The 85,198-nt window shown below is 59.9% G+C and carries 71 protein-coding genes, 1 rRNA gene, 1 other RNA gene and 2 pseudogenes; 34 read left to right on the plus strand and 41 right to left on the minus strand.

Going from position 1 to position 85,198, the window contains the following annotated elements:
- On the plus strand, positions 1–229 hold a 229-nt coding region (locus B2J69_RS24410; RefSeq protein WP_236722772.1), incomplete at its 5' end, for a hypothetical protein.
- Between the two features lie 287 nt (positions 230–516).
- Here the strand turns inward: B2J69_RS24410 and glnB are convergent.
- The 5 genes from glnB to purL all read right to left on the minus strand — a co-directional run bounded on the left by glnB (position 517) and on the right by purL (position 8,882).
- Positions 517–855 carry a nitrogen regulatory protein P-II gene (gene glnB / locus B2J69_RS21800; RefSeq protein WP_033753971.1) on the minus strand — a complete coding sequence of 113 codons (339 nt, stop codon included), beginning with the start codon at positions 853–855 and terminating at the stop codon, positions 517–519.
- 147 nt (positions 856–1,002) lie between these two features.
- Entirely contained in the window at positions 1,003–2,337 is a 1,335-nt protein-coding gene (gene glrR, locus B2J69_RS21805) for a two-component system response regulator GlrR (RefSeq protein ID WP_081142333.1), read from the minus strand.
- Complete coding sequence (gene qseG / locus B2J69_RS21810) at positions 2,337–3,005, minus strand: two-component system QseEF-associated lipoprotein QseG (protein ID WP_081142335.1); 669 nt, start codon at positions 3,003–3,005, stop codon at positions 2,337–2,339. The genes glrR and qseG overlap by 1 nt, the downstream gene beginning before the upstream one ends.
- Before the next feature lie 3 nt (positions 3,006–3,008).
- Positions 3,009–4,436 carry a sensor histidine kinase gene (locus B2J69_RS21815; RefSeq protein ID WP_081142337.1) on the minus strand — a complete coding sequence of 476 codons (1,428 nt, stop codon included), beginning with the start codon at positions 4,434–4,436 and terminating at the stop codon, positions 3,009–3,011.
- A 555-nt stretch (positions 4,437–4,991) separates the two neighbouring features.
- Entirely contained in the window at positions 4,992–8,882 is a 3,891-nt protein-coding gene (purL, locus tag B2J69_RS21820; RefSeq protein WP_081142339.1) for a phosphoribosylformylglycinamidine synthase, read from the minus strand.
- Between the two features lie 265 nt (positions 8,883–9,147).
- Between purL and mltF the strand changes: the two genes are divergently transcribed.
- Positions 9,148–10,605 carry a membrane-bound lytic murein transglycosylase MltF gene (mltF, locus tag B2J69_RS21825; RefSeq protein ID WP_081142341.1) on the plus strand — a complete coding sequence of 486 codons (1,458 nt, stop codon included), beginning with the start codon at positions 9,148–9,150 and terminating at the stop codon, positions 10,603–10,605.
- Between the two features lie 16 nt (positions 10,606–10,621).
- On the opposite strand, the gene tadA is transcribed toward mltF, so the two are convergent.
- A complete protein-coding gene (tadA, locus tag B2J69_RS21830; RefSeq protein WP_081142343.1) occupies positions 10,622–11,116 on the minus strand; it encodes a tRNA adenosine(34) deaminase TadA in 495 nt (164 codons plus the stop codon).
- A 71-nt stretch (positions 11,117–11,187) separates the two neighbouring features.
- On the minus strand, positions 11,188–11,826 hold the full coding sequence (yfhb, locus tag B2J69_RS21835; protein ID WP_081142345.1) for a phosphatidylglycerophosphatase C: 639 nt from the start codon (positions 11,824–11,826) through the stop codon (positions 11,188–11,190).
- A gap of 169 nt (positions 11,827–11,995) precedes the next feature.
- Between yfhb and B2J69_RS21840 the strand changes: the two genes are divergently transcribed.
- Together B2J69_RS21840 and B2J69_RS21845 are read left to right on the plus strand one after the other, a co-directional pair.
- Entirely contained in the window at positions 11,996–12,835 is an 840-nt protein-coding gene (locus tag B2J69_RS21840; RefSeq protein ID WP_081142347.1) for a MurR/RpiR family transcriptional regulator, read from the plus strand.
- A gap of 50 nt (positions 12,836–12,885) precedes the next feature.
- On the plus strand, positions 12,886–13,134 hold the full coding sequence (locus B2J69_RS21845) for a YfhL family 4Fe-4S dicluster ferredoxin (RefSeq protein ID WP_081142349.1): 249 nt from the start codon (positions 12,886–12,888) through the stop codon (positions 13,132–13,134).
- Here B2J69_RS21845 and acpS read toward each other — a convergent pair.
- The 11 genes from acpS to rpoE form a co-directional block, all read right to left on the minus strand.
- Entirely contained in the window at positions 13,131–13,511 is a 381-nt protein-coding gene (gene acpS, locus B2J69_RS21850) for a holo-ACP synthase (protein WP_081142351.1), read from the minus strand. The genes B2J69_RS21845 and acpS overlap by 4 nt on opposite strands.
- Complete coding sequence (gene pdxJ / locus B2J69_RS21855) at positions 13,511–14,242, minus strand: pyridoxine 5'-phosphate synthase (RefSeq protein ID WP_081142353.1); 732 nt, start codon at positions 14,240–14,242, stop codon at positions 13,511–13,513. Before pdxJ ends, acpS begins: the two co-directional genes overlap by 1 nt.
- A gap of 66 nt (positions 14,243–14,308) precedes the next feature.
- A complete protein-coding gene (gene recO, locus B2J69_RS21860; protein ID WP_081142355.1) occupies positions 14,309–15,037 on the minus strand; it encodes a DNA repair protein RecO in 729 nt (242 codons plus the stop codon).
- Between the two features lie 4 nt (positions 15,038–15,041).
- Positions 15,042–15,947, minus strand: a complete 906-nt coding sequence (gene era / locus B2J69_RS21865) for a GTPase Era (RefSeq protein ID WP_081142357.1) — start codon at positions 15,945–15,947, stop codon at positions 15,042–15,044.
- A 45-nt stretch (positions 15,948–15,992) separates the two neighbouring features.
- On the minus strand, positions 15,993–16,673 hold the full coding sequence (gene rnc, locus B2J69_RS21870) for a ribonuclease III (protein ID WP_081142359.1): 681 nt from the start codon (positions 16,671–16,673) through the stop codon (positions 15,993–15,995).
- A 133-nt stretch (positions 16,674–16,806) separates the two neighbouring features.
- A complete protein-coding gene (lepB, locus tag B2J69_RS21875) occupies positions 16,807–17,781 on the minus strand; it encodes a signal peptidase I (protein ID WP_081142360.1) in 975 nt (324 codons plus the stop codon).
- 9 nt (positions 17,782–17,790) lie between these two features.
- A complete protein-coding gene (gene lepA, locus B2J69_RS21880; protein WP_081142361.1) occupies positions 17,791–19,590 on the minus strand; it encodes a translation elongation factor 4 in 1,800 nt (599 codons plus the stop codon).
- Between the two features lie 218 nt (positions 19,591–19,808).
- Complete coding sequence (gene rseC / locus B2J69_RS21885) at positions 19,809–20,273, minus strand: SoxR-reducing system protein RseC (RefSeq protein ID WP_081142362.1); 465 nt, start codon at positions 20,271–20,273, stop codon at positions 19,809–19,811.
- Complete coding sequence (gene rseB, locus B2J69_RS21890) at positions 20,270–21,226, minus strand: sigma-E factor regulatory protein RseB (RefSeq protein ID WP_081142363.1); 957 nt, start codon at positions 21,224–21,226, stop codon at positions 20,270–20,272. Before rseB ends, rseC begins: the two co-directional genes overlap by 4 nt.
- The gene (gene rseA, locus B2J69_RS21895; RefSeq protein WP_081142364.1) at positions 21,226–21,879 is read right to left on the minus strand and encodes an anti-sigma-E factor RseA; all 654 of its coding nucleotides are present in this window, start codon (positions 21,877–21,879) and stop codon (positions 21,226–21,228) included. The genes rseB and rseA overlap by 1 nt, the downstream gene beginning before the upstream one ends.
- A gap of 27 nt (positions 21,880–21,906) precedes the next feature.
- Positions 21,907–22,485, minus strand: a complete 579-nt coding sequence (rpoE, locus tag B2J69_RS21900) for an RNA polymerase sigma factor RpoE (RefSeq protein WP_081142365.1) — start codon at positions 22,483–22,485, stop codon at positions 21,907–21,909.
- 428 nt (positions 22,486–22,913) lie between these two features.
- Here rpoE and nadB point away from each other — a divergent pair, with 428 nt between their 5' ends.
- Complete coding sequence (nadB, locus tag B2J69_RS21905; protein WP_081142366.1) at positions 22,914–24,527, plus strand: L-aspartate oxidase; 1,614 nt, start codon at positions 22,914–22,916, stop codon at positions 24,525–24,527.
- On the opposite strand, the gene trmN is transcribed toward nadB, so the two are convergent.
- Positions 24,520–25,269: a tRNA(1)(Val) (adenine(37)-N(6))-methyltransferase TrmN gene (gene trmN / locus B2J69_RS21910; RefSeq protein WP_081142367.1), complete on the minus strand. Its 750-nt coding sequence runs from the start codon at positions 25,267–25,269 to the stop codon at positions 24,520–24,522. The genes nadB and trmN overlap by 8 nt on opposite strands.
- Positions 25,270–25,424: 155 nt before the next feature.
- On the opposite strand from trmN, the gene srmB reads away from it, so the two are divergent.
- Positions 25,425–26,753 carry an ATP-dependent RNA helicase SrmB gene (gene srmB / locus B2J69_RS21915; RefSeq protein ID WP_081142368.1) on the plus strand — a complete coding sequence of 443 codons (1,329 nt, stop codon included), beginning with the start codon at positions 25,425–25,427 and terminating at the stop codon, positions 26,751–26,753.
- Positions 26,754–26,970: 217 nt separating this feature from the next.
- Here srmB and grcA read toward each other — a convergent pair whose 3' ends face one another.
- Positions 26,971–27,354, minus strand: coding sequence for an autonomous glycyl radical cofactor GrcA (gene grcA / locus B2J69_RS21920; protein ID WP_081142369.1), 384 nt, complete (start codon positions 27,352–27,354; stop codon positions 26,971–26,973).
- Positions 27,355–27,613: 259 nt separating this feature from the next.
- Here grcA and ung point away from each other — a divergent pair, with 259 nt between their 5' ends.
- Entirely contained in the window at positions 27,614–28,297 is a 684-nt protein-coding gene (gene ung / locus B2J69_RS21925; protein WP_081142370.1) for a uracil-DNA glycosylase, read from the plus strand.
- A gap of 54 nt (positions 28,298–28,351) precedes the next feature.
- On the opposite strand, the gene grpE is transcribed toward ung, so the two are convergent.
- A complete protein-coding gene (gene grpE, locus B2J69_RS21930; RefSeq protein ID WP_033754166.1) occupies positions 28,352–28,933 on the minus strand; it encodes a nucleotide exchange factor GrpE in 582 nt (193 codons plus the stop codon).
- A 123-nt stretch (positions 28,934–29,056) separates the two neighbouring features.
- Here grpE and nadK point away from each other — a divergent pair, with 123 nt between their 5' ends.
- The 3 genes from nadK (at position 29,057) to bamE (ending at position 32,223) form a co-directional block, all read left to right on the plus strand.
- Positions 29,057–29,935 carry an NAD(+) kinase gene (gene nadK / locus B2J69_RS21935; RefSeq protein ID WP_081142372.1) on the plus strand — a complete coding sequence of 293 codons (879 nt, stop codon included), beginning with the start codon at positions 29,057–29,059 and terminating at the stop codon, positions 29,933–29,935.
- A gap of 83 nt (positions 29,936–30,018) precedes the next feature.
- Complete coding sequence (gene recN / locus B2J69_RS21940) at positions 30,019–31,680, plus strand: DNA repair protein RecN (RefSeq protein WP_081142374.1); 1,662 nt, start codon at positions 30,019–30,021, stop codon at positions 31,678–31,680.
- A 195-nt stretch (positions 31,681–31,875) separates the two neighbouring features.
- On the plus strand, positions 31,876–32,223 hold the full coding sequence (gene bamE / locus B2J69_RS21945) for an outer membrane protein assembly factor BamE (protein WP_081142376.1): 348 nt from the start codon (positions 31,876–31,878) through the stop codon (positions 32,221–32,223).
- Between the two features lie 58 nt (positions 32,224–32,281).
- Here the strand turns inward: bamE and B2J69_RS21950 are convergent, their stop codons facing one another.
- Entirely contained in the window at positions 32,282–32,575 is a 294-nt protein-coding gene (locus B2J69_RS21950) for an RnfH family protein (RefSeq protein WP_081142378.1), read from the minus strand.
- A complete protein-coding gene (locus B2J69_RS21955; RefSeq protein WP_033754055.1) occupies positions 32,568–33,002 on the minus strand; it encodes a type II toxin-antitoxin system RatA family toxin in 435 nt (144 codons plus the stop codon). The genes B2J69_RS21950 and B2J69_RS21955 overlap by 8 nt, the downstream gene beginning before the upstream one ends.
- A gap of 159 nt (positions 33,003–33,161) precedes the next feature.
- Here B2J69_RS21955 and smpB point away from each other — a divergent pair, with 159 nt between their 5' ends.
- Together smpB and ssrA are read left to right on the plus strand one after the other, a co-directional pair.
- Positions 33,162–33,644 (plus strand): SsrA-binding protein SmpB, encoded by a 483-nt coding sequence (smpB, locus tag B2J69_RS21960; protein ID WP_081142380.1) that lies wholly within the window; start codon positions 33,162–33,164, stop codon positions 33,642–33,644.
- Positions 33,645–33,688: 44 nt separating this feature from the next.
- Positions 33,689–34,052: a transfer-messenger RNA gene (ssrA, locus tag B2J69_RS21965) on the plus strand.
- A 190-nt stretch (positions 34,053–34,242) separates the two neighbouring features.
- Here ssrA and B2J69_RS21970 read toward each other — a convergent pair.
- The 11 genes and pseudogenes from B2J69_RS21970 to mgtA all read right to left on the minus strand — a co-directional run bounded on the left by B2J69_RS21970 (position 34,243) and on the right by mgtA (position 53,973).
- Positions 34,243–34,767 carry a hypothetical protein gene (locus B2J69_RS21970; protein WP_081142382.1) on the minus strand — a complete coding sequence of 175 codons (525 nt, stop codon included), beginning with the start codon at positions 34,765–34,767 and terminating at the stop codon, positions 34,243–34,245.
- Between the two features lie 146 nt (positions 34,768–34,913).
- Positions 34,914–35,453: a hypothetical protein gene (locus B2J69_RS21975; RefSeq protein WP_081142384.1), complete on the minus strand. Its 540-nt coding sequence runs from the start codon at positions 35,451–35,453 to the stop codon at positions 34,914–34,916.
- Positions 35,453–36,303: pseudogene (locus B2J69_RS24565) on the minus strand (VENN motif pre-toxin domain-containing protein); the annotation flags it as partial. The pseudogene B2J69_RS24565 and the gene B2J69_RS21975, both read right to left, overlap by 1 nt.
- Before the next feature lie 4 nt (positions 36,304–36,307).
- Positions 36,308–36,862, minus strand: coding sequence for a hypothetical protein (locus B2J69_RS23975; RefSeq protein ID WP_143806327.1), 555 nt, complete (start codon positions 36,860–36,862; stop codon positions 36,308–36,310).
- Positions 36,849–38,144, minus strand: a pseudogene (locus B2J69_RS24570) (VENN motif pre-toxin domain-containing protein); the annotation flags it as partial. The gene B2J69_RS23975 and the pseudogene B2J69_RS24570, both read right to left, overlap by 14 nt.
- A gap of 181 nt (positions 38,145–38,325) precedes the next feature.
- Entirely contained in the window at positions 38,326–38,949 is a 624-nt protein-coding gene (locus B2J69_RS21990) for a hypothetical protein (protein ID WP_143806328.1), read from the minus strand.
- Positions 38,939–48,682, minus strand: a complete 9,744-nt coding sequence (locus B2J69_RS21995; RefSeq protein ID WP_081142388.1) for a two-partner secretion domain-containing protein — start codon at positions 48,680–48,682, stop codon at positions 38,939–38,941. Before B2J69_RS21995 ends, B2J69_RS21990 begins: the two co-directional genes overlap by 11 nt.
- Before the next feature lie 12 nt (positions 48,683–48,694).
- Positions 48,695–49,222, minus strand: a complete 528-nt coding sequence (locus B2J69_RS22000) for a toxin-activating lysine-acyltransferase (RefSeq protein ID WP_081142390.1) — start codon at positions 49,220–49,222, stop codon at positions 48,695–48,697.
- Positions 49,223–49,224: 2 nt separating this feature from the next.
- Positions 49,225–50,919, minus strand: a complete 1,695-nt coding sequence (locus B2J69_RS22005) for a ShlB/FhaC/HecB family hemolysin secretion/activation protein (protein ID WP_081142392.1) — start codon at positions 50,917–50,919, stop codon at positions 49,225–49,227.
- 260 nt (positions 50,920–51,179) lie between these two features.
- Positions 51,180–51,266, minus strand: a complete 87-nt coding sequence (mgtU, locus tag B2J69_RS24575; protein ID WP_407944765.1) for a magnesium transporter protection protein MgtU — start codon at positions 51,264–51,266, stop codon at positions 51,180–51,182.
- A 10-nt stretch (positions 51,267–51,276) separates the two neighbouring features.
- The gene (mgtA, locus tag B2J69_RS22010; RefSeq protein ID WP_081142394.1) at positions 51,277–53,973 is read right to left on the minus strand and encodes a magnesium-translocating P-type ATPase; all 2,697 of its coding nucleotides are present in this window, start codon (positions 53,971–53,973) and stop codon (positions 51,277–51,279) included.
- 606 nt (positions 53,974–54,579) lie between these two features.
- On the opposite strand from mgtA, the gene B2J69_RS22015 reads away from it, so the two are divergent.
- Genes B2J69_RS22015 through speG form a run of 6 tightly spaced genes read left to right on the plus strand, consistent with a single transcriptional unit; the run spans position 54,580 to position 60,150 of the window.
- Positions 54,580–56,148, plus strand: coding sequence for an ABC transporter substrate-binding protein (locus tag B2J69_RS22015; protein WP_081142396.1), 1,569 nt, complete (start codon positions 54,580–54,582; stop codon positions 56,146–56,148).
- Positions 56,148–57,200, plus strand: a complete 1,053-nt coding sequence (locus tag B2J69_RS22020) for an ABC transporter permease (RefSeq protein WP_081142398.1) — start codon at positions 56,148–56,150, stop codon at positions 57,198–57,200. The genes B2J69_RS22015 and B2J69_RS22020 overlap by 1 nt, the downstream gene beginning before the upstream one ends.
- Complete coding sequence (locus tag B2J69_RS22025) at positions 57,197–58,051, plus strand: ABC transporter permease (RefSeq protein ID WP_081142400.1); 855 nt, start codon at positions 57,197–57,199, stop codon at positions 58,049–58,051. Before B2J69_RS22020 ends, B2J69_RS22025 begins: the two co-directional genes overlap by 4 nt.
- The gene (locus tag B2J69_RS22030; RefSeq protein WP_081142402.1) at positions 58,041–58,874 is read left to right on the plus strand and encodes an ABC transporter ATP-binding protein; all 834 of its coding nucleotides are present in this window, start codon (positions 58,041–58,043) and stop codon (positions 58,872–58,874) included. Before B2J69_RS22025 ends, B2J69_RS22030 begins: the two co-directional genes overlap by 11 nt.
- Positions 58,867–59,544, plus strand: coding sequence for an ABC transporter ATP-binding protein (locus B2J69_RS22035; RefSeq protein ID WP_081142404.1), 678 nt, complete (start codon positions 58,867–58,869; stop codon positions 59,542–59,544). Before B2J69_RS22030 ends, B2J69_RS22035 begins: the two co-directional genes overlap by 8 nt.
- 60 nt (positions 59,545–59,604) lie before the next feature.
- Complete coding sequence (gene speG, locus B2J69_RS22040; protein WP_033791956.1) at positions 59,605–60,150, plus strand: spermidine N1-acetyltransferase; 546 nt, start codon at positions 59,605–59,607, stop codon at positions 60,148–60,150.
- Between the two features lie 6 nt (positions 60,151–60,156).
- On the opposite strand, the gene B2J69_RS22045 is transcribed toward speG, so the two are convergent.
- The 4 genes from B2J69_RS22045 to B2J69_RS22060 all read right to left on the minus strand — a co-directional run bounded on the left by B2J69_RS22045 (position 60,157) and on the right by B2J69_RS22060 (position 63,463).
- Positions 60,157–60,576: a peptidase associated/transthyretin-like domain-containing protein gene (locus tag B2J69_RS22045; protein ID WP_081142406.1), complete on the minus strand. Its 420-nt coding sequence runs from the start codon at positions 60,574–60,576 to the stop codon at positions 60,157–60,159.
- Between the two features lie 85 nt (positions 60,577–60,661).
- Positions 60,662–61,597, minus strand: coding sequence for a homocysteine S-methyltransferase (mmuM, locus tag B2J69_RS22050; RefSeq protein ID WP_081142408.1), 936 nt, complete (start codon positions 61,595–61,597; stop codon positions 60,662–60,664).
- Positions 61,587–62,993, minus strand: a complete 1,407-nt coding sequence (gene mmuP, locus B2J69_RS22055; protein WP_081142410.1) for an S-methylmethionine permease — start codon at positions 62,991–62,993, stop codon at positions 61,587–61,589. Before mmuP ends, mmuM begins: the two co-directional genes overlap by 11 nt.
- A gap of 134 nt (positions 62,994–63,127) precedes the next feature.
- Positions 63,128–63,463: a DUF2002 family protein gene (locus tag B2J69_RS22060; RefSeq protein ID WP_081142412.1), complete on the minus strand. Its 336-nt coding sequence runs from the start codon at positions 63,461–63,463 to the stop codon at positions 63,128–63,130.
- Positions 63,464–63,615: 152 nt separating this feature from the next.
- Here B2J69_RS22060 and B2J69_RS22065 point away from each other — a divergent pair, with 152 nt between their 5' ends.
- The 12 genes from B2J69_RS22065 to emrB all read left to right on the plus strand — a co-directional run bounded on the left by B2J69_RS22065 (position 63,616) and on the right by emrB (position 76,798).
- On the plus strand, positions 63,616–63,933 hold the full coding sequence (locus B2J69_RS22065; protein WP_081142414.1) for a DUF883 family protein: 318 nt from the start codon (positions 63,616–63,618) through the stop codon (positions 63,931–63,933).
- A gap of 303 nt (positions 63,934–64,236) precedes the next feature.
- Positions 64,237–64,479, plus strand: a complete 243-nt coding sequence (nrdH, locus tag B2J69_RS22070) for a glutaredoxin-like protein NrdH (protein WP_081142416.1) — start codon at positions 64,237–64,239, stop codon at positions 64,477–64,479.
- Between the two features lie 4 nt (positions 64,480–64,483).
- Positions 64,484–64,897, plus strand: a complete 414-nt coding sequence (gene nrdI / locus B2J69_RS22075; protein WP_081142418.1) for a class Ib ribonucleoside-diphosphate reductase assembly flavoprotein NrdI — start codon at positions 64,484–64,486, stop codon at positions 64,895–64,897.
- Entirely contained in the window at positions 64,867–67,005 is a 2,139-nt protein-coding gene (gene nrdE, locus B2J69_RS22080) for a class 1b ribonucleoside-diphosphate reductase subunit alpha (protein ID WP_081142420.1), read from the plus strand. The genes nrdI and nrdE overlap by 31 nt, the downstream gene beginning before the upstream one ends.
- Before the next feature lie 8 nt (positions 67,006–67,013).
- A complete protein-coding gene (gene nrdF, locus B2J69_RS22085; protein ID WP_081142449.1) occupies positions 67,014–67,973 on the plus strand; it encodes a class 1b ribonucleoside-diphosphate reductase subunit beta in 960 nt (319 codons plus the stop codon).
- Between the two features lie 383 nt (positions 67,974–68,356).
- Positions 68,357–69,553 carry a glycine betaine/L-proline ABC transporter ATP-binding protein ProV gene (gene proV / locus B2J69_RS22090; RefSeq protein ID WP_081142422.1) on the plus strand — a complete coding sequence of 399 codons (1,197 nt, stop codon included), beginning with the start codon at positions 68,357–68,359 and terminating at the stop codon, positions 69,551–69,553.
- Positions 69,550–70,689, plus strand: coding sequence for a glycine betaine/L-proline ABC transporter permease ProW (gene proW, locus B2J69_RS22095; protein WP_081142424.1), 1,140 nt, complete (start codon positions 69,550–69,552; stop codon positions 70,687–70,689). The genes proV and proW overlap by 4 nt, the downstream gene beginning before the upstream one ends.
- A 58-nt stretch (positions 70,690–70,747) precedes the next feature.
- Positions 70,748–71,746: a glycine betaine/L-proline ABC transporter substrate-binding protein ProX gene (gene proX / locus B2J69_RS22100; protein WP_081142427.1), complete on the plus strand. Its 999-nt coding sequence runs from the start codon at positions 70,748–70,750 to the stop codon at positions 71,744–71,746.
- 145 nt (positions 71,747–71,891) lie between these two features.
- A complete protein-coding gene (locus B2J69_RS22105) occupies positions 71,892–73,079 on the plus strand; it encodes an MFS transporter (RefSeq protein ID WP_081142429.1) in 1,188 nt (395 codons plus the stop codon).
- 316 nt (positions 73,080–73,395) lie between these two features.
- Positions 73,396–73,926, plus strand: coding sequence for a transcriptional repressor MprA (gene mprA / locus B2J69_RS22110; protein ID WP_081142432.1), 531 nt, complete (start codon positions 73,396–73,398; stop codon positions 73,924–73,926).
- Positions 73,927–74,073: 147 nt separating this feature from the next.
- The gene (gene emrA, locus B2J69_RS22115; protein WP_081142434.1) at positions 74,074–75,246 is read left to right on the plus strand and encodes a multidrug efflux MFS transporter periplasmic adaptor subunit EmrA; all 1,173 of its coding nucleotides are present in this window, start codon (positions 74,074–74,076) and stop codon (positions 75,244–75,246) included.
- Positions 75,247–75,262: 16 nt separating this feature from the next.
- Entirely contained in the window at positions 75,263–76,798 is a 1,536-nt protein-coding gene (emrB, locus tag B2J69_RS22120; RefSeq protein ID WP_081142436.1) for a multidrug efflux MFS transporter permease subunit EmrB, read from the plus strand.
- Between the two features lie 36 nt (positions 76,799–76,834).
- Here the strand turns inward: emrB and B2J69_RS22125 are convergent, their stop codons facing one another.
- Positions 76,835–77,953 carry a tRNA/rRNA methyltransferase gene (locus tag B2J69_RS22125; RefSeq protein WP_081142438.1) on the minus strand — a complete coding sequence of 373 codons (1,119 nt, stop codon included), beginning with the start codon at positions 77,951–77,953 and terminating at the stop codon, positions 76,835–76,837.
- A gap of 159 nt (positions 77,954–78,112) precedes the next feature.
- Here B2J69_RS22125 and trxC point away from each other — a divergent pair, with 159 nt between their 5' ends.
- The 4 genes from trxC (at position 78,113) to pssA (ending at position 83,578) form a co-directional block, all read left to right on the plus strand.
- On the plus strand, positions 78,113–78,532 hold the full coding sequence (trxC, locus tag B2J69_RS22130) for a thioredoxin TrxC (protein WP_081142440.1): 420 nt from the start codon (positions 78,113–78,115) through the stop codon (positions 78,530–78,532).
- Between the two features lie 106 nt (positions 78,533–78,638).
- Positions 78,639–79,337, plus strand: a complete 699-nt coding sequence (locus B2J69_RS22135) for a tRNA-uridine aminocarboxypropyltransferase (protein WP_081142442.1) — start codon at positions 78,639–78,641, stop codon at positions 79,335–79,337.
- A gap of 110 nt (positions 79,338–79,447) precedes the next feature.
- The gene (locus B2J69_RS22140) at positions 79,448–82,105 is read left to right on the plus strand and encodes a bifunctional acetate--CoA ligase family protein/GNAT family N-acetyltransferase (protein ID WP_081142444.1); all 2,658 of its coding nucleotides are present in this window, start codon (positions 79,448–79,450) and stop codon (positions 82,103–82,105) included.
- Between the two features lie 117 nt (positions 82,106–82,222).
- On the plus strand, positions 82,223–83,578 hold the full coding sequence (gene pssA, locus B2J69_RS22145) for a CDP-diacylglycerol--serine O-phosphatidyltransferase (RefSeq protein ID WP_081142446.1): 1,356 nt from the start codon (positions 82,223–82,225) through the stop codon (positions 83,576–83,578).
- Positions 83,579–83,623: 45 nt separating this feature from the next.
- Here the strand turns inward: pssA and B2J69_RS22150 are convergent, their stop codons facing one another.
- Together B2J69_RS22150 and rrf are read right to left on the minus strand one after the other, a co-directional pair.
- Entirely contained in the window at positions 83,624–84,931 is a 1,308-nt protein-coding gene (locus tag B2J69_RS22150) for an MFS family transporter (protein WP_081142448.1), read from the minus strand.
- Between the two features lie 153 nt (positions 84,932–85,084).
- Positions 85,085–85,198: ribosomal RNA gene (gene rrf / locus B2J69_RS22155) — 5S ribosomal RNA — on the minus strand; the annotation flags it as partial.

The following is an 85,198-nucleotide window of genomic DNA, read 5'->3' on the forward strand; positions in this document are numbered from 1 at the left end:
CGCCATTCGCCTGCCTGACGGACCGGCGGGGATGGAACATCCCTGTTCCAGCCCCACCTTTCGCCCGCATCCCTGCGGGCTCTCCTGGCAGACTCACTCTGTTCAGCGCTGCGAAATGCCTGCCCCTGAGCGGCCCCAGCCTGCTGGCCAGCTTCCGTGTGCGCTGCTGGAAAAGGACGGCAAAGGGCACCGCGCCTCCTCTGCTGTAGAGGGCTATTCGCAGCGCTGAGGCGGAAACGTTGTGCCAGGAGCCGGTCGCAGGAATGCGACCGGCAGTTCGGGTAGGCCTGGATGGCCGTACACGAACGGTCCGTCCGGCACGACGTTGCAGCCGAAGGCACCGCGAAGCGGCGCGAGGACGGCCCGGCAGCAGAGGAGGCGCAGTGGCCTGCACCGGCATGCCAAACGCGTAAAACAAAGGCCGCCATTTTGAGAAAACAGCGGCCTTACCCGGACACAACCTTAACTGACTGGCATTACGCCTTATCAGGCGTCCTTTTACTGGCGGAGCCAGTATTAAATCGCTTCTTCGTCTTCTTCGCCGGTACGAATACGCACCACGCGCGATACGTCGAATACAAAAATCTTGCCGTCGCCGATTTTGCCGGTTTGCGCGGTTTTCATAATGGTTTCTACGCAGGTGTCGACGATATCGTCGCCCACCACCATCTCGATTTTCACCTTCGGCAGAAAGTCGACCATATACTCCGCGCCGCGATAAAGCTCGGTGTGCCCTTTCTGACGACCAAAGCCTTTTACTTCAGAGACCGTCATCCCGGTGATGCCGACTTCAGCCAGGGCTTCGCGCACATCGTCGAGTTTGAATGGTTTGATAATCGCATCAATCTTTTTCATGTCAGACCCTTTTCTCACTCCCTCCGTGGCCGGATGGGGTGCTGTAAGTATATACCCGCAACCTCAGGCTACCGGGACGCTCTCTGCTACGCGCCCTGCCCTCAGCGGCAACTTTAACGCTCTCGGGCGCTTCTCCGCGCCAGAAAGCTACTCTTTAAAATCGCTGGCGTCCAGTTCGTGTCGGGAGAGCAGCTTATAAAACTCGGTGCGATTGCGCCCTGCCAGGCGCGCGGCATGGGTGACGTTGCCTTTCGTCATCTGCAGCAGCTTACGCAGATAGTTAAGCTCAAACTGGTTGCGCGCCTCGACAAAGGTCGGCAACACGCTGCTTTCGCCGCTCAGCGCCTGCTCGACCAGCGCATCGCTAATCACCGGCGATGAGGTAAGCGCCACGCACTGCTCGATCACGTTCACCAGCTGACGCACATTGCCCGGCCAGCCTGCCGACATCAGCCGCTTCATCGCGTCCACCGAAAAGCTGCGCACAAAAGGTTTGTGGCGATCCGCCGCCTGCCGCAGCAGATGGCTGGCGAGCAGCGGAATATCCTCGCTGCGCTCGCACAGCGCGGGCAGCTTCAGATTAACCACGTTAAGACGATAAAAGAGATCCTCGCGAAACTCTTTCTTCTCCATCGCCTTCGGCAGATCGCGATGCGTGGCAGAGATAATGCGCACGTCGATATCGATATCGTGATTGCTGCCGAGCGGACGGATTTTGCGCTCCTGCAGCACGCGCAGCAGCTTCACCTGCAGCGACGGCGGCATATCGCCGATCTCGTCCAGAAACAGCGTGCCGCCCTCTGCCGCCTGAAACAGCCCTTCGCGCGCGCTGACCGCGCCGGTAAAGGCACCTCTGGCGTGGCCGAACAGCTCCGACTCCAGCAGCTGTTCCGGCAGCGCGCCGCAGTTAATAGCGACAAACGGCTTCGCCGCGCGCGGGCTGGCGGCGTGGATCGCCTGCGCCAGCACCTCTTTGCCGCTGCCGCTCTGCCCGTTGATCAGCACGCTGACGTCGGATTGCGCCACCATATGCGCCTGCTCCAGCAGCCGCAGCATGACGGGACTGCGGGTCACGATCGCCTCGCGCCAGCGGTCGTCGCTGACCGGCGCGCGCTGCGCCAGCGCCTCGTCGATCGCTTTATAGAGCGCGTCGCGATCCACCGGCTTGGTGAGAAAGCTGAACACACCCTGCTGCGTAGCAGAGACGGCGTCAGGGATCGAGCCATGCGCCGTCAGAATAATCACCGGCAGGCCGGGATGGCGCTTCTGAATTTCGCCGAACAGTGCCAGCCCATCCATCTCATCCATACGCAAATCGCTGATCGCCAGATCGATCTTCTCTTTTTGCAGCAGACGCAGCGCTTCCGGGCCGCTGGCGGCGGTGCTCACCTGGTAGCCTTCGCTGCTGAGACGCATGCCCAGCAGCTTTAGCAGGCTGGGATCGTCATCCACCAGCAGCAAACGTGCGGATTGTCTCGGCATCAGGGCTCCTCATGTGACGACGTTTCCGGCGCGTGGCCGCTCTCCGTAACGTCCGGCGCTTTGCGGGAAGAGAGCTGGCGTTCGATATCGGTCAGGCGTTCCAGCTTATGCTGGGTGTCGTTCAGCGTCTGGCGCATCTGCGCCTGCTGCTGGCGCAGCGCGTCGAGCTGCGCGTCGCTGCTCTGCTGCAGATGCGCGAAGCGCGAGCGGGTCTCGCTGAGATCGAGCTGCGCCACCTGATTGCTGCGCCATAGCTGGATCAGCGGACGCACCGCGCCGGGAAAGCGGCTGCTGTACTCATCCAGCGCCTCGACATAGTCGCGTCGCTCCAGCGGCGTCACGTTGCCGTTGGCCATTAAAATACCGTTCTTGAACGCGCGCGCCCAGCCTTCAACCGGCCAGCGATGCGCTTCGGCGCGCGCCTCGGCCGGCGACAGCCGCTCGGCGCAGTCGATGGCGCGCAGCCAGTAGAGCGGATTAGCGGTGGCCGCGGCGCTTTCATTGCGCCAGACGACAGCGCACTCTGTCGCCAGATAATCGGGCAGCCTGACCTCCGGCTCGGCGACGATGGCGTCGCGATGCGCGGATGACGCGGCCGGGGAGGCGCCGCAGCCGCTAAGCGACAGGCTCAACAGCGCCGTAAAAAGTGAGGCGAAGAGGATCTTCATCTGTCAGGAATTCCCGGCTGTGTGGTTCAGTATGATACGAAAACAAACGTCGGCGTCTTTGCTGTCGATCAGCAGCAGATCTCCCTGCATGCGACGCAGACAATCTTTAGCGATGCTCAGTCCCAGCCCGCTGCCTTTTACCGGCCCTTTGCGCTGCTGGCTGCCCTGAAAAAAGGGCTCGAATATCATCTCCCGCTCTTTCGCCGGGATCGGCGTGCCGCTATTGGCGACCTCAATCCACACCTTGTCGCCCTGCTGCTGACTGCGCAGCCAGATGCTACCGGATTCAGCGCCGTAGTTCACGGCGTTCGAGTATAAGTTATCGATGGCGCGCATCAGCAGCATCGGCTCGGCAAGGCAGCGCGTCGCCGCCAGATCGCAGTGCACATGCATTAGCTTAGCGCGCGCCGGCAGCGCATGCGCGCTCACCACCATATCCACCAGCTCGACGATATCCACCGCCTCCAGCGTGGTCGGGCCTTCCGCCAGCTTACGGTTATACTCCAGCAGCTGTTCGATCAGCCGTTGCAGATGACGGCTGCTGCTGTCCAGGATCGCCACCACTTCTTTTTGCTCGCCGTTGAGCGAGCCCACCACTTCGTCCGCCAGCAGCTCGGTGCCTTCGCGCAGGCTGGCGAGCGGCGTTTTCAGCTCGTGCGACAGATGGCGCAGAAACTCATGGCGCTGCGTCTCCAGCCAGGCGAGCCGTTCGCTCAGCCAGACGATGCGCTGGCCAAGCGAACGCAGCTCGCGCGGGCCGCGAAACGCCACGCTTGCCCCCAGCTCGCGTCCTTCGCCAAGGCGGTTGATCATGCGCTCCACGCTTTTGACCGGCCCGATAATCATGCGGGTAAAAAGCAGCACCAGCGCCAGGCTGACGATAAACAGCGTCAGCGCCTGCCAGCCGAAAAACTGGCCGCGGTCAGCGATTTCGCGCTGTAATTGCAGCCCGCGCGCAAACACCACCTCGCGCGTTTCCTGCACCAGCTGCGCGTTAACGGTGGAAAAGTGCTCCAGCGCCTGCGAGGCAGCCGCCACAGGATTGCCGTTGTCGCACTGAAGATCGGCGAGCTGCGGCAGAGTGGCGCGCAGCGTCTGAAAAGCCGCCAGCGCGGGCAGGCTCGAGGCATGGGAGTTAAGGATCTGGCTGTAGCGCGCGCGCTGGGTCTGATAAAGGCGCGCCAGCGTGGCGTCGCCCAGCACACAATATTGCCGGTAGCTGCGCTCCAGCTCCAGCGCGGTACGCGCCATCGCTTCGCTGCGCCGCACGTCGGTAAAGGTATTGCGGTTGGTATCGGCGGCCTGGTCGCTCAGCGCCGACAGGCTTTCCCAGGCCTGCCACGCCAGCACCAGCAGCGGCAGCAGCACCAGCAAAAACGCCATCAGCACCAGCTGACGCAACGAACGGGGAAATAGACGCCATCTTCTCACGCGGTCGCTTCCTTAAATAAACGCTGCGAGGATGCTAGCGAAGTCTGCCGGCGGAAGATAGAGCGGAAATGAAAACGGCAGACCTTTCGGTCTGCCGTGAGAGCGACGCCGCAGCATCGCCTGAAAAGAGGTGGAGCCTTACTCAACGTTGCGCCCGATGCTTGATAACGTTGCAAAGCAAGCGATTATCGGTTGGTGGACGGCAGGCTCCGTTTGGTGCGTCATTCAGTTTTTATGAGCTCTGCCGCAGTGCGGGGCAATCATAAACAGGAGAATGAGCCACGAGGTGATATTAGCAAACTTCGTGCCAACAAATAAATAACTTTCTTTTTCAGAAGGTTGCCAGTGTGCAGGCGCTGGACTGCGTGGCGGACGGGTGCCGCGCGGCGAAAAATGTCGTCAAAACCCAACACCTTACACGCTGTTTAATTTAGCTGTTATTTATCAAGCCATTAAATGTCACTGTTTAGCGACAGTGATAATACTCAGTTGTCGCTATTTACCAACACTTATAAAAAAGGAGACATCGCTGTCTCCTTTTCACGCTGGTTGAGATTAGCCCAGCTGTTTACGCGCGTTGCGGAAAATACGCATCCACGGACTGTCTTCGCCCCATTCGGCCGGATGCCAGGAGTTGCTCACCGTGCGGAACACACGCTCCGGATGCGGCATCATAATAGTGACGCGTCCGCTTTCGTTGGTCACCGCCGTAATGCCGTTAGGTGAGCCGTTCGGGTTAGCCGGATAGCTTTCCGTCACCTTGCCGTAGTTATCGACAAAGCGCAGCGCCACCAGCCCTTTCGCCTCCAGCGCGGCCAGATGCGCGCCGTCACGCACTTCGACAAAGCCTTCGCCGTGAGAAACCGCAATCGGCATATGCGAGCCCGCCATGCCGTCCAGCAGCAGCGACGGGCTGGCGGCCACTTCCACCAGGCTGAAGCGCGCTTCAAAGCGCTCTGACTGGTTGCGCACAAAACGCGGCCAGAGTTCGCTGCCTGGGATCAGTTCGCGCAGGTTCGACATCATCTGACAGCCGTTGCAGACGCCCAGCGCCAGCGTTTGCGGGCGATGGAAGAACGCTTCGAACGTGTCGCGCACGCGGTTGTTAAACAGAATCGATTTCGCCCAGCCTTCGCCGGCGCCCAGCACGTCGCCGTAGGAGAAGCCGCCGCACGCTACCAGCGCCTGGAATTCCTCCAGATCGCGGCGTCCCGCCAGCAGATCGCTCATATGCACGTCCACTGCCGTAAAGCCCGCACGGTGGAACGCCGCCGCCATTTCAACGTGGGAGTTGACGCCCTGCTCGCGCAGCACCGCCACGCGCGGACGCGCGCCGGTGGCGATCATCGGCGCCGCCACATCCTCTTCTGGCTGGAAGGTGAGATGGACATTCAGGCCCGGATCGTTGTCATCCTTACGCGCGTCATGCTCCTGATCGGCGCAGATTGGGTTGTCGCGCAGGCGCTGCATCTGCCAGCTGGTTTCGCCCCACCAGGTGCGCAGCGTAGTGCGGCTTTCGCTGTAGACCACGCTGTCGCCGGAGCGGATCACGAAGCGGTCGCCGCGCTGCGCGCTGCCAATAACGTGGCTGCACGCTGCGAGGCCCTGCTCCGCCAGCACCTGTTCCACCGCCGCGCGATCTTCAGTTTTAATCTGGATCACCGCGCCCAGCTCTTCGGTAAAGAGCGCGGCCAGCGCGTCGCTGCCCAGCGCGGCAATATCCACCTCGACGCCGCAGTGGCCGGTAAAGGCCATTTCCGCCAGCGTCACCAGCAGGCCACCGTCTGAACGGTCGTGGTAGGCCAGCAGCTTCTGCTGCGCCACCAGCGCCTGCATTGCATTAAAGAAGCCTGCCAGCTGCTGCGCGTCGCGCACGTCAGCCGGCTTGTCGCCCAGCTGACGATAAACCTGCGACAGCGCGGTGGCGCCCAGCGTATTGGCGCCGTTGCCGAGGTCAATCAGCAGCAGCAGGTTGTCGCCTTCGGCTTGCAGCTGCGGCGTCACGGTGCGGCGCACATCTTCCACGCGGGCAAAGGCGGTGATCACCAGCGACAGCGGCGCGGTCATTTCGCGCTGCTCAATGCCCTCCTGCCAGCGGGTTTTCATCGACATCGAATCTTTACCCACCGGAATGGTGATGCCCAGCGCCGGGCACAGCTCTTCGCCCACCGCCTTGACCGCTTCGTACAGGCCGGCGTCTTCGCCCGGATGGCCTGCGGCGGCCATCCAGTTGGCGGAGAGTTTCACGCGCTTGAGATCGCCAATCTGCGTTGCCGCAATGTTGGTCAGCGCCTCGCCCACTGCCAGACGGCCAGAGGCGGCGAAGTCGAGCAGCGCCACCGGCGCGCGTTCGCCCAGCGCAAAGGCTTCGCCGTGATAGCTGTCGAGGCTGGCGGTGGTGACCGCGCAGTTCGCTACAGGGATCTGCCACGGGCCGACCATCTGATCGCGCGCCACCATGCCGGTCACGCTACGGTCGCCAATGGTGATAAGGAAAGTTTTCTCCGACACGGTCGGCAGGTGCAGCACGCGGTTCACCGCGTCGCTCAGGGTAATGGCGTCGCGCAGCAGCGGCTCGCCTTTGGCCTGCTGCGTGGTGACGTCGCGCGTCATCTTCGGCGTTTTGCCCAGCAGCACGTCGAGCGGCATGTCGATCGGCGCGTTGTCGAAATGGCTGTCGCTCAGGCTCAGGTGCTGCTCTTCTGTTGCTTCGCCGATAACGGCGTAAGGGGCGCGCTCGCGCTGACAGAGTGCATCGAACTGCGCCAGTTTCTCTGGCGCCACCGCCAGCACGTAGCGCTCCTGCGACTCGTTGCACCAGACTTCCAGCGGGCTCATGCCTGGCTCATCGCTGAGGATGTCGCGCAGGTTGAAACGGCCGCCGCGGCCGCCGTCGCTGACCAGCTCTGGCATGGCGTTGGAGAGACCGCCCGCGCCCACGTCGTGGATAAACAGAATCGGGTTCTCTTCGCCCATCTGCCAGCAGCGGTCAATCACTTCCTGGCAGCGACGCTCCATTTCCGGGTTGTCGCGCTGTACTGAGGCGAAATCGAGATCGGCGTCAGACTGGCCGGAGGCCATTGATGAGGCCGCACCGCCGCCCAGGCCGATGTTCATTGCCGGGCCGCCCAGCACGATCAGCTTCGCGCCGACGGTGATTTCCCCTTTCTGCACGTGATCGGCGCGGATGTTGCCGATACCGCCCGCCAGCATGATCGGCTTATGGTAGCCGCGCAGCTCTGTGCCGTTATGGCTGTTGACCTGCTCTTCATAGGTGCGGAAATAGCCGTTCAGCGCCGGACGCCCGAATTCGTTGTTGAACGCCGCGCCGCCCAGCGGGCCTTCAGTCATGATATCCAGCGCGCTGACGATGCGATCCGGCTTGCCGAAGTTCTCTTCCCAGGGCTGTTCGAAGCCGGGAATGCGCAGGTTCGACACCGAGAAGCCTACGAGGCCCGCTTTCGGCTTCGCGCCGCGCCCGGTGGCGCCTTCGTCGCGGATCTCGCCGCCGGAGCCGGTCGCCGCACCTGGCCACGGCGAGATGGCCGTTGGGTGGTTGTGGGTCTCGACCTTCATCAGGATATGCGCCGCTTCCTGATGGTATTCATACTCGCCTTTTTGCGCGTCGGCGAAGAAGCGCCCTACTTCCGAGCCTTCCATTACCGCGGCGTTGTCTTTATAGGCTGACAGCACATGGTCTGGCGTGGTCTCGAAGGTGTTCTTGATCATTTTAAACAGCGACTTCGGCTGTTTTTCGCCGTCGATAATCCAGTCGGCGTTGAAAATTTTATGACGGCAGTGCTCGGAGTTGGCCTGCGCGAACATATAGAGTTCGATGTCGTTCGGGTTGCGCCCGAGACGCTGGAACGCCTCCAGCAGGTAGTCGATTTCGTCGTCCGCCAGCGCCAGGCCCAGCGTGCGGTTCGCCTCTTCCAGCGCCTGACGCCCGTGGTTTAGCACGTCGACGCTCTTCAGCGGCTGCGGCTGGTGATGGGCGAACAGCGCCTCCGCCTGCGACAGGTCGCTGAACACGGTCTCCATCATGCGGTCGTGCAGCAGCGTCTGCAGCGTCTGCCACTGCGCTTCCGTCAGCTGCGGCGCCTGCACATAGAACGCCAGACCGCGCTCGAGGCGACGCACCTGCGGCAGATCGCAATTGTGCGCGATGTCGGTCGCCTTGGACGACCAGGGCGAAATGGTGCCGGGACGCGGCGTTACCAGCAGCAGGCGGCCTTGCGGCGCATGTTCGGCGAGAGAAGGGCCGTACTTCAGCAGGCGCTGCAGGCGCGCTTTTTCATCAGCGTTCAGCGGTGCGCTGACATCGGCAAAATGGACGTACTCGGCGTAAATGTCACTCACCGGCAGGTGAGCGTCCTGAAAGCGGGTCAGCACTTTGTTTACACGAAATGCCGACAGGGCGGGCGAACCACGCAGAATTTCCATTATTTAATCTCTCGTCAGAGCGCCGGGCGACGCTTCAAGGGGCACAACAGCAGAAAACGGGCGGTATTATAGAGAAACACCCCGCTCGACGAAACCGTTTGCGCATAATTTCTCTGCCTGCGGAATAGCCTGAATTTTGCGCAAAACCTGCTATATCAGTTGCTCTACGCTGCCGAGTTGCGCAAAATGCCCCTCGCTCTGGGAGTTCAAAAAAGATCAATACTGCCTTTAAAAGACAGAGGCCTTAGAGCCAGCGAGAGACAACTATTTGAAACGCCTAAAATTAAACTATCTGTTTATCGGTCTCGTCACCCTGCTGCTGGCGATGGCGTTATGGCCATCGATCCCGTGGTACGGCAACGGACAGGATGCGATTTCACAGATTAAATCACGGGGAGTGCTGCGTATCAGTACCATCAATTCCCCGCTGACTTACTACACCATTAACAATGCCCCGGCCGGTATGGACTACGAGCTGGCGAAACGCTTTGCCGACTATCTGGGGGTTAAGCTCAAGGTCACGGTGCGCCCTAACCTGAGCGATCTGTTCGACGATCTGGATGACGGCAAGGCGGACCTGCTGGCGGCGGGCCTGATCTACAACGATGAGAGGCTGACGCGCTACAAAACCGGGCCGAGCTACTACTCGGTTTCGCAGCAGCTGGTTTATCGCGTCGATAAGCCGCGTCCGAAGAATCTCGGCGACCTGAAAGGCGAGCTGCGGGTCGCTTCCGGCTCCGCCTATCTTTCGTCGCTGAAAACGGCGCGCGATAAACAGTATCCCGATCTCAACTGGGTGATCGCCAGCGATCAGGCGCCGAAGGCGCTGCTGGAAGCGGTGGCCGACGGCAAGCTCGACTACACCATCGGCGACTCCGTCACTATCGCTCTGCTGCAGCGCATCCATCCGCAGCTGGCGGTGGCGTTCGACGTCACCGATGAAGAGCCGGTGACCTGGTATGTGCCGCACAGCGACGACAGCAGCCTCAACGCCGCGATGCTCGACTTCTTCAACTCTATGGGCGAAGAGGGGGCGATGGCGCGTCTGGAAGAGAAATATCTCGGCCACGTCGGCACCTTCGACTATGTCGACACCCGCACTTTTTTACGCGCCATCGACGTTACGCTGCCGGAGATCAAGCCGCTGTTTGAGAAATACGCCTCCAGCATCGACTGGCGGCTGCTGGCGGCGATCTCCTATCAGGAGTCCCACTGGAATCCGCTGGCGACCTCCCCTACCGGCGTGCGCGGCATGATGATGCTGACGCGCAATACCGCCGACAGCGTCAACGTCGAGGATCGCACCGACACCGAGCAGAGCATTCGCGGCGGCAGCCTCTATCTGCAGCGCATGATGGAAAAGGTGCCCGCCACTATTCCTGAGGAGGAGCGCATCTGGTTTGCGCTGGCGGCCTACAACATGGGCTACGCCCATATGCTCGACGCGCGCAAGCTCACCGCGAAACAGGGCGGCAATCCCGACAGCTGGGCCGACGTCAAGCTGCGGCTGCCGATGCTGAGCCAGAAGCGCTACTACGCGCAGACCACCTACGGCTATGCGCGCGGCCACGAAGCCTATAACTACGTCGAGAATATTCGTAAGTATCAGCTCAGCCTGGTGGGCTATTTGCAGGAGCAGGAGAAACGGCTGGCGCAGCAGTCCGCGCTGGAAGCGGAGCTGGGTAGCGGCTATCCGGCGGTGGCGCCGGAAATCGCCATGAACTAGTAGGGTCGACGCCTCGTCAACCGCCGCGCTGCGCCTGTCGCAGCGCTTTTTTCTGCTCGCGGCGCATGCGGAAAAAGTCGCTCAGCATCGCCGCGCACTCCTCAGCCAGCACGCCGCTCTGCAGCGCGACCCGGTGGTTCATGCCGGGATGGCCAAGCACGTCCATCAGCGATCCCGCCGCGCCGGTCTTCTCATCGCGGGCGCCGTACACCAGCCGCGTGATGCGGCTGTGCACCATCGCGCCGGCGCACATCACGCACGGCTCCAGCGTCACGTAGAGCGTGGTTTCCAGCAGGCGATAGTTTTCCAGCACCTTACCGCCCTGCCGCAGCGCCATTATTTCAGCGTGCGCGGTGGGATCGTGCTGACCGATGGGTCGGTTCCATCCTTCGCCGATGGCGCGATCCCCCTGCACCAGCACCGCGCCGACCGGCACTTCGCCCTGTTCCCAGGCGATGCGCGCCAGCTTCAGCGCATGGCGCATCCAGTATTCGTCTTGAGATTGATTCACGCAGGCGCACTCCCGGCAGCAGCAAAGCGGCGCATTATAGCGATCCCGCGCGCAGATTCGAAGATGAAACCCTACTCCAGCTGCTGAAGTTCGCCGCGCGGGGTGACGCGCCAGCGGTGCTGGCAGAAAAAGAGCAGCGGGTTATCCTGCTTGCTGTCGCTATAGCCGCTGTAGAGCTGCAGCGGCGTGCCGATTTTCTCTTCCAGCTGCACCACTTTTTCATGGCCGAGACAGCGCATCGCCAGCACGCGGCCGCCAAAGCCGCGCTGCATCTGGCTGGCGATCAGCTTTACGCGCGGCAGAAACGCCGAATCGAAGTAAACCTGCTCTACCAGCGGCTGTGGCGAGCCGGTGATCAGCCAGACGTCAGCGTCGTCGCTGCTCAGGTAATCGGTCAGGCGCTGCTGTACCACCGGAAACGCGGTGACGCGCTGGCGAAACCACTGCGCAAAGGCCGCCTCGCGCCGCAGCAGCGCGCGCTCCGAATGGCCAAAGGTGATCGACCAGAGCAGCAGGCTCATCGGCCAGCGCGCCGCGCGCCCCTTAATTAGCAGGCCCAGCCCCACCACCGGCAGCAGCGGCACCACCAGCAGCAAATTGAGCGGCTGACGCCACAGCAAATAGCGCATAAAGGTGCCGAACATATCCTGTTGATGCAACGTGCCATCCAGATCGAAAAACACCACGCGACGTTGGGTACCTTTGGTCAAAAAACGCTCCTTTCTGTTTTATTCGCCCTGTGTTTCCTTATTGTAGCCATCAACCACGGCAGCGGCGACGCGGCTATTTTTAATTCCAGCGACTACAATGCCAGATGAATAGTTTATTCTTCAGCGGCTGTACGCATCTTGCGGCAGGATAGTTAAACGAGGACCAGACATGAGTTCATTGCTGCGCATTCGTCAGCTCTATCCGCGTCTGGCGCTAAATGAGCGCCGACTGGCGGATTTTCTGTTGTCACAGCCCGATCGTGCGCGCCATCTCAGCTCGCAGAAGCTGGCGGAGGAGTCGGGCGTCAGCCAGTCGAGCGTGGTGAAATTCGCGCAGAAGCTTGGCTATAAGGGCTTTCCTGCGCTTAAGCTGGCGCTGAGCGAGTCGCTGGCGGATCGCGACGCTATTACCGTGCACAACCATATTCTCAGCGACGATTCGCTGAAAACCGTGGGGGAAAAGCTGCTGACCGAAAAGCTTTCTGCTATTCGCGCCACGCTCGATATCAACAGCGAAGAGAAGCTGAACGAGACGCTGCACCTGCTGAAAAATGCCCAGCGTATCGTGCTGGTGGGCATTGGCGCCTCGGGGCTGGTGGCGAAAGACTTTTCCTGGAAGCTGATGAAAATCGGCATTAACGCGGTGGCGGAGCAGGATATGCACGCGCTGCTGGCCAGCGTGCAGGCGATGCGGCCGGGCGACGTGCTGCTGGCGATCTCCTATACCGGCGAGCGCAAAGAGATTAACCTTGCGGCGCAGGAGGCGGTACAGATCGGCGCGTACGTGCTGGCGTTTACCGGCTTTACCCCCAACAGCCTGCAGCAGACCGCTACCCACTGTCTCTACACCGTGGCGGAGGAGCAGAGCACGCGCAGCGCCGCCATCTCCTCAACCACCGCGCAGCTGGCGCTGACCGATCTGCTGTTTATGGCGCTGGTGCAGAACGATCCCGAGCGCGCCGCCAGCCATATGCGCCATAGCGAAGCGCTGGTGAAAAAGCTGAACTAAGGGGCGAACGCGAGTATAATGGCGCCGTTTTTAGCTGATCAGGTGATAAAATGGCGCTGCTGATTACCGCCAGATGCATTAATTGCGATATGTGCGAACCCGAATGCCCGAACCAGGCGATCAGTCTCGGCGCGGCGATCTACCAGATCGACGCCAGCCGCTGCACCGAATGCGTCGGTCATTACGACGCGCCGACCTGCCAGAGCGTCTGCCCTATCGACAACACCATTATTCCCGATCCACAGCACTGCGAATCCCGCGAGGCGCTGTGGGAGAAATTTGTGCTGCTGCACCCCTAGTTTTCGATAATCACCGTGGCGCAGGCGTAGTGGCGCTCATCCGCCAGCGTGACGTGCACCTGCCGGACGCCGAGCTTTTCCGCCACTTCGCAGGCATGGTGGAAAAAGCGCAGGCCAGGCTTGCCCAGTTCGTCGTTGTAAACTTCAAACTGATTGAATGCCAGCCCACCGCGAATGCCGGTGCCGAAGGCTTTGGCCGCCGCTTCCTTGACGGCGAAGCGTTTCGCCAGAAAGCGCACCGGCTGCTGGTGGCGCTGATACTGCTGCCACTCGGCTTCGCTCAGCACGCGTCGCGCCAGGCGATCGCCGGAGCGTTCGATCACGCCGGCGATGCGCTCGATTTCAACGATGTCGGTGCCCAGTCCGAGAATAGCCATTAGCGACGCGCTTCCCGCATCAGCAGCTTCATCTCTTTTACCGCGTCGGCCAGGCCGCTAAACAGCGCGCGGCCGATAATGGCGTGGCCGATATTCAGCTCGTGCATCTCCGGCAGCGCGGCGATCGGCTGGACGTTATGGTAGGTCAGGCCGTGGCCGGCGTTGACCTTCAGGCCCAGGCCAGCGGCAAAGGTGGCGGCGTGACGAATGCGCGCCAGCTCCGCTTCGCGCGGCAGCCCTTCCGCCGCCTCGGCGTAGGCGCCGGTGTGAATTTCGATATAGGGCGCGCCGCTGGCGACCGCCGCCTCGATCTGACGGTGATCGGGATCGATAAACAGCGACACCAGAATGCCCGCGTCGCTCAGCTGCCGTACCGCCGCGTTGATCTTGTCCTGCTGGCCGGCGACGTCGAGGCCGCCTTCGGTGGTTACCTCTTCGCGCTTCTCCGGCACCAGGCAGACAAAATGGGGTTTGATATCGCAGGCGATGCCGACCATCTCGTCGGTGACCGCCATCTCCAGATTCATGCGCGTCTGGATAGTGTCGCGCAGAATGCGCACGTCGCGATCGGTAATGTGGCGGCGATCCTCGCGCAGGTGGACGGTGATGCCCTCCGCGCCCGCCTGCTCGGCGACAAAGGCCGCCTGCACCGGATCGGGATAGTGGGTGCCGCGCGCGTTACGTACCGTGGCGATATGATCGATGTTGACCCCTAACAGCAACTCAGCCATGACAATCCTCAGCTTAACTATGTCGAAAAACAGGAGTGTACCGCGACGCGCGGCGCAGGCACAGCGCTACTGGCTGGTGGCATCCGGCCGTTTTTTCGGCACGAACTGGCGAAACAGCTCGGTGCTCTTCAGCGGTTTGCCGCCCAGGTAGGGTTTGAGCGCGATACGGGTAAAGCGCTTGGCGGCGCGCAGCGTGTCGGCGTCGGGGAAGTCGCGCTCCCACAGCGCGCGCAGCTGGCGGCCAGTAAAGCTGCGCTGCCCTGCCACCAGGCTGGCGATAAAGCCCTTCTCTTCGCGGTAGCTGTAGGTCATGGCGTCGGCCACGGGCTCGCCGCTGCCGGCGCAGTGCAGAAAATCAACGCCGTAGCCAAGATGCCCCAGCAGCGCCAGCTCGAAGCGGCGCAGCGCCGGTTCGGGCGAGCTGTTGTCCGCCGCCAGCGTCTGCAAACAGTTCAGGTAGTCGAAGAAGAGTTCCGAGAAGGGAAATTCCTGCTCCAGCACGCGCGACACCAGCTCATTAACGTAGAGGCCGCAGTAGAGCGTGATACCGCTGAGCGGCAGCGCCAGCGAGACCGCTTCCGCTTTGGTGAGGGTTTTGACGTCGCCGCGTCCGGTCCAGCGCACCAGCAGCGGCGTAAAGGGCTGCAGCGTGCCTTTCAGCTGCGAGCGGCGCGCACGCGCGCCTTTCGCCAGCACCCGTACCCGCCCGTGGCTTTCGCTAAAGAGATCGAGCAGCAGGCTGGTTTCGCTGTAGGGGCGACTATGCAGCACAAAGGCGCGTTGCCAGCCTTCCATAGGATCAGAGGTCGTCTACGTAGCCCAGGCTGCGCAGCGCACGTTCGTCGTCGGCCCAGCCCGATTTAACTTTGACCCACAGCTCGAGATGCACTTTAGCGTCGAACATCTCTTCCATATCTTTACGCGCTTCAATGCCGATGGTTTTGATTTTGGCGCCTTTGTTGCCAATCACCATCTTTTTCTGCCCTTCGCGCTCGACGAGGATCAGGCCATTGATATCGTAGCCGCCGCGATCGTTGCTGACGAACTGCTCAATCTCCACCGTTACCGAATAGGGCAGCTCGGCGCCGAGGAAACGCATCAGCTTCTCGCGGATGATCTCCGACGCCATAAAGCGCTGCGAGCGGTCGGTGATGTAATCTTCCGGGAAGTGGTGATCCGCCTGCGGCAGGCGCTTGCGCACGATGGCCGCGATGGTATCGACGTTTTTCCCGCTCTCGGCCGAGATCGGCACGATGTCGAGGAAGTTCATCTGCTGGCTAAGGAACTGCAGGTGCGGCAGCAGGATGCTTTTATCCTGAATGTTGTCCACCTTGTTGATGGCCAGCACTACCGGCACTTTGTTGTCGCGCAGCTTGTTCAGCACCATCTCGTCGTCCGGCGTCCAGCGCGTGCCTTCAACCACGAAGATCACCAGTTCGACATCGCCGATGGAGCTGCTGGCCGCGCGGTTCATCAGGCGGTTAATGGCGCGCTTCTCTTCCATATGCAGCCCAGGCGTGTCGACGTAGATCGCCTGATATTCGCCTTCGGTATGGATGCCCATAATGCGGTGGCGCGTGGTTTGCGGCTTACGCGAGGTGATCGACACCTTCTGCCCCAGCAGCTGGTTCAGTAAGGTGGATTTGCCGACGTTAGGTCGGCCGACAATCGCGACAAAGCCGCAATAGGTATTCTGTTCGCTCATTCGAGTCCTGACTTTTTCAGCGCCTGTTCAGGCGCCGGGATGTTGCTATTCGAGACCAAGCTTAATTAGCGCCTGTTCAGCGGCAGCCTGCTCTGCTTTACGGCGGCTGGAGCCTACGCCCACCACCGGTTCAGCCATGCCACTCACCTGACAGTGAATGGTGAATTCCTGATCGTGGGCTTCGCCACGCACCTGCACCACCAGATAGGACGGCAGCGGCAGATGACGCCCCTGCAGATACTCCTGCAGGCGGGTTTTCGGATCTTTTTGTTTGTCGCCTGGGCTAATCTGCTCGAGGCGCGTCTGATACCAGTCAAGGATCAGCTTTTCCACCGTCTGGATATTGCTGTCGAGGAAGATGCCGCCTATCAGCGCCTCCACCGTATCCGCCAGGATCGATTCACGGCGAAAGCCGCCGCTCTTCAGCTCGCCCGGTCCGAGGCGCAAACATTCGCCAAGGTCAAACTCGCGCGCCATCTCCGCCAGCGTGTTGCCACGCACCAGCGTGGCGCGCATGCGGCTCATATCGCCCTCGTCGACGCGAGGAAAGCGATGATAGAGCGCATTGGCGATCACATAGCTGAGAATGGAATCGCCGAGAAATTCAAGACGCTCGTTATGCTTGCTACTGGCGCTGCGGTGCGTTAGCGCCTGTTGCAAGAGTTCCGGATGAGTAAAAGTGTAGCCCAGTTTGCGCTGAAGCTTATTAATGAGGATGGGGTTCATGCGATTCCAGTTCTTTTGTGCGTCTGTGACTCTGCATACGAAACAGGGCTGGCTTTCCAACACAATCTGTTTAGTGTGCAGTGGCCTCCCAGAGGAGGCCAACCGTTTTGCCCGTTTATCCGGGCCAGATATCTCAGTGGATGCCGCCGATACGACTCAGGCGTACGCCTGTCGGCCACTGACCTTCCTGCTTATCAAAGCTCATCCAGATAGCTACCGCCTTGCCGACCAGATTGCGCTCCGGGACAAAGCCCCAGTAGCGGCTGTCTGCGCTGTTGTCGCGGTTATCGCCCATCATGAAATATTGCCCCTGCGGCACAATCCAGGTCGCCTGCGGCTGGCCCGGCTGCTGATAGTACATGCTTGCCTGACTTTGCGCTTCGTTTACCAGCAAAATATCGTGCGTGACGCTGCCCAGCGTCTCTTTGCGCGTGCCGAGACGCAGCCCGCCGCGCATGGTTTCGCCCTGCGGCACCTGATAGAAGCCGTTACCGGTTTCGTTGCCGTCAAAGCCGCTGAAGGTCTGAATGAAGTCGCTTGGCTCGACGTTGGTGTAGGTGATCGGCAGCGCGCTGGCGCAGCGTTGACCGGCGGCGCAGTTCGGGCTGACGGTCAGGGTTTTGCTGTAGGGATCGAACACCACTTTGTCGCCCGGCAGGCCGATCACGCGCTTGATGTAATCCAGGCTCGGGTCTTTCGGGTATTTAAACACCGCGATGTCGCCGCGCTGCGGATGACCGGTCGGGATCAGCGTGGTCTGGGTAATGGGGTCTTTGATGCCGTAGGCAAATTTCTCCACCAGGATAAAATCGCCGATCAGCAGCGTCGGCATCATCGAACCGGACGGGATCTGGAACGGCTCGTAGATAAACGAGCGCACCACAAACACCACCAGCAGCACCGGGAAGACCGACGCGGCGGTTTCCACCCAGCCAGGCTGGCCGTTGACTTTCGCCAGCGTTTTGCTGTCCAGCGTGTTGCCTGCTGCTTCCTGCGCCTGCGCCTGTTTCGCGCGGCGCGCCGGCGCCCATTTAAAGCGATCGATACACCAGATAATGCCGGTAATCAGCGTCGCGATTGCCAGAACCAGGGCGAACATATTAGCCATTGGGGATCCTTATTTGCTGTCCTTGCCGACATGCAGAATAGCGAGGAAGGCTTCCTGCGGCAGCTCCACGTTGCCAACCTGCTTCATGCGCTTCTTACCATCTTTCTGCTTCTGCAACAGTTTCTTCTTACGGCTGACGTCGCCGCCATAACACTTGGCCAGCACGTTTTTACGCAGCTGCTTCACGGTCGAGCGCGCAATGATATGGGTGCCGATCGCCGCCTGAATCGCAATGTCGAACTGCTGACGCGGGATCAGATCTTTCATCTTTTCCACCAGTTCGCGGCCGCGATACTGCGAGTTGTCGCGGTGGGTAATCAGCGCCAGCGCATCGACGCGCTCGGCGTTGATCAGCACGTCGACGCGCACCATGTCAGAGGCCTGGAAACGTTTAAAGTTGTAGTCCAGCGAGGCGTAGCCGCGCGAGGTCGACTTCAGACGGTCAAAGAAGTCGAGCACCACTTCCGCCATCGGGATCTCATAGGTCAGCGCGACCTGGTTGCCGTGGTAGACCATGTTGGTCTGCACGCCACGCTTCTCGATGCAGAGGGTGATGACGTTGCCCAGATACTCCTGCGGCAGCAGCATATGACACTCGGCGATCGGCTCGCGCAGCTCTTCGATATTATTCAGCGGCGGCAGCTTAGACGGGCTGTCGACGTAGATGATCTCACCGCCGGTGGTTTCTACTTCGTACACCACGGTCGGCGCGGTGGTGATCAGATCGAGATCGTATTCGCGCTCCAGGCGCTCCTGAATGATCTCCATGTGCAGCAGGCCGAGGAAGCCGCAGCGGAAGCCGAAGCCCAGCGCGGTGGAGCTTTCCGGCTCATAGAACAGCGAGGCGTCGTTGAGGCTCAGCTTGCCGAGCGCGTCGCGGAAGGCTTCGTAGTCGTCGGAGCTGACCGGGAACAAACCGGCATAGACCTGCGGCTTCACTTTTTTAAAGCCCGGCAGCGCTTTGTCCGCGGGGTTGCGCGACAGCGTCAGGGTATCGCCCACCGGCGCGCCAAGGATGTCTTTGATGGCGCAGACCAGCCAGCCCACTTCGCCGCAGTTCAGCTGCGTGCGATCAAGCTGCTTCGGCGTGAAGATGCCGAGGCGATCGGCGTTGTACACCTGACCGGTGCTCATCACTTTGACCTTGTCGCCTTTGCGCAGGGTGCCGTTTTTCACGCGGATCAGCGAGACGACGCCCAGATAGTTGTCGAACCAGGAGTCGATAATCAGCGCCTGCAGCGGGCCTTCTGGATCGCCTTCCGGCGGCGGAATATCGCGCACCAGACGCTCCAGCACTTCCGGTACGCCAACGCCGGTTTTCGCCGAGCAGCGCACCGCATCGGTGGCGTCGATGCCGACGATATCTTCAATCTCCTGCGCTGCACGCTCAGGATCGGCGGCAGGCAGGTCGATTTTATTCAGTACCGGCACAACTTCCAGATCCATCTCAATCGCGGTGTAGCAGTTCGCCAGGGTCTGCGCTTCTACGCCCTGTCCTGCATCCACCACCAGCAGCGCGCCTTCGCAGGCCGCCAGCGAGCGTGACACTTCATAGGAGAAGTCGACGTGCCCTGGGGTATCGATGAAATTGAGCTGGTAAGTTTCGCCGTTCAGCGCTTTGTAATCGAGCGTCACGCTCTGCGCTTTAATGGTAATGCCGCGCTCGCGCTCCAGGTCCATTGAGTCAAGGACCTGCGCCGCCATCTCGCGATCGGACAGGCCGCCACAGATTTGAATCAGGCGGTCAGAGAGCGTCGATTTACCGTGGTCAATGTGCGCGATGATGGAGAAGTTTCTTATGTGCTTCATTTATATGAATATCTTCACGTAGAAAAACAGTTGAGAACCTGAGCACAGACACATTCAGGAAGATCGCTCTTCACCTGCAATCCTGTCAGCCTCATTAATGACGACGCATATTACACTGTTAAGGCCGCGCATAAAAGAATGGAACGTTGTGGAATCGCAACACTTTTTGGCGGGAAACAGGCGCTAAAAGGCCGCGATATACGCGGCCTGGCAGAGGGTTAAGCTTCGTCTTCTACGCGCAGGGCGTCAGGCGGCAGCGCAACCTTCAGGATGACGGGCTGGAAGGCGGCGCGATCGCCGACCTTCAGCGACACGCCTTTGGCAACGATAAAGCCGCCGATGCCGCCGAGCAGCGCGCCGCAGGCCGCCGCCAGATCGCTGTGAAACAGCGCCTGAAACAGACCCGCCAGCAGAAAGAGCCCGAACAGTGGCGTCATATAGACCAGCAGCGCGGAGCCGAGCAGACTGCTCTCTTTGATGCCAAGCTCTATGCGCTGTCCCGGCTGGAGCGGCGTCGCGCTGGCAATTTCCATCACGTGCGCGTCTTTCGGTCCCAGCTTGTTCAGCATATGGCTGCCGCAGCCTTTACGCGCTGAACAGCTGTTGCAGGAGGTTTTCGCCTCGGTATGCAGTGTGGCGATGCCATCTTGCCATGCCACCACCGTGGCCCATTCTCTCATCATCGTTGTGACCCCAAATCGATACTGTCCGCTATGCGTTTAGCCGTGGCCGGCGGCAGTTCGCCCACTACGGTAATTTCGCTATTATTGCGCACTTCGGTCTGTACCGTGCGACGTCCAGTGCGCAATGTCTGGGTGACGCTACTTTTATCGGCCGGCGTGATGTTAATGGCGAAGCTAAACAAACCGTCGCTGTAAAGGCGCGATTCTACGGTTTTATTCATCGCCGGGATGGCGCGACGACTCTGGGAAATCAGCTTCATGCCCGCCGGCACCCACGCAGGCTGCCAGCCGAGCTGCACTTTTTCCCCTTCCGGCACGGAGAGCGACGGCGGCAGACTGGCTTTTTGCAGCCCCTGCATAATATTGCGCACCCCTTCGTCGACCGCGAAGCTGATAACGCGGAACTGCTCCAGCGTTTCGCCGTCCCGATCGAGCAGATCGATACGCAGCGGCAGTTTGGTGTCCACGTCCAGCCACACCACGTAGCTGTAGCGCGTGCCGTCGCGGGAGACGATACGGATCACCTCACACAGCTGATCGGCGATGCGCGATCGGCCTACCGGGATAAAGTCCCAGGCGCTGGCGAGCTGCGAGAAGTCGGCGAAAATCAGCGACGGCAAAGCGTCGATGATGTGCTGGCCGGGAAGCGAGAAAGGATCGAGGCCGGGTTCGAAGTAGCTGATATCGCCGCCGCGCTGGATCACCTCGCGACGGGGGCCATCCATCTGCAACAGCTGCGCGTAAACGCGGTTATCGATCACCGCATGACGATAGCGCAGCGATTCAATGCCGATGCGTGAGACGTTGATATAGGCGAATTCGTAATTGAGGGTCTGGCTTGCCTGCTCCATCTGCTGTAACAACGCCCCAGACGCAGAGGTCTGCGCCGGGGCGGTAGATGACCAAAACAGGCTGCCTGCCAGCAGGCTAACGGCGCACCAAAGCTGCTTCATTACTGCTGCTGAGTACCTAAAGACTGGTTGCCGGGCACATTCGCCTGCGCCTGCTGCGGCGCGTTGGTTTCAAACTGCAGGCGATCGGAATGCAGACGGCGCTGCAGTTCGTAGTCCTGCAGCATCGCGTTGACGCGACGACGCTGCTCCTGCACCTGCTGGTTAGCGCCGCCGGTGTCGAACGCATCAGACGGCACGCCGAGGCTGACCGGTGACGCTTTGCCCATCATCGGCAGCGTATTGAAGACCGGCGAGTCAGACGGCTCTGCGGTGACGCCGCTCGGCTGATTGTAGTGCTGTACGCCAACAATCACCGCCAGCGACACGCAGGCGGCGACGCCGACCTGAGTAAGCTGCGCGCCCCACGGGCCGAGTTTGCGCCAGAAAGGCATTTTCTCCACGCTGGCTGGCTCAGGCTGCGCTTCCGGGATCAGCGTCGTGACGTTACGCGCCGGCTCCTGTTCCAGGGCTGCCGCAACGCGCGCAGAGATATCGAAGTGCAGCACGTCGCCCACATCGCCGCGCATGGTGTCGCGGATCAGATGGTAGCTTGTCCAGCGCTGTTGCAGCTCTGCATCCTGAGATAGTGCTGACAGCAGCGCGTTATCGAGCGCTTCGCCATCCATCAAAGCGGAAAGTTGTTCTTTCTGCATGCCTATGTACCCTTCCAGTAGCCGTTATCACTGACGTTGGATAAGCGGTTGAACCTTATTATCAATAGCCTCTCGCGCACGGAAGATACGAGAACGCACCGTACCCACCGGACAATCCATGATGACGGCGATCTCTTCGTAGCTCAGCCCGTCCAGCTCCCTGAGGGTGATCGCCATACGCAGATCTTCAGGAAGCGACTCAATGGTACGAAAGACAATTTGTTTCAGTTCATCTGACAACATTAAGTTCTCAGGGTTCGAAATTTCTTTTAACGCACCAGCACTTTCGAAATTTTCCGCATCGATCGCATCCACATCGCTGGATGGCGGTCGACGGCCCTGAGCCACCAGATAGTTCTTCGCCGTATTCACGGCGATGCGGTAAAGCCAGGTATAAAACGCGCTGTCGCCGCGGAACGATTCCAGCGCGCGATACGCTTTGATAAAGGATTCCTGAACAACATCAGGAACGTCTCCCGACGGAACATAGCGGGAAACCAGGCTCGCCACCTTATGCTGGTAGCGAATAACCAGTAAATTGAATGACTTCTGATCTCCCTTCTGCACCCGCTCAACGAGTACCTGATCCGTTAACTGCTCGCTCATCCGAGGTAATGTCTCCCCAAATTCTTTTAAATGCGTAAAGGAACTGCCAGCACATCTTCATGGTTCTGAGCAAGCATGCGCTTAGAGTCGTGGTGCGGCAAAAAGTTCACTTAACGCGCTGATGATGACGTTTCCGGATGCGCTGTCGTTTGTTTTTCGTTCTCAAGACAGTGTAATCCAGACTGCGGTTATCGCGCAGAATCGCAGGCAGAGTACCCTATGACGGCGGCTTTTTCATCTTTAAATCCGGCACAGGCGTCAGGTTTGATATAAAAAACGCGTCTGATAAGGATGGCTCGCAAACTTTTGATTTATCAGCGGGCTTCGAGAGATTAAATCAGGCACAGCCGCTTTTTTGTTTAAAATACTTCACAAAAAGCGGTTACCGGCATATTCTCGACCCACCCTTGTTTAGTAAATTAAACACTATGGCGCATTCAACCCTACCGGATTATCAGTGCGACGTTTTGATTATCGGCAGCGGCGCGGCGGGTTTGTCGCTGGCGCTGCGTCTGGCAGCGCATCATGACGTGCTGGTGCTCAGCAAAGCGCAGATCAGTGAAGGTTCGACGCTCTATGCGCAGGGCGGCATCGCCGCCGTGTTCGACGAAACCGACAGTATCGAGTCGCACGTGGAAGATACGCTTATCGCCGGCGCAGGGCTGTGCGATCGCGAGGCGGTCTCTTTTGTCGCCAGCAACGCGCGTCACTGCGTGCAGTGGCTAATCGATCGCGGCGTAATGTTTGATTGCGATCCGCAGGCGGCGGGCGATATGCGCTATCATCTGACGCGCGAAGGCGGCCACAGCCACCGGCGTATTCTGCACAGCGCCGACGCCACCGGACACGCCGTCGAAACCACACTGGTGAGCCAGGCGTTAAGCCATCCCCGCATCCATATTCTTGAACGCGCCAACGCGGTCGATCTGATCCTTTCCGACAAGCTGGGCCTGCCCGGTCCGCGCCGCGTCACGGGCGCCTGGATCTGGAACCGCAACCGCGAGCGGGTAGAAACCTGCAGCGCGCGCGCCGTGGTGCTGGCCACCGGCGGCGCGGCGAAAGTTTACCAGTACACCACTAATCCTGACGTCGCCTCTGGCGACGGCATCGCCATGGCGTGGCGCGCCGGCTGCCGCGTCGCCAATCTTGAATTTAATCAGTTCCACCCGACTTCGCTGTTCCATCCGGATGCGCGCAGTTTTCTGCTCACCGAGGCGCTGCGCGGCGAAGGCGCGTGGCTGCTGCGGCCCGACGGCACGCGCTTTATGCCGGACTTTGACGCGCGCGCCGAGCTGGCGCCGCGCGATATCGTGGCGCGCGCCATCGACCATGAAATGAAGCGGCTCGGCGTCGACTGCGTCTATCTCGATATCAGTCACCAGCCGCCGGATTTTGTGCGCGCGCATTTTCCGACGATTTATCAGAAGCTGCTGACCTTTGGGCTAGATCTGACCCGCGACCGCATTCCCATCGTGCCCGCCGCGCACTATACCTGCGGCGGCGTGATGGTGGACGCGCGCGGACGCACGGATGTCGACAGGCTCTACGCCATCGGCGAAGTGAGCTGCACCGGGCTGCACGGCGCCAACCGCATGGCCTCTAACTCTCTGCTGGAGTGTCTGGTGTATGGCTGGTCGGCTGCTGAGGATCTGCTCCAGACGCTGCCGCACAGTGAGGCGCCCGGCGCGCTGCCGCCCTGGGATGAAAGCCGGGTAGACGATGCGGACGAACGCGTGGTGATCCAGCACAACTGGCACGAGCTGCGGCTGTTCATGTGGGATTATGTCGGCATTGTGCGCACCACGCGCCGGCTGGAGCGTGCGCTGCGCCGCATTAATCTGCTCCAGCAGGAGATTGACGACTACTACGCCAACTTTCGCCTCTCCAGCGATCTGCTGGAGCTGCGCAACCTGACGCAGGTGGCGGAGCTGATGGTGCGCTGTGCGCTGGCGCGCAAAGAGAGTCGCGGCCTGCATTTTACGCGCGACTATCCCGAGATGCTGCCCGAAGCGCGGCCGTCGATTCTTACGCCCGCTACATAAAGAGGTAGAAGTCGCGCGTCAGGCTGCACCAGGCTTCCGAATAGTGGGTATCCTGATTGCGTATCGCCATCCGCTCCTGCAGCGTTTCGCCCGCGCTGGGCGAAAAGCCCAGCAGCACGCGATGCGGCGGACGATGAGCGTACTCCGCCACGTCGATGCGAAAGCGCAGATGCCAGCCCGCGTCTTGCGCCAGCGCCACCATCGTCTGCCCTGGCGCCTCCGGCAACACCACGCAAAAGAATCCCTCTTCGTCGAGTAAGCGCGCGGCATAGCGCAGCAGGCTGGCATGGTCCAGCGTTGTAGTGGATCGCGCCGCGTCGCGTTCTGGCGTGGCGCAGGCGACGTCTGGTGGATAATAGGGTGGATTGCTGACAATCAGCGAATAGCGCTGGTCGCTGCTTTCGGCGAAGGCGGCGATATCCTGCTGATAAACATGGATGCGCGACGACCACGGCGACTGCGCCGCATTTTCCTGCGCCTGCTGCGCGGCGGCGGCGTCCAGCTCGACCGCGTCGATGGTCACCGCATCGGGGGTGCGCTGCGCCAGCATCAGGGCGATAAGCCCGCTGCCGCAGCCAATATCCAGCACGCGGCGCACGCCAGCCACCGGCGCCCAGGCGCCGAGCAAAATCGCGTCGGTGCCCACTTTCATGGCGCAGCGGTCGTGCGCCACGAAAAATTGTTTGAAGGTAAAACCGTTTCTTTTTAACAATGGCCGCACCTGCGGCTTTTCCTGCGTCATACTCTGCAACCATTACCTTTTTTCCTGCCGTACGGCAGCGGGTCAGTGTAACGTGACGGCAGCAGGAATACACGCAATGGGCTGACCGGCGCGGATTAACAGATGAAGATTGCGTACGATCTGTCTATAATCAGCGCCCCAAACTGAGGTAGACCATGACCGTAACCACATTTTCCGAACTCGAACTCGACGAAAGCCTGCTGGAAGCCCTGCAGGATAAAGGCTTCACGCGCCCGACCGCTATTCAGGCTGAGGCGATCCCGCCCGCGCTGGAGGGCCGCGACGTTCTGGGTTCGGCGCCTACCGGAACCGGGAAAACCGCCGCTTATCTGCTGCCGGTGCTGCAGCATCTGCTCGATTTCCCGCGTAAAAAATCGGGCCCGCCGCGCATCCTGATCCTGACGCCTACGCGTGAACTGGCGATGCAGGTCGCCGATCATGCGCGCGAGCTGGCGAAACATACCCATCTGGATATCGCCACTATCACCGGCGGCGTCGCCTACATGAACCATGCGGAAGTGTTCAGCGAGAATCAGGATGTGGTGGTAGCGACGACGGGGCGTCTGCTTCAGTACATTAAAGAAGAGAATTTCGACTGTCGCGCCGTTGAGACGCTGATCCTCGATGAAGCCGACCGCATGCTGGATCTGGGCTTCGCGCAGGATATCGAAACCATCGCGGGGGAAACCCGCTGGCGTAAGCAGACCATGCTCTTCTCCGCCACGCTGGAAGGCAACGCGATCAAAGATTTTGCCGAGCGTCTGCTTAACGATCCGGTGGAAGTTGAAGCCGATCCCAGCCGTCGCGAACGCAAAAAGATCCAGCAGTGGTACTACCGCGCCGACGATCTGGAGCACAAAACCAAGCTGCTGATCCACCTGCTGCAGCAGCCGGACGTTACACGCTCTATCGTCTTCGTGCGCAAGCGCGAACGTCTGCATGAGCTGGTGCAGTGGCTGCACGATGCGGGCATCCGCAGCTGCTATCTGGAAGGCGAAATGGTGCAGGCGAAACGCACCGAGGCGATCAAGCGCATCACCGACGGCCGCGTCAACGTGCTGGTGGCGACCGACGTCGCCGCGCGCGGCATCGATATCGAAGATGTCAGCCACGTCTTTAACTACGATATGCCGCGCACCGCCGATACCTATCTGCACCGTATCGGCCGTACCGCGCGTGCCGGCCGTAAAGGTACCGCGCTGTCGCTGGTAGAAGCGCACGATCATCTGCTGCTGGGTAAAATCAGCCGTTACCTGAACGAGCCGTTAAAGCCGCGCGTCGTCGACGAGCTGCGCCCGGTCACGCGTCCGCCGAGTGCTAAAACCACGGGCAAACCGTCGAAAAAAGCGCTCGCGAAGCGTAAAGAGAAAAAAGAGAGCGAAGCGGAAAAACCGCGCGTGAAGAAGCGCCATCGCGACAGTAAAAATATTGGCAAACGCCGCAAGCCAAGCGCGGGCGCACCAGCCAGCAACGATGCGGAATAATTCAGCGCTGTTATAAAAAAATCGCCTCATCTGAGGCGATTTTTTTTGTTTATCCGGGGAAAACAGCCTTTTTGCGTGTCGCTAACAGGCTAACGGTCAAAGGCGGCTTTCTCTGAAAAGCGCTTCACAGCAACAAAGTTAAATACTCATCTTAATCAGTAACATATATTTAACCGCCCGCTGGGCGCTTTTTCTGCATCCGGACAAACTTTCTTTCTTACAGGCTTTCGGTAAAGGTGCGCGTAATGACGTCGCGCTGCTGTTCCGGCGTCAGCGCGTTAAAGCGCACCGCATAGCCTGATACGCGGATAGTCAGCTGCGGATATTTCTCCGGATGCTTAACCGCATCTTCCAGCGTTTCGCGACGCAGCACGTTCACATTCAGATGCTGGCCGCCTTCAATACGCACCTGCGGTTTCATTTCCATCGGCACTTCGCGCCAGGCGAATTCGCCCAGCTCGCTGACTGGCACCACCTGATCCTGCTGGTAGCCCGCTTTGGCGCACAGGCAGCGCGCTTCCGCTTTTTCGTCATCGATCAGCCAAAAAGAGTTCATCAGCTCGGGATGGTTAGTTTGGGTAATTTTAATGCCAGTGATCATAATCAGTTCTCCAGAACGTGGCGCTATCCTGCTCAGCGCAGTGAGTACAGCAAGTTATCGCCTTGATATAACACTGGCCTCCTGCAATGGTTTTGACCTCTATCAATTTTCACGCCGCTGGTTTTCACTGCTAACTTCAATTTATTGATTAAGATAAACTTTTACTTAAAAAATATTTTGTAAATTTCAAATATTTTTTACCTTCAACCTGACGCGGTGAACCGTTAAGCTAGCGACACCGATTTTAAGGAGGCAAACCATGACGGATAAACTGACCTGGCACGACGTGCTGGCCGAAGAGAAAGAGAAGCCCTACTTTACTGAAACGCTGAAGCTGGTGGCGAACGAGCGGGCGACTGGCGTGACGGTTTATCCGCCGCAGAAGGACGTCTTCAATGCCTTTCGCCTGACAGAACTGGGCGACGTCAAGGTGGTGATTCTCGGTCAGGATCCCTATCACGGGCCGAATCAGGCGCACGGTCTGGCCTTCTCGGTATTGCCTGGCGTGCCGGTGCCGCCCTCGCTGCAGAATATGTATAAAGAGCTGGAGCAGGAGTATCCCGACTTCAAACGGCCGCAGCACGGCTTTCTGGAGAGCTGGGCGAAACAGGGCGTAATGCTGCTAAATACGGTGCTGACCGTGGAAGCGGGCAAGGCGCACTCTCACGCGCGCTTCGGCTGGGAGACCTTTACCGATAACGTTATCGCCGCCATCAATCAGCATCGCGAAGGGGTGGTGTTTTTACTCTGGGGCTCGCACGCGCAGAAGAAAGGCAGCATCATCGACCGGCAGCGCCACCATGTGCTGCAGGCGCCCCATCCGTCGCCGCTTTCCGCGCATCGCGGCTTCTTCGGCTGCGGTCATTTCGCTGAGGCAAACGCGCTGCTGACGCAGGCGGGCGAGCAGCCCATCGACTGGATGCCGCAGTTGCCCGCCAGCTAAGATGCCAAAAAAACGGCCGCATCTCTGGGCGGCCGTCTGAGTCTCGTTGACTGCTTAACTTTTCGCTTTCGCGACAGCAACCATCGCCGGACGCAGCAGGCGACCGTTCAGGGTATAGCCGCGCTGCATCACCATCATGACATGGTTAGGCGCCACGTCGTCTGACTCCATCATCGACATCGCCTGATGGATTTCCGGGTTGAACGGCACGTTGGTGTCGCCCACCACTTCCACGCCGAACTTCCGCACCGCGCCCAGCAGCGATTTCAGGGTCAGCTCGATCCCTTCAATCATCGAGGCCAGCTCAGGATTCTCTTTATCTGCCACTTCCAGCGCACGCTCAAGGCTGTCGATAACCGGCAGCAGCTCGTTGGCAAATTTTTCCAGCGCGAATTTGTGCGCTTTCTCAACGTCAATTTCGGTGCGACGACGGATGTTTTCCACTTCCGCCTGCGCGCGCAGCTGAGCGTCGCGTACGCCGGTCTGCAACTGCGCCAGTTCAGCTTCCAGCTGCGCAATACGCTCATCACGCGGATCCACCTCTACTGCCGTCTCCGCTTCCTGAGGTTGCTGCTGATCCTGTTGAATTTCGTCTGAGACTTGCTCGTTTGGGGTGTTCTGTTCTTTACTACTCATGAATTTCTCCGCGTTTTGCACATTCATCTCGCCAGTCCGCTTATTATGGGGATCGGTTTGACGGTTTCAAGGGAACCCATCACATTGCCTTGCCGTTTTGGCTTATGAGGAAAGACCCACCAAATGAACAAACACTTTAACTGCATTGGTATTGTAGGCCATCCGCGTCACCCGACCGCTCTCACCACGCATGAGATGCTGTGGCGCTGGCTGACGTCCAAAGGTTATCAAGTGATTATTGAAAAGCAGATCGCGCAGGAACTCAACCTACAGGATGCCCAGACCGGCACGCTGGCGGAGATAGGACAACAGGCTGACCTCGCCGTGGTGGTCGGCGGCGACGGTAATATGCTCGGCGCGGCGCGCGTGCTGGCGCGCTACGACATCAAAGTCATCGGCATTAACCGCGGCAACCTCGGCTTTCTCACCGACCTCGATCCCGACAACGCGCAGCAGCAGCTGGACGAGGTGCTGCAGGGCAACTATTTCGTCGAAAGCCGCTTCCTGCTTGAGGCGCGCGTCTGCAAAGATGAATGCTCGCCGCGTCTCGGCCTGGCGATTAACGAGGTGGTGCTGCATCCTGGCAAAGTGGCGCATATGATCGAGTTTGAGGTCTATATCGACGAGGTGTTCGCCTTCTCGCAGCGGTCCGACGGCCTGATCATCTCGACGCCGACCGGCTCGACCGCCTACTCGCTTTCGGCGGGCGGCCCGATCCTCACCCCCTCGCTCGACGCCATTGCGCTGGTGCCGATGTTCCCGCATACCCTGTCGGCGCGGCCGCTGGTGATCAACAGCAGCAGCACTATCCGGCTGCGCTTTTCCTCGCGCCGCAGCGATCTCGAGATCAGCTGCGACAGCCAGATCGCCCTGCCGATTCAGGAAGGGGAAAATGTGCTGATCCGCCGCAGTGAGAACCATCTGAACCTGATCCATCCTAAAAACTATAGCTATTTCAACACGCTGAGTTCAAAGCTAGGCTGGTCGAAAAAATTGTTTTAAATTCAGCGCGCCCTCTTTACTGGATAAAAAACCAGTTTATACTGTACGAAAAACCATATCTGTTTTTCTATACAGGTGATTCTATGCTGGCACAGCTGACCATCAGTAATTTCGCTATCGTTCGTGAGCTTGACATCGATTTTCAACGCGGTATGACGGCGATTACCGGTGAAACCGGCGCGGGTAAGTCTATTGCCATTGACGCGCTCGGTCTGTGCCTCGGCGGCCGCGCCGAAGCGGACATGGTGCGTCAGGGCGCCGCGCGCGCTGACCTCTGCGCCCGCTTCAATCTGAAGTCCTCTCCTTCCGCGCAGCGCTGGCTGGAGGAGAATCAGCTCGATGACGGCAACGAGTGTCTGCTGCGCCGCGTCATCAGCGCCGACGGCCGCTCACGCGGCTTTATCAACGGCACTGCGGTGCCGCTGTCGCAGCTGCGCGATCTGGGCCAGCTGCTGATTCAGATCCACGGCCAGCACGCTCATCAGCTGCTGCTGAAAGCCGACCATCAGAAACACCTGCTTGACGCCTACGCCGGTCATGACGATTTGCTGCTGCAGATGCGCCGCGACTATCACGCCTGGCACCAGAGTTGCCGCAATCTGGCGCAGCATCAGCAGCTGTCGCAGGAGCGCGAGGCGCGCCGCGAGCTGCTGCAGTACCAGCTGAAAGAACTCAACGATTTTGCGCCGCAGGCGAACGAATACGAACAGATTGACGAAGAGTACAAGAGGCTCGCCAACAGCGGACAGCTGCTCTCTACCAGCCAGCAGGCGCTGCAGCTACTGGCAGACGGCGACGACAGCAACCTCAACAGCCTGCTCTACAGCGCGCGTCAAATGGTGACCGAGGTGGTGACGCTGGACGACAAGCTGAGCGGCGTGCTGAATATGCTGGAAGAAGCGGCGATTCAGCTCAGCGAGGCGAGCGACGAGCTGCGCCACTATGTCGACCGACTCGATCTCGATCCCAACCGCCTCTACGAACTCGAGCAGCGCATCTCTCGCTATATCGCGCTGGCGCGCAAGCATCACGTCGCGCCGGAAGGCCTGGCGGAGCTGCACCAGCAGCTGCTGGCGGAAGCGGAGCTGCTTTCGCAGCAGGAGAGCGATCAGGAGAGCCTACAGGCGTTAGTAAGCGAACACTATCAGGCAGCGCTGCACAGCGCCGAGCGTTTGCACCAGCAGCGTCAGCAGTATGGCGCCGAACTGGAGCAGCTGATTACCCAGAGTATGCATCAGCTCTCTATGCCGCACGGCCGCTTCACTATCGCGCTGACGTTCAACGCCGATCATCTTACGGCAGACGGCGCGACGCGTATCGATTTCCAGGTCACCACCAACCCAGGCCAGCCCCTGCAGCCGCTGGGTAAAGTGGCCTCCGGCGGCGAGCTGTCACGTATTGCGCTGGCAATCCAGGTGATTACCGCGAAGAAGATGGAAACCCCGGCGATGATCTTCGACGAAGTGGACGTCGGCATCAGCGGCCCGACCGCCGCCGTGGTCGGCCGTTTGCTGCGTCAGCTGGGCGAATCGACGCAGGTGATGTGCGTGACCCACCTGCCGCAGGTGGCCGGCTGTGGTCATCAGCACTTCTTCGTCAGCAAAGAGACCGACGGCGCCATGACCGAAACCCATATGCAGGCGCTAGACAAGCGCGCGCGTCTGCAGGAGCTGGCGCGCCTGCTCGGCGGCAGCGAAGTGACGCGCAATACGCTGGCTAACGCCAAAGAACTTTTAGCGGCCTAACTACCGCACTTTCTTCCCGCTGCGTGGTCATATGCTTGCTCTGTCGATGTAGAGGTTTCCAATAGCGAAAAGGTTTATTATCATCGGCAACTTATGTCGCCTGAATAATAAAGCCTGCCGCAGGCAGAGTTCAGAATTTGATGGCAAAAAAACAGCCTGAGAAAAGGCGTTTGGCCCCAGAAAAGGAATGTAGAGATGCGCTGTAAAACGCTGACTGCCGCGGCAGTGGTAATGTTGATGATGACCGCCGGATGCTCCACCCTTGAGCGCGTGGTTTACCGCCCAGATATCAACCAGGGCAACTATCTGGTCGCCAACGATGTGGCGAAAATCCACAACGGCATGACGCAGCAGCAGGTCGCCTATACGCTGGGTACGCCGATGATGCGCGACCCGTTTGGCAGCAACGTCTGGTATTACGTGTTCCGTCAGGAGCCAGGCCATGAAGCTGTGAAACAGCAGACGCTGACCCTGACCTTCGACAGCAACGGCGTACTGACCAATATCGACAACAAACCGAATCTGACCACGTCGCGTGACTGATTGAACACGCAACAAAAAAGGCGCCGATGGCGCCTTTTGCTTTTCTGACAACCGCGATTTACTTCTTCACGCTGGCCGAGCGCTCCGCACGCTGACGACGCAGCTCTTTAGGATCGGCAATCAGCGGACGATAAATCTCTACCCGATCGCCTTCCTGTAGCATATCGCCCAGCTTCACCGGCCGGCTAAAAACACCCACCTTATTACGGCTGAGATCGATATCGCGACGCAGTTCAAGCAGGCCCGATGCGACGATCGCCTGCTCGACAGTGCTTCCCTCTTCCAGCGTGACCACGCGCTGATACTGCTTTTCTGGCAGCGCGTAAACCACCTCAACGGAGATCTCAGGCACTGTAGACCTCTTTGGCGCGCTGGGTAAAGGCCTGCACCATGCTGTTGGCCAGCTCTTTGAAGATGCGGCCGAACGCCATTTCTACCAGCATATTGGTGAACTCAAAGTCGAGGCTCAGTTCAACCTTGCAGGCGTCATCGCCCAGCGAGATAAACTGCCATCCGCCGGTGAGCTTGCGGAACGGGCCGTCGACCAGCTGCATATGGATGCGCTGATTGTCGGTAAGCGTGTTGCGCGTAGTGAAGGTTTTACTAATGCCCGCTTTTGAGACGTCTACCGAGGCCGTCATTTGATTTTCGGACGATTCCAGCACACGACTGCCGGTACAGCCCGGCAAAAACTGTGGATAGGCATCCACATCGTTGACCAGTTGGTACATTTGCTCAGCGCTGAAGGGCACCAGCGCTGAACGACTAATCTGAGCCATAATGGTTCCTGTTCATCACAAAACCGCTGAATTGTAGCATTTCCAGCGATCAAACAAAAATTCCTCGCATTGAGAGGTGTGCTAGAATATCCCGTTTCCCGGTGCCCCGCTGGACAAGGGGTGCGATGGCCGCCTAAGTGATGTAAAATACGCCGCACTATGACAAAGAAAAAAGTACATAAACCCGGTTCTGCCACTATTGCCCTTAACAAACGCGCCCGTCATGAATACTTCATTGAAGAAGAGTTCGAAGCGGGATTGTCGCTACAAGGATGGGAAGTCAAATCGCTCCGTGCAGGTAAAGCTAACATCAGCGACAGCTATATTCTGCTGCGCGATGGCGAAGCCTACCTGTTCGGCTCTACCTTCCAGCCGCTGGCGGTCGCCTCGACGCACGTGGTGTGCGATCCGACGCGCAGCCGTAAGCTGCTGCTCAACCAGCGCGAACTCGACTCGCTCTATGGCCGCGTTAACCGCGAAGGTTATACCGTGGTTGCGCTGTCGCTCTACTGGAAGAACGCCTGGTGCAAGCTGAAGATCGGCGTGGCGCGCGGTAAGAAAGAGCACGATAAGCGCGACGACATCAAAGAGCGCGAGTGGAAGCTCGATAAAGCGCGCATCATGAAAAATCGCAACCGCTAATCGCTGGATAGTTGTAAAGTTTTTTGCTAGAGTAGTTGGTTCCTGGGGCTGATTCTGGATTCGACGGGATTTGCGAAACCCAAGGTGCATGCCGAGGTGCGGTAGGCCTCGCTAAAAAACCGCAAAAAAATAGTCGCAAACGACGAAAACTACGCTTTAGCAGCTTAATAACCTGCTAAGAGCCCTCTCTCCCTAGCCTCCGCTCTTAGGACGGGGATCAAGAGAGGTCAAACCCAAAAGAGATCGCGTGGATGCCCTGCCTGGGGTTGAAGCGTTAAATCTAATCAGGCTAGTCTGTCAGTGGCGTGTCTGTCCGCAGCTGCCAGGCGAATGTAAAGACTGACTAAGCATGTAGTACTGAGGATGTAGGAATTTCGGACGCGGGTTCAACTCCCGCCAGCTCCACCAAAATTCTTCAAAGATGATTACCAGAGTCATCCGTAGAAGTCCTGAAAGCCCGCTCGGCGTAAGCCTGGCGGGCTTTTTTGTGTCGGCGAGAAATGAAAATTACAATAGCAGGGCAATATCCATTTTTAATTTTTACCATTTTGCCTTTGAAGTCGTTATGTCATAGCTGACTCATCATTGGTGCTACCTGCTAACTACTACAGCTGCCCAGCTTAATCGCCTGCTGAACTTTCCCGGCGGTGCCGAAACCGCTCTCCCTGAACGCCAGGCTATAGAAGGTCTGGTAAGCCTGCTCGCTGATGTCGCTGGTCGTCGGCTCTTTCCCCGGGTTCGCCTTCCCCCATTCCGCTTCCGCCGCCTTAAGCTGTCCCGGCGTGACCGCCTCCATCCGCTCATTCGCGACTTTCGTCGCCGCTATTTGCCCTTCCGTGCGCGCGATATCCGCCGCCTGGTTGCCAATCTCACCAATCAGCTGCGCCTCCTGCAGCCGGTTCTGCTCACGCTCTTTGTCAAATATCGGCGACAGCGTCTGGTTGGCGTGCTCCACGTCCCGGCTCAGCCCGCTCACGTCCTGCGTCTGGTTATCCCGGTCGCGGATAACTATCGCGCCCTCGCTTACCGCCCCGTCCAGTTGCTGTGCATCTTGTCGCGCGAGGCGTTGACGTTTGCAGAGCCAGTCATCAAGCTGGTGAGATGAGCCCTGTAATCCCAGCAATACTCCTAAAAGAAACTGCTGGCAAAAGGGATTTTGTGACAAATATGCCTGCGACTGACGCTATTGAGCACACGCAAAGAGTGATAAGGTTAGCGGCTGAAAGTAAACTATAAGCAAAACTTACTCAGTAAAGGCCACGACTGTTGCTAATTTGCAGCTTCAAAAAAACCATCAATTTCACTTTTTGTTAGTTTTCTTAGATATAAATTAACAATGTTATTTTCATCATCTACCCCTAGGTAAAAATTATCATCACACTTTATCCAACTAGTTGCTTCTGTATTTTCATCAATCTCCAATAACATAGAATTCAATGTTATTTTTACTTGAATGCTTACACTAAAATCATCGACAAAGCGCTGACTGAAATTATTGCTATTTAATTCATCCCATAGCCCTTTATTAATAACTGGAATCCCTTCTACACTTTCTGACACATTAACTGACAGGCAGTCAACTTTATGGATTGAGCCTGGCTCTATCATTACTAATGTTATAGCTGATAAAAACCCGCTTTCTGGTAATACAGCAAACTCAAGGAGACTTGCATTACCGTTTCCTGTTCGCCAATACAGGGGAGGTAACTTTAGAGCATCAAGTGTTTTTATATCAAGCGGAACGTAACCATCAATCGCAATGGCTACATTCCCAGTCTCATTAACCACGTCATCAACAGTTAATTTCATTATTTATACAACGCATTTTTCAATACTAGATAAGGGTCTGTAGGCCGCTGGCTAAATACCAGTCCCCAGCGCCCTACCTGCATTTTCTCGTTAAACTTAACCCCCTGCGAAGAAGCATTTTCAACAGCCCCCTTAAGGCTGGTTAACATAGCCTGACTTCCATCAGTTGTACTGTGAGACAAGCCATTTCGTGTTAAATACTCACCCATATGTTTAGTTGCATTTGCATTTACCCAAATGATTTGCCCATTAACATTTAACTCAAAAGATTTTGGAATAGATGTCCCCGGTATTGCAGGTTGAGTCGCTTTAATTGAATCAAAAACAGTTCCTGTTTTAACTACATCAGGGCCAACTTTAGTCGCTGCTGATTCAACCCTACCTCAACCTGAGCAACTACTTTCTCCGTCAGTAACGCACCACCTTTCACTACCCCGGCACCGCCAGCCAGCAATCCTACTATATCCGTAACCAGCTTGCCGCCTTCAACGCCCGCGTTAAACGAGCCGCTGGCCCCGGCTTTCTGGTACTCCACTTCCATCCGGTTAATACGGTCAATATAAGACTGCTTCACCGCATCCGAAACGTTACCCAACACATCGCCGCTGTTAAACAGCGTTTTCAGTGCTTCGTAAGTTTCAATCGGACTGCTGGCCGTTTTGACAATCCCGTCAACGGCATCATACAGCCCCGCCGGAACCCCAGCTATCATACCTGCTGCAAAGCCCCCGTCCTGCCCCGGGTCGATCGCTGTCCATTTGGCCTGTACACCGGCTCTACAGGCTATTGTCTGGCATTCAGCGATTTCTTTATTATTCTGAGCCTGTTGTTTTGTACTCAGATAGTTATCTCAACTACAAATCATCTTCAGACACAACATCAAAAGCTCCGCAGGCTTTAAACAATTTCTTTAAAGCTCCCGACATAAACGTTGAGTCCAAAGTAGTTACTTCAATTAAAAAATGGCTATTGTTTAACGGAACATCGAATAAAGTAGCATCCCACCAAAACCACTCTCGCTCCTCCGGTTCCAACCAAGATAACCATGATGATAAAGTCCACTGATCATCATGAGATGCTTCGGTAAGCTTTTCTTCATAAGTCAGAGCCTCCCAGTTTTGAAATTGCTTTTCCCTATCGGCTTCCGTTAACTCTGGTGAAAAACCTTTGACAAATTGAAATGGAAGCATATTTATCCACTTTTCAAGAGAAGGCCATTCTTGCGTTGAATAATTATTTACAATAATCATAACCTCTTTCGCCAGAGCCAAAACTAAAGATGCATCATTACATGATACTACGAACCTGGCGATTCCGATTCCCGATGCCTTAGCCATAGCCTGGGGAGATTTTTTTAACCTCTCCCTTTCCAAAAAAATTTTCCGTAATCTTTCATTATTTGCTTGCATCTTTTCCCGTCCCCATAATGATTTTATCTTGCAATTCTTTCAGCTTTTCAGGCCTTATTTCATACTGATCTTTAGCTCTCGTTGGGTCAGCAATAATAGGCTTTCCTTTGTTCTCAGGTAATCGAGCAACACTCTCTTTTACGGCAGTTTTTCTCAATTCATCCAAAACAGAGTTTGGCACTTCAAAAGTTTTGATCGTTGCATTATCTATATTCTGAATGCTGCGCTTTTCAAAAAACTCCAAAGCTCTGGCTTTATCACCAAAGTTTAAATACAGCGTAGTGTTGCCAGTGATAGTAACCTGTCCATTGTCACCAATTAAAAGGCGAGTGTTTGGTGCACCTTCCACACGATAAACCGTCACCGTACTCGGGCCTTTCATTCCATACACTGCACCACCAATTGCCGCAGCGGTATGTATTCCAGCCATTGTGTAGTAAAGAACTTTAGCCGCATCCGGGCTAATGTTATGCGTGGTCGCGAGCAGTTGTATATTGGCATTACGCTGCGCTATTGCATCCGACGTCGCGTACTTCCACATCAAATCGTCTACCTTGCTCGCCCCGTCCTTATACACGCTGCGCATTTTGCTAATATAATCACCGTCGAGCATCTCGTCATAGCTCTTCGCCATTCCTGCTAAATCCTGGCGCAACCCCCTACACTGCTCTGAAGACAAATTCTGACAGGCCGCATCTATTGCAATATCAAACGCCTTATCTTTAGCGTCAAGGTCATTAATGAGTTTCTCGGCCTGCTGTTTCTTTTCACCTTCCAGATACGGCAGTGACCATTTCGCATCCTGTCGCTTTTTCTCATCCGGAGCATTAAGTGCATTATTCTCAACCGCATTCCTCCCCGCCTGCGCCCCGGCCACCGCGCCCGCCGCACCGTCTCCGGCAACGCTGCCCGCCAGTCCCGCCGCCAGCGTGCCCAGCGCGCTTATCGTCTGGCGCTGCTCTTCCGTCAGGTCCTTACGGTCCACGCCCGGGTACATCTGCTGCGCGATATACTCGCCCATCGCCGCGCCCGAGGCGCCCGCCAGCGCGCTGTTGCCTGCCGCGTAAGCCGTTACCGCGCCTACCACCGCGTGCGCCATCAGGTTCGCCTGTACGTTGACGAACCATCCGGGTTCTGCGTCTGGTTATGAATAATTTCTGCCAGATACGGTGCAGACCCGCCGGTTATTGCCTGCGCCAGGTTGCAGCGCCAGCCCCTGCACCGCCGCCGTCGCCGCCTGAATGCCCTTCTGGATGACGCTGCCCGTTCCCCACTGCTGCTGCGCCGCCTTATAGCTGTCCGTCGCCGTCAGCATGGCGTTGCACTTATTCCAGACTTCCTTAGACACGCCTTTATCTGGCTTTAAAATACTTTTCGTAGCCATGTCATCTTTATTGACTTTTGTTTCAACGACTATCGTCCCATAATGTCAAACCAAATTATTCCTGTGACTCTTCCGCCGCCTAATTAGCAATCAAATTCAGAATCTCTTCCTTATTACCCATGGCAGCAATTTCACAAGATGGTTCGTCAAAAAAACCTAAGGCAAAAAAAACCACGCCTCCCTCTCTCCAGGTTTCGTTCATCCAGTAGGACCGCCCCTCTCCATAATCAATTTTTTTAAGTTTATATCTACTTATAGCAAAATAAACATTATTTTCAGCATTTATCAGGCTACTGATCACTCCCTCCTGAGATAAATCAATTACCCCAACTCCTGAAATTTTTAGACCATCATTATTTTTTCTAATAAAGCTAACCTTATCGGATATACCTTCTATGTTAACACCTCGATCTTGAAGCAGCCCCCATAACTTTTTATGATTAACCATAGCACTATCAGGCTGCGCAGCCGAAAGCTCAACTATAACTGTCAACTTAACCCCCTCTAATTCATCAAGCAATAATAACCTCTTTATCATCAACTTTAATAAGCTTTCGCTACCTTCCCTTCTAGTCCGGTTAGTAATCTCCCAGCTAACCGCAGAGATATTCTTTCCCGTTATAGAGTAACGGCCATGAAAATCAGCTATGTCATTTGCAGAAGAAATATCCTCTGCGCATCTCGTAAAAATATTAGTAGTCATAATGATTACCTTTAGGGTCGTTAAAATGCGATCCTCGATTTTGAGGATTATCCTCACCAAAAAAATGTCCGCCAGCATCATCTCTAATATATATCTTTTCTGTACCGCCACCTGATTTTGGCACATCAAATTCATATATATATCCGGGTTGTGGATTGCCGCGTTTATCTACGTTTGGATGAACCTTGCTCGGGCTTTGGCTAACTGGGATGCCTGACTGACGTTTAGCCTCATTAAACGCTCCTGCTCTTGCGCTTCCTTCAGGAGATAAATTTGCAGGTCTGTCACCTTCAGCCAGATAGGTATAATCATTTTTATCCTGTTCAAAAATCGGTGTTACCGTTGTATTCCCCCCCGTATCTGGCACACCTTCAGTATTTCCTGTATGGATTACTCCCTGTCCCGGCGACCGATCCGGCGTAACCAGTGACGTTCCTTTAGTTTCATCCGCAGCCGGATTAACCAGCTTTCCACCCGTCAGATCGTCATTAACTGGCACCGTTTCGGTTTTGCTGCCTGCTTCATTCGTATGCTGCTGGCTCTGCGCCGATACTATTGCCATCAGGACGCAGCCGGTATTTGCCCGGCATGCCGCATCCAGTCCTTCTTTTACCTTCTTAGTCAGCGCCAGCGCCGCCTGCTCGTTTGCACCGCCTTTACCCGCTTCGGCCATCGCCGCCGAGTTCAGCGTTTCTTGTGCCAGCATCTGCTGCAACATGCCCGCGCTGAACATATTGTTACTGATTTCATTTTGGCCAGCCTGCGCGCCTGCGACCGCGTCAGCTGCTGAGTTACCTGTAAGGCCGCCCGCGAGGCCTGCCGCAACCGTGCCCAGTGCGACCAGCGTCTGCTTCTGCTCCTCGCTTAACTGGCTTACCGGCACGTTGCCATACAGCGCATTCTTGATGGCTTCACCCATTGCCGCCGTGGTCGCTGCGCCAGCCGCGCCGGACAGCGCTGAGTTGCCCTGTGCTGCAGCAATCACTCCGGCTACGGCCGCATGAGCCATGATACGGCTGGCTTCATCCGGCGCGGTTTGTTTGATGACTTCCGCCAGGTAAGGCGCCGCCGCCCCGCTGGCCGCCTGCGCCAGGTTGCCACCCGCCAGACCCTGCACCGCCGCCGTCGCCGCCTGAATGCCCTGCTGGATGGCGCTTCCGGTGCCCCACTGCTGCTGGGCGGCCTTATAGCTGTCCGTCGCCGTCAGCTTCTCGTTGTACTTCGCCCAATCTTCCTTCGACGCGCCTTCGCCCGGCTCGTTTATGCCGTTCTTCGCCAGCTCCGCCTTACCGGCGTTCGTGGCCCGTATCTGCCCCTCCGTCCGGGCGATATCCGCCGCCTGATTGCCAATCTCACCAATCAGCTGCGCCTCCTGCAGCCGGTTCTGCTCTTTTTCCTTATCAAATATTGGCGACAGCGTCTGGTTCGCATGCTCCACGTCCCGGCTCAGCCCGCTCACGTCCTGCGCCTGATTGTCCCGGTCGCGGATAACTATCGCGCCCTCGCTCACCGCCGCCTTCGTCACCGAGCTGTCGCTGCCGCTGTGGTTCGCTCCTACCAGCAGCCCGTTCGCCATGTTTCCGGCAAACTGACCGGCGATGCTGCCGCCCGTGCTGATGCCCGCGCTCTGGTGCTCCACCTTATAGTCCGCGTGGTTCCCGATGTCGCTGAACCCAAGCGTCCCCGTCTCCAGCCGGTTTTTATCCGCCGTCGCGGTGGAGCCGATTACCGCCCCGTCCAGCTGCGTGTGCTCTCCGACGCTCACGTCAAAGCCGCCCTTACCCGCGAAGATGCCGGTCTGCTCCTCCACGCTCTGCCAGGTGCTGTGCATCTTGTCGCGCGAGGCGTTGACGCTGGCCGAGCCGGTCATGGAGCCAAAAGTAAAGCTGCCGCCCGCGCTGGCGCTCTGCTGCTTCGAGTCGTAGCGGTCGCTGTCCTGCTCGCTCGCCAGCGTCAGGTTGCGGCCCACCTCCGCCTTCACCTTCTCGCCGCTCACCTGCGCGCCCTGAAGAGTGGTGTCGCGCCCGCTCACCATCGTTACCTGGCTGCCCGCGCTTACCTGCGTCTCAGTGTAGGTGACGCCGCTGCCCTGCTCGCTGCCTTTGCCCTTGTTGACGCTGGCGGAGACGCTGATGCCCCAGCCGCCCTGGCCCGCGCCGATGCCCACGCCCAGGCTGCCGCCGTGGCTCTCGTTTTTCCCCTCCAGCGAGGAGGTATTGGCGGCCGACAGCAGGTTCAGGTCACGGCTGGCCGACAGCAGCACATCCTTGCCGGCCTGCAGCTGGCTGCCCTGCACCGTCAGGTCGCCGTCGGCGCCTTTCACGCCGCTGCCGCGCGCCACCACGCTCAGGTTGTCCCCCGCCGTCAGGCTGCTGCCCTGGGCGGTGCGCTGCTCGCTGCGCTGCGTGGAGGTAGAGGACTGGCTGCCGTAAGAGAGGCTGACCCCGATAGCATTGTTGTTCTCCGGGCTGCTGCCCTGCGCCGCCGCCAGGCGCGCGGCCTGCGTCGCCTGCACGCCGCTGAGCGCGGCTTTAGTGCCCTGCAGCGCCGCCAGCCGTCCGCTGTCGGCGGACTTCGCCTCCTGCACCGTCTGCGCCGCCGTATTGAGCGCGCTGCCCACCGTGCCGGAGAGCGCCAGCGTCAGGCCGGAGGTTTTCTGCTCGACCTTGTGCGTCTGGCTGCTCTGGTTCTCCGCCGCGGTGACGCTGACGTCGCGCCCGTCCAGCGTGAGGTTTTTGCCGGCGATAAGTTCGGAGCCGTTAACGTCCAGACGGTTGCCCGCCTCCAGCGTCACGTTGCCGTTTACGCTGCCGACGGTGCTGCCCTGGTTGGTCAGCTCCTGCGCCGTGTCGCTGGTTTTCATGCTCTGCGTGCCGTAACTGAAACCAATGCCGCCGGTGCCTGACAGCCCGCTCTTTTTCTCCTGTGCCAGGTGCTGTTCGCTGTTGCGCTCCGTCGCGCCCACCACGCTGAGGTCGTTGCCCGCCTGCAGCGCGACGTCGTGCGTGCCCGCGATCTGGCTGCCCTGCACGCGCAGGTCGTTGCCTGCCGCTACCGTGACGCTGTCGCCGCTCAGCGCGCTGCCCTGCGCCGTCTGGCGCGCAATCTGGTCACGCGTGGTGGTGGTGCTCTTCGACAGCCAGCCGCTGCTGCCGGTCACCTTATGCCGCTCGTCCAGATCCTGGGTGTTCTCACCATTCGTCAGCGTAACATCCTGTCCGGCGGTCAGCGCCAGCGCGAGGTCGGCCGACAGGGTGGCGGCGCGCGCCTTAAGATCGTTGCCTGCCAGCAGCGAGACGTCGCCTTTGCCCACCACTTCGCTGCCAATCTCCTGCGTATTGCCCTGCTTCAGGCTGTTGTCGCTGTCCCAGACGATATCGTCGCGGCTTGCAGTGGTGACGGTAGTAAGGCTGAGGTCGCGGCCCGCATGAAGCACCGTCTGGCTCGACTTGCCGCTGTTGACCACCTGCGCCGCCGTCAGGTTGATATCACGTCCCGCCTGCAGGATCAGCCTGCCGTCGTCGCCCTGCACGTACATGCCCGCCACGCTGTCGACGGTGGTGCGCGCAAAGCTGTTGTCGCCGCTGCGGCTCTCGACGCTGCGCGTGGTGCTGATGGCGTTGATATCCCGTCCGGCGCTGGCCAGCAGCGCGTCGGTGCCCTGGATTACGCCGCCGATGTTGTTGATATCGGTGCGGGCAGTGAGATCGACGCTGGCGCCCTTGATGGTGCCCGCCAGGTTAGTAATATTGTCGGCGCTCAGCTTCACCACCTCGCGTCCGGCCAGCGTGCCGCTGTTAAACAGGCCACCGCCCAGGTTCAGATTGAGGTTGCGGCCCGCAATCAGCGCGCCGCTGCCGTCGACATCGCCCGGCTGAACGCGCGCGTAAACCTGCGGCACCAGCACCGTCTGGCTGGAACCATCCGGCAGCCTGACCTGCGCGTTCACCAGCCAGACAATATCTTTGGTCAGCAGCGCCATCTGCTGCGGCGTCAGCGCCACGCCGAGCGTCAGGTTGTACTGCTGGCTGAAGTCGATGGCGTTGTTCATCAGCGCCTTGTACTGCTCTTCGTCGTTGCTGTAGCCGTCCAGATAACGCTGCCCGGTCAGGTTGATCACCTGTTCGCGGATCAGGCGCTGCTCGTAGTAGCCGTCGCCCAGCCGCTTCAGGAGGTTGTCGCTGTTCTGCGTCAGCTTCTCCTGCATATAGTCGCTGCTCAACCACTGCTTCTCCTGGGTAAAGCGCGGATCGGTTTCCACCAGGTATTTGCCGCCAGGCGACGGATTGGTTTTAAACAGGCTGTTGTCCGGCAGGCGCGTATCCGGCCCGACAATGCGCACCACGCGTGCCGCTTCGCCCTGCTGCGGCGCGACGCTGCTGGCGACTTCAAAACGCTGCCCCGGCTTCAGGGCGGCGGCGGCGATAGCGGGCAGCGCGCCGCTATCGACCGCCTGCCAGTCAGGCGCAAGTGCGCTGCCCGCCACGGCGGCGCTGACGCCGCCGGTATGGCCGATTGCCGCGTCGGTGCCCTGCGCGCTCTGTGGCGCCAGCGAGACTGGCGTGCCGCTGATGTCGCCGTGATCGACCAGCTGGCTCGGCTTCAGCGCAATCGTCTCGATTACATCCGGCGGCGAATATCCCGAGGTATCTTTGCCCTGGCTGTCGCCGCCTTTATGGCGGATGCGGTAGTAGCTGGTGACCTTACCAACGTCGGTCGTGATGCGCTGACCCGCCACCTCGACGTTATCGAGCTCGCCCGCGTTCATCGTCAGCGTGTTGCCCGCTACAATCTGGCTTTTATCGTTGAACACCTTATCGGCGTTCACCGTCATATTGCCGCCCGCGATGATCTTCGCCGGATCGCTTTCGGCGATCTGCGTCTCCTGCACCGTGCGGGTGTAGTCATACTGGGTAAAGCGGTCGTGGTTGCTGCCGGTTTTGCCCGGCGTGTTAAGGTTCAGCAGCGAGTCGGCGGAGTTGCGATCGACAAAGACGCCCTCTTCGCCCGCTTTCCAGCGCACGGTGTCGCCCGACTGCTGATACTCGGTGATCGCCTCTGTAGAAACGGTCGCCAGCTCGGTGCTGAAATGGTCGTTGACGTTATTGATCTGCCCAGCGTCAATCTGCATATCGCCCGCCGACTCGATGGTGGCGCTGTGGTTGTTGAGCGTGTCGGCCCTGCCGGTCGCCAGCCCGCTGGCGTCCAGCTGCCCGCCCAGCGCCATATGCCCCGCGCTGTAGATCAGACCGTGATCGCGGTTGTTCAATATCTGGACGCCAATATCGACCCGCTCGCGCCCCGCCAGCGTGGCGGCGGTGCCGTTTTCCGCCAGGTTATTGAAGGTGCTGGCCTGCACGCCGACCGTATCGCCGTAAATCCGGCCACTGCCGATATTGGTTAAGGTGCCGGCTTTGAGCAGCGTCTGCTTGCCGTCGATCAGGCCGTAGTTGGTGAGCTGCCCGTTGAGGGTCAGCCAGTCCTGCCCGGCATTGATCTCGCCGCTGGCGGCGTTCAGCAGATTGCTGGCGCGCAGATCCAGCTTGCTGCCCGCCAGCAGTTTGCCGCTGTTGACGACGTCGCCTGGCGTGGTGAAGTTGAAGCTGCCGTTGGCGATCATCTCGCCGCTGTTGTTCAGGCTCTGCTGGCTGAGCAGCGTGATGTCGCCGCGCGACAGGATCTGGCCATCTCCACTAATGCGATCGGCGCGGATCAGCAGCGATCGCCCCGCCTTAACGCTGCCCGCACTATTGGTCAGCGTCAGGCCGTTGCCCTGCAGCAAAAGATCCTCTCCGGCAGACAGCTCGCCCTGGCTGTTGTCGACGCTGCCCCGGCTGTTGATGGTCAGCTGCCGGTCGGCCAGCAGCGTGCCGCGCTGGTTGGCGATGCTGTCGCTGGTGACGTTGAGGTTTGCCGCTTCGATGCCCTGCTGCGCGCCCTGGGTATCCTGGTTATTGAGCTGCAGCGCATTGAGCACGGCGGTCGCGCCGCTGCGGATAAGACCGGCTGCGTTATCGATCACGCCCTGCGCGCTCGACAACAGCAGATCGCCAACGCTCTGGATCTGCCCGCCGCGGTTATCCAGATGCGCAGTGGTAAGACTGGCCGCCTGCTCGCTCACCACGCGCCCGCCATTGCGGTTATCCAGCTCGCCGCTTTGCAGGCTGAGGTCGCCCTTCGCGCCCAGCGTGCCGCCCTGATTGTCGATATCGCTGCTTTGCAGGCTAAGATCGCCCAGGCTGTAGAGGGTGCCGTTCTGGTTGTCGATGCCCTGGCCGTGGCTGTCGACGAGCACGCTACCGCCCTGCAGCAGGCCTGCCCTGTTATTCAGCGGCGATGCGGTATCGAGACGCAGCGCATTCAGCATCGATGCGGTGTTAAGGCGCGGCGCGTTCTGCGGCGATGCGATGTCGAGGCGAAGCTGCTCCTGCGCCACCAGCGTGCCAGCTGCATTATTCAGGCTGCCCGCCGCCAGCTGCAAGCCTTTTCCGCTCAGGGCCAGCCCCTGCGCGTTCTCTATCTGCCCGGCGCGGATCAGCATCTCGCCCTGGCTGGTCAGCCCGCCTTTCTCGCCGCTGTTCTGGTTAAGCAGCGCGTCGACGCCGATATCGAGACGATCGCCGCTCTGGATAAGGCCGCCGTCGCTGTTGTCGAGCGTGCCGCCGCGCAGCGTCAGCGCCTGCTGCGCCGCCAGCTGCCCGCCGCGGTTATCCAGCGCGTCGACGCTCAGGCTGCCTGTGTCGCCGCTCGCCACCATGCCCTGGCCGTTAAGCAGCTCGTCGGCCATGACGCGCAGCGCCTTGCCCGCGCCGATCGTGCCGCTCTGGTTATCGAGCCGCTGCGCCGCCTCCAGCGTGAGCCCCTGGCCCGCTTTGATGGTGCCGCTCTGGTTGCTGACGCTGGCCGTGACGGCGGAAAGCGCCGCCTGCGAGGCGAGCGTGCCGCGCTGGTTATCCAGCTGCGCGCCGTCTAGCTGGAGATCGCCCTGGCTGGCGATAAAGCCCTGCTGGTTGTCGACCGCGCCAACGTTAAGCGCGAGCGTGCCCAGGCTGCTGATGCCGCCTTTGCTGCCGCTGTCGCGGTTGCTCAGCGCGTAGCCGTGCGTGTCAATACGGGCGTCGCCGCCCGACTGCAACAGGCCCGCGTCGTTGGTCAGCGCGCCGTCGCTCTCTATCTGCAACTGCTGTTTGCCCACCAGCGTGCCGCCGCTGTTGTTCAGCGTCTGCGTGGTCAGCTGTGCATCGCCGCCGCTCGCCAGCATTCCCTGACGGTTATCCAGCTCGCCGCTGCGCAGCGTCAGCGCGCCGGAACTCAGAATGCCGCCGCTGTCGCCGCTCAGCTGATTGCTCAGGCGCGCGCCGTGCGTGTCGAGCAGCAGATCGCCGCCCGCCTGCAGCAGCCCGCCGTCGTTGTTGAGCGCGCCGCTGTCGCTGCGCAGCGCGCCTGATGCGGCGATGACGCCGCGCTGGTTATCCAGTGCGGCCTGGCCTAGCCCCAGCTGAAGGCTGTCGCCCAACAGCGTGCCGTTCTGATTCTCCAGCCCGGCGGCATTAAGGGTCAGATCGCCCTTCGCCTCAATACGGCCCGCCTGATTCGCCAGTGCCTGCTGCGTGGCGAGGCTGGCGGCGCCGGTTGCCGCCGACGCGCGGCCCTGGCGGTTGTCCAGCCGATCGGCGTTCAGCCTGAGGTCGCGACTGGCCGCCAGCTCGCCCTGTTGATTGTCGACCGTGCCGCTGACCTGCGCCGTCAGGCTGCCCTGCTGCGCGGCGACGATAGCGCCAGAACGGTTATCCAGCGCCGCGGCCTGGAGGTCGATATTGCCGTTGCCCGCCAGCTGGCCGCCCTGGTTATTCAGGGTGCCGCGCGTATGCAGCCGCATCGCGCCGCTGCCGTTCTGTATCAGCTGGCCCTGCTGGTTCGACAGGCTGTCGACCTCGGCGTCGATCTGCTGCGCGGAGGTCGTTCCCATCTCGAGGTTGAACTCGCCGCCGCGCAGGCTGAGCTGACCGCTGGAGAGCAGTTTGCCGTCGCCGCCCTGCAGACTGCGCGCGTTGATGGCCAGCGTGCCGCTGCCGGCATGAGCGATCTCGCCGGACTGGTTATTCAGCGTATCGGCGTTGAGAGTGAGATTACCGCTGTTGGTGGCGAGGCGTCCGCCGCGATTGTTCAGGCTGCCCGATAGCGTGAGAGAAAGATCGTCGCCGCCGGTTTGGCTGATCTCGCCCTGCTGGCTGGAGAGATCGCGCGCCTGCAGATCGAGCTTGCTGGCGGTCAGCACGCCGCCGTCGTTATCCAGCATTTTGCTGGCGTGGGCAGCCAGCTGCTGCTGCGCAACGAGCATGCCGCCGCGCGTAGCGATGTCGCCGTCGCGCGCTTCGATCGTGATGTTTTTTCCCTGCGTGCGGCTGCCGCTGAGATCCAGGCGCTGGCCGCGCGCGGTCAGGCTGCCGCCCGCCAGGTTCTCGCCCTGCGCGCTCAGCGCGCCATCGGCGGCGAGCGTCAGATCGCCTGAGTCGCCGAGCCTGCCGTCATCCTGTACGCCTGCGGCAAGAATGCCTGACGTCGCGCTGTTGAGACGAGCGGCCTGCAGCGTCACGTTATGGCGCGCGGCGACCGAACCGCTATTCTGCACCTCCGCCGTGCTGGCGACCGTGGCGCTGCCGCCGGCGAAAAGCGCGCCGCTGTTGCTCAAGCCTTCTCTGGTGGTGACCTGCAACTCGCCGCTGCTGCGTATGCTGCCGCTGTTTTCGATGCGGCCATCGGCGGTGATGGTCACCGCGCCGGCCTGCGCGCCGATGCTGCCCGCATTGCGCACGCCGACGCCCGCCTCAGTGCCAATCAGGCGGATTTTTCCGGCATACATGCCGCCGAGGCTGGAGACGTCCAGCGCCACCTGCGGACGCGAAGCGGGCTCGTCGCCCTGTTTTGCCACCTGCTGATGCGCCGCATCCACCTGGTTGCGTCCAGTGGTGACGTTCAGATCCTTAGCCCAGACGCTGGCGTTAATTTTCACCGAGTGGGCGATAATGTCGGTGTAGTCCTGGCGCGAGCTGTCCATTCCCGCGCCTTCAACCGCCACTTCGCCTCGCTCGACGTTAAAACCGGTGAGGTTGCCGTTAGTCATCTGCGCCTGGCCGGTGGTGAGCGTGGCGCGGTTGGCGTTGATAAATCCGCAGCCGTTACAGGTGATGCCGGAGGGGTTGGCGATCACCACTTGCGCTTTTTGCCCCGCCACTTCGACAAAGCCGTTCAGGCGGCTGGGATCGCGCGAGTTAACCTCGTTGAGGATAACTTTGGCCTCGCCTCGGGCGAGCCAGGGGTTGCCGCTCACCATGCCGCCCAGTTCAGTCTGCACGTTTTTGTGGGAGTTATTAAGAATGGCACCCTGCTGCCCAACGTCGAACTGGCTGTAGCGGTTGCGCGACACCCCGCCGGCGGAAGGAGTCTGGATATTAATTTGCGGCGTGCCGTTGGCGCTGTTGATAATGGTCGGCTGCTGACCGCCAGGCGCCTGCGCATCCGCGACGATAGCGGCGCTGGCGGGCTGGATCACGCCCATCGCCAGCCAGAGGCTAAAGCTCAGCGCGCCTACCCGGCCGACCAGACGGCTAATCGTGCAACCTACGCCCGACGAGCGAGCGCTACCAGCGCGGCCCGAACGGGCGATATCGGCCACCACCATCAGCATGCCGCGCGCTTTGTTGAAAATAATGCGGTAGAGGTTTCTGTTCATCTACTATCCCTGTCAGATTTGCGGTAACTCCAGCGCCAGCGGATGCGCCTGCCGCCAGCGTTTAGCTGCCTCATGGCTGACGCTGCCGCCATGAAAATTCAACACGCGCTTGCCGCGCTGCTCGCCGCGATGATCTAACGCCCGCCAGCAGGCGTGAGGAAAGAGGTCGCGCCGTATCAGGCGGCTCATCGCTGCGGTATGGCCAAAGGGCGCAATCCAGTCACAGCACCACATGCGAGCGCCGCTGTTCCAGTCCTCGGGCGGAAAATGGATGGCGGGCAGTTGGAGATAGCGCGCTTCGGCTTCCTCGTTCAGCCAGGCCCAGCTAAAGAAAAAAACCGGCTTGCCCGCTTCTGCCGCCAGCACGTACTGCCGCTGTTTGATAATCGGCAGCAGCAGCGTCGGCAGCGCGTGCAGCGGCGCGTCGCGATGCAGCGGCGAATGCATCCAGAGCCAGACCGCGGCGCCCAACACCTCCGCTTCGCGCGCTTCACCGCCGAGGATCAGCGGCGATGAAATCTCATAGTTTCCCGCGCGCATGCTCAGTAGCTCCAGTTGAGGTTGAAGCCGAGCGTGACGCTGCTGGTGCGCAGGCCGTCTGGTTTTGACAGCGGCGTGCCGATAAACAGGTCATAGCCGGTGTTAAGGGCCTGTCCACGCAGCCCCGCCACGCCGCCCCCCAGATGCTGGCCGGTGAGCAGCTCACTGCCTGCGCCGCCTACCTCGCCATAGTCCGCGCCGAGATAGAACTCCTGCGCGGGCAGCGGCGTGCTCCAGGCGATGTCGTTGCGGACAAACCAGCCGCGACTGGCGTTAAGGGTGCGCTCGCCGTCAAAGCCGCGCACCGTCCAGCGGTTACCGATGGAGAACTGCTCCTGTGGCGTGAGCGGTGTGCTGCTCATCTGGTGCAGATACTGCATGTTGTAACGAAAACGCTGATCGCCGATGCGGAACGGCAGGTTGAACTGGGCGTTAAGCTGCACGATTTTGCTCAGCGCCGTCGCCTCGCCGAAAGTCTCTTCCGGCGCCGGCTGGGCGCCGAACCAGCGGGTGCCGCGCTGATAGCTGACGCCCGCGTCCAGTGTCGCCTGCTGGATATAGTGACGATGCTGCAGGCCGATACGCCAGGCGGCGGTTTGCCGCCGCTGCACCTCCACCTCGGTGTCGTTGATATAGTTACGGCTTTGGCGCGTCAGCACATCGTAGCTCAGCGACGTTTTCTGCGAGCCGCTGCGGTGCAGCACCCGGCTGAGCTGTAGATCGAGGCTTTTGCTTTTGCCACTGTAGCGGTAATCCTGGTTTATCCCGGCCACCGTCTGGTGATAGTCGTAGTCGCTGCCGGTTACTGAGAACATCCAGTAGCCGAACGGCACTGAATAGTGGCCGGTGAGGTTTTTACTGCCCTTGCCGCCCTGGCCCTGTAGATCGTGCGTGGCCGAAAGATAAAACAGATCGCTCAGGGCGAAAGGATTATCGAGCGACAGCGTGACGCCGCCCAGATAGCGTCCGGTGCTGCGCGTGCCGGAGTCATCCAGCGAGGCACCGAGGCGCCACATTTTCTGCTGCTTCCAGCGCACCTGGATGTCGCTCTCGCCAGGCTGTTCGCCGGGCACCACTGCCATATCCGCCTGCACGGTCGGCAGCCGCTGAAGATTCTCCAGCCCCTGTTCAATATCACGCAGATCGAGCAGATTGCCTGCGTGGGCGGGAAAGGCGCTGTAGAGCCAGAGGTAGCGGTCGCTCTCCGGCGTCAGCTTCGCCTGCCGCACGTAGCCGGGCACGATCACCAGCCGCAACGTCCCGCTGTTGAGATCCTGCGAAGGTGCCAGCACGCGCGTGGTGACATAGCCGTGATCCACCAGCCGGTTTTGTAGCGTGCTCATCAGCAGGTTAATGCCTTTCGCGCCCAGGCAGTCTCCCTGCGCCTGGCTGGCGATACGGGCCAGCGGCAGCCAGCGCGGCAGCGTCTCTTGTCCCTGCAGCTGGACGCGCGCGACAGGAAAACAGGGTTTTTCAACGGGAAAATTGATGCGTCCGAAGCCCGAAGCTGGCGGGGAAAGGCGCACGTCAGGTGCTTTCGGCTCGATTTGCTGCTCCAGAGCCTGCTGGCGCTGCTGCTGCTGTCGGAGCTGCCTGTTTCCATCTTGCAGCGGATCGGCCGCGGCCGCCTGCATGGTGAAAAAGGCGCCAGCCAGCAGCGTAAAAGAGAGCGAAATACATTTATGCTGAAAATACATCAGACAGTCCCTGTCGCGTAAAGTAATCGTAAATTATGTTAATTTAAGTAAAACTGGCTGCGTATTATGCATAATTTAAGCACAACGGCAACTCGCCACTGCTGGAATTTCAGTCTAAATGTTTAAGCTATTTTACGAGTTTGTGTAAAAAAGTAGAGCACAGGCAGGAGGGTTAAAGCGGGGAGATTAATACCAATATTAATTTCAGGCGTAACCGTGCCGGGAAGGGACAAGCGGCGAGTCACCTCGCCGCCTCTGGTTTATCGCAGGAATACCGTCAGCAGAATCAGCACAATCGCGATCGCCACAACGCCGACGAAGGCGCGGTCAAGTCTTGCTCTTTTCATCGCCGTCCTCCTAGAACCACTGGCCAAAACGGCGAATGTAAAGCGTCTTCATGCCCTGCGCTACCAGACAGTAGCCGAACAGGGTCGCCGCCAGCCACGGGAAATAGGCGAGCGGCAGCGGCACCAGCCCGACCATTGCGCCGAGCGGCGAGAAGGGAATGGCGATGCCGAGCGCCATAATGGCACAGGTGGTCAGCAGCACCGGCAGCGCCGCGCGGCTCTGAATAAAGGGGATCTTTTGGGTGCGCAGCATATGCACCACCAGCGTCTGCGACAGCAAGCCCTCCACGAACCAGCCTGACTGAAACAGCGACTGCGCGCCCGCGTGGTTGGCGCCAAAGACGAACCACATCAGCGCAAAAGTGCTGATATCAAACAGCGACGAGGTCGGCCCCATCCACAGCATAAAGCGGCGGATGTTGCTGGCGTCCCACTTGCGCGGCTGGCGCAGAAACTCCGGGTCCATTTTGTCCCAGGGCAGCGCCAGCTGGGAGATGTCGTACATCAGGTTCTGCAGCAGCAGATGAATCGACAGCATCGGCAGAAACGGAATAAAGGCGCTGGCGATCAACACCGAAAAGACGTTGCCGTAGTTTGAGCTGGCGGTCATGTTCAGGTACTTGATGATGTTGCCGAAGGTTTCGCGCCCTTTCAGCACGCCCGCTTCCAGCACGCGCAGATCCTTCTCCAGCAGAATAATGTCGGAGGACTCTTTGGCGATATCCGCCGCGCTGTCGACCGAAATCCCCACGTCGGCGTCGCGCAGCGCCGGCGCGTCGTTAATGCCGTCGCCGAGAAAGCCGACCGTGTGGCCGTTCTGCTGGAACAGGCGCACCAGGCGCGCTTTCTGCGGCGGCGTCAGTCTGGCGAACAGACAGCTCTGCTCGGCGGCCTGCGCTAGCGCCATATCGTTCATCGCGTCAATCTGGTCGCCGGTGAGCAGCGCGCTGGCGTCCAGTCCCACCTCGCGGCAGATGCGCGCGGTGATAATTGGGTTATCGCCGGTCAGCACTTTGACCGCCACGCCGCTGGCGCGCAGCGCCTGAATCGCCTGTGCCGCGCTCGCTTTCGGCGGATCGAGGAAGGTCAGCATGCCCTCCAGCGTCAGCTCACGCTCATCCTGCTGCGTCAGCGGCAGCGCCGTTTCTCCTTCGCGCGTCGCCAGCAGCAGCACGCGGAAGCCCTGCTGGTTGTAGGTTTCCGCCTGCGCCTGCAGCGCCGCGCGCCGCGCTGCGCAGAGCGGCAGCCGTTCGCCGTTGACGCGAATACTGTCCGACACGGCGAGCATCTCCTCAACCGCGCCTTTACAGATCAGCAGCGGCTCGCCCTGCTGTAGATCCTCCAGCAGCACCGACACGCGGCGTCGGGCAAAATCGAAAGGCAGCTCATCCTGTTTGTGATAGCGGCTGCGCTGCGCCTCGCTGACCTGCGCCTCCCCTGCGCGCGTCACCGCGCGATCCATCGGATTTTTGCTGCCTGTCTGGCTGCTGCTGTTTAGCCAGGCGAGCAGCAGCACGCGCGCATCCTCTTCGCCGGCGCAGTTAAAGGCGTGCGACAGCTGGATCTCATCCTGCGTCAGGGTGCCGGTTTTGTCGGTGCAGAGCAGATCCATTGCGCCAAGGTTCTGGATGGCGTTCAGCCGTTTAACGATCACCTTGCGGCGCGCCATCGCCATCGCCCCTTTCGCCAGGTTGGAGCTGACGATCATCGGCAGCATTTCCGGCGTTAGCCCCACGGCGACGGCCAGCGCGAACAGCGTGGCGTCGATCCAGTCACCTTTGCTGAAGCCGTTAATCAGCAGCACCACCGGCACCATCACCAGCATAAAGCGGATCAGCAGCATGCTGACGCTGTTGACGCCGCGATCGAAGGCGGTCTCGGCGCGGCTGCCGACCAGCGATTTCGCCAGCGAGCCGAAGTAAGTCTGGCTGCCTGTCGCCGCCACCACGGCGCGCGCGCTGCCGCTGGCGACGCTGGCGCCCATCAGGCAGACGTTATCCAGCGCCAGCAGGCTGTTACCGCCCGGCTGACCGCCGCTGCTTTTCGCCGCCACCTCGGCACTGAGATCGACCTTCTCTACCGGCAGCGACTCGCCCGTCAGCACCGCCTGGCTGACGGAAAGATCGCGTGAGCGGATCAGGCGCACGTCGGCCGGCACCAGATCGCCCGCGCTGAGCAGCACGATATCGCCGGGCACCAGTTCGCGCATGGCGATCTCCTGAGTCACGCCGTCGCGCATCACCGTTGCCGTGGTGCGTACCAGCGACTTCAACGCCTGCGCGGCGCGGTTGGTACGAAACTCCTGCCAGAAGCGCAGCAGCGCGCTCAGCGTCACCATGGTGCTGATAATAATGACGCCGGTGAGATCGCCCGCGTCTCCTGCGCGCAGCGGCAGCCAGTAGTCGGTGAAAAAGCTCACCAGCGCCAGCGCCAGCAGTACGTAGATAAAGGGGTTGTGGAACGCCATCAGCAGCTGCAGCAGCGCGGGCGGCGCTTTCTCCTGCGCCACCTCGTTAGGACCAAACTGCGCCAGCCGACGCTGCGCCTCCTGCTGGCTCAGCCCCTGTTCATGGCTGTGCAGATGGGCCAGCGTCTCTTCGACCGTTCGCGCCGCTTCCTGCTCGATTAAATAAGGTTTTGCGGCGCGGCGCGCAGAGGCACGACTATTTTTTGCCAGCGTCTGATTTTCAAGTTTTAATTCGGACATGATAAATTCTCCCTGTAACAGGCAAAGCGATCCCGGCACGCAAAAATAAGCGTGCGTAATAAAGGAAATATTTACGGGGATGCGTAGCGTGACGGGCGAATAAGCCGCAGGTGTGCTCCTCTCGGCGCAACATCGTATCGACGCGGCGAGAATGCGCAGGCGTAAAACGCAGCCAGTCAGCTACGCGCAGCGAGGAGGAGGAAACAGAGCGTGAGTAAAAAGCAGCATAACGATCGCCTTGCTTTGAACAGGTTATTCAGGAAGCAACCGTTATTAAACAGGATTGCTGCCCGCCGGATGGCAAGCAGCATGGAAATTCAGCTTGCCGGTGTCAGTAAATAATTCGAATGACTGTCCAAGTGAATTCTCCAGAAGAAAGTTGCCGCTATTATAGGCGCGCCGGCTAAAGGGTAAAGCTGAAAAAGAGGCTAAACAGGTTTCGTTGAGGTTCTGTTTCTCTATACTGAGTTAACGCCGGTTTGCCGCCCTTATAACCTGCTCGCTGCACTTATAACTTTTATGAATAAGGTTAGCCAATAATAGACTATTCTTCCCTTAAGCCCTCTCGTACACTCGCGTGACTACTTTATAAGGCAAGGAAATACCATGAAAAAAACCGCTGCTTCTCTGCTGGCGCTCTCGCTAGCAGCCGCCTTTGCCGCACAGGCCGCCACGCCGAAAGATACGCTGGTTATCGCGCAGTCGATTGACGATGCCGACAGCTTCGATCCCGCTAAAGGGTTTGAGCTGACCAGCGTACAGGCCTTTACCAACATCTATCAGCGTCTGGTCCAGTCCGATCCGCAAAACCCGACGGATCTGAAACCCACGCTCGCCAGCAGCTGGCAGCCGGGCAGCGATAATCGCAGCCTGACCTTCGAACTGCGCAAAGACGCCAAATTTTCCAGCGGCAATCCGCTGCGCCCGGAAGATGTGATCTTCTCGCTGGGCCGCGTGGTGAAGCTTAACCTCGATCCCTCTTTTATCCTGACGCAGCTCGGCTGGACCAAAGAAAACGTCGACAGCTTCCTGAAAAAAGTGGACGACAACCATGTGCAGATCAGCTGGACCGCCAACGTCAGCCCAACCTATGTGCTGAGCCTGCTCTCCGCGCCGGTCTCCTCTATCGTCGATGAAAAAACCGTGAAGGCGAACGAAAAGAACGGCGATCTGGGCAACGGCTGGCTGGCGACCAATTCAGCGGGCAGCGGCCCCTATCAGATCCGCAAAGTGGTGCTGCATCAGGTGGTGCTGCTGACCGCTAACCCGACCTCGCCGGGCGGCGCGCCGAAGCTGAAAAACGTGCTGATTAAAAACGTGCCGGAGCCGGCGGCGCGCCGTCTGCTGCTGGAGCAGGGCGACGCGGATATCGCGCGTAACCTGGGCGCCGATCAGATCGCCGCGCTGAAGGGCAAAGCAGGCGTGAAGACGGAAGCGATCCCGATGGCGTCGCTCTACTACATCCAGTTTAACGTCGGCGGCAACGACACCCTGAAAAACCCGGCGCTGTGGGAAGCGGCGCGCTACCTGTTCGACTACAAAGGCATCGCCAACGATCTGCTGAAAGGCCAGTTCGACGTGCATCAGACCTTCCTGCCGAAGGGCTTCCTCGGCGCGGTCAACGCCACCCCTTACAGCTACGATCCTGAAAAGGCAAAGGCGATTCTGCAGAAAGCGGGCCTGACCAACGTCAGCTTCGATCTCTCCACCAGCAACCAGCCGCCCTATCTTGATATCGCCCAGGCGCTGCAGGGCAGCTTCGCCAAAGGCGGCGTGAAGATCAACGTGCAGCCTGGCCTGAGTTCCGAAGTCTCTACCAGCGTGAAGGCGCATAAATATCAGGCGACGCTGAACGCCTGGGGCGCGGATTATTTCGACCCTAACACCAACGCCGCCTCGTTCGCCTATAACCCGGAAGACGGCAGTAAAACCATTGCTTACCGCTCCGACTGGCATATTCCCGAGCTGAACAAGCAGGTGCTGGCGGCGACGGCGGAAAGCGATCCGCAGAAGCGCGTGGCGCTCTATAAAGCGATGCAGGAATCGGTGCTGAAAAACTCACCGTACGTGATCGGTCTGCAGGCACGCAACCTGATCGCGCTGCGCGACAACCTGAAAGGCTACGTGCAGGGCATCAACCCTGACATGGTCTACTACTCGCAGGTTAGCAAATAATGGTGCAGTCAGCCTCGGAGGCCGGGTTCGCCCGGCAACTCTGGCCGCGCCTGTCGCGGCTGGTCACCAGCCTGCTGTCGCTGCTGGTGACGCTGCTCGGGCTGCTGGCCTTTACCTTTATGCTCTCCCACCTGTCGCCAGTGGATCCGGTGCAGCAGATCGCCGGGGATCACGCCAGCGAAGCGACCTACGCGCAGGTGCGCCACGAGCTGGGGCTGGATCAGCCGGTGCTGGTGCAGTTCTGGCGCTATCTGGCGCACCTGGCGCGCGGCGATCTCGGCCTTTCCCACCTGACCAACCAGCCGGTGGCGAACGACCTGATGCAAACCTTTCCCGCGACCATTGAGCTGGCAACCTGCTCGATGATCTTCGCCGCCGTGTTCGGCATCAGCCTGGCGCTGCTCGCCGCCTGGAAACCCGGCAGCGTGATCGACAACGTGGCGCGCTTTATCTCGCTGCTCGGCTATTCGGTGCCGGTGTTCTGGCTCGGCCTGCTCGGCCTGCTGCTGTTCTACGCCGTGCTGCACTGGTCGGCGGGTCCGGGACGGCTCGACGATCTCTACGTCTATACGCTGGAGCCGAAAACCGGCTTCGTGCTGATCGACAGCTGGCTCTCTGGCGATCGCGAGATGTTCCGCAACGCCATTGCTCATCTCTGGCTGCCGGTGGTGGTCCTCGGTTTGCTGGCGATGGCGGGCATTACCCGTCTGCTGCGCGCCGCGCTGCTGGAAGAAAGCAGCAAAGAGTATGTGACGCTGGCGCGCGCCAAGGGCGCCGGTCGCGGCCGCATTCTGCTGCGCCATATTTTCCCTAACGTGCTGGGCACGCTGGTGACGGTGATCGCCCTCTCCTACGCCACGCTGCTGGAAGGCTCGGTGCTGACCGAGACCGTCTTCGCCTGGCCGGGCGTCGGGCGCTATATGACCAACGCGCTCTTTTCCGCCGATACGCCCGCCATACTCGGCTCCACGCTGCTGATCGGCGCCTGCTTTATTCTGCTGAACGCCCTGGCGGACGCCTTAACCTGGTTAACCGATCCGAGAACCCGATGACGCAACAACTTTCCGAACTCGAAACCGTGCGGCCGCGCCGCCGCCGTCGCGTCACCTCGCTGACTATCGGCCTGACGCTGGTGGCGATACTGGTGCTGACCGCCCTGTTCGCGCCGCTGCTGGCGCCTGTCGACCCTAATCTGCAGACCATTTCGGCGCGCCTGCTGCCGCCGTCGGCGCAGCACTGGTTCGGCACCGACGGCTTTGGCCGCGATCTGCTCTCCCGCGTGATCTACGGCGCGCGCCCGACGCTGCTGCTGGTGTCGCTGATCCTTGTGCTGACCATTCCGGTCGGCCTGCTGGTGGGCATCACCGCTGGCTACGTCGGCGGCTGGACGGAGCGCGTGCTGATGCGCATTACCGATATCTTTCTTTCGCTGCCCAATCTGGTGATCGCGCTGGCGCTGGTGGCGATGCTCGGTCCAGGCCTGATGAACGGCGCACTCGCGCTGGCACTCACCAGCTGGCCGCCCTTTGCCCGCCAGGCGCGCGCCGAAACCCTGGCGCTGCGCCGCAGCGACTATCTGGCCGCCGCGCGTATGCAGGGCATCACCGGGCTGCGCCTGATGTTTGGCCATATTCTGCCGCTCTGCATGCCGACCGCCGTCGTGCGCGCCGCGCTGAGCCTCGGCGGCATTATTCTCTCCGCCGCCGGTCTCGGCTTTCTCGGCATGGGCGTACAGCCGCCGACCGCTGAATGGGGCTCGATGGTGGCGGAAGGCAGCAAAGTGATTTTCGACCAGTGGTGGGTCGCCGCCGCGCCCGGCGCGGCAATCCTGTTCGCCAGCCTGGCCTTTAACCTGACAGGCGACGGCCTGCGCGACCGACTGGATACCCGCCATGCCAAATGATCTGTTACTTCACGCCGAGTCGCTGAGCATTCGCAGCGACGACGCGCTGCTGGTGGACGACATCAGCTTCCGCATCGGCCGCGAGCGCGTAGCGCTGGTAGGCGAATCCGGCTCCGGCAAATCCCTGACCGCCCGTTCGCTGATGGGCCTGCTCTCGCCAGCGCTGCATCTGCATGCGCAGAAGCTGGAGGTGGCGGGCCACGACGCGCTGCGCCTGAGCGAAAAAGCCTGGAGCGCGCTGCGCGGCGATACGGTGGCGATGGTGATGCAGGATCCGAAATATGCCCTTAACCCGACGCGCACCATCGGCTGGCAGGTCGAGGAGCCGCTGCTGCTGCACCGTCGCCTGAGCCGCAGCGAGCGCAAAGAGAAGGTGTGCGAGATGCTCGACGCTGTGGGCCTGCCGCAGCCGCGCCAGCTGATGCAGCGCTATCCGCACCAGCTCTCCGGCGGCATGGGCCAGCGCGTGATGCTGGCGATCGCCCTGATCACCGATCCGGCATTTTTGATCGCCGACGAGCCAACCTCGGCGCTCGATCACGCCATGCGCGATCAGGTGCTGGCGCTGATCCGACGCCTGGTGGAGGCGCGCAATATGGGCCTGCTGCTGATCAGCCACGATCTGCAGCAGGTCTCTGAACACTGCGAGCGCGTGATGGTGATGTACAAGGGCCGCGTGCTCGACACCCTGCCCGCTGCGGAGCTGCCGCGCGCTACCCATCCCTATACGCGCACGCTCTGGTCGTGCCGTCCGAGCAAAGCGACCCACGGCGAAGCGCTGCCGGTGCTGGATCGCGCCGCGCTGGAGGCGAACCATGATTAATCTTCAGCGGCTCAGCGTCGCGCATAAACAGGGCTATGAACTGCGCACCGTGGTGCATGAGGTCGATCTGCAGGTGAACGCCGGCGAGTGCTTCGGCCTGGTCGGCCCCTCCGGCTGCGGCAAGTCATCGCTGCTGTGGGTGATGGCCGGCCTCAATCCGCACTGGCAGGGCAAGATGCGGCTGGCGGGCAGCGACGTCGCACCGGGCAAGCCCTTTACCGGCCAGCTGCGCCGCGACGTGCAGATGGTGTTTCAGGATCCCTACGCCTCGCTGCATCCGCGCCATCGCCTGCGCCGCACCCTGGCGGAGCCGCTAAAGCTGCTGCGCCGCGATAATATCGACGACCGCATCAATCAGGGCTTCCGCCACGTCGGGCTGGATCCGGCGCTGGCGGATCGCTACCCGCATCAGCTTTCCGGCGGCCAGCGCCAGCGCGTGGCCATCGTGCGCGCGCTGCTGCTGGAGCCGAAGATCCTGCTGCTGGATGAGCCGACCTCGGCGCTGGATATGTCGGTGCAGGCGGAGATCCTCAACCTGCTGAACGATCTCAAGCGCGACGACGGCCTGACGATGGTGCTGGTCAGCCACGATCCCGACGTGATCGATCATATGTGCGATCGCGCCGCGCGCATGGCGCAGGGCCGCATCGTCGAGCAGATCGGCGCCTGATGGATCGCGCGCGAGTGGGCACGCTATACTCGCGCGTAATCTATCAGCAATGAGGCTTTTATGACGGTTAAGCTACGCCCGCTGGAGCGGGAAGATCTCCATTTCGTTCATCAGCTGGACAACAACGCCAGCGTAATGCGCTACTGGTTTGAAGAGCCCTATGAGGCGTTCGTCGAACTCTCCGACCTCTACAACAAACACATTCACGATCAAAGCGAGCGCCGCTTTGTCGTCGAGCACGACGGCCAGAAAGCAGGGCTGGTGGAGCTGGTGGAGATCAACCACGTGCATCGCCGCGCCGAGTTTCAGATCATTATCGACCCGGCGCATCAGGGCAAAGGGCTGGCGAGCCAGGCGGCGAAGCTGGCGATGGAGTACGGTTTTTCAGTGCTGAATCTCTACAAGCTCTATCTGATCGTCGATCAGGAGAATGAGAAGGCGATCCACATCTACAGCAAGCTGGGGTTTGAGACCGAGGGCGTGCTGAAGCACGAATTCTTTATCAACGGCGAGTACCGCAACACCATCCGCATGTGCATTTTCCAGCATCAGTTTCTGGAGCGGTTTCGCTCAGGCGGCGCGATGGTGAAGCCCACCGCGCAGTAACGCCCGTCAGCCGCGCGCACCGACTGGATTAAGGAAGGGACGTGGATGCTCCGGCTGCAGGTTGTACATGCCGCCGTTGAAGGGATCGACCAGCAGCCAGCCGGGAAAACCGCCCAGCGGAATATTGCCAAGCAGATACCAGAGGTTGGCTTTGCCTTCGATCGGCAGCGTTACCGGCACGTAGCCCGGGCTTTCCAGCATCACCTGATAGTGCTTCTTGCCGAAATAGCGGCCGGTCGACTTCGCCAGATCCACGGTTTGCGGCGTGTAGCCCTCCGCCACCGACCGTCCATCCTCATCCTGTATCGTAAAGCGCGCGCCCTGCGGCTGAGAGTCGATACGCACCGCCTGGCTCGACGAGCCGACAATCGAGGCGCAGCCGCTCAGCAGCAGCGCGGCGGCAAGGATAACAAGTCGCAGTTTCATGAAGGGATCCGCTAAAGAGTCAGAAAGGGCAGTGTAAACCGCCCTTGTGTTGTTAATCGCCTTAGCATCGCCTGTTTTCTGCGCTTTATTGCGGTTGACAGTCGTGCACAAGCGCGGCGATATCCTGCGGCGTGGTGCGGCAGCAGCCGCCGATCAGCCGTGCGCCGGCGGCGCGCCACTCGGGCAGTTTGTCGTGCAGCGTGCAGCCCGACGGCGCAGAGTGCCAGCTTTTGCTCACGGGGTCATACTGCTCGCCGGAGTTGGGATAGACCACCAGCGGCTTGCTGGTCAGCGCCTGCAGCGCGGCCAGCGCCAGCGTCGTCTGCTCCAGCGCCACGCAGTTGATGCCCAGCGCGACAACCTGCGGCTGGGCGTGCAGAAAGGCCGCTACCTCGCGCAGCGGCGTACCGTCGCTGATGTGCTGCGCGTCGCGCAGCGTAAAAGAGAACCACGCCTGCGCGCCGGGGAACTCCGCCAGCAGCGCCACCAGCGCCTGCGCCTCGGCGAACGAGGGCAAGGTTTCACACGCCAGCAGATCCGCGCCCGCCGCCAGCAGCGCCTGCACGCGCGGACGGTGAAACGCCTTCATCTCCGCTTCGGGCAGCGCATAATCGCCGCGATACTCCGCGCCGTTGGCGAGAAAGGCGCCGTATGGCCCGACCGATCCCGCCACCAGCAGCGCGGCCTGGCTGTGGCTTGCGGCGCGATAGTCGTCGCGCGCGCGTCGCGCCAGCTCAACGCTGCGGGCGATCAGCTGCAGCGACTGCGCCTCGTCCAGCCCGCGCGCGGCGAAGCCCTGCGGCGTCGCCTGGTAGCTGGCGGTGATGGCGACGCGCGCCCCGGCGGCGAAATAGTCATGGTGCACCTGATAGATCAGCTCGGGGTTTTCCATTAACACCTTTGCCGACCAGAGCGCGTCCGCCAGATTGCAGCCGCGCGCCTCCAGCTCTGTTGCCAGCGCGCCGTCCAGAATAAGCGTGCTGTTTTCAGCCAGCGCCTGCGCCACGGAATTATGCTGCATCATTGGCCTCCTCAGCCTGCGATTTTTTATGGGTTGCAGCGTAAACCGCATAGCAGAGCAGCACAAAGGGAATGCCGCACCAGAGCGCGATGCGCTGCGAAGGATCGAACGCCAGCCCGACGCACGCCAGCAGGCAGAGCACGAAGCCGAGTATCGGCGTCAGCGGGTAGAATGGCGCGCGGTAGACCAGCTCGCTCAGCGCCCTGCCCTGCGCCAGATGACGGCGGCGGAACATGTAGTGCGAGGCGCAGATGCTGAGCCAGACGGCCACCACCGCGAAGCCGGAGATGGCGGAGAGCGCGACAAACACCGTGTCCGGCGCGATAACGCTGGAGAGCAGCGCCAGCACGCCGCCCAGCATGCTGACGGTGATCGCCAGCTGCGGCACGCCGCGTTTATTGACGCGGGCGAAGCAGCGCGGCAGCGTCTTCTCATTCGCCAGCGACCAGAGCATGCGCCCAGAGGCGTAGAGCCCGGAGTTTGCCGCCGAGAGGATCGCCGTCAGGATAACGAAGTTAACAATATCGGCCGCGTAAGGAATCCCGATCTTCTCAAATACCACCACAAAGGGGCTTTTGACGATCCCCGCCTGGTCCATCGGGATCAGCGCCGCCAGCACCAGCACCGTGCCGACAAAGAAGATAATCAGCCGCGCCACCGTGGTGCGGATCGCCAGCGGCAGCACCTTCTGCGGATTTTCAGTTTCCCCGGCGGCGATGCCGATTAGCTCGGTGCCGGAAAAGGCGAAGTTAACCGCCACCATGGTCATGATAATCGGCAGGATGCCGTGCGGCAGCCAGCCGTGCTGGGTGAGATTGCTCAGCCCCGGCGCGGCGCCGCCCGCTTTCAGTGGAATAAAGCCGAACATCGCCGCCGCGCCCAGCACGATAAAGGCGATGATGGTGACGACTTTGATCAGCGAGAACCAGAACTCCCCTTCGGCGAAGAAGCGCGTGGAGATGATATTCAGCAGGTAGATAGCGACGCAGAACAGCAGACACCAGATCCACACCGGCACCTGCGGAAACCAGTACTGCATGCAGAAGCCCGCGGCGGTAAAGCTGGAGCCGAGCGCCACCGTCCAGGTGAGCCAGTAGAGCCAGGCGACGGTGTAGCCGGTGGCCGGGCTGAGATAGCGCGCCGCATAGACGTGGAACGCGCCGGTTTCCGGCATCGCCACCGACAGTTCGCCCAGACAGACCATCACCAGCCAGACCACCAGCGCGCCGATCAGGTAGGCGAGCAGCGTGCCCGCCGCGCCGGTGGTGGAAATGATATAGCCGGTATTAAAGAACAGCCCGGTGCCGATGACGCCGCCCAGCGACAACATCACCAGATGGCGTGTTTTCATGGTGCGCTTAAATTGATCCCGTGACGGGTTTTCCTGCTCGCTCATCTTTTACCCATATGGACGTCTAAACATCTATATGGCAGGTTTATACGCGTCGCTGCGCGGAATTGCAACGTGGGAAAAGATAAGGTTTTGCTAAAAAAAGACGCCTTGCCCCGCGCTGACGGGGCGGGCTGTTGTCAGCCGAAGACGCTTTGCAGATAGCGCTCCAGCGCGACGCGCGAGCTGAAACCGTGGGGAATACCGTAGTGCTCCTGCGACTCGCCCGCCAGATAGAGCGGAAAACGCGTGTAGTGATCGCAGGTTTTGACTTCAGACGCCGGCTCGGCAAACGGCTGACTTTTCTCTTTTAGCGTGGGGTGGATCACCAGCGCCGTGCGTCCCATACGGGCTTCGCGGTTAACGTAAACATAGCTGTCGCCACGGCGATAACCGTAGGCTTTCGGCGTGACCTCATCGACTTCAAATCCCGCCTTTTCCAGAACGCGCGCTACCTCATCGGGTCGTAAATACATGCTCTCTCCTCTCTTCTTTCAAGCCTCGCAACCTTACAACAGCACGCCGCCATGCGGCTTTCGGAATTTCCCTAAACCCCGGTCCTGCCGATGCGTTTATCCGCGTATCGTCTACACTCAGTATTACGTTTAAAATCAAAGGGAGCGAAAAAATGTTTAATCGAACCACTAAAAACGATGACATTGATGTTAACCAGGATGTGAACGATCTCGCGGATTCGCTGGAAGCGCTGCTGAAATCCTACGGCAGCGAAGCGAAAGATGAAGTGGACTCTGCGCGCAGCCAGGCGCAGGCGCTGCTGAAGCAGACGCGCGCGAAGCTGAACGGCGGTCATAATCGCGTGTCTCAGGCCGCGCGCGACGCAGGCACCCAGGTCGATGCCTATGTGCATGACAAACCCTGGCACGGCGTCGGCATCGGTGCCGCTGTCGGGCTGGTGCTGGGCGCCCTGCTGGTCGGCCGCCGCTAACGCCGCGTAACAGATGAAAATCGGGCCTCGCCATCGCGAGGCTTTTTTTTGCGTTTTTTTTAGCCGCCCGCCTTTACAAAAAAATTTCCTTTTACGTCGACCCGCATGCGGCCTGGCGTTAGCAGGATTTTAGCGCTTATTAGTCTAAATCCCTATATCTGGTATGCTTGAATTAATCAGGCACTATATCTAGTATTCACTCTATCACCCAGACACAAGATGCGAGCCGCAGCAACGCCACAAACAGAGGCGTAGACGACGCTAACCCATCACCCTGTCCATGAGCAAAGGTAAATACGAATCATGCGCATTATTATTTACACTAAAGATAACTGTGTCCAGTGCAACGCCACTAAAAACGCGATGGATCGTCAGGGCATCGACTATCAGCTGATCAACCTCGACGTGCAGCCTGACGCCATCGACAGCCTGAAATCCCTCGGCTACCGCCAGGTGCCGGTGGTGATGGCGGACAGCGATCACTGGAGCGGCTTCCGCCCGGATAAAATCGCCGGCCTGCGCCAGCTCGCGGCGGCAGGAGAATAATCCCATGTTTCCACTGGTCTATTTTTCCAGCCAGTCGGAGAACACCCACCGGTTTATTACCCGTCTGGGCCTGCCGGCGCGCCGCATTCCGCTCGACCTCGCCGCACGTCTGCAGCAGCAGCAGCCCTACATTCTGGTGGTGCCGAGCTATGGCGGCGGCGGCAGCCGCGGCGCGGTGCCCAGACAGGTGATCCACTTTCTTAATGATGAATCGAACCGGCGCGGCATTCGCGGCGTGATCGCAGCGGGCAACCGCAATTTCGGCGAGGCTTACTGCCTGGCCGGCGACATTATCGCGCAGAAATGCCAGGTTCCCGTGCTCTACCGCTTTGAGCTAATGGGAACGCCGGAAGACATCGCCACGGTTAAAGCGGGAGTAACTCAATTTTGGCAACAACAGACACCCTCAATGGCGTAGCGCTCGACTACCACGCGCTGAACGCCATGCTGAATCTTTATGATGCCGACGGCCGCATCCAGTTCAGCAAAGATCAGGAAGCGACGCGCCAGTTCTTTCTGCAGCATGTCGCGCCGAATACGCTCGCGTTCGCCAGCGCGGCGGAGCGTCTGCGCTATCTGGTGGCGGAAGGCTACTACGAAGCGGCGGTGCTGAATCAGTACGACTTCGACTTTCTCTGTCGCTTCCATGACGAGGCGGCGGCCTGGGGCTTTGAATTCAAAACCTTTCTCGGCGCGTGGAAGTTCTACACCAGCTATACGCTGAAGAGCTTCGACGGCAAACGCTATCTGGAAAGCTTCGAACAGCGCGCCTGTATGGTGGCGCTGACGCTGGCGCAGGGCAGCGAAACGCTGGCGCGCGCGCTGCTGGAAGAGATGCTGAGCGGGCGTTTCCAGCCGGCGACGCCGACCTTTCTCAACTGCGGCAAACAGCAGCGTGGCGAGCTGGTCTCCTGCTTCCTGCTGCGCATCGAAGACAACATGGAGTCGATTGGCCGCGCGGTGAACTCGGCGCTGCAGCTCTCTAAACGCGGCGGCGGCGTGGCGTTTCTGCTCTCTAACCTGCGCGAAAACGGCGCGCCGATCAAACGCATCGAAAACCAGTCGTCGGGCGTGATCCCGGTGATGAAGATGCTGGAGGATGCCTTCTCCTACGCCAACCAGCTCGGCGCGCGTCAGGGCGCGGGCGCGGTCTGGCTCAACGCGCACCATCCCGACATCCTGCGCTTTCTCGACACCAAGCGGGAAAACGCCGATGAGAAGATCCGCATCAAGACGCTGTCGCTCGGCGTGGTGATCCCTGATATCACCTTCCAGCTGGCGAAAGAGAATCGCCAGATGGCGCTCTTTTCGCCCTACGACGTCGAGCGGATTTACGGTCAGGCGTTCGGCGATATCAGCATCAGCGAGAAGTATGAAGAGATGGTGGCGGACGACCGCATCCGCAAAAGCTGGATCGCGCCGCGCGACTTCTTCCAGACGCTGGCAGAGATCCAGTTCGAGTCGGGCTATCCCTACATCATGTATGAGGACAGCGTAAACCGCAGCAATCCAGTCGCCGGGCGCATCAATATGAGCAATCTCTGCTCGGAGATCCTGCAGGTCAACAGCGCCAGCGAGTTCAACGAGGATCTCAGCTATCGTCGCATCGGCAAAGATATCTCCTGCAACCTGGGCTCGCTGAATATCGCGCACGCTATGGACTCGCGCGATCTCGCCAATACCGTGGCGGTGGCGGTGCGCGCCCTGACGGCGGTGTCCGACATGAGCCATATCGGCTCGGTGCCGTCGGTCGCGGAAGGCAACCAGCGCTCGCACGCCATCGGCCTGGGTCAGATGAACCTGCACGGCTATCTGGCGCGGGAAGGCATCGCCTACGGTTCGCCGGAAGCGCTCGATTTCACCAATCTCTATTTCTACTGCGTTACCTTCTACGCGCTGCGCACCTCTAATCAGCTGGCGCAGGAGCGCGGGCAGCGTTTCGACGGCTTTGAACGCTCGGCCTACGCCAGCGGCGCTTATTTCGATAAGTATGTCGAGCGCGACTGGCTGCCGCGCACCGAACGCGCGGCCGCACTGTTCGCCGCCGCCGGCATCACGCTGCCGACCCGCGCCGACTGGCAGGCGCTGCGTGAATCGGTGATGACGCACGGGCTATACAATCAGAACCTGCAGGCGATTCCGCCTACCGGCTCGATCTCCTATATCAACCACGCCACGTCAAGCATTCACCCGATTGTGTCGCGCATTGAGATCCGCAAAGAGGGGAAAACCGGACGCGTTTACTATCCGGCGCCCTTTATGACTAACGAGAACCTGGAGCTTTATCAGGACGCCTATCAGATTGGGCCTGAGGCGATTATCGACACCTATGCCGAAGCGACGCAGCATGTCGATCAGGGGCTGTCGCTGACGCTGTTCTTCCGCGACGACGTCACCACGCGTGACATTAACAAAGCGCAGATTTACGCCTGGAAGAAAGGCATCAAAACGCTTTACTACATTCGACTGCGCCAGATGGCGCTTCAGGGCACGGAGGTGCAGGGCTGCGTTTCCTGCGCGTTGTGATGAAAACTATGCGACTACAACAGATTCAGGCCATTAACTGGAACCGCCTTCAGGACGAGAAAGACCTGGAGGTGTGGAACCGTCTGACCAGCAACTTCTGGCTGCCGGAAAAGGTGCCGCTCTCCAACGATCTGCCCGCGTGGCAGACGCTGAACCCACAGCAGCAGCAGCTCACTATCCGGGTGTTTACCGGTCTGACGCTGCTCGACACCATTCAGAACGTGATCGGCGCGCCGGGCCTGATGCCGGATGCGCTGACGCCGCATGAAGAGGCGGTGCTCTCCAATATCAGCTTTATGGAGGCGGTGCACGCGCGATCCTACAGCTCGATTTTCTCGACGCTGTGCAACAGCAGCGACGTGGACGCCGCCTATCAGTGGAGCGAAGAGAATGAGGCGCTGCAGAACAAGGCGCGCATCATACTTGAGCACTACCGCGCCGACGATCCGCTGAAGAAAAAGATCGCCAGCGTGTTTCTCGAATCGTTTCTGTTCTACTCCGGCTTTTGGCTGCCGATGTACTGGTCAAGCCGCGGCAAATTGACCAATACCGCCGATCTCATCCGGCTGATCATTCGCGACGAAGCGGTGCACGGCTACTACATCGGCTACAAGTACCAGCAGGCGCTGGAACAGGTGGATGACGCGCGCAAAGAGGCGCTGCAGCAGTTCGCCTACGATCTGCTGCTGGCGCTGTATGAGAATGAGGTCGCCTATACCGAGGCGCTCTACGCCGACGTCGGCTGGGCGGAAGAGGTAAAAACCTTTCTGCACTACAACGCCAACAAGGCGCTGATGAATCTGGGCTACGAGGCGCTGTTCCCGGCGGAGCTGACCACGGTGAACCCGGCCATTCTCGCCGCGCTGTCGCCAAACGCCGATGAAAATCACGACTTTTTCTCCGGCTCCGGCTCCTCCTACGTGATGGGCAAAGCGGTAGAAACCGAAGACGAAGACTGGGACTTTTAACCCTCTGGCGTCGGGCCGGTCGCGGCCCGACGTTATTCTTCTTTCCGCCCGTCTGGCCGCCCAATATTCCGGCGAAAGCCGCTAATTATTTCCCTGCTATTCCGCTTTCATAACGCGTTAATTTCCTTTTTTCACCCTCTCATTTTCTGACAATTTTCTGCTTTTCAGTGTCAAATCCGCATAATTTGATCTCACACCGGGAAAAAATTTGTTCCCCCTTATCCCTTGTGAGCACTGGGAATTCTGCGCTTCACGCCTGCTATTCCGCCATGAATATCGCCATTCAGGGTTGTCAGATAATGTCAGTGTGTTACGGTATGAGCCGCTTAAATTTAACCGGGAAAGCTGAACTTCAATTAATTAAATCAGGACTTCATCACTGCATGGCAATTAAACTTGAAGTAAAAAACCTTTATAAAATATTTGGGGAAAACCCCGATCGCGCATTTAAATATATAGAGAAAGGGGAAGGCAAAGAGACAATACTGGCAAAAACCGGGTTGTCGCTCGGCGTCAAGAACGCCAGTCTGGCCATTGAAGAAGGCGAAATCTTCGTCATCATGGGACTCTCCGGCTCTGGAAAATCGACCATGGTTCGCCTTCTCAATCGTCTGATAGAACCCACCCGAGGTCAGGTCATCATCGACGGCGTCGACATCGCTAAAATATCCGACAGCGAACTGCGCGACGTGCGCCGAAATAAAATCAGCATGGTGTTCCAGTCATTTGCGCTGATGCCGCATATGACCGTGCTAAATAATACCGCCTTCGGCATGGAATTAGCCGGCGTGGCGCTGGCGGAACGTCAGGAAAAAGCGCTGGATGCGCTGCGTCAGGTCGGGCTGGAAAATTATGCTCACGCGTATCCCGACGAACTTTCCGGCGGCATGCGTCAGCGCGTTGGATTAGCCCGCGCGCTGGCGATTAATCCCGATATTTTGCTGATGGACGAGGCGTTTTCCGCGCTCGATCCGCTGATCCGCACCGAAATGCAGGATGAGCTGGTAAAGCTGCAGGCGAAACACCAGCGCACCATTATTTTTATTTCCCACGATCTCGACGAAGCGATGCGCATCGGCGACCGCATCGCCATTATGCAGGGCGGCGAAGTGGTGCAGGTGGGTACGCCGGACGACATCCTGAATAACCCGGCCAACGACTATGTGCGCACCTTCTTCCGCGGCGTCGATATCAGCCACGTCTTTAGCGCAAAAGATATCGCGCGCCGCAGCGCGGGCGCGCTGATCCGTAAAGCGCCCGGCTTCGGCCCGCGCTCCGCCATCAAACTGCTGCAGGATGAAGATCGCGAATTTGGCTATGTGCTGGAGAAGCAAAAGTTTGTCGGCGTGGTCTCTACCGACTCGCTGAAAGCGGCGCTGGCGGCAGGCGAAGGGCTCGACAGCGCCCTGCTCGACGCACCCACCGCCGTTCCCTCCGATACCTCGCTGAACGATCTGCTCGGCCACGTCGCACACGCGCCCTGCGCTGTGCCGGTGGTGGGCGAAGAAGATCAATACGTCGGGATTATTTCCAAAGGCATGTTGTTACGCGCTTTAGATCGTGAGGGAGCTTCATCATGAGTGAACAGAACAGTAATCCGTGGGAGAGCGCCAGTGCTGCGCCTCAAACCGACGCCGCCGCGCAGACGAGCAGCGATCCCTGGTCCGGCGCAGGCGATGCCGCGCCCGCCAGCAGCGCCGCTGACGCCTGGGGCACCCCGGACGGCGGTGCCGCGCATGACGCCGCCACCAGCAGCAGCGACTGGCTGGCCAGCGCCCCGGCGCCGCAGCCGGAGCATTTCAACCTGCTCGATCCCTTTCACAAGACCCTGATCCCACTCGATCGCTGGGTAACGGAAGGCATCGACTGGGTGGTGACCCATTTCCGACCGCTGTTTCAGGGCATTCGCGTGCCGGTGGACTACATCCTTAGCGCCTTTCAGCAGCTGCTGCAGAGCCTGCCCGCGCCGGTGGCGATTGTAGTGTTCGCCCTGATCGCCTGGCAGATCGCCAGCCCGGCGATGGGCGTCGCGACGCTGATTTCGCTGGTGCTGATCGGCGCTATCGGCGCCTGGTCGCAGGCGATGGTGACGCTGGCGCTGGTGCTGACCGCGCTGCTGTTCTGCATCGTTATCGGACTGCCGCTCGGCATCTGGCTGGCGCGCAGCGAGCGTGCGGGCCGCATCATCCGTCCGCTGCTGGACGCGATGCAGACCACGCCGGCGTTCGTCTATCTGGTGCCGATCGTGATGCTGTTCGGCATCGGCAACGTGCCTGGCGTGGTGGTGACCATTATCTTCGCCCTGCCGCCGATGGTGCGCCTGACCATTCTCGGCATCAAGCAGGTGCCCGCCGATCTGATCGAGGCCAGCGAATCCTTTGGCGCCAGCCCGCGTCAGATGCTGTTCAAGGTGCAGCTGCCGCTGGCGATGCCCACCATTATGGCGGGCGTCAACCAGACGCTGATGCTGGCGCTGTCGATGGTGGTGATCGCCTCGATGATCGCTGTCGGCGGGCTGGGCCAGATGGTGCTGCGCGGCATCGGCCGTCTCGATATGGGACTGGCCACCGTCGGCGGCGTCGGCATCGTGATCCTCGCCATTATCCTCGACCGTTTAACCCAGTCCGTGGGTCGCGACGGTCGCAGCCGAGGCAGCCGCCGCTGGAGCCATAGCGGCCCGATTGGCCTGCTGACGCGCCCTTTCCGTAAAGCCTGATTTTTCGGGCGGCCCGTCGCGGTCGCCCGCCTCGCAACGCCGACAATAAGGAATAACTATGCGCAAGACCGCACCTCTTTTCGCCGCCGTACTGACCACGTTCGCCCTCTCCCACGCCGCCGCGGCCGATCTGCCGGGCAAAGGCATTACCGTTAAGCCGGCGCAGAGCACCATCGCCGAAGAGGGTTTTCAGACGCTGCTGGTGAGCCGCGCGCTGGAGAAGCTGGGCTACAGCGTCGAAAAGCCGAGTGAAATCGACTACAACGTCGCCTATACCTCGATGGCCTCCGGCGACATTACCTTCGTCGCCACCAACTGGCAGCCGCTGCACGACGACATGTACAACGCCGCGGGCGGCGATAAAAAGTTCTATCGCGCTGGCACCTATATTTCTGGCGCGGCGCAGGGCTACCTGATCGACAAGAAAACCGCCGAGCAGTATCACATCACCAATATCGCCCAGCTGAAAGATCCGAAAATCGCGCAGCTGTTCGACAGCAACGGCGACGGCAAGGCGGATATGACCGGCTGCACGCCGGGCTGGGGCTGCGAAGCGGTTATCAATCATCAGAACAGCGCCTTCGGCCTGAGCGATACCGTCACCGCCAATATGGGCAACTACTCGGCCATGGTGGCCGACACGCTGGCGCGCTTTAAGCAGGGCAAGCCGATCCTCTACTACACCTGGACGCCCTACTGGCTGAGCGACGTGCTGAAGCCGGGCCGCGACGTGGTCTGGCTGCAGGTGCCGTTCTCCTCGCTGCCGGGCGCGCAGAGCAAGGTCGACACCAGGCTACCGAACGGCGCCAACTACGGCTTCCCGGTTAATACCATGCATATTGTGGCGAACAAAGCCTGGGCGGAGAAGAACCCGGCGGCGGCGAAGCTGTTTGCCGAGATGAAGCTGCCGATTAGCGACATCAACGCGGAAAATGCGGCGATGCACGCCGGTCAGGCGTCCGAGGCGGATATCAATCGCCATGTCGACGGCTGGATCAAGGCCCACCAGCAGCAGTTCGACGGCTGGATCAAAGAGGCGCTCGCGGCGGCGAAATAAACGCGACTCCTTTCGGGGCGGAACTCTCCGCCCCTTCGCTGCTCAGCGAACCGACTGGTACGTCCTGTCAATTTACACATTAATGAAATAGTTTTTTGGGTTACTATTACCCGATTATGATTATTACAACCTGCCTTAACTGTCCATGAATGCAAATCGCCCAAGCCTGACGCCCGCGCTGGTGCTGCTGATGTCTCTCGCCACCGGCCTCTCCGTGGCAAGCAACTACTATGTGCAGCCGCTGCTGCATACCGTCGCCAACGATTTTGGCCTCTCCGTCAGCCTGGCAGGATTTATCGTCACCACGGCGCAGCTCGGCTACGCCTGCGGCCTGCTGCTGCTGGTGCCGCTCGGCGATATGCTGGAGCGCCGCGCCCTGATCGTCGGCATGAGCCTGCTGGCTGCGGGCGGCATGGTGATCACCGCCACCTCCTCCTCTTTTACTTTGCTGCTATTGGGCACGGTGCTGACCGGGCTGTTCTCGGTGGTGGCGCAGATTCTGGTGCCGCTCGCCGCGACGCTGGCGGCGCCGGAGAAGCGCGGCAAAGTGGTGGGCACGGTGATGAGCGGCCTGCTGCTCGGCATCCTGCTGGCGCGCACCGTGGCGGGCGCGCTGGCGCAGCTCGGCGGCTGGCGCACCGTTTACTGGGTCGCCAGCGCGTTAATGGTGCTGATGGCGCTGGCGCTGTGGCGTTTTCTGCCGCAGGTGAAACAGTCGGTGTCGCTTAACTATCCGCAGCTGCTGAAGTCGATTTTCCAGCTCTACCGGGCGAATCGCGTTATCCGCACCCGCGCCTGGACCGGCTGCCTCTCTTTCGCCAACTTTAGCGTGCTCTGGACCTCGATGGCGTTTCTGCTTGCCTCGCCGCCCTATAACTACTCGGAAGGCGAAATCGGCCTGCTGGGTCTGGTCGGCGCGGCGGGCGCGCTGGCGGCGCGTCAGGCGGGATCGCTGGCGGACAAGGGCAAAGCGCGGCTTACCACTTCGCTGGGCCTGCTCATTATGCTCGCCTCCTGGGGCATGACGGCGCTGGGCGCGCACGCTTTAACCGCGCTGATCGTCGGCATTCTGCTGCTCGACCTGGCCGTTCAGGGCGTACATATCACCAACCAGAGCGTGATCTACAGCCAGATGCCGGAGGCGCGCAACCGCCTGACCGCTGGCTATATGACCAGCTATTTTATCGGCGGCGCGTGTGGGTCGGTGCTTTCCGCCAACGCTTTTCATATCGCCGGCTGGTACGGCGTCTGCGCCGCTGGCGTGGTAATGACGCTGCTCAACCTGCTGATCTGGTGGCGCGGCTACCGCTTCGAAACGCCCTTAAGTAAGTAAATAAAATGCCAAAAAAGTGATTGAGTCTGGTCACGAATGGTTAGTTTTGTTATGGTTAGCAGCAAATTTATTCACAGAAGTTATTTTTTCTTGCGAAATTATTTAGCAAACAAAAAGTTTCTTCCCGTTTTGATAACGCGTCCTGCGGCCGAAGGCGGCAGCGAGCGAGGGTTTTGTGCCCAGGGTTACGGATTGACCTGGAAACACCTGATGACGACAGTGTGATCTTCTGAACAATTGCGCGGAGTAAAAATGACTACGCTTAATCTGTCACCATCGTTACTATATTAGCTGCAACTAGTGAGGTTTTTTTATAATGGAAAGTTCGTTTACTCCCATTGAACAGATGCTTAACATCCGCGCAAATCGCCACAAAGATTTCCCGCTGCACGAAATCATTTTGACGCGTCTGTGCATGCACATGCAGGGGAAGCTGCTGGAAAACCGCAACAAGATGTTAAAGGCGCAGGGAATTAACGAAACCTTATTCATGGCGTTGATCACCCTGGACGCGCAGGAAAACCAGAGCATTCAGCCGTCTGAGCTGAGCGCCGCGCTGGGTTCTTCGCGCACCAACGCAACGCGCATCGCCGATGAGCTGGAAAAACGCGGCTGGATCGAACGTCGCGAGAGCGACAACGATCGTCGCTGCCTCCACCTGCATCTCACCGAAAAAGGCAACGAGTTCCTGCGTCAGCTGCTGCCGCCTCAGCATCAGAGCCTGCAGTATCTGTGGTCTTCACTCTCCACAGACGAAAAATCGCAGCTGGAAGGCATCACGCGTAAGTTGCTCAATCGTCTCGACAAAATGGACGAAGATCAGGTCATCGCTTCCCTCTCTCGTTAATAGCAAGAACTGCGACACAATCACCTGTCGAAACCGTTATTTTAATCCCCTTTTATCCGGCCAGCGCTCTGTCGCTGGCTTTTTTCGACTCGGGCTCCGTGAAAGGGACGATCGCGCCCCGATCCTATGAAACAGTTGGAGAGTGAGATGAGTGCAACTGCGGAGGCGCAAAGCCCGCAACAGCCAGCCAATAAAAAGAAGACGCGTAAAAAAGTGCTGCTTCTGCTGGCGCTGCTTTTTGTGCTGGCGGGCATCGCATGGGGCGTTTACTGGTTCCTGGTGCTGCGGCACTTCCAGGAAACAGACGACGCCTACGTGGCGGGAAATCAGGTGCAGGTAATGGCGCAGGTGTCGGGCAGCGTCAATAAAGTCTGGTTTGACGACACCGATTTCGTCAAAAAAGGCGACGTGCTGGTGTCGCTGGATAAAACCGACGCCGAGCAGGCGTTTGAAAAAGCGCAGACCGCGCTGGCTACCAGCGTGCGTCAGACGCATCAGCTGATGATCAACGCGAAGCAGTATCAGGCGAGTATCGCGCTGCAGCAAACCGCGCTGGCGCAGGCGGAAGCCGATCTGAAACGCCGCGAGCCGCTGGGCGCCTCTAATCTTATCGGACGTGAAGAGCTGCAGCACTCGCGCGACGCGGTCGCCACCGCAAAAGCGCAGCTCGACGTGGCAGTGCAGCAGTATAACGCCAATCAGGCGATGATCCTCAACACCTCGCTGGAGGAGCAGCCAGCGGTGAAACAGGCCGCCGCGGAACTGCGCGACGCCTGGCTGGCGCTGCAGCGCACCGATATTCGCAGCCCGATGGACGGCTATGTGTCGCGCCGCAGCGTGCAGGTCGGTTCGCAGATCGACACCAGCAGCGCGCTGATGGCCGTGGTGCCCGCCACCAATCTGTGGATCGACGCCAACTTTAAAGAGACGCAGCTGGCGGGCGTGCGCATTGGTCAGGACGCCACGGTGGTGGCGGATATCTACGGCGACGACGTGGTCTACCACGGCAAAGTGGTCGGCCTGGATATGGGCACCGGCAGCGCCTTCTCGCTGCTGCCTGCGCAGAACGCCACCGGCAACTGGATCAAAGTGGTGCAGCGTCTGCCGGTGCGTATCGAGCTGAATCAGGACGATATCGTCAAGCATCCGCTGCGCATTGGCCTGTCGACGCTGGTGAAAATCGATACCACCAACGCCGACGGCAGCGTGCTCGCCACCAGCGTTCGTCAGCAGGCCGCCTACAGCAGCAATGCGCTGGCGATCGATCTGGCGCCGGCGAATCAGCTGATCGCGGATATCGTTCGCGCCAACGCCGGATGATGACGCGGAGGCTGTTATGGCACAAAAACCGCTAGAAGGCGCGCCGCTGGTCCTGATGACCATTGCGTTGTCGTTGGCGACCTTTATGCAGGTGCTGGACTCGACCATCGCGAACGTGGCGATCCCGACCATTGCCGGCAATCTGGGCGCCTCTAACTCGCAGGGCACCTGGGTGATCACCTCGTTCGGCGTGGCGAACGCCATCTCCATCCCGATTACCGGCTGGCTGGCGAAGCGCATCGGCGAGGTGAAGCTCTTTACCTGGGCGACGGTGCTGTTCGCCCTCGCCTCCTGGGCGTGCGGCATGTCGGAAAGCCTGGAGATGCTGATTTTTTTCCGTATTCTTCAGGGCATCGTGGCGGGCCCGCTGATCCCGCTGTCGCAGAGTTTGCTGCTGAGCAACTACCCGCCGGCCAAACGCAGCATCGCGCTTTCGCTGTGGGCGATGACGGTGATCGTCGCGCCGATCTGCGGCCCGATCCTCGGCGGCTGGATCAGCGATAACTATCACTGGGGCTGGATCTTCTTTATCAACGTGCCGATCGGCGCCGTGGTGGTGATGCTGACGCTGCAGACGCTGCGCGGCCGCGAGACGCGCACCGAGGTTCGCCCGATCGACGTGGTGGGTCTGGTGCTGCTGGTGGTGGGCATCGGCTGTCTGCAGGTGATGCTGGATCGCGGCAAGGAGCTTGACTGGTTTAACTCCACCGAGATTGTGGTGCTGACGGTGGTCGCTGTGGTGTCGCTGGCGGTGCTGCTGGTGTGGGAGCTGACCGACGACCATCCGATTGTCGATCTGGCGCTGTTTAAGTCGCGCAATTTCACCATCGGCTGTCTCTCGATCAGTCTGGCCTATATGCTCTACTTCGGCTCGATTGTGCTGCTGCCGCAGCTGCTGCAGGAGGTCTATGGCTACACCGCCACCTGGGCCGGGCTGGCGTCGGCGCCGGTAGGGATTATCCCGGTGATCCTTTCGCCGATTATCGGCCGCTTCGCCCATAAGCTGGATATGCGCCGGCTGGTGACCTTTAGCTTTATTATGTACGCCATCTGCTTCTACTGGCGCGCCTACACCTTCGAGCCTTCAATGGACTTCGGCGCGTCCGCCTGGCCGCAGTTTATCCAGGGGTTCGCCGTCGCCTGCTTCTTTATGCCGCTCACCACCATCACTCTGTCCGGGCTGACGCCCGATCGGCTGGCGGCGGCGTCGAGCCTGTCGAACTTTGTGCGCACCCTGGCGGGATCGATTGGCACCTCGATTACCACTACGCTGTGGACCAATCGGGAGTCGATGCATCACAGCACCTTTAGCGAATCGATTACGCCTTATAACCCGAACGCGCAGCAGATGTATCAACAGCTGGAAGGCATGGGCATGTCCCACCAGCAGGCGTCGGCCTATATCGCGCAGCAGATTACTAATCAGGGATTGATCATCTCTGCCAATGAGATCTTCTGGGCGTCGGCTGGGGTGTTTTTGATTCTGCTGGTGCTGATCTGGTTCGCTCGCCCGCCGTTTGGTTCCGGCAGCGGCGGCGGCGGCGCGCACTAAACGCAGCAACAAAAACGGGCCTTTCGGCCCGTTTTTTTATGCGTTCTGTCGCCACCATTCGGCAAGCAGAATGCCGGTGGCCACCGAGACGTTAAGGCTCTCGACGTTGCCGGTGCCGCCGATAGAGAGGCTGATATCGCCCTGCTGGAAGGCGCTGTCGGAGAGGCCTTCGCGCTCCTGGCCCAGCACCAGCACCATCTTCGCCGGCAGCTCGGCCTGCGCCAGCGGCGTGCCCTGATGGCTTGAGGTGGTGACGATGGTATAACCCGCTTTGCGGAACGCTTCCAGACCGGCCGCGAAGCTTTCGCCGCTGATCGCCTGAACGTGTTCGGCGCCGCCTTCAGCGGTGCGCACCGCCGCGCCGGACTCCAGCAGCGAGGCGTCGTTCACCAGCAGACCTTTCGCGCCGAAGTGCGCGCAGGTGCGCATAATGCCGCCCAGGTTGTGCGGGTTGCTGACATCTTCCAGCGCCAGCACGCAATCTTTCTCACCGGCCTGGCTCAGCCACTCGCTGACCGCCATGCCCAGACGTTTTTTAATAATAAAGCAGACGCCGCCGTGATGCTCGGTGCCGGACGCCTTCGCCAGCTCAGCGTCATCCACGACGTGATAGGCTTTGCGGTTCGCCGCCAGCCAGCGCAGCGCTTCGCGGAAACGCGGCGTCACGCTCTGCACGAACCAGGCGCGAACGATCGCTTCCGGACGACTCTGGAACAGCGCCTGACAGGCGTTTTCACCATAGACGCGCGTCTCTTCCTGACGCTGGCGACGGATCACTTCTGGATCGATCGCGACTTTGCCGCCCTGCTCCGGCTGTGCGTCGTCAACGGGCGCGCGTTCGCTCGGCGGACGCGACACGGTGCGCCAGGGCGAAAAAGCCTCGTCGCTGCGCGGTCTGCGGCTGTTTTCTTCGCTGCGTGGCCGACGGCTGCCTTCCTCGCTGCGCGGTTTACGGCTGCCTTCGTCGCTGCGCGGCTTGCGGCTGGCGCCCTCTTCGCTGCGGCGGCCAGAGGAACGACGCGAATCTTCCTGACGGGCTGGGCGGCCACCCCCTTTACCGGTACGCGGGTTCGGCGCGCGTGAGCCTGACTCGCCCTCATCTCGCACGTACATCACTTTTACCTTGCCACTTTTGCCTTTAAATTCGTCGTTCATCTGTTCCTCCTGCATTGAGAGCGCGAAGATTACCTGATGTATTAGCGCTTAGCTATCAACTATTGAACCTATTGGACAATCCAGTTTGAGGGCTGTTCGCAACCTTCTCATAATGGACAATATTTACAAAAGTGACACCTGCAACCCCCCGAGGTATCTATGAATACGGTATGTGCTTCCTGTCAGGCAACCAATCGCGTTCCGCAAGAGCGCGTGGCCGATGGAGCAAAATGCGGTCGCTGCGGCAGCGAACTGTTTAATGGTGAAGTGGCAAACGCCACCGCCGAAACGCTGGATAAATATCTGCAGGACGACCTGCCGGTCGTGGTGGATTTCTGGGCGCCGTGGTGCGGTCCCTGCGTGAACTTCGCGCCGGTGTTTAAAGAGGTGGCGCAGGAGCGCAGCGGTCAGGTGCGTTTCGTTAAGGTGAATACCGAAGCGGAGCCCGCGCTGAGCAGCCGTTTTCGCATCCGCAGCATCCCGACCATTATGATCTTCAAAAATGGCGAGATGGTAGACATCCTCAACGGCGCGATGCCGAAATCGCCCTTCAACGAATGGCTGGATGAATCGCTGTAACGCCTGCGATAACGCATCCTGTCAGCACACTCAGGCCAGCCGCGCTGGCCTTTTTCTTTTCCCGCGCGCTTCGATTACAATAGCGTTTTCCTTCTCTTGCTAAGCCATGACTGATAACGCCGTTCTCCGCCTGCGTGCGCAACGCCTTGCTCGCGCCACTCGCCCTTTTCTTGCCAGAGGCAACCGCGTCGTGCGCTGCCAGCGCTGTTTGCTGCCGCAAAAAAACTGCCTGTGCGCCACCATCCAGCCGCAGCGCGCGCGCAGCCGTTTTTGCCTGGTGATGTTCGATACCGAGCCGATGAAGCCGAGCAATACCGGCCGGCTGATCGCCGATATTCTGCCGCAGACCGACGCATTCGGCTGGTCGCGCACCGAACCCGATCCCGCGCTGCTGAGCGCGGTCGCCCATCCTGACTATCAGCCGATGGTGGTGTTTCCCGCCTCTTACGCCGATCCCGGCCGCGAGGTGCTGACCGCGCCGCCGCTGAGCGGCAAACCGCCGCTGTTTATTATGCTCGATGGCACCTGGACCGAGGCGCGCAAAATGTTCCGTAAGAGTCCCTGGCTCGATGCGCTGCCGGTGATGTCGCTAAACGTTACCGCGCCGTCGCGCTACACGCTGCGCGAGGCCCACGGCGAAGGCCAGCACTGCACCGCCGAGGTCGCCGCCGCGCTGCTGGCGCAGGCGGGAGATGACGCCGCCGCGCAGGCGCTGCAGCGCCATTTCGACCATTTCCGTCACGCCTATCTGGCGGGCAAGCCGCACCATCCCGCCCATTGCGCCTCGCAGGCCGACACGACCTAGCGCCGGCCTGCGCAGGCAAAAACCTGCCGACCTCGCAGCCTGCGATCGCCGAACCGGCAAAGCGGCTAAAAAGCGATTACAATCACGCCATTCGACCAGGGGAGAGTGGGATGAGCCAACGCGGACTGGAAGCGCTGTTACGACCTAAATCGATTGCGGTTATCGGCGCGTCCGACAGGCCAGGGCGTGCCGGCCACTTTATGATGCGTAATCTGCTGGCGGGCGGCTTTAGCGGCCCTGTGATGCCGGTGACGCCTAAGTACAGAGCGGTCAGCGGCGTGCTCGCGTGGCCCACCATCGCCAGCCTGCCGTTCGCGCCCGATCTGGCGGTGATCTGCACTCATGCAAAACGTAATCTGGAACTGCTGCAGCAGCTGGGCGAGAAAGGATGCAAGGCCTGCATTATTCTCTCCGCGCCCGCCAGCCAGCTGGAGGAACTCAAGGGCTGCGCGGCGCAGTGGCAAATTCGTCTGCTGGGGCCCAATAGCCTCGGGCTGCTCGCGCCCTGGCAAGGACTTAACGCCAGCTTCTCGCCGGTGCCAATCGAAAAAGGCCGTATCGCCTTTATCTCCCAGTCGGCAGCGGTCTCCAACACCATTCTCGACTGGGCGCAGCAGCGCAATCTGGGCTTCTCCTGGTTTATCGCGCTGGGCGACAGCCTGGATACCGACGTTGACGATCTGCTCGATTTCCTGGCGCGCGACGGCAAGACCAGCGCCATTCTGCTCTATCTCGAACACCTCAGCGACGCGCGGCGGTTTGTTTCAGCCTCGCGCAGCGCGTCGCGCAATAAACCTATTCTGGTGATTAAAAGCGGCCGCAGCCATCAGGCGCAGGCGCTGCTTGGCACCCATAGCGGACTGGACGCCGCCTGGGATGCGGCCATTCAGCGCGCCGGCCTGCTGCGCGTGCAGGACACCCATGAGCTTTTTACCGCCGTTGAGTCCCTTAGCCATATGCGCCCGCTGCGCGGCGACAGGCTGATGATCGTTAGCAACGGCGCCGCGCCCGCCGCGCTGGCGCTCGACGAACTCTATGCGCGCAACGGCAAGCTCGCCTCGCTGAGCGACGACACGCTGACGGCGCTGGCCGCGCTGCTGCCGGAAGGCGTGGGACGCGGCAATCCGCTTGACCTGAAAGATGACGCCACGCCGCAGCGCTATGTCGACTGCATTAACATCTTGCTGGGCAGCTATGAGCTGGATGCGCTGATGATCGTTCACGCGCCCAGCGCGGTGGCGCCCGCCACCGAATCGGCGGAGCAGATCATTCAGGCTATCGCGGCGCATCCGCGCGGCAAGCAGGTGACGCTGTTAACCAACTGGTGCGGCGAGTTCTCGTCGCAGGCGGCGCGCCGCGCCTTTACCCAGGCGGGGATCCCCACCTGGCGCACGCCGGAAGGCACCGTCACGGCGTTTATGCATCAGGTGGAGTATCGCCGCAATCAGAAACAGCTGCGTGAAACCCCGGCGCTGCCCGCGAGCCTGACGCAGGACAGCGCGCAGGCGCATCAGCTGCTATCGCAGGCGCTGGCGCGCGGCGTCACCACGCTGGACACCCATGAAGTGCAGCCGATACTGCAGGCGTACGGCCTGGCGACCCTGCCCACCTGGATTGCCGGCTCGAGCGAGCAGGCGGCGGCGATAGCCGAACAGATTGGCTATCCCGTGGCGCTGAAGCTGCGATCGCCCGACATCGCGCACAAATCTGAAGTTCAGGGCGTGATGCTCTACCTGCGCAACGGCGCCGAAGTGCAGCAGGCAGCCGACGCCATCGTCGATCGCGTTAAGAAGACGTTGCCGCAGGCGCGCATTGAAGGCCTGCTGGTGCAGAGTATGGCCCATCGCGCCGGCGCACAGGAGCTGCGCGTGGTGGTGCAGCAGGATGCGCTGTTCGGCCCGGTGATTTTGCTCGGCGAAGGCGGCGTTGAGTGGCAAGCGGATAAACAGGCGGCGGTCGCGCTGCCGCCGCTCAATATGACGCTGGCGCGCTACCTGGTGATACAGGCGATTAAGAGCGGCAAAATCCGCCGTCGCGGCGGGCTGGAGTCGCTGGATATCCCGGCGCTCAGCCAGCTGCTGGTGCAGGTCTCCAACCTGGTGGTGGATTGCCCCGAGATCCAGCGGCTCGACATTCATCCGCTGCTGGCGGCGGGCAGCGAGTTTACCCTGCTTGACGTCACACTCGAGCTGGCGCCGTTCAGCGGCGACAACGCCGCGCGGCTGGCGATACGCCCCTATCCGCAGCAGCTGGAAGAGTCGGTCACGCTAAAAGACGGACAGCGCTGCGTGTTCCGCCCTATTCTGCCGGAAGACGAACCGCTGCTGCGCGCCTTTATCGCGCAGGTCACCAAAGAGGATCTTTATTATCGCTACTTCAGCGAGATCAACGAGTTCACCCATGAGGATCTCGCCAATATGACGCAGATTGATTACGACCGCGAGATGGCGTTCGTCGCGGTGCGCCAGCAGCAGACAAGCAGCGAGATTATTGGCGTTACGCGCGCCATTTCCGATGCCGACAATATCGACGCGGAGTTTTCCGTGCTGGTGCGATCCGATTTAAAAGGGCTGGGCATGGGACGACGGCTGCTGGAGAAGATGATCCGCTATACGCGTGAGCATGGTCTGCAGCAGCTCACCGGCATCACCATGCCGCACAATCGCGGCATGATCACGCTGGCGCGCAAACTCGGTTTCGGCGTGGATGTTCAGCTGGATGAGGGCATCGTCAGCCTGAATTTACCCTTACACAGGGACATCAGCTAACCTTGTAGAGAAAGGTAAAAAATGGCCGACCAGTGCAGGTTGATGTTATTATTTACCGTTATGACCCTGATTTGATGGCAAAAGGCCATGCAATGAACCGAGAAGAAGCGCACTGCGATGCTGACTAAATTCAAACGCAATAAGCATCAACAACACCTCGCACAGTTGCCGAAGCTGTCACAGTCCGCTGCGGATGTGGCAACTCTTTACTCGCCTGCCGATTTTCGTCGCACGCTGCTGGAAAAAATCGCCGCGGCGCAGCACCGTATCTGCATTGTCGCCCTCTATATGGAAAACGATGACGCCGGACGCGCGGTGATGGATGCGCTCTACGCGGCGAAGCGCGCCCGTCCCGAGCTGGATATCAGCATTCTGGTCGACTGGCATCGCGCCCAGCGCGGTCGCATCGGCGCGGCGCGCGGCGTCACTAATGCCGACTGGTACTGCGAGATGGCGACGCAGCACGCTGATATCGCCATTCCGGTTTACGGCATTCCGGTGAATACCCGCGAAGCGCTTGGCGTGCTGCACCTTAAAGGCTTTATTATCGACGACACGCTGCTTTACAGCGGCGCCAGCATCAATGACGTCTATCTGCACCAGCACGATAAATATCGCTATGACCGCTATCAGCTGATCCGCAACCCGCAGCTGGCCGACGCCATGTTTGAGTGGATCAACGTCAATCTTAAGCAGTCGGAAGCGGTCAACCGTCTCGATCGGGAAGAGCGCCCCTCCAGTCCGGAAATCAAAAATGAAACGCGCCAGTTCCGTCAGGATCTGCGCGGCTTCAATTATCAGTTTACCGGCGACGGGCATAACGAAGAGCTGACGGTGACGCCGCTGGTCGGGCTGGGCAAGCGCAGCCTGCTGAATAAAACCATTTTCCATCTGATGCCCTGCACCGAGCAGAAGCTGACCATCTGTACGCCCTACTTCAACCTGCCGGCGATTCTGGTGCGCAACATTATCCATCTGCTGCGCGAGGGAAAAGAGGTGGAGATTATCGTCGGCGATAAGACCGCTAACGACTTCTATATCCCGCCCGAGCAGCCGTTTAAAATTATTGGTGCGCTGCCCTATCTCTATGAGATTAACCTGCGCCGCTTTCTCAGCCGTCTGCAGTATTACGTGGATAACGGCCAGCTGGCGGTGCGCCTGTGGAAGGATGGCGAAAACAGCTATCACCTGAAAGGCATCTGGGTGGATGATGAGTGGATGCTGATTACCGGCAATAACCTCAATCCGCGGGCCTGGCGGCTCGACCTGGAAAATGCGGTGCTGATCCACGATCCGCTGCAGCAGCTTGCCGAGCAGCGCGAGAAAGAGTTAGCGCTAATTCGCACCCATACTCATGTGGTGAGCCATTTCCGCGATCTGGAAAGCATCTCTGACTATCCGGCGAAGGTGCGCAAGCTGATCCGCCGCCTGCGTCGTATTCGTATTGACCGCCTGATTAGCCGTATTCTCTGACGCAATGCCTGCGGCGGCCAGCGCCGCAGGCAATCCCCTTTCCCGCTACAGTCTGATGCCCTTGCCGCGCTTATGCAGCAGTAGTGATACCAGAAACGCCAGCGCGCCCATCGCCGACACATACCAGAAGAAGGTCGTCTCTACGCCCTGCTGCTTCAGCAGCAGCGCCACATACTCTGCCGAACCGCCAAAAATCGCGTTAGCCACGGCATAGGAAAGCCCTACGCCCAGTGCGCGTACCTCTGGCGGAAACATTTCTGCTTTCAGGATCCCGCTGATCGCGGTGTAGAAGCTGGTGATCAGCAGCGCCAGCATGATCAGGCAGAATGCGAGCGTCGGACTCTGCACGCTTTGCAGCGCGGTCAAAATCGGAACGGTGCAGATCGCCGCGCCCGCGCCGAAGATCAGCATCGATCCGCGTCGGCCGATTTTGTCGGAGAGCGCGCCGATAACCGGCTGGATCAGCATAAAGACCAGCAGCGCGCCGGTCATCAGCCCGCTGGCGCTTTTGGCATCCATTCCCGCCGTGTTCACCAGGTATTTCTGCATATAGGTGGTAAAGGTGTAAAAGCTCAGCGAACCGCCGGCGGTGAAGCCCAGCACCATTAAAAAGGCGCGCGTATGGTTGCGCAGCAGTCCGGTAATGCTGCCGGCATCTTTATGATGGCGGCTTTGATTATCAGAGGTTTCATGCAGCGAACGCCGCAGCCAGAGCGCCACGACGGCGAGGATTGCGCCGAGGAAAAAGGGGATGCGCCAGCCCCAGCTACGCAGATCCTCTTCGCTGAGGATAAACTGCAGCACCACCACCGTCAGCACCGCCAGCAGCTGACCGCCGATTAGCGTAACGTACTGAAAAGAAGCGTAGAATCCTTTACGTCCTTCCAGCGCCACTTCGCTCATATAGGTGGCGCTGGTGCCATATTCCCCGCCGACAGAGAGGCCCTGGAACATGCGCGCCAGCAGCAGGATCGCCGGCGCGGCGATGCCGATAGCGCCATAGCCAGGCAGGCAGGCGATCACCAGCGAGCCGAAACACATCATGCACACCGAAATAAGCATCGACTTTTTGCGGCCGTGACGATCGCCAATATAACCAAATAACCAGCCGCCGATGGGACGCATCAAAAAACCGGCGGCGAATACGCCAGCGGTCTGCAGCAGCTGCGTGGTGGTATCACCTTTAGGAAAAAAGACGTGCGCAAAATAGAGGGAGAAGAAAGAGTAGACGTAGAAGTCGAACCATTCGACCAGGTTGCCCGACGACGCGCCGACGATTGCCCAGACACGTTTTTTGCTGATCCCCTGCGCGTCTGTCGCGTGACGGGATGAGCGCGTATTATTTTCTGCCATGCGTTACCTCAAGTTCCTTGCTGATAAGCAGCGTTAAAACAATGAGTAAAGCATTTCAGCCACCTCAACGGAACGTAATCACGCGCCGGGTGCGGTAAATGTGACGCAAAGCAAAAAACCCTGACCGTGAGGTCAGGGTTATTGCAGTTGGATGCCTGGCAGTTCCCTACTCTCGCATGGGGAGACCCCACACTACCATCGGCGCTACGGCGTTTCACTTCTGAGTTCGGCATGGGGTCAGGTGGGACCGCCGCGCTAGTGCCGCCA

Source organism: Pantoea latae (genome assembly GCF_002077695.1).
In the GTDB taxonomy this organism is placed as follows: Bacteria; Pseudomonadota; Gammaproteobacteria; order Enterobacterales; family Enterobacteriaceae; genus Pantoea; species Pantoea latae.

Bases quoted from the DNA above. Each gene is read 5' to 3' on its own strand.
- glnB (WP_033753971.1), bottom strand. From the start codon at position 855: ATGAAAAAGATTGATGCGATTATCAAACCATTCAAACTCGACGATGTG.
- glrR (WP_081142333.1), bottom strand. From the start codon at position 2,337: ATGCCGAGACAATCCGCACGTTTGCTGCTGGTGGATGACGATCCCAGC.
- qseG (WP_081142335.1), bottom strand. From the start codon at position 3,005: ATGAAGATCCTCTTCGCCTCACTTTTTACGGCGCTGTTGAGCCTGTCG.
- B2J69_RS21840 (WP_081142347.1), top strand. From the start codon at position 11,996: ATGAGTTCATTGCTGCGCATTCGTCAGCTCTATCCGCGTCTGGCGCTA.
- B2J69_RS21845 (WP_081142349.1), top strand. From the start codon at position 12,886: ATGGCGCTGCTGATTACCGCCAGATGCATTAATTGCGATATGTGCGAA.
- acpS (WP_081142351.1), bottom strand. From the start codon at position 13,511: ATGGCTATTCTCGGACTGGGCACCGACATCGTTGAAATCGAGCGCATC.
- pdxJ (WP_081142353.1), bottom strand. From the start codon at position 14,242: ATGGCTGAGTTGCTGTTAGGGGTCAACATCGATCATATCGCCACGGTA.
- recO (WP_081142355.1), bottom strand. From the start codon at position 15,037: ATGGAAGGCTGGCAACGCGCCTTTGTGCTGCATAGTCGCCCCTACAGC.
- era (WP_081142357.1), bottom strand. From the start codon at position 15,947: ATGAGCGAACAGAATACCTATTGCGGCTTTGTCGCGATTGTCGGCCGA.
- rnc (WP_081142359.1), bottom strand. From the start codon at position 16,673: ATGAACCCCATCCTCATTAATAAGCTTCAGCGCAAACTGGGCTACACT.
- lepB (WP_081142360.1), bottom strand. From the start codon at position 17,781: ATGGCTAATATGTTCGCCCTGGTTCTGGCAATCGCGACGCTGATTACC.
- lepA (WP_081142361.1), bottom strand. From the start codon at position 19,590: ATGAAGCACATAAGAAACTTCTCCATCATCGCGCACATTGACCACGGT.
- rseC (WP_081142362.1), bottom strand. From the start codon at position 20,273: ATGATGAGAGAATGGGCCACGGTGGTGGCATGGCAAGATGGCATCGCC.
- rseB (WP_081142363.1), bottom strand. From the start codon at position 21,226: ATGAAGCAGCTTTGGTGCGCCGTTAGCCTGCTGGCAGGCAGCCTGTTT.
- rseA (WP_081142364.1), bottom strand. From the start codon at position 21,879: ATGCAGAAAGAACAACTTTCCGCTTTGATGGATGGCGAAGCGCTCGAT.
- rpoE (WP_081142365.1), bottom strand. From the start codon at position 22,485: ATGAGCGAGCAGTTAACGGATCAGGTACTCGTTGAGCGGGTGCAGAAG.
- nadB (WP_081142366.1), top strand. From the start codon at position 22,914: ATGGCGCATTCAACCCTACCGGATTATCAGTGCGACGTTTTGATTATC.
- trmN (WP_081142367.1), bottom strand. From the start codon at position 25,269: ATGACGCAGGAAAAGCCGCAGGTGCGGCCATTGTTAAAAAGAAACGGT.
- srmB (WP_081142368.1), top strand. From the start codon at position 25,425: ATGACCGTAACCACATTTTCCGAACTCGAACTCGACGAAAGCCTGCTG.
- grcA (WP_081142369.1), bottom strand. From the start codon at position 27,354: ATGATCACTGGCATTAAAATTACCCAAACTAACCATCCCGAGCTGATG.
- ung (WP_081142370.1), top strand. From the start codon at position 27,614: ATGACGGATAAACTGACCTGGCACGACGTGCTGGCCGAAGAGAAAGAG.
- grpE (WP_033754166.1), bottom strand. From the start codon at position 28,933: ATGAGTAGTAAAGAACAGAACACCCCAAACGAGCAAGTCTCAGACGAA.
- nadK (WP_081142372.1), top strand. From the start codon at position 29,057: ATGAACAAACACTTTAACTGCATTGGTATTGTAGGCCATCCGCGTCAC.
- recN (WP_081142374.1), top strand. From the start codon at position 30,019: ATGCTGGCACAGCTGACCATCAGTAATTTCGCTATCGTTCGTGAGCTT.
- bamE (WP_081142376.1), top strand. From the start codon at position 31,876: ATGCGCTGTAAAACGCTGACTGCCGCGGCAGTGGTAATGTTGATGATG.
- B2J69_RS21955 (WP_033754055.1), bottom strand. From the start codon at position 33,002: ATGGCTCAGATTAGTCGTTCAGCGCTGGTGCCCTTCAGCGCTGAGCAA.
- smpB (WP_081142380.1), top strand. From the start codon at position 33,162: ATGACAAAGAAAAAAGTACATAAACCCGGTTCTGCCACTATTGCCCTT.
- B2J69_RS21975 (WP_081142384.1), bottom strand. From the start codon at position 35,453: ATGAAATTAACTGTTGATGACGTGGTTAATGAGACTGGGAATGTAGCC.
- B2J69_RS23975 (WP_143806327.1), bottom strand. From the start codon at position 36,862: ATGCAAGCAAATAATGAAAGATTACGGAAAATTTTTTTGGAAAGGGAG.
- B2J69_RS21990 (WP_143806328.1), bottom strand. From the start codon at position 38,949: ATGACTACTAATATTTTTACGAGATGCGCAGAGGATATTTCTTCTGCA.
- B2J69_RS21995 (WP_081142388.1), bottom strand. From the start codon at position 48,682: ATGAACAGAAACCTCTACCGCATTATTTTCAACAAAGCGCGCGGCATG.
- B2J69_RS22000 (WP_081142390.1), bottom strand. From the start codon at position 49,222: ATGCGCGCGGGAAACTATGAGATTTCATCGCCGCTGATCCTCGGCGGT.
- B2J69_RS22005 (WP_081142392.1), bottom strand. From the start codon at position 50,919: ATGTATTTTCAGCATAAATGTATTTCGCTCTCTTTTACGCTGCTGGCT.
- mgtU (WP_407944765.1), bottom strand. From the start codon at position 51,266: ATGAAAAGAGCAAGACTTGACCGCGCCTTCGTCGGCGTTGTGGCGATC.
- mgtA (WP_081142394.1), bottom strand. From the start codon at position 53,973: ATGTCCGAATTAAAACTTGAAAATCAGACGCTGGCAAAAAATAGTCGT.
- B2J69_RS22015 (WP_081142396.1), top strand. From the start codon at position 54,580: ATGAAAAAAACCGCTGCTTCTCTGCTGGCGCTCTCGCTAGCAGCCGCC.
- B2J69_RS22020 (WP_081142398.1), top strand. From the start codon at position 56,148: ATGGTGCAGTCAGCCTCGGAGGCCGGGTTCGCCCGGCAACTCTGGCCG.
- B2J69_RS22025 (WP_081142400.1), top strand. From the start codon at position 57,197: ATGACGCAACAACTTTCCGAACTCGAAACCGTGCGGCCGCGCCGCCGC.
- B2J69_RS22030 (WP_081142402.1), top strand. From the start codon at position 58,041: ATGCCAAATGATCTGTTACTTCACGCCGAGTCGCTGAGCATTCGCAGC.
- B2J69_RS22035 (WP_081142404.1), top strand. From the start codon at position 58,867: ATGATTAATCTTCAGCGGCTCAGCGTCGCGCATAAACAGGGCTATGAA.
- speG (WP_033791956.1), top strand. From the start codon at position 59,605: ATGACGGTTAAGCTACGCCCGCTGGAGCGGGAAGATCTCCATTTCGTT.
- B2J69_RS22045 (WP_081142406.1), bottom strand. From the start codon at position 60,576: ATGAAACTGCGACTTGTTATCCTTGCCGCCGCGCTGCTGCTGAGCGGC.
- mmuM (WP_081142408.1), bottom strand. From the start codon at position 61,597: ATGCAGCATAATTCCGTGGCGCAGGCGCTGGCTGAAAACAGCACGCTT.
- mmuP (WP_081142410.1), bottom strand. From the start codon at position 62,993: ATGAGCGAGCAGGAAAACCCGTCACGGGATCAATTTAAGCGCACCATG.
- B2J69_RS22060 (WP_081142412.1), bottom strand. From the start codon at position 63,463: ATGTATTTACGACCCGATGAGGTAGCGCGCGTTCTGGAAAAGGCGGGA.
- B2J69_RS22065 (WP_081142414.1), top strand. From the start codon at position 63,616: ATGTTTAATCGAACCACTAAAAACGATGACATTGATGTTAACCAGGAT.
- nrdH (WP_081142416.1), top strand. From the start codon at position 64,237: ATGCGCATTATTATTTACACTAAAGATAACTGTGTCCAGTGCAACGCC.
- nrdI (WP_081142418.1), top strand. From the start codon at position 64,484: ATGTTTCCACTGGTCTATTTTTCCAGCCAGTCGGAGAACACCCACCGG.
- nrdF (WP_081142449.1), top strand. From the start codon at position 67,014: ATGCGACTACAACAGATTCAGGCCATTAACTGGAACCGCCTTCAGGAC.
- proV (WP_081142422.1), top strand. From the start codon at position 68,357: ATGGCAATTAAACTTGAAGTAAAAAACCTTTATAAAATATTTGGGGAA.
- proW (WP_081142424.1), top strand. From the start codon at position 69,550: ATGAGTGAACAGAACAGTAATCCGTGGGAGAGCGCCAGTGCTGCGCCT.
- proX (WP_081142427.1), top strand. From the start codon at position 70,748: ATGCGCAAGACCGCACCTCTTTTCGCCGCCGTACTGACCACGTTCGCC.
- B2J69_RS22105 (WP_081142429.1), top strand. From the start codon at position 71,892: ATGAATGCAAATCGCCCAAGCCTGACGCCCGCGCTGGTGCTGCTGATG.
- mprA (WP_081142432.1), top strand. From the start codon at position 73,396: ATGGAAAGTTCGTTTACTCCCATTGAACAGATGCTTAACATCCGCGCA.
- emrA (WP_081142434.1), top strand. From the start codon at position 74,074: ATGAGTGCAACTGCGGAGGCGCAAAGCCCGCAACAGCCAGCCAATAAA.
- emrB (WP_081142436.1), top strand. From the start codon at position 75,263: ATGGCACAAAAACCGCTAGAAGGCGCGCCGCTGGTCCTGATGACCATT.
- B2J69_RS22125 (WP_081142438.1), bottom strand. From the start codon at position 77,953: ATGAACGACGAATTTAAAGGCAAAAGTGGCAAGGTAAAAGTGATGTAC.
- trxC (WP_081142440.1), top strand. From the start codon at position 78,113: ATGAATACGGTATGTGCTTCCTGTCAGGCAACCAATCGCGTTCCGCAA.
- B2J69_RS22135 (WP_081142442.1), top strand. From the start codon at position 78,639: ATGACTGATAACGCCGTTCTCCGCCTGCGTGCGCAACGCCTTGCTCGC.
- B2J69_RS22140 (WP_081142444.1), top strand. From the start codon at position 79,448: ATGAGCCAACGCGGACTGGAAGCGCTGTTACGACCTAAATCGATTGCG.
- pssA (WP_081142446.1), top strand. From the start codon at position 82,223: ATGCTGACTAAATTCAAACGCAATAAGCATCAACAACACCTCGCACAG.
- B2J69_RS22150 (WP_081142448.1), bottom strand. From the start codon at position 84,931: ATGGCAGAAAATAATACGCGCTCATCCCGTCACGCGACAGACGCGCAG.